Below are 115343 nucleotides of genomic sequence, written 5' to 3'. Positions count from 1 at the left end.
GTTGGTCAGCAACTCCTTCGCGCGTTCGTAGCAGCGCACGCCGTCCTCGGTGAGCTTCATGGCGTGGGTGGAGCGCTGGAGCAGCCGCAGCCCCAGCGAGCGCTCCAGCGCCTGCAGCCGGCGGCTCACCGTCGGTTGCGTGGTGCCCATCTGCGCGGCGGCGGAGGACAGGCTGCCGGCGTCGACGATGCGGATGAAGGTCTGCATCAGCTCGAGCCGGTCGGCGGTGGCTGGCACAGCGGGTGGGGACCTCCGCATCCGGGGCGGCTTCGAATGATTGGGCATGACGGTACACTTCGCGCGGCGTTATACGCGAAGCGTATATCCACTGTGCGAGGCACGCTACTACCGATGTCCACACGTCTGGCGCACTGTTGCCCCATCTCGCAGCGCCAGGGGTGAACATCATGTCCTTCATTCGTGCCGTACATGGAGCCGCCGGAAACGGCACCGTCGCCTCGACAGCCTCCGCCACGATGGCAACGCCGTCCCAGCCCGCGACCGCCAGCCCTGGCGGCAGCGAGTCTTTGTCGGGTGGCCTGCGCCTGCTGCTGGCCGCGGGCGCCGGGTTGTCGGTGGCGTCCATCTATTACAGCCAGCCGATGCTGGGGGTGATCGGGGCCAACATCGGAGCCTCGGACACAGCGGTGGGCTTCGTGCCCATGCTTACCCAGCTGGGATACGCGCTGGGCATCCTGCTGCTGACGCCCCTCGGCGACCGCTTCGATCGGCGCCGCATCATCCTCACCAAGGCCGCCCTCCTGAGCGTGGCGCTCCTGCTGGGCGGCATCGCCCCGGGCATCCGCGTGCTGCTGGCGGTGAGCTTCGCCGTCGGCCTGGCGGCGACCCTGGCGCAGGACATCGTGCCGGCCGCCGCGACCCTGGCGCCCGAAAAGCATCGCGGCAAGGTGGTCGGTACGGTGATGACCGGCCTGTTGTTCGGCATCCTGTTGTCTCGCGTCATCAGCGGCGTGGTCGCCGAGCACTTCGGCTGGCGCGCCATGTACATGATTGCCGCCGCCAGCGTGGCCTTGATCGGCGTGGTGGCCTGGCGCGGCCTGCCCCGCTTCCGCCCGACCAGCACGCTCACGTACCGTGCCCTGCTCGGTTCACTCTCCAACCTGTGGCGCGAGCACGGCGCATTGCGCCGGGCCGCGCTGGCGCAGGGCCTGCTCTCGGTCGGCTTCAGCGCGTTCTGGTCGACCCTCGCCGTGATGCTGCATGGCGCACCGTTCCACCTGGGCAGCGCGGCCGCCGGAGCCTTCGGCCTGGCCGGCGCGGCCGGGGCGCTGGGTGCACCCGTGGCGGGCCGCATCGCGGATCGCTTCGGCCCCGAACGGGTCACGCGCCTGGGCGCCGGACTGACCGCCCTCTCGTTCGCCACGATGCTCGCGTCGCCGTGGCTTGAGCCGAGCTCCCGGCTGTGGCTGATCGCCGCCAGTGCGATCGGCTTCGACCTCGGCGTCCAGATGACGCTCGTGGCGCATCAGACGATTGTCTTTGGCATCGAGCCCGCCGCACGCAGCCGGCTCAACACCGTGCTGTTCGTCGGAATGTTCATCGGAATGTCCATCGGCGCGGCAAGCGGCAGCCTCATGCTGGCCCGGTGGGGATGGGTGGCGGTGACGCTGCTGGCGACCGCCTCGGCGTTGGCGGCCTTGACGGTCCGCCTGTTGCCGGGGGCCCGCGCGGCCCGCTGATAGGTGCTGTGCGCTCCGGGTTCAATTGCTCACAGTGATGGAGACGGTGGCACTGTTGGCGGAGTTGCCCAGGGGATCGTAGGCACGGGTCTTGAGGGTGTAGGTGCCGTTGGGCCAGGTGGAGGTGTTCCAGGAGAAGGAGAAAGGGGCGGAGGTGTCGGAGCCCAGCAGGGTGGCGCCCAGGTAGAAATCGACCTTGGAGACGGTGCCCCGGTCATCGCTTGCGGCGGCCTCGATGAGGACGGTGCCTCTGAGGATGGAGCCAGCGGTGGGAGAGGTGATGGAGGTGGAGGGAGCCGTCAGGTCGTTGTCGAAGACGACGTTGACGGGAGCGGAGAGGGAGGTGTTGCCAGAGGAGTCGATGGCCCTGGCGGAGAGGGTACGGGGGCCGTTGGTGGTGTTACGGGAGTTGAAACTGCAGGAGTACGGGGCGGAGATGCTGGAGCAGATGACGGAGGAGCCGAAGAGGAACTCCACCCTGGAGACGGCCCGGTCATCGGAGGCGGTGGCGGAGAAGGTGAAGGTGCCGGAGATGATGGAGCCTTCGGAGGGCGAGGTGAGGGAGACGGAGGGAGGGGTGAGGTCGTTGTTCGTGGTGACGGAGACAGCGGCCGAAGTGGTGATGTTGCCCGCGGCATCCAGGGCCCTGGCGGTGAGGGAGCGGAGGCCGTTGGGGCTGGTGCGGCTGTCCCAGGAGAAGGAATACGGAGAGGAGGCGTCGTAGCCCAGCAGGGTGGCGCCGTCGTAGAACTCCACCTTGGTGACGCCCACGTCGTCGGAGGCGGTGGCCGAGAGGGTCACGGTGCCGGAGACGGTAGCGCCGGAGGCCGGAGCGGTCAGGGTCACCGAAGGGGGGCTCTGGTCATTGCTGAAGGTGACGGCCACGGCGGAGGTCGCGGAGCGCCCAGCGGCGTCAAAGGCGATGGCGGAGAGGGTGTGGGCGCCGTTGGGGATGGAGTGGGTGTCCAGGGAGAGGGAGTAGGGGGCGGAGGAGTCGGAGCCCAGCAGGGTGGAGCCGTCGTAGAAGTCGACGCGGGCCACGCCGAAGTTGTCGGAGGCGGTGGCCGAGAGGGTGACGATGCCCTTGAGGGTGGCACCAGAGGCCGGGGCGGTCAGGGAGACGGAGGGCGGGGTGGTGTCCGCATCTGTACCCACGGGGAACACCAGGTCATCGTGGTCGTTGAGAGTGTCCACGGTGCACGAGGAGGCACTCCCCCCACTCCGGTAGACGGCGCGCACGGCCTGCAGGGAGCCAGAGGGGAGCAGGTACGTGGTCGAGAGCACCCGGGTGCCAGTGCCTGGAGGGGTCAGCGTGGTGAGGTACGTCCAGGACGGCGCGTTCGCGTCCGCGGCGTAGAACAGATCCAGCCGCTCAGTGCTCGTCGAGACCGCCCAGAGGGTGACGTCGACCTTCACCTCCTTGCCAGGAGCGAAGGGCGTTCCATCCACTCGCGAGATAACGATCTGGTCGATGGAAGGGCTGTTGTGGAAGGTGCCACTGGTGCCGTCCGAGCAGGAGCCGCCCAGGGTGTTGGGCTGGTGGGGCTCGGGGCCGAGATTGGCACGGCCCTTCACCAGCGTGGTGGTGTCGCAGCGATAGGCCACTTGCGTGCACCGGGGCACTCCGAGCGTGGCGTCATACTCGGCGGTGCCGGGTTGGATGACGGTAACGGAGACGGTGGCGCTATTGGCGGAGTTGCCCGAGGGGTCGTAGGCGATGGTCTTGAGGGTATAGGCGCCGCTGGTCAGGCTGGAGGTGTTCCAGGAGAAGGAGAAGGGGGCGGAGGTGTCGGAGCCCAGCAGGGTGGCGCCCAGGTAGAAATCGACCTTGGAGACGGTGCCCCGGTCATCGTTGGCGGAGGCCTCGATGAGGACGATGCCGCTGAGGATGGAGCCAGCGGTGGGAGAGGTGATGGAGGTGGAGGGAGCCGTCAGGTCGTTGTCGAAGACGACGTTGACGGGAGAGGAGAGGGAGGTGTTGCCAGAGGAGTCGATGGCCCTGGCGGAGAGGGTACGGGGGCCGTTGGTGGTGTTACGGGAGTTGAAACTGCAGGAGTACGGGGCGGAGATGCTGGAGCAGATGACGGAGGAGCCGAAGAGGAACTCCACCCTGGAGACGGCCCGGTCATCGGAGGCGGTGGCGGAGAAGGTGAAGGTGCCGGAGATGATGGAGCCCTCGGAGGGCGAGGTGAGGGAGACAGAGGGCGGGGTGAAGTCGTTGTTCGCGGTGACGGAGACAGCGGCCGAAGTGGCGCTGTTGCCCGCGGCATCCAGGGCCCTGGCGGTGAGGGAGCGGGGCCCGTTGGGGCCGATGCGGCTGTCCCAGGAGAAGGAATACGGAGAGGAGGCGTCGTAGCCCAGCAAGGTGGCGCCGTCGTAGAACTCCACCTTGGTGACGCCCACGTTGTCGGAGGCGGTGGCCGAGAGGGTCACGGTGCCGGAGACGGTGGCGCCGGAGGCCGGGGCCGTCAGAGCCACCGAGGGGGGGCTCTTGTCATTGTCGACGGTGACGTCCACGGTGGATGCGGAGGCCGCGGAGAGCCCCGAGGTGTCGAAGGCGATGGCGGAGAGCGCGTGGGCGCCGTTGAGGACGGAGCGCGTGTCCCAGGAGAAGGTGTAGGGCGTGGAGGAGCTGGAGCCCAGCAGGGTGGAGCCGTCGTAGAAGTCGACGCGGGCCACGCCGAAGTTGTCGAAGGCGGAGGCCGAGAGGGTGACGATGCCCTTGAGGGTGGCGCCAGCGGCCGGGGCGGTCAGGGAGACAGAGGGCGGGGTGTTGTCCACTTCCGTGCCCACGGGGAAGACCAGGTCATCGTGGTCGTCCATCTCTCCCCCGGAGCAGGCCATGGGGCTGCCATAGGTCCGGTAGACGGCGCGCACGGCCTGCAGGGAGCCCGCGGGGAGCACGTATCTGGTGGACAGCGTCAGGTAGCCGCTGGAGTAGGGGCTCAGCGTGGTGAGGTACGTCCAGGACGGCGCGTTCGCGTCCGTGGCGTAGAACAGGTCCAGTGACTCGTTTTCGGGCTCGAAGCTCGCCCAGACGTTGACCTCGAGCTTCACCTCCTTGCCCGTGGCCAGCATCGTCCCATCCTCCCGCGAGACCTTGATTCGCTCCAGCGAGGGATCGAACTGGTACAGGCCGTAGATGCCCTCCTCGCCGTCCACGCAGGAGCCGCCCAGGGTGTTGGGCGTGTGCTGCTCGGGGCCGAAGGTGATGCCCCGGCCGGCGAGCAGCTCCATCGAGTCGCACTGGCTACCCAGGGTGGTGCAGCGCGGGGCGCCCAGCACCGGGTCGTAGCTCGCGATGCCCGGGTTGGCGAGCGTCACCTCCACGGAGCTGGCCGTGCTGTTGCAACCGTCGTCGAAGGCCCGCGCGGAGAGGGTGACCCCGCTGTTGTTGTGCTCCCTGCTGTCCCAGACGATCTCGTAGGGGGGCGTCGTGTCGGAACCGATGACCTGGCCATCGGCATAGAAGTCCACCCGGGTGACGCCCACGTCATCGGACGCCGTCGCGGTGAGGGTCACGTCCCCACTGAGCGTGGCACCGTTCTCGGGCGCGGTGAGGGAGACCACCGGGCGCACCGCGTCGTTCTTCCCCATGCAGGCCGAGTGCAACAGCCGGTTCGGAGAGCCGAGTCCGGGGTCGCTGATGAGATTGGGGCTCGACCGGGCGACGATCTCCTCGGCGACCTCTTGCGGCGTCGCCGTGGGGTGCCCCTCCAGATAGAGGGCGACGGCACCGGTGACGTGGGGCGTCGCCATGGAGGTGCCATCGGCGATCTCGGTGTCCGTGTCGCCCGTGAACCAGGCCGAGAGGATGCCCTGGCCCGGCGCGAAGATGTCCACGCAGGGGCCGAAGTTGGAGAACCAGGCCCGCGTGTCGGTGTCGTCCGTCGCGCCGACGGTGATGGCCTGCGGCGTGCGGGCAGGGGAGGTGGAACATGCCTCCCAGCCATCGTTGCCCGCGGCGACCACGAAGGTGACACCCGCGGCGATGGTGGCCGCCACCGCGTCATCGAGGGCCTGCGTCGCCTCGCCCCCGAGGCTCAGGTTGGCCACCGCCGGCGTCTGGTGATTGGCGGCGATCCAGTCGATGCCGGCGAGCACCTGCTCCAGGGTGCCCTCGCCCTCGCAGTTGAGGACGCGCACGGGGTGGAGCAGCACGTCCTTGGCCACTCCCACGGTGGTGCCGCCCACGGTGCCGGCCACGTGGGTGCCATGCCCGCGGCAGTCCTCCGTGCCCATCTCGTCCCCGATGGCGTCGAAGCCGGGACGGATCCGGCCCGCGAACTCGACGTGGGTGGAGAGCACGCCGGTGTCGACGATGTACGCGTGCACTCCGGCGCCCGTGTACTCGTAGGTGTACGTGCCATTGAGCGGCAGGTTCCGCTGGTCGATGCGATCCAGGCCCCAGATGGCGTCGCTCTGCGTGCCCGACTGGCGGAAGAGGCGATCCTGCTCGATGTAGCGCACGCGCGGGTCCGTGCTCATGCGCCGCGCGGCCTCCGGTGTCATGGTGGCCGTGAAGCCCTGGAGGGCGTGGGTGTACGTGCGCCGCACCTGGGCGTCGTGTGCCCCCGCCAGGGTGGAGATGCTCTTCCGGGTGTCCTCCGGGGCGCGCGTCAGCCCCTTCTCCTGCGCGAGGACGACGACGTAGCGGTCCTGGACGGCCCGGGACGGTTGCGCGAGCAGGAGCCTGGCACTCGCCGTGCGTTCCGAGGAGGCCGTCTCTGGCCGCTGCTCGCATCCCGAGGCGAGCCACGAGGCTCCGGCAAGGGTGACGAGCCAAAGCAGCGTGCGCATGGCAACCTCCTGGGTTGTTCGATGGTGCGTCAGCGATCATCCCAGGTCCGGGACTCTCCCGGCTAGCCCCCCATGCAAGAGTGTCATGATTTACCCGACTTCCCGTCCTTCTGTCAGATAGACGGCGCCGCTCCGGCCCTGGGGGCAGGAAGTCGACGTCCCTGCGGTTGCTCGGGTGCCCCTTGGACGTCCTCGACTTCCGCCCAACGCGGCCGGTGCAGGATCCGCATGGCCATGCACGCGATGTTCGCCCCTGGCCCGGTACCGAGCAGCAGGAGGTTGTCCCCCGCGTTCAGCTCGCGGGAGACGAGGAGGTGGTCCAGCGAGAGCACCTGATCGCTGGCGCCGACATGTCCGATGGTGCGGCCGTACTCCCAGGTCAACCTGGACATGGGCAGTCCAAGCGGGACGGCGGCGCGTTCACGCACCCGCTCCTCGGACCAGTTGACGAAGGCGACCCGGGTGATGTCAGACATGTCCAGGCCTGCCTCCCGGAGAGTCTTGTCGACGACCTCCTGCTGGGCCCTGGCCATCGTCGCCGCCAGTTCCCGCGAGTCCGTGCCCGTGGCCGAGAGCCACTGCTCCTTGGCCCTCTCGAGGTCGACCTTGGTGCCCAGGGACGCCTCCGGCGGGAACAGGGGGGCCGAGCCCCGGTGCCTGTCCTCGTACTGGGGCAGTGTCACCGAGTTGATCGACTCCAGGCGTGCGAAGCCGGTGTTCCTGGTGAGGAGCAGCGCGCACGCGCCGTCGCCGCACAGGGAATGGGGACTGGATCGCCAGCGGTCGAAGAGCGGGGAGTTGTAGTTGTCCGCCGAGGTGATCAGGGCGGCCGTGTGCTCCGGCGCCGCGATCAGGTGAGCCGCGGCCAGTTCGCAGGCGCTGAACATGCCCATGCAGCCCTGCCGGATCTCCGCCGCGGTCGCCTGTCCGGCGCCGGTGTGCCGCTGGACGTAGTACTGGGGACACCAGCCGTGGGGTCCCTGGTACCAGGTGCTGACGTACAGGAGAAGGCTCAGCGCCGCCGGATCCTGGCCGGCGCGACGCATCGCCTGCGTGCTCGCCCGAAGCGCCATCTCTGGCGCGGGGAGGTCGCCTGCGATGGGAACGCCCGTGATGCCGTACCGGTTGGCCTCGGCCTCGCCCAGATGTCCCTGGGCCACGGCCCACTCGACCGGTACTCGCTTGGGAAGGTGGACCCCGGTTGCGCTGATGAACACGCCTGGTGTCTTCATGAGATGTCCCTGTCCGCCTGGTACGGTGCGCGCAGCTCCCGCTTGAGCACCTTGCCGGTGGGCGCCTTCGGCAACTCGGCGACGAACTCCACCGAGCGTGGTTTCTGGTAGGAGGCCAGGTGCCGACGGGCGACGTCGATGATGTCCTCCGCTGTCGCCGTCCGGTTGGCCTTGAGCACCACGAAGGCCTTCACCGACTCTCCCCACTGCGCGTCGGGCACCCCGATCACGGCGCATTCCAGCACGGAGGGGTGTCTGCCGATCGCCTCCTCCACCTCGACGCTGTAGATCTTCTCCCCACCCGAGATGATCATGTCCTTCAGTCGATCGACGATGTACAGGTAGCGCTCGTCGTCCCAGGTGGCCACATCGCCGGTCCGCATCCATCCGTCCCGGAGGGTGGCCGCGGTCAGGTCCGGCCGCCGGAAGTAGCCGAGCATGTTGGCCTCGCTGCGGACCACGATCTCACCGGGAGTCCTGCCGTCGCGCGGCACGTCGTGGCCGTTCGCGTCGACGACCCGGATCCGGGTGCCGAAGCCCTCACGGCCGCAGGAGCGCAGCCGGTGCGGGTGGATACCCCGCAGCGCGTTGCGGTGGTCCTCCTGGGACAGGAACGACATGGTCGCTCCTTCGGTTTGCCCGTAGCCCTGGATCAACCCGCACGGGAAGGCCTCCGCCACCGCGCGGACAATCGCGCTGGGCATTGGGCCGCCGCCGTACTGGATGTTGCGCAGACTCGACAGGTCGTAGGAGTCGAACCCTGGCACCTCCAGCATCCAGTTGAGCATCGTGGTGATGCCGAGGAACGACGAGACCCGCTCTTGCTCGATGACCTCCAGCGCCGTCCGGGCGTCGAAGTTCATCAGCACCACGGGGCAGCCGTGGGCCAGGTAGTTCATCGAGAGCACCACGGGGATGTGGAACATCTGCCCGGTGAGCAGGTAGACGTCCGAGGGAACGATCCGCTCCGCCACCGTCTGGTTGAGCATCCCGGCGGCCACACTGCGATGGGAGTGCACCACGCCCTTGGCCGTTCCGGTCGTGCCGCCGGTGTAGAGGATGAAACAGGGGTCGGTCTCCTGGACGTGCTCGCTCCAGGGTGGCTCGGTATCCGGCGCCGAGGCGAGGAGCTCCTCATAGCTGCCATCCCCGGTGGGTCCGCAGTGGAGCAGGCGCACCAGGTCGACGGACCGGCCCAGGTCCTCGGCCACGTGCCGGAACTCGGCCGAGGCGACCAGGACGGCGGGTTCGGCTTCGGCGACGAGTGTGCGCAGCGCCTCGGTGGACAGCCGCCAGTTGAGCGGCAGCAGCACCAGGCCCGCGCGGCCCACCGCGAAGTAGAGCTCCTGGTACTCGATGCAGTTGCGGCTGAGCACGGCGACCCGGTCACCGGAGCGCAGGCCGAGTGCCCGCAGGCCGTTGGCCAGCCTGCGCACCCGGGTGTCCAAGGTGGCCCAGTCGATGCGCCGCTGGTGGGCGATGTCGACCAGCGCGGTTCGCCGGGGAGTGAGGGCCGCCCACTTGGCGGGAATCAGTCCGAGGTTCATCGAGGGCACCGGCCGTCAGTGGGGGAGGTCGAGCTCGATGTGCCGGGAGCGAAACCGCCAGGACTCCCCGGCCTGGACCACCTCGTCGGTATAGGTCCCGGTGGACAGCACATCGAGGCGCCTGTCCCGAACGGAGAGCAGCGTCAGGTACGACCGCGCGGTGGCCGAGCCGGGACCGGTGGGGTCGACGATCAGGTTCGTGCACACGTGCCGCCTGCGGTCGTCCTGCGTCTCGGCGGAGTCCCGCATCAGGCGCATGATCTCCGCGAGTCCCCGGAACGGTCCGGCCAGGTCGCCGCCAGCGACTCGCAGGGTCAGCGATGCGTCCGGGGTGAAGCACCTGGCGAGCGAGTCCCAGTCTCGGGTGTCGTAGGCCAACGCGTACCTCGCCACCAGATTGGCGATGGACTCGTAAACAGACATCACGCTGCCTCGGAGTGATTCGTCCACGTGCTGGCCTCGGTCGAGCTCGGCGGATGGCAAGCTCTTGCTGATGCCTTTGGGCATGGTCTTGTCTCGTTTTCCGTTTCGGATGAGGCAGCCGATGTCTCTGTCGAGGGTAGAGGGTCACACCTCGGAAAAGAACACTCGAAAGCCCATGAAAAGACTCACCCGGAAGAGGGAGCGAGCAAGCACCCTCTGGTCGATGAGGGAGCGTTGCGCCTGACCCAGACGCTTGGGCACGTCGAGCTGGCCGAGAGCTGTCGGCAATTCCGGGACGCGAGGCGCCCCGGGACGCGGTTGTGTAGACTCGCCACCATGGCCACGAGTGAGAGGCAGCGGGAATACCTCCGCGAGCAGGTGGAGATAGCGGTTCGCGGGGGATATCTCGACGAGGAAGAGGTGCTCGCCTTCGTCAAGGAGCGCGTGGAGGATGAGCTGCGTACGAGCGACGCGACGGAGGAATTCCTGGCGTATGCCCGGCGCCTGCTCGAGGAACATCGCGCGGAGGAGGCCGGCTGGAGCGGGCCCACGACGAACGATGCGATCGATCGCGCCTTCGAGGAGCTGAATCGCCAGGGGATCATCGCGCTGCAGAACGCGGGCTACACTCTGTCGGACGGCTGGGATGACGTTGCGGCCGCCAAGGCGGAGCGCTACGAGCCCGTGCGAGGTTCCACCTTCTTCCATGGCCAGGACGTCGAGCGCGGAGTGCTGGGCATGGGCCTCATGCTCGTCTTCGGAAGCTTCGAGCGCGACCCGAAGCTGGACGAGGAGGCGAGCCTCGCCATTGCTCGCGAGGTCCGCGAGACGCTCGCTCGGCACGGAGTCGAGACGGAGTGGAACGGAAGCGTGAAGACGCGCATCAGCATTCCCCCCTTTCCATGGCGCAAGCGCGGCAAGAGAGCGCAGGCCGCCGATGACACGGACACGGGCTCGCGCTTCGAGCGGGTGTTGCGGCGGGTGTGCCAGGAGAAGGGGCTGACGCGGGAAGCCGGAATCGCGGCGCTCGAGGCCTTCGTCTGCGAGGTGGCCTGGAAGCACTACGGCGAGGGCCGTTGTCTCGAAGCCCAGTACAACCCGGAGCAAGAACAGGTGGAGTTGTACCAGGCCATCATGGTCGTGGAGCAGCCAGGCGACGCGGTCGCGGCCGTGAATCAGCGGACTCCCGCACAGCTGGGCGAGCTCGAAGGCGACGTCGAACCGGGAGACGAGCTGGTCTTCCAGATCTTCTATCGCAAGGAGGAGGCCTATCTGGCCCAGGCTCAGGACGAGAAGTATGGCGGGATTCTCGACCTGAAAACCTTCGGCCGCAGCCTGCCATCGTGGACCGTGCGGGAGCTTCGGGACGGCATTCTCGGGCATCTCCCCGCGTCGGCGCGCTGACGTTGGGATGGAAGGGGGCTCTCGTCAGGAGCAGGTGCCGCAGTCCGCCGCGCAGCTGTCACGCGTCGTCCCACTGCCGCAATGCTCGGTCCACTGGCACACCCCGTCTCCGCACCGGTACACCTCCTCGGGCCGCAGCCTCGTGGTGATGGGCAGGTACGGGTGTCCGTTCAGCGTGCAGCTCGTGTAGTACGGCTGGGTGCCCTCTCGCGTGCACAGGCTCTCGCACGTTCCGACGTACGCTATCGGCGCGCACGCGGATTCGGTGGTGCTGGACATCAGGGCGCAGGCGCGCGGCGAGCTCTCCGTGTCCTCCAGGCCGCTCCCGTCCCTTCCCACGAAGATGCCCTCACCCGTGAAGAGATTGCCGAAGAAACACCCCTCGGGCCGCGAGTACGTTTCCAGCTCCTCCTGGCTGTAGTCGACCGCCTCCCCCTCCGTGTTCCGCCCCAGCACGGACAGCGGAATGTGCATCCCATACTTGTTCACGTGCGCCACCAGGCACGCCGTCATCACCTGCTGCTCCGCCTCCGTCACCGCCGCGCCCCCCGCCCACCCCGGCGTGAGGCCCATCAGCCCCTCCCAGGTGTAGACGTGCGCCGTGGTCGGGTCCGTGTAGGAGAGGCTCTGGCCCGACCGTACGCCACAGCGCACCATGTACTGCATCAACGTGTCGTTCTTCTCCGGGTCACTCTGGAACCACGTCGCGAAATCGGCCGTGTTCACCCCGTTCGTGGAGAGCCCATTTGTGGAGAGGCCGTTCGTGGAGAGCCCGTTGAGGGTGATGCCGTTCATCGAGATGCTGTTCATCGAGATGCCGTTGGCAATCCGGATTTCATGGGGCTGGCTGGCGAGGGCCGGCGGCTCGTGGAACTCCTGCGCGGGTCCGCAGCCCACTGCCAGCACCTGCGCCGCCAGCAGCAACTCCAGGGTTCCCCTCCATTGAATCTTCTTCATGATGTTGTATCCCCTTGTGTCTTCGTGAATACGCGTTGCCGTTGCTCCACCGGCCTGGGCGCACGCGTTATCTCGCAAGGGTCGTGACGGCACCGTGACCGGCTCCGCGGCTCTAGAATCGGGGGCACCATGCTCATCGGTTCCACGACCCTGCCCACCCTGGAGACGTCCCGCCTGCGTCTGCGTTGGTTGACGGAGGCGGACATCCCCGCGCTCTACGAGCTCTTCTCCCACCCCGAGGTGACGCGCTACTGGAGCTGGGCCGCGTACACCGAGCGAGCGCAGGCGGAGAAGCTGCTGCGGAACATCCACCGGCTCTTCGCCGAGCGTTCGCTCTTCAATTGGGGAATCGCCCGGCGCGAGGACGACCGGGTGGTGGGCACCTGCACCCTGTCGGACCTCAACGCGCAGAACCAGCGCGCGTCGCTCGGCTACGCGGTGAACCGCGCGCACTGGGGCCAGGGCTACGGGCGCGAGGCGGTGAGCCGGGTGGTGGAGTTTGGTTTCACCTCGCTCGAACTGCACCGGCTGGAGGCGGACGTAGATCCGCGCAACACCAGCTCCATTCAGGTGCTCGCGCGTCTGGGTTTCAAGCGCGAGGGGTATCAGCGCGAGCGCTACCTCCTCAACGGCGAGAGACAGGACGCGGTGCTGTACGGGCTGCTGCGGCCGGAGTGGCAACCGGCGCCGGCGCGCTGAATTCGAGGCTCCGTGGGCCCTCGGAGTCTACACAGCCCCACCAGGACCCGCAGGTACTGAATTGACCGAAGGATGTAGCCATGCGTTTCCGAGCGTGCATCGCACTGCTGCTCTACGTCTCAGCCTGCGCTACGTCCGCGCCGAGCCCCCGAGAGTCAGCGGCCCGAGACCCGAGGCTCGCCAACCTCCAGCGAGCGGCGACGCTGCCCTGGATGGACGGGGGGCGGTGCGCGGTCCAAGAGGCTTCCGAGCCCTGGCCCGTGCTGGCGGAGCGGTGCTATCAGGCCCTCGACCATGACCGGCTCGAGTTTCACGACCTCACGGGAAGATGCGCGATTGCCTCTGCGGGTGCCGCGGCCATGGGGCTCGGAGTCTGCGTGCTGGCGGCACCCGAGCTCGTCGTGGGAGCAGTCGTTGTGGCGGGCGTTGTAGTGGTGGGCTTCGCCATCAAAGAGGCCCTGGATGCATATGAGCTGAGTAGGAGGGGCCGCCCCGAGGTAAGGCCCGTGCCTGAAACGCGGCCCGCGCCAGAAGTGAAGCCCGTGCCAGAAGTGAAGCCCGTGCCTGAAACGAATCCCGCTCCGCAGAAACCCTCGCCGAAAAAAAGGCCCAAGCCGGAGCCAAGAGGGCCGGATTTCCCTCCTCTGGAGCCACCCGAAGTCACGGAGCGAGATCGCCCCAGGTGCGAACCCATCCCGAAACCGCACGCGGGCAAGGATGACGCGCATAACGAGTGCGCCGATCAGTTTCCGCCTAACCGTTATCCCGGAATGGATGTGCTCGTGGGCGGCGTGAGCTTCGATGCACTGCAAGTCGGCGTGCGTGTGCTGTGGGAAATCAAGACCCATCGATTTGACACATACCCTGATTTTATCCAAAAGCGGGAGGTTGAGAAGGAACTCAAGCAATTGCGCAAGCAGCACGACGCCGCAGCGGCATGTGGATATGGCTTCGTCGTTGGGGTTAGCACCGAAGAACACAAAGAAGCGCTGGAGTTCCAGGCGCCCGAACTCAAGATCGTCGTAACGGGGTGCAAACGATGACTAAGCGAAAGAAACTCGGCATTATCGTTTATATGCCTGCACTGGTGGGCAACGACCGACGCACGCTCGCTATTGTCCAGGGGATGGAACGGGCGCTCCCCGGTTTGCGCATGGAGTGGGAGGTTTCCGAAGATGGGCGCCTCAACGCATTGCCGCAGCGCGATACATGGCTCATCGAGGGGACCAAGGACGGGGCATTCCCTCTTGTGTGCAACGGCGATGAGAGCTTCCCCGTGACTGTTTATGGGTTACAAACATCCGCCCGCCACTCCCCGGGTGGTCAGCCGCTGCTCGATGTCCACGCAGAGCTGCCGCTGGATGCCGTTGGCCGCGCAGCGGCGGCGGATGTGCTTGAAGCCATGGCAGAGGGCGCGCGTGCGCTGTGGGGGCATGCGACACCGTTCCGCGCGGGGGTGGAGATCGCACGGCAAACAATCGATCCGGTACATAAGCCAGGGATTCCTCCCCGGGGGCTGCCCGCCCTCAAGCTCCCAGCGAAAATCCGCTCGCCTGAGATTCCGGCTCGCCTCGGGTGGCTGAACTACTGGTCGGATGCTGCCGCACGGGCCATCGGCTTTCCGGACCCCGCCCGCGACGCGGACTTGCTCTCGCGCTCACGGCGCACGGCGTCGGGGGGGTGGGTTGTGCAGCTCACCGATGCACCGCTCGACCTGGACAACCCCGCCCACCTGGACGCGCTCAAACGGGCCTACGAGCGCTTCCCAGAGATTGGCGGGCGCTCCACCCCTTGAGGCTCGGCACGACTCGCAGTGGCCGTGCTCAGGGTTCCTTCTTCTCGTTGTCGGAAGAAGGAACCTCTTGGGGGCTCACTTCGCAGGGAAGATGGGGTTGGGCTCGAATCAGGGAAAGGACTCGGGTACTGCTCTCGCCGTGAGGCCGTGCGCAAGCCCCAGGAGGGCGGAGCCTCCTGGGGCAGCACGTGCGAAGAGCCCGTGGGCGTCTTACTTCGACGAGTCGGATGCGCTCTGGTCCATCAGCGCGTCACCCAGGCTGGACTGGCTTCCTACCACGTTGATGATCATGCGGCCGTTGTAGTGGGGCGTGGGCGCGTTGTCCGCACCGGAGGTGCTGAAGGTATCGCCGGTCGCGTCGTTGCTGTTCTCCGGGTCGGCGAAGTACTGATTGAGCGTCCCGTTGGAACACCCGAAGACAAAGCCCATTGCAACGCCCGTTGAAATCGCGAAGAACCAGTCCCCTCTACCCATCTCCTTCACATGATCGCGGATATTGAGCCCTCGCTTCATCTGTTGTAGGAAGCCCCCAGTATTGGGCGGCCTGTTGTTGTTGTCGCCTTTGAGGTACTCGTTATAGCTATCCAGCGATCCGCCGAGGGCTCCAGCCGCGGCGCCCGTGCCGAGGGAGATGAGCATGGTCTGCGTCCAGTAGACCTCCTCGCCCCTGGCCACCTGGATTCCATTGATCACCGCCTGTGTGACCACATCCGCCGCGGCGCCAGCGACTACCTCGACACCGATGCCGAGGGCCCTCTTGGTCTTCTCGCTAGTCTTCTTGGTCCTCTTGTCCAAAGCCTTGTCCAAAGCCTTGTTCATCGCCTTGCCCGCGGCGCCCCCCAGCACTCCGGCGAAGACGCTGGAGAGGAGGCCGCCGAGCCCCGCCAGGAACACCTGTCCTACATCGACCCAGCCCTGGGTGGAGGCCTGATGGACGGCCTCCATGGTCATGGCGACGACCGCCCCCATGACCGCCCCGATGATGAGCGAAATGATGAAGCTGTGCCCGGACGGGTCGACATTGCGGATGGGGTTGTTTCCCGCGAAGGCATAGCGGTTGAAGGCATCCACCTGCAGGAAGCTGGCGCCCATGAGGCTGTCGGCCGAGATGAAGCGGCCAATACTGGCGTCGTAGTACCGGGCATTGAAGTAGTAGAGGCCGCTCTCCGCATCCAGCTCCTGGCCGCCGAACTTGAGGCGGTGGATGTTACTTCCCGCGCTGCTCGCCAGGTCGAGCTCGCCGAAAGGCTTGTAGACAGCCCGCGAGAGGACCTTGCCCTGGTAATCGCTGACGAGCTGGGTGCTGCTGGAATGATCCTTGTGGAAGAAGTGGGTGCCCACCACCGGATAGCCCGCACTCTTGCCGCCCGGGGTCCGGCTCTTGCCTGGCGCGTCCAGGGCGAGCGCGTCCCTCAAGGGCATGAGGCTGGTGAGGAACACCACCAGCATGACGGGCACACCGTGCCGAGCCCAGGCCGCGCGGAGAGGAGGAGCGGACGCCCCCGCCTGCTCACGCCGCTGGCGCGCCAAGCCCACCGCCATGACACCGAGGGCCAGGAGCAGGAGGGCGCCGGGCATCCTCTCGGGGTGTACGCCGAAGTGCTCCTTGAGGGAGGTGAGCGAGCCCAGGATGGAGCCGGACGAGGCGAACGTGGCCGGATTCAGCAACACCTCGTCCGCCACGTGGGTGATGGAAGCGACCGGCCCGGTCAGCCCGTTGAGGTACTTGGTGTGCTGCGGCGGAGCACTGGCCGAGCCGCCGAACACCGTCACCTCGTAATCCTGCCACACGTACCAGGTGGTCGTGCCGGCCAGGACGTCTGTCTTCTGTGTGCGCCGGCCCGTGTAGTCATACGCGAAGGTATTGACCAGGGTGCCGTTCTTCCACACCTCTATCAACCGGTTGCTCCCATCATACGTGTAGCTCCACGAGGTGGAGGTCTTGTCCACCTTCGTCAGCATGTTGCCACTGGCGTCGTAGGTGGCGGAGAAGGCGGAGGCTCCGTCCTTCTGGCCGCTGGTGACGCGGTGGCCCGTGCCCATGGTGAAGGTGGCGCCGTCCTTGGTGAGGAGGTTGCCTCCCGGGCTATAGCTGAAGGTGAGGCTGCCGTAGGTTCCCGGGGCCGTGGCGGATTCGAGCCTCCCGGCCCTCGTGTAGGTGAACGTCCGGCTGTTGTTGTGGAACGGGTGGGGGTCGTAGGTGCCATCCGCGCCCGTCCGGAGATCATTGATCTGCGTCACATCGCCCAGCCAATCCCAAACATACTGCTCGTCCAGCAGCTTGGGCGACGACGTGGAGGAGGGGTCACCATAGGCCAGGGTATGCCTTTGGAGCGTTCCCCGGGCCGCCTCGTAGGTGAGCGCGGACTTCAGGCCGTTGCCGTACTCGATCGTCTCCGGCTCACCGCGTGCCGTGTAGGACCTGTACGCCGTGTAGTTGGCCGATGCACCCCGCACTCCCCGGATGGCGTCCTCGAGCGCCAGCACGGACATGTTGCTGGCGGCATCGTACGAGGTGAGCGCGCGAGCGTTGTCGGGGAAGATCTGCTCGGTCCTCCTGCCGCGAGGATCATAGCCATAGCGGAAGACGAAGGGGGAGGGCTGGTCCTTGAGCCGCACCTCGAGCAGGCTCACCTGGCCGTAGAGGTCATAGCCGAAGCGGTACTCCGACTCGACCACGTCCTGCGTGCGGGTAATCACCTTATAGACATTGCCCGCGAGGGAGGTGTAGGCCGTCTCGCCGGGAGCCGTATCGTATTGGTACTCAACGGTGGTGGTCTGAGCCACGCCCGCCTTCGTCCAGGTCACGGTCTTGCGCTGGATGCGGCTGAGCAAGTCATAGGCATAGCTGGTGACGTTGCCGCGGGCGTCGGTCTCGGAGCTCAAGAGCCCGTTGCTGTACTGGAAGGACGTGGTCCCCGTGTCAAGGTTGCTCACCTGCCGCTTCAGGCCCAGGGAGGTGTAGGACGTGTCATGGGTGACTCCGTCCGGATCAACCACCCGGGTGGGCCGGGAGAGGGGATCGTACTCAAACCGAGTCACCCCGCTGCCGCCGTCCGTCTTGCTGACGACCTTGAGGCGGCTGTTGAGCGAGTAGGAGGTGGTGCGGGCGCTGGGCGTCCCGTAGGCCTCGGTGCGGGTGAACGACTTGCCGTCGGAGCCCGCGGTGAGGGTGGTGATGATGCCGACGGAGTCGATGGTCACCGGCAGGCCCTGCGCATCGTAGGTGATGCTAATCCCAGGCAGGGAGCTGCCCGTCTCGGTGGACCAATGAGGGAAGGTGCGCCTGGACACCCAGCCCTGGGGGGTGTAGCTCGTGTCCTCGACGATGACACGGTTGTCCGGGCCGGGAGACTCCTTCTTGTAGACGCGGCCGAGCCCATCCGAGTACTCCTTCACCCAGGACCAGGGGCTCTTGGTGCTGCCGTAGTCTTCGTTCCAGTCCGTCCGCAAGGACGTGGTCTTCACCTGGCCCTGGGCCGTGTTGGCGAACTCGATGCGCAGCAGCTCCACGCTTTGGCTGGGATTGTCGGGCCGGGGCCCCTTTCCGGAGGTCACCCGCCCGAAGCCATCCAGCACATAGGTGAGGGTGTGGCCGTTGGGATCGGTTTGACTGGTCAGCTCGCCGAAGCGCACATCATAGGTGAACCGGGTGATGAGCTCGGGCTGAGAGCCATTGGCGACGTGCCGCTCCCTTACGTAGGTGTTGCTGTCATCGTACACCAGCGTGGCGACGCTGCCCGTGGGGTCGGTGCTGGAGACGGGGTTTCCGAAGTTGTTGTAGGTGAACGTGTTGGCGAGCCACGTGCTGTTCTGATCATCGTAGCGCTCCTGCCGGGAGACGTTGCCCTTCGTGTCACGGACGAGCTTCTCCCAGGTCAGGTCCTTCGCGGCATCCCAAGCGCTCAAGGAGCTACCATCCGCCTTGGACTGCTTGGTGGCGGTGATGAGGCCGATGCGCCAGGCGGTCTCGTCATTGCTGTACTGGCTGAGGGAGTAGCGCCGCTCGGCCGCCACGTTGACATCACCGTAGTCCACGAGCTTCGTGATGTTGCCGTAGCCGTCGTACGTGTACTCCTCCCGGGTCGTATACTTGAGCGCCCCCTGGACGTAGTGCTCGTGGTCCTGTCTCTGGAGCAGCACCTGCCGGACGTTCAAGTAGGGACGGGAGCCGGAGGCGGAATCGGCGAAGTAGGTGTACCGGGTGGCCTCCAGGACCGTATTGCCCTGCAGCTTGGTGATGGACTTCGCCTGCCCGCCGAGGAACGTGTCCTGATTGTACTCGGTGGTCTGCTTGACGTTGCTCGCGGTATCGGTCTTGTGGACCTTGGCGAAGCCACGCGTCTCCGAGCCGTCGCGGCGGCTCCGGAGCGCCTCATAGGTGTAGGTCTGCTGGACGGAGTTGCCGTTTGCATCCGCGAAGGAGAATGACGCGACGACGGGGCGCGTGGGCTGCTCATCCACCTCGGGGTACACCGCGCCACTGCCCTTCGTGTAGACGCTCGAATCCGTCAGGGGCTTGTACGTGATGGTGGTCGTCTTCTTCAGCCCGTCGGAGATGGAGGTCAGGAGATCTGGACGGGGGCCCTTGGCGAGGTACATCCAGTAATAGGTGGAGCCGTCGGGGGAGCCCTTCCTCGTGGCCATGAAGTCATCCACTCCGTCCCCGTTGAAGTCCCCCACGGTGAGGGTGACGCCGGGGTCCGACCTCAGCCTGGCCTGGTATTCGCTGCCGGCGGGTGTACGAATGTCGAAGGTGCCGTCGCCCCTGGAGTAGTAGATATTGAAGCTGGTGGCTTCATCATCATCGGCCCCGCCCTTCTCCTGCCGGATGAAGTCCTCCAGGCCGTCCCCGTTGAAGTCCCCGGGGATGATGTTGGCGCCCGGGTCGAATCTCAGCCACGCTTGATACTCGGCGCCCGCTGGGAAGTGGAAGTCGAACTGACCGTCGCCCCGGGAGAAGAAGACGGCGAAGCTTTCCTTCTCATCATTGTCCCAACCGTTCTTCTCCTGCCGGATGAAGTCTTGCAGGCCATCACCATTGAAGTCGCCGCGGATGATGTTGACACCACCCCCATCATTCAGCCTGCCACTGTCACTGCTGGTCGAATCTCTAACGACTCTGTCGAAGTAACCGTCACGCCTGGAGAAGTAGACGCTGAAGGTATTGTCATCATCATCGTCCCAACCGTCCCGCTCCTGCCGGAGGAAGTCGGTGGCGCCGTCACCATTGTAATCCCCTGGATAGATGTTGGCGCCTGGAGGATACTTCAGGTCTTTCTGATAGATTTCACCCGAAGGGAGGGCCTTGTCGAAGTAACCGTCGCGTCTGGAGAAGTAGACGCTGAAGGTGTTGTCATCATTGCTTTGAGTCCAACTGCCCGTCTCCTGCCGGATGAAGTCGGTGACGCCGTCGCCATTGTAGTCACCCGGGTGGAGAATCGCGCCCGGGTCGGCCTTCAGGTCGTACTGATACATGCCTCCCGACGGGATGACGCGATTGAAGTAGCCGTCGCGCCTGGAGAAGAGGACATCGAAGCTGTGGGCGTCGTCATCGTCATAGCTCGCCCTCTCCTGCCGGAGGAAGTCGGAGACGCCGTCGCCGTTGTAGTCCCCGGGGATGATGTTGACGCCCGGGTCGTACCCCATCTCGCTCTGATAGAAGCTTTCGTTCGGTGTGACGAAGTTGAACTGGCCATTCCCCATGGAGAAGAGGACATTGAAGGTGTTGACGTTGTCGTTGTCCCAATCACTCTTCTCCTGCCGGATGAGGTCGGTCTTACCATCGCCGTTGTAGTCTCCGGGGATGAGATTGACGTAGTCCGTGAGCAGGCCCGCCGGCAGTGCCCCTGACGTCACGATGTTGAAGGACCCGTCGGCCGTGAAGTCGCTATAGGCGAACGTCGTGGCGGGCATGCATGCGCCGGCGCCGTCGCACTCCTGGACACTGGTCAGCCGGCTGCGCCGGGTCGCACTGCCGTACCCATAGGCGAGCTTGTAGGTCCTGACCCGGGTCGTGCCCACGTGCGTCTGGATTTCCTTGAGCCGCTTGGTCAGATTGACCCGATACCCGGCATGGTAGGTTCTGATGTCGTCGTCGCGCTCCTCATAGACGAACGTGACGTTGTTCCTCGCGGCGAAGCCGCCATTGGCCGCGTAGAGGATGCTCGCGAGGCGGTACTCTCCGTTCGCATTGTCCTCGGTGTAGCTGAACGTCATGGAGTTGCCGTTGGGATCGACCACCTTGTTCAAGGCCCACACGCGGACGTGCGAGCCGCCCGGGACTTCAATCCTGGAGTCCGCCGTGTTGCCGTACTCCAACATCGTGCCGTCCTTCTTGTAGACGGTGAAATACTGCGGGCCGCTGCCGGCGGTCCCTTGCGAGGTGACCTTGCTCCAGGACTCGAGCGCCGAGTGATAGACGGTGCCCGGCTTTCCGTAGGCGTCGTTCTGCGCCGTCACCGAGGAGAGCACCGTACCGCTGCCGTTCTTCACCGCGATGAGCCGCTTCCCGTCCAGGAGGAAGCGATCGCGTGAGCTGCCGTCACCATCGGAGGAATAGGACACCCGCCCCTCATAGGCCCTGAGCTCGGTCCCATCGTAGAAGGGCGAAGGCCCGCTGCGCGTGATGGCCGAGAGCCCCTGCAGCGACCAACCGGTGCCCAGCAGGCCGTTCTCGCCGGAGCTCGAATAGGAGAGCGCGAGCTTGGGCTGCATGCCATGAGGGCCAGGGGGGACCTCGAGCTCAATCCGGGCCGTGGCGTTGCCATCCGGATCCACATCGAAGTTGGCGGGGGTCGCGCCAGGCGCGCTCTGGGCGAGGGCCGCGCCTGGTGGGTAGAGGAGCCAGAGGGAGAGGACTGCAACGAACATGGCTCTGAAGAGCCGGAGCGTTGTCATAGAGGGGTCTGTTCTTTCATCACGGCCGCCCTGGTCGAGGGCGATGCCGTTGCCAGAAAGGCGTGCCACGGTACGGCGGCGGCTCGTGTCCCGTCCAGAAACGGTGTGGGCTCAGATGCAAGGCATGGGCTGATACAGGTGTGCTACAGGAGCAATCCTGCATTCCTGGTAACGATGGAGCTCATGTGACACCGGCCGACCTGCGCTCCCGTGTTCGTCTATGTCATAATTTTCCTGGGGAGCGATGCCTTTGAGAGCACCGCCACGAGGGGCGGGGGTGGCAGGCATTGAAACGGGTATGGGCCGCGAGAGTGTCAAGCCAGGGCATTTGGAACTGTCTGGCGAAGGACAATGGTTCCAGAGACCAGCGCGCGTTTCTCGGCTACGCGGTGAACCGCGCGAATGGGGCCAGGGTTACGGGCGCGAGGCGGTGGGCCGTGTGGTGGAGTTTGGTTTCACCTCGCTCGAATTACACAGGCTGGAGGCGGACGTGGATCCGCGCAACAGCAGCTCCATTCAGGTGCTCGAGCGTCTGGGTTTCCAGCGCGAGGGGTATCAGCGCGAGCGCTACCTCCTCAACGGCGAGAGACAGGACGCGGTGCTATACGGGCTCTTGCGGCCGGAGTGGCGACTGGCGCCGGCGCGCTGAGCTCAAGGCCCTCGGTGTCAGGGCTGAAGCCCGCGGGTTCAGGAATGGCCGCGCTGGGATTCTCGCCACCGGGTGGGGGGCATACCCTCCCAGACGTGAAACGCGCGCGTGAACGAGTTCAGCTCCTCGAAGCCCAGCAGGAATGCGATCTCGCCCGTGTCGAGATCCGTGCTTGCCAGGAGGCGACGCGAGGTGTCGCGGCGAACGTCGTCGAGCAGGCTCTGGTAGGAGGTCCCGAGCTCCTTGAGGCGCCGCTGCAGGGTGCGCGAGCTCATGTGCACTTCCCGGGCGATCCTCTCGAGGCCGAGGCTCTCTCCTCGCATGCTGCGGCCGAGAACCTCCCGCACATCGTCGGCCAGTGAGCGCGGTGTCATGCTCTGGCTCAATGCGGCTTCCAGCCCCGGCAGCATCACCGCGAGCAGATCCGCGTTGTGCGTGACGAAGGGGCGGGCGAGCGCCGTCTCCTCGAAGACGAGGAGGTCGAGCGGTGCGTCGAAGCGCACCTCGCACCCGAAGTGGCGCCGGAGCATCGCCTCGTCGGAGCGGCGCCTCACCAGTTCGACGCGCCGCGGGACGAGCGAGCTTCCGGTGCCCCGGCGTGCCAGGGCGAGGAGGGAAGCGAAGGAGGCATCGACGAGCATGAGGGGGAGCGCCTCTTCGACGTTCTCCCAGTGGAAGCTGATTCTCGCCTCCCCGCCCGTCGTCTCCACCCGGACGGTCTTCTCGGTGCAGAGACGCTTGTAGCGCGCGAACTTCTTCAGCGCCTCGCCCAGGCTGGGAGAGTGGAGCGCCGCGAGCGATGCGACATCCAACTGATGCGGCAGCGCCTCGGCGCCCACGCGCAATCCGAGGTCTCGACTTCCGCCGACTTCCTCCAGGGCCCGCCAGAAGGCGAAGAACTCGGGGATCGTGAGCCGTGCCTTCGACGGTTGGAACCGGGAAGGCAGGACTCCGGCATGTCGCAGCAGGCGCGGCACGTCGACGCCCAGTGCGGCGAGACGGTCGAGCAGCACGCTCGACAGGGTGACGAGAGCGGCGGGCAACTCAGCTCCTCTTGGACATGAGCATCTTCGCGATGGGTGTCTCGGCGAAGTCTACCAGTCCCTCGAAGTCGGTGGACACGCTGAGCGCCCTCCACTTCGCGTCTTCCTCCGCACGCGCGGCGGCGACGGCGCCAGCGACGAACACGGCGTCGGAGCCCATCAGGAGACGGAGCGGCGGCTGCTTTTCCGACGCCACCTGGAGGATGGCCTGGGCGACCTTCCTGGGATCGCCCCGCACGATGTCGGTGTTCTCGCGGTGGCGCTGCGCGAACGCGCCGACGGTCGGCTGGTAGTCGCTCCGGATGTCATCGATCCGCATCGAGGAGCCCGCCCAGTCGGTGGCCATGCCACCGGGCTCGACGACGGTCACGCGGATGCCGAGGGGGCCGACCTCCTTCGCCAGGACCTCGGAGAACCCGCCGACGGCCCACTTCGCGGACTGGTACGCCCCCAGGCCCGGGGTGGTGACACGCCCACCGATGGAGGAGATCTGGATGATGTGGCCGTCGCGCTGCGCTCGCAGCACGGGCAGCGCCGCGCGCGTCACGTTCACGACGCCGAAGAAGTTCGTCTCGAACTGCGTGCGGAAGTCGTCCTCCGCCACGTCCTCGATGGAGTTGACGTTCGCGTACCCGGCGTTGTTGACGACGACATCGAGGCGGCCGAATGCGGAGGTCGCCTCGGCCACGGCCGCGCGCGCGGCGGCAGGATCCTTCACGTCGAGCGCGACGGCCCGCACCCGATCGCCGTACTGGGTGACGAGCTCGTGGAGTTCCTCGGGCTTGCGCGCCGTGGCCACGAGGCGGTGGCCGGCGGCGAGTACGGCCTTCGCGAGTTCGCGGCCGAGGCCGCGTGAGCTTCCAGTGATGAGCCAGACCTTCGACATGGGAACCTTCCTGGGTGGAGTGGAACGACGGTCCCATCGATAACGAAGCGGTCTGGACGGGGCGAATCCGATCGCGCCAAAGAATCATCCAATCGCGCCACGGAGCGCACGCGTGGCCTCGCTCGCCCCCTTGGATGGGCCGGGGGGAGCGGGCCGGGCGAATCGTCTGAGTCAGCTGACGCGCAGGAGCACCATGCGGCGTCCCCACTGCCACAGCCAGAAGAGGCCCCCCACCACCAGGGCTGTCTGGGCCGAGGACACGATCAGGAAAGCCAACTGCGGCAGAAGCAGTGCCGCGAGCGAGTTCCGGTCATGGATGAGACAGAGCGTGAACGCGGCCGCGATCCATCCAGGGAAATGGACCGCAGTGGACCAGAGATTCATGGGCGCAGCCACCTCGTCCGTGTAGATGCGCGCCCGGTCCATGAGGGAGGCGCCATCCTCCGCGAGCAACTCGGACGACACAATCCACAGGTGGATGAGCACGTTCACGACGACCGCGAGCATGGTCACGCGCCAGGCGAGCCAGGGACGACGATCGGAATTTGCAGGGCTGTTCATGATGGGGAGCGCGCTGGCAGGTCGGCCCGCGCGCGTTCACCTTTCTCCCAAGAGACACCTGCAAACTACGCACACGCCTCGACCACCGGCAGGAACAAGGGCATGCCTCATCGATAACCCGCAGTCATCGACCTGGGACAGCGCTCCAACGCAGCCGCTGTTGCAACGACTGTGCTACGAGACCGGCGCTCCGGCAGGGCTTGAACCCGGACCGGTAGTATCGGATACCGCTGCCCGGCCTCGAGACGAGAAAACCGCGCTGAGGGAGGAAACTGCATGCCAACCGCCATTCAAGAAGTGCTCCTGAAGACCATCACGGGCGATGACGCCAGGCTCGGCGATTACGCCGGCAAGGTCCTGCTGGTGGTCAATGTGGCCTCCAAGTGCGGACTGACACCGCAGTATGAAGCCCTGGAGAAGCTCCATGTCGGACGCCGCGACCGGGGCCTGGTGGTGCTGGGCTTCCCGGCCAACGATTTCGCCGGCCAGGAACCGGGGACGAACGAGGAGATCCAGGATTTTTGCCGGTCCAATTTCGGCGTGGACTTCCCGATGTTTTCGAAGATCACGGTGACCGGAGCGGACATCCATCCGCTGTACCGCGAGCTCACCCAGCAGTTCCCCAAGGCGGCCTCGCGGGCTGGTGAGAACTTCCGCGAGCGGCTGCGGGGCTATGGCATGATGCCGAACCCCGAGCCCGGTGTGCTGTGGAACTTCGAGAAGTTCCTGATCGGCAAGAACGGCGAGGTGGTCGCGCGCTTCGCGCCGGACGTGCCGCCGGACGATCCCATGGTGCTCTCCGCCATCGATAAGGCGCTCGCCGCCTGACAAAGAAAACGAGGAGGCACAATGAATCGCATTCCCTCTCAACTCCTGTGTGGCCTGCTGATGCTCCTGCCGCCCATGGCGGCATCCGCCGAGACTACGGCATGGGCTCTCATCGGTGGCGGAGGTGCGACTCAGGAAGAGGCCCAGCGATGGATCGACCAGAAGAAGGCAAGCGTGGGCCTTCACGACATGTTTCACTTCGCCAAGGACTTTCCCAGGGTGGTGAAGAGTGAGGAATACCCAGGGCTGAAGCCTGGCTTCTTCATTGCCTTGCTCGCCATCTGCTCCGCGCATGACAAGGACGTGCTCCTTCCCTTGATGAAGACCGTGGACGCTGGCGTCTATGCACGAGAGGTGAAGGTGTCCGATGGGAACATGAGCTGTCCCGAGGAGGCCGCTCCCGTGGCGGAGCTCGTGGTGGCTCCAGGGTCGACGATCCGGGCCTACAAGTTCAGGGCGCCCTTCGTGGGGTTGGACCTGGAGCATGCCCGGGTCGTTCTGGAAGACGCGTCAGGCAAGGTCGTGGATGCGTGGACTCCACCGAAGGGCGCGCTCGACCTGGGAGAGGAGAGCCCGCTCGAGCAGTTCAGCAAGACAACCCTCGCCACCGGCTGTGGCTACGAGTTCAAACCCGCCGCTGGCAAGCTCCTCATCGAGCAGGACTGCATGTACGGCCACCATGCCGCGGGTGTGGCGGATCGGCAGTCCGCGTCCTATGAAGCGACCACTCGCGACGGCAAGCTCGTGGTCACCCGGGTGAGCAAGAGCAAGAAGACACACCACGAGTGGGAGTAGTTCAACGCGGGCTCATTGGCTCGACGCGGGCTGTAGGAACAGCAGGTAGTGTTCCGGGAGGCCGTCGTACTCGGAGACGACGGCGTAGCCCGCAGCCTGGGCGGCGGCGACGAGCGGCGGACGCATGGCCCGGAGGTGCGTCACCGCGATGCGGCCATTCGGGGTGAGTGCGGCACGCAGTTTCTTCAGGAAGGCCGCACGATCCGGGAAGAAGTGGTCCACCTCGGAGAGAAGGATCAGGTCGTACGCGCCGGGTTCGAGGCCTGGCTCGTCCGGCGCCACCTTCCGCACCACGACGTTCTTCCTGTCGGACATGCGTGCGCGAAGCCTTTTGAGGGCTTCGTCGTCGATGTCGGTCGCGACCACCTGTCCCGTTGGACCGACAGCATCCGAGAGCCGCGGCGTGAAGTAACCCAGACCGGCTCCGACATCGGCAATCCGCTGTCCCGGGGCAATCCCCAGCGCGGCGATGACCTTGGCGGGCTGACGGGCCTGGTCATACGAGGGTTGCACGCCCTCGACCCCTCCAACGCCATGGAGCTCGGAGGGTTGTTCCGAGGCGGGCGCCTTCGTCGACGCCGGGGCGGGCTCGCGAGGCTTCTCCTCTCCGTGTTCGGAGCGGCATGCGCCTGTCATGGCTGTCGCCATCAGGAGCAACAGCCCACGGCCTAGGATCCGCTTCTTCATCCACTGCCTCCGGGTTGGGTTCAGGAACACCGCCCGGAGGCTACGAAATGTTGGTTTGTGTCTTCAAACCTATGGGCCCGGAGGGGGCTGCGGAGCCTGCTCCGGCGATGGCTGCTGAGTCTGGTCCGGTGATGGCTGCGTGCCCGAGCCGCCCGTCTCTCCGCCCTGCTGCTGTTGCTCACCGGCGCCGCCGACACCGCGCTCGATGACGATCTCCACCCGGCGGTTGTTCGCGCGGCCCTCGGGGCTCTTGTTGGAGGCGATGGGTTCCGCCTCGCCCCGCCCTTCGGTGCGGATGCGCGAGCTGTCCACGCCCCGCTCGACCAGGTAGTCCCGGACGGACTCGGCGCGCTTGTAGGAGAGCTCCTCGTTGACCTCCGCGGGGCCCTTGCTGTCGGTGTGGCCTTCGATGACGAGCGGGCTCTGGGTCTTCTTGAGCGCATCGGCGACCTCATCGAGCCGCCGCCGGGCCGTCGGCAACAGGTCCGAGCTGCCCGAGCGGAACAGCACGCTGCCCGACAGCGTGAGCACGAGTCCTCGCGGCTCCTCCTTCACCTTCACCTGGCGGATGTTGCGCAACGCATCGGCCACCTCGGCCTGGGCGCGTGCCTCCGCCTGCGCCTCGGCGGCGCGCTTCTCGGCGTCGAGGCGTGCCTGGCGCTCCTGCTCGAGCTGGGCGTTGAGTTGATCCATCTTCGCCTGGGCCTCGGAGAGCTGGGCCTGCCGTGCCTCCTCCTCGCGCCGGGCCTGGTCCGCCTGCTGCGCCGCCGCCTGTTGCTGCGCCGCTTCCTGCTGCTGTTGCGAGAGCTGGGCCTGGCGTTGTTCCGCCTCCGCGCGCAGGCGCTGGGCCTCGGAGAGCTCGGCGCGAGCCTTCTCCAGCTCCTGCCGCGTGCGCTCGGCTTCGGACGCCTGGGACATGGCGAGCTGCTGCTCGGCCTGCTGCCGCTCCTGCTGGGCGACGCTGGCTCCGGCGAGAGCTTCGGCGATCTGCGCCTTGCGCAGCGCCACGTACGCCAGCGTGCGCGTGCGTTCCGAGTCCCGTTCGTGTTCGAAGGAGCGGTTGGCCTGGTTGAGTGCGTCGCGCGCCGCGGCGAGCGCGTCCGGGCTGTATTGGGCCGCGGGCCCCGAGGAGGCCCGTTGATAGGCGTAGCGCGCATCCAACAGCTCGCGCGGCGTGGTACTGGCGCAGCCGGCGACAACGGCGGCACCGAGCACTCCCCATGTCAGATGCTTCCATCCCCGCATGACCTTCTCCTCCGGCAATCGAGTCCTCGACGCGCCGTCCATGTGTGGCGGCTACTGCACCGTGTTCTGCTGGAGTTGCTGCACCTGCTGGCGCACCCGCTCGGCCTCGGCCCGGGCCGGCGCCTCACGTGCGAGCGCCAGCGCCAGCTCCGCATCCGCCTCGGCGCGCTTCAGGTAGAGCGCCGCCTTGTCGCGCTCGTTCTGCTCGAGCAGTCGGCGGGCCTCGTGTGTCTGCTCCTTGGCCCATTGCAGGTGTTGCGCTGCTTCCGGCACCTGCGCGGCACCGGCCTCCTCCGCCTGACGGATGGTGACCTCCGAGTTCACCAATTGCTCGGTCGGCACCTTCTGTGTTCCAGCACAGCCGGCCAATCCCAGCAGCAACCCCGCGCCCACGATTGCTCTTCGCATCGTCTGTCGCTCCCTCGGACGTGCCGCGGGCGGGCCCTGGACCCGCCGCCCCCATGCAGCCGTCGACGTCTCCGAGATGTGCACTGAGAAACAGGGCTACAAGCATAGGTGCCGGCTGCCTGCTCATGCTCCAAGGGAGTTCATCCACGCACACCGTGCAGGAGCGGCTGTGGCCTTCTTGCCCTCTCACGCCTCAAACAGACTGTTGACCGCACGACAGGTGACGTGACAGGGTACCCGCCCGTTTGAGAGCGCTGGCGGTGGCTGCACAGCACCGATCCGACCCAGGAGGTAGGCCCGTGAAGGTCTCGATGTTCCACCTGTGTCCGTACCGGGAGCTCCCCGCGGACTTCGAGAAGCGTTACCCCTCCTCGGTGGTGGATCCGCCCTTCCTCGAGGTGGCGACCCCGGAGCAGGCCGGGCGCTTCTACAACGAGACGCTCGACGAGCTCATCCACGCGGCGCGGATGGGGTTCGACGGCATCTGCGTCAACGAGCACCACCAGAACGTCTATGGCTACATGGCCAGTCCCAACCTGATGGCGAGCGTGTTGGCGCGCGCCACCCAGGACTTGGAGACGGCCATCGTGGTGCTCGGCGCGACGCTGGTGAACTCGAGCCCGCCCATCCGCATCGCGGAGGAGTACGCGATGTTGGATTGCATCAGCGGGGGGCGCCTGGTGGCGGGCCTGCCGCTGGGCAGCTCGGCGGACTCCAACCTCTGCTACGGGCTGACGCCCATCGAGCAGCGCGAGGCCTTCCGGGAAGCGCATGATCTGCTGCGCAAGGCCTGGTCCTCGCGCGAGGGCTTCGCCTGGAATGGCAAATACACGCAGCTGCCCCTGGTGAACCTCTGGCCGAGGCCCATCCAGCAGCCGCCGCCCATCTGGGTGCCGGGGGCGGGCAGCCAGAGCACGTGGGACTTCGTGGCCCGCCACGACTACAGCTACTCGTACCTGAGCTACTTCGGGCACCAGTTCGGCAAGTCGGTGATGGATGGGTTCTGGGAGTTCATGGAGCAACGCGGGCTGGAGCCGAACCCGTACCGCGCGGGCTTCCTGCAACTGGTCGTCGTCTCGGAGACGGATGCCCAGGCGGAGAAGGACTACGAGCAGCACCTGCGCTACTTCTATGACAAGTGTCTGCACTTCGCGCCCCACTGGTACGCGATGCCGGGCTACATGGACTACCCGTCGCTGGTGCGCGCGGTGCGCTCGCAGGGGGCCATCGGCGACAAGCCGTGGAGGGATTGGAAGTTCCGCGACTTCGTGGACAACCGGTTCGTGATTGGCGGCGGCCCGGAGTCGGTGCGGCAGCAGCTGGAGGAAGCGGTCAAGAGCCTGCGGGTGGGCAACCTCATGGTGCTCCTGCAGATTGGCTCCATGCCGCACGAGCTGACGCTCAAGAACATCAACCTCTTCGCCCAGGAAGTGCTCCCCCACGTGCGCGGCCTCTGGGACGACCAATGGGAGAACCACTGGTGGCCGGAGAGGCTTGGCGGCAAGCGCAAGGAGGTGACTCCGTGATGGCGCCCAAGGATCTCGTCCTGACCCTCTGGCGCGGCCAGGTGGAGACGCACGTGAAGGTCGCGGGCAACGGTCCGCCCCTGGTCTACTTCCACGGCGCCGAGGGCCTGAAGTGGGACGGCTGGCTGAGCCGGCTCGCGGAGCGCCACACGGTGTACGCGCCCGAGCACCCGGGCACCTCGCCCGGCCTGCCCAATACCATCGAGGCCATCGACAGCCTGTGGGAGCTCGTCCTCTTCTACGACGAGCTGTTCGAGGCGCTGGGGCTGGAGCGGCCCGCGGTCATGGGCCACTCCTTCGGGGGCATGGTGGCCGCGGAGATCGCCGCCACCCGGCCGGAACGGGTGGGGAAGCTCGTCCTCGTCAGCCCCGTGGGGCTGTGGCGCGAGGATGTTCCGGTGTTCAACTGGATGATCTCCAGCCGTGAGCAGCTCTTCCAGGCGAGCTTCCACGACCCTCGGAGCGAGAAGGCGCAGCGGGCCTTCGCCTTCCCCACGGACCCCGGACCCCTCCAGGACGCCATCATCCAGCAGACCTGGAGCCTGGCCTGCACCGGCAAGTTCACCTGGCCCATTCCAGACAAGGGGCTCAAGCGGCGGATCCACCGCATCAAGGCGCCCACGCTGCTCGTCTGGGGCAGGAGCGATCGCGTGGTGCCGGTGGTCTACGCGGAGGAGTTCCGCAAGCACCTTCCCCAGGCGCAGGTGCGCCTCTTCGAGCACTCCGGGCACCTGCCCTACATCGAGGAGGAGGAAGGTGTCACGGCGGCCATCGAGGAGTTCCTCCGCTAGGGAGGATGCACCGTGTAGTGCTGGGCGAGCGTCTCGTCCTGGCAGTGCTTGCCCCGCACCACCACCTCGTACTCGCCCGCGGGCGTGCCCACGGGCAGCAGCGCCTCGTAGGTGTCTCGCACGGGTGAGTAGGAGCCCCGCTCCAGGGCCCGGCCTCCGATGAGCACGTCGAGCACGCTCGACAGGTGCTCGCCGCGCAGCACTACCAGGCCCTCGGATTGCGTCTCCACCGCGGTGACCTTCGGCGCGGGCTGGCGCTCGTCGCACAGGAAGAAGGGGAGCTCCCACCAGCTCTGCCCGCCCCGGGTGTCCCGCACCACCGTCCAGAGCGTGCCTCTGCGGTCCTCGGGGAATGGCTGCTGCGAGGTGGCATCCGGCGGCCGGAACTCCAGCGGCGTCCCCGAGCGCAGCGCCACCCGCCCTGGCTCGAACCGGCCGGACGTCGAGTACCACGCGGAGATGAGCTGCTCCGTCTTCGTCTCCACCGTGCCGTTCGGAGCCACCTGGGTATACGTCTCGAGTGACTCATCCGGGACCGTCAGCTCCAGCGAGGTGGGCTTGTTGCTCGCCAGCCGCAGCGTGGCTCCCGGTGCCAGGGCCTCGCCGTTGGCGCGCAGCTCGCCCAGCACCGGGTTCGTATTCGGCTGCGCGTCCTCGCTCACGCGGAGGCGGAAGAGCGTGATGACGCTCGGAATCTGGCGGTTGCGCACCTTCTCGAAGACGGCCTCCATCTCCTCGCGCGGCCCCAGCGGATTCACGTCCGCTCCAATGGCGAACAGCACCACCTGGCCCACCGTCCCGTCCTTGCGGCGCGGGTCGCTGCTCGCGAGCTGCCCGAAGAGGTCCGCCCGCACCGAGTACGCCGCGTGATCATCGAAGCCGATGATGCTCATCCCGGGCGGGAGCTGGGGTGCCGAGCCGTCGGCCACCGGAATGAGCTGCGTGGGATCTCCCAGGAAGGCCGTGTCCGAGCACGGGCTGCGTCCCTGGTACGGGTCCGGCTCGCAGCCGAGCCACAGCAGGGTGTTCTTCTGGCCCGGCCGCGTCGGGTCCTCCACCAGCGCGGCGAGGGCCGCGGTCTGTCCCGGTGCCAGCTCGGCCGGGCTCGCGCGCAGGCCCAGCACGCGCAGTCCCGCCACCTCCGTCTCCGGCTTGAATTCGTCGTCACAGGCGCTCAGGAAGACGAGCCCCAGGAGGACCCTCAGGGTACGCCGCTGCATCAGAACTCTCCCCGTACGCCGATGGCCGGGATGATGGGCAGGCCGTAGAGGAACCGCTCCTGCGTGTAGTCGAAGTTGTTCAACGTGCCCTCCACGTTCTGGCGGTTGGTGACGTTCTGCACGTCCGCGTAGATGGCCAGCATCCAGTTGTCGTAGACGAACCGCTTGTCCACCCGCACATCCGCCTGGAAGAAGGCGGGCAGCCGGCGGCTGAAGGGCTTGGACGAGAGCGGGAAGTAGTAGTTGGCGTTGGCGTCGTAGATGGCGCCTTCGATGGGCGTGTTCAGCGGGCCGCTCGAGTAGCGCAGCCGCACACCCGCGATGAAGTCATACGGCAGCTTGTAGCTGGCCACCACCACCAGGTTGTGCGGTTGGTCCAACGGCCCCCGCCGCATCTTCTTGGTGAGCGTGTCGAGGTAGTCCGTGCGCGACAGCGAATAGGAGATCCACCCGAAGAAGTTCTTCGTGAGCTGGTGGCGCAGCAGCAGCTCCACGCCGTAGCTGCGGCCCTTGCCGAAGCTCTCGTAGTTGGGCACCTGCGTGTCCGGGCTCGCGTTCGAGTCCGCGGGCACCGGCTCCGCCAGGTCGAAGAGGTTCTTGTAATAGACCTGCATGTCCAGGCTGAGCGCGTCGGTGAACTGATGCTCCGCGCCCACCGCGTAGTGCTGGGCGCCCTCGGGCAGCAGGTTGGGGTTGCCGAAGGTGGGCGACAGCAGGCCCAGCCGGTAGTCCGGGGGCTGGTGGTAGAGGCCCGCCGCCGCCTTGAGCGTGGTGTGCTCGGTCACCTGCCAGAAGGCCGCCAGGCGCGGGTCCACCCACGCGCGCCGCAGCGTGGACTCGTAGTCCGCGCGCAGGCCCGGCACGACCTTGAGTCCTGGCAGGGGCTGCCAGACCGCCTCCAGGTACGCGCCGGGCTCCCAGGGCACGCGCGCCGCGTCCTCGCGCAGCAGTTGCCTGGACACGAAGGGGTCCGGAATCTGGTTCAGCTTGAAGGGCGGAGGCGCCTGCACCTCCTGGGTGAAGGGGACGACGAGCACGTCCACGCCCGCGTTCACCTGCAGCTTCTGCTCGGGCAGCTCCAGCGAGTACCCGTGGCGCAGCGACAGGGGGAACTGCGTGGAGCGCACGAAGATGTCCGCGCCGGCCCCGAGGTCATTCCGGTCCACGCCCAGGCTCGCCCGGGTGAGCATGGTGAGGTTCTGGCTGAGTGGCTTGTCCCAGCGGAAGGCGAGCCGGTGGTAGGCCTGCAGCGTGTCGATGTTGCTGCGCCCCTCGGAGTCGAAGGTGGGGTTGGAGAGGACGAGCGAGAGCTGGTCATCGCTGCCGAAGAGGGTGAGCGAGAGCCGCTCGCGGCTGCCCTTGGGGCGGCGCTCCAGCTTGAGCTGGTAGTCGAAGTAGCGCGGGGCCACGGTGAAGTTGAGCGCGTTGCCCTCGGGGACGAAGGTGTGCAGGGCCCAGGGCAGCACCGCATCCACGTAGCTGCGCCGCCCGGCGGCCGCGAAGGACCAGTCGCTGCCCAGGGGGGCCTCCACCATCAACGAGGTGTCGATGACATTGATGTCCACGTATCCGTGGATGCCCTCTTTCGAGGGAGTGCGCGTGGCGGCGCGCACCATGCCGCCGATGCTGCGCCCGTGCTCCGCGCCGAAGTTGCCCGGCTGGAAGGAGATGTCCTCCAGCAGGTTGGAGTTGAACGTGGCGTACAGCCCGCCGAAGTGGAAGAGCAGGGGGACGAACTCCTCGTCCACGTACACGCGCGTGTCCCACGGCTTGCCGCCGCGCACCACCAGCAGGCCGAAGCCGAAGGGCGAGCGCGCCACGCCCGGCAGGTTCTGCACCACCTTCAGCGCATCACCCTGGGTGCCCGGGACCAGCCGCACTTCCTCCTGGCGCAGCGAGACCTGGGCCACCTCCTTGCGCTCGGCCTTGCCGCGCACCACCGTCTCCATGGCGCCGTACTGCTTGCGCCGCACGTGGTACGTCACCTCCGTGCGTTGGCCCTCGGTGATGGTCTCCGTCACCTCGTAGCGGGTGTAGTCCTGGGCCGTCACCACCACCGGCCAGGTGCCCGCGGGGACGCCCTTCAGCTCGAAGTGCCCGTCCGCGCCGGACACCGCCTCGCGCGTTTCGCCCCCGGCGTCCACCACCACCGTGGCCCCAGCCAGCGGGTTGCGCGTGCCCCGCTCCAGCAGCAGGCCGGAGAAGTTCACCACCTCTCCCGTTGGCGCGGGCGGTGCCTCCACCACCTGCGGCCGGTAGAGGAACTCGTAGGCGTATTGGATGCGCACGGGCGCGGGCTGGCCGTCCACCTCCGCCGGGGAGAACTGGAACTGATGCACCGCCTCCAGCGCGGCCTCGTCGAAGCCGTGTCCGGCGGATTGCACCACCCGCGCGTCCAGCACCTTCCCGTCCGCGCCGATGTCCACCTCCATCACCACCGTGCCAGCCAGCCCCTGGGCCTGGGCCTCCGGTGGGAAGCGTGCCTCCACCTGCCGCAGGAGGGTGGGCGGCTTCGTGAGGACGCCGGAGGACGTGCCCGCATCGGGAGCGTCCTGGGCTCCAGCGGGCACGGCGAGGAGCAGGACGAGGAACAGGACGACGGCACGTTGCGGCATGGCGTGACCCAGACATAGCGCACCGGGGGGGTGGGGTGGATGGCCTCCGCAGGCTCTGCACTCCGGGTGACGTCGTGCCCGTCCGCCGAGCGACCTTTCCGGATGGGAAGTGCTCTGAAGTGGATTGCCCCTCTGGGAGGGGCGGGAGACCTTTCCTGGCGCGTCATGGCCAGGGGGGTGGGTTGTCGTCCCGGGTGCCTACCCCCAGGTTCCCGTCCGACGTGGCCGCCGTCCCGGTGACCACAGGAGGGGGGACAAAACATGAAGGTTTCATTCCATCTGAAGGAGTGGCGGAACCATGCGCTGGCGCTGGGTCTTGCCGCATCGCTGGTGCCCGCGGTCGGTTTCGCGGAGAACTCTTGCAAGCAGCCCAATGCCTACGTGCAGCGCAACCTCGTCGCCGACACTGCGGGGGTGGCCGAGCATACGGATCCGGACCTGGTCAACCCATGGGGCATTGTGTTCAACCCCTTCGGCTTCGTGTGGATCTCCGACAACGGGACGGGCCTCTCGACGCTCTATGACGGCAACGGGGTGAAGAATTCCCTCGTCGTGTCCATCCCGGCTCCTCCGGGCGAAACGGGCCCGGGCAAGCCGACCGGCATCGTCTCCAACAACTCCGGCGCGTTCATCGCCTCCCGGGGGACGGCCTCCGGTACCAGCTTCTTCATCTTCGCGACCGAGCAGGGGCTGATCGCCGCCTGGGTTCCGTCCGTGGACTTCACCCACGCGCTGATCGCCGTGGACAACTCGAGCACCGGGGCCATCTACAAGGGTCTGGCCCTGACGGGCACCGGCACTGATCTCCACCTGTATGCGACGGACTTCCACAACGGGAAGATCGACGTCTTCGACAGCACCTTCGCGCCCTTCACGCTTCCGCCGGGAGCGTTCACGGACCCGACCATCCCCGCGGGCTTCGCGCCCTTCGGCATCCAGAGCATCAACGGCAGTCTCTACGTCACCTACGCGAAGCAGGACGCGGACCGCGAGGACGATGTCGCCGGCAAGGGGCTCGGCTTCGTCAACATCTTCGACGCGAATGGCCGCCTCATCCGGCGTCTGGCCTCGCGCGGCAAGCTGAACGCGCCCTGGGGCCTGGCCCTGGCGCCCGCCAGCTTCGGGAAGTTCGGCAACAAGCTCCTGGTGGGCAACTTCGGTGACGGCCTCATCAACGTCTATGATCCGCAGAACGGCCACTGCGAGGGGCGGCTGGAGCGTCCCGATGGTACTCCCGTCCACATCGATGGCCTGTGGGGGCTGAGCTTCGGCAACGGCATCCTTGACCAGCCCACCGATACGCTGTTCTTCACGTCGGGCCCCGATCACGAGGCTCACGGTCTGTACGGCCGGCTCGATGCGATGCGGCGCGACTGCCGCGGCTTCGCTCCGGAGTCCGAGTCCGACTCCGACTCCGACTCCAACTCCAACTCCAACTAGCGTCCCCGCGCCGCGAGTCTTCGCGTGGCGCGGTGTGGCACGGTGGGGCCGCCGGGATATCCAACCCGTGCGGCCCTCATCCGTTGTACGGGGTGAAGGTGCGGCTGCGCGCACGCGAGCGATGGGTAGTGGACGGTGACCAGCCCTCGCGGGCGATGGCCGCTTCCGGTGGGAATCCCGATTCATAGGGACTACCCCCATCGAGGCGCCGTTCCATGCCGAACGTTCGCGCAACCCGTCCGCTGCTGAGAGGCCGCTCCGCGGCGCTGCTCGTGCGGCTGTGCCTGTTGTCTGTGTTGTGGGCCACCCTCGTGGGTGGAAACCCCGAGGGACTCGCCCTGGGACTCCTGGCGCTGCCACTGGCCGCGTGGGGCAGCGTCGCCCTCGAGCCGCCCGAGGACGTGCGCGTGCGCCCGTTGGAGCTGGTGCGCTTCCTACCCTTCTGCGTGTGGCATGCCCTGGAATCGGGGCTCGACGTGGCCCGCCGCGCCTTCCAGTCCCAGCAGTCCCTCTCTCCGGGTCAGTGGGAGGTGCGCAGCCGGTTGCCGAGGGGCCCGGCGCGCTTCTTCCTCAACAGCGTGGTGAGTCTCGTGCCCGGTACGCTCGCGGTGGAGGAAGAGGGAGACACCCTCATCCTCCACGTGTTGGATGTGAGCCCCGAGGCGAGGGCCACCGCGCTCGCGCAGCTGCGCGACCTGGAGACGCGGGTGGCGCGCGTCTACGGGCTCCCCCCACCGCCGCGAGGGCTGCCATGAGTGTCTTCTACGCTGGAGCCGCGGTGTTCCTGCTCGTCATCCTCCTGGGCGTCCTGGTGGGGCTGATGCTCGCGCCCACGTCGGCGGATCGCATGCTGGCCGCCTGTCTTTCCGGCTCGCTGGGCGTGGCCGTGCTGCTGCTGGTGTCGGTGGCCCAGGAAGTGCCGATGCTGGTCGACGTGGCGCTCGTCCTCGTTGCGCTGGGCGCGGTGGCCATCTCCTCCTTCGCTTCACGTCCCCAGGCCGCCCAGGAGCGTGCGAGATGAGCCCCTCCGAGCTGCTCTCCGCCGTGCTGGTGGGGCTGGGGGCCTTCTTCTTCGCCGTGGGGGCACTGGGGTTGGTGCGCTTCCCCGATGCGCTCAGCCGCCTGCACGTGATGTCCAAGGCGGCCTGTACGGGTCTGGGGCTCACGGTGCTCGGGCTGCTGATCCGGGTGGGTTCCGTCCTCACCGCGCTGAAGCTGCTGTTCGTCTGGGGACTCGTCCTGGTGGCCAGCGCCACCGGGGGGCAGCTCGTGGGCCGCCGTGTGGTGCGGGGTGCGCGGCGGCGCTGAGGCCGCTCCCGTGGGTCAGTCCCGATATGCTCTGTCCCGCCGGGCGTTCTCCCGGATGTCACAGCCATCGGAGGGCTGCCATGTCGCGTCTGCTGCTGCTGTCGGGTCTTGTCGTCCTGGGCGTGGGGTGTGCGGGGACTCAGGCCAACTCACGTGCCGGGGAGCCGGCGTTCTCCCTGGGGCAGGGCGCGGGAGAGCCGCTGCGAGTCCAGGGCTCGGTCATCACCGGCCCTTCGTCCTCCCTCGTCATCAACGACGACACCCTGCGTGGCCGTTACCGGGACATGCCGGTAAGCCTGAAGTGGACCTGGCAGGATCTCACGGGCGCGGTGGGTTCGTACGGGACGCGGATGGAGCTCGCCGAGGGCGATGACACCCGCGTCTGGGGCAGCTTCGGAGGCATGGGGGTGGACCTCACCCTGAACGGGGACTGGCTGTACGGCAGCGTGGGCGCCTGTGGCTACGTCCTGAAGCGCAACGAGGCCGGGTTCGCGGGCCAGAGGACTTGTGGCGGTCTGCTGGAGGAGGGGCTCCAGGTGGCCTTCGGCGCGCCCCTGTTGGAGCGGCCGCTCGGCGAAAAGGCGGCCTTGTTGACGCTGATGCTCGTCAACACCACGAGCACCTATACGCCCAACCTCTCGATGGCGCAGTTCACCCGGCCGCGCACGCCGCTCGTTGGCAACGGGCAGCAGAAGGGCAACTGAGCGCGGCTGCTCTCCGGGCGGCCAGCCCTCGGGACTCCTGCCCGCGCGCTCACGGAAGCCGGGCGGGTCCAGCAGGCCGCTGCTGTTACGATGCGCGTGGCTCCGGGCGGGGCCGCAGGTGGCTCCGCCCTCCACCTCGACATCGGACAGGGAGAACATGGTCGATTTCCGTAACTTCATCGGGCGAGGCACCACGACGGGCACGCCGCTGAACATCCTCGCGCAGGTGCTCTTCTTCGTGAACGTGGGCAACGGCGAGTTCATCGACCTCGGAGCCACCCAGGCCGTCTTCAAGGGGAAGGTCGACACGGTCTTCTACAAGGGAGACCTCTCGCTCACGCTGAAGCTGCTCGAGGATGGCAAGGCCGAGGTCAGTCTCAATGGCGCCCGGACGTCGCACGCCACGTACACCACCAGCGGCAACAAGCTGACCATCGCGGCGAAGCTCGGCACCCGCTCCCAGGTCATCACCCTCGAGCAGGGCGGCAGGGGCAACATGGAGACGTACCTGGGCGTGACAGGCACGAAGAACATCAACGTGCACCTGGCGCCTGGCGCGAGGGCCGCGGTGGCCTGAGTCTCGCCTCCCTGGCGCGGGTCAGCCGTGGACGACCTGGCCGAAGCGCCGCATCCACTCCAGCTCCTCGGTGGAGAGCGGGCCTCGCTGCAGCGCGGCGAGGTTCTCCTCCAGTTGCGCGAGGCTGCCAGGGCCGGTGAGCACCACGTCCACGTGGGGGTTGGAGAGGCAGAAGCGGTAGCAGTCGCCCGCGTTGGGCACGGGGCCGTCCCAGCCCCTGGGGCGCTTGAGCAGGCGGCGCCAGCTCGTGGCGGTGTAGGCGATGACGGCGGGCTTGCGCCGGGCCAGGTGCGGGAAGATGTCGCGCTCGGCGCCCGGGTGCGCCGCGTTGTAGCGAATCATCAACGCGTCCAGGGGTGAGTCCTCGGCGAGCTTCCCGGCGCGCGGGCGGTCATGGATGGAGACGCCGAGCGCGCGCACCTTGCCCTCCTCCTTGAGCTTCAGCAGCTCCTCGACGGTGCCTTCCGTCCAGGCGCTCATCTTGCTCAGCCAATAGAGCTGGAAGAGGTCCAGGTAGTCGGTGCCGAGCACCTTGAGGGCGCGCTCGGCGCCGCGGCGCACCTGGCCGGGGAACCAGCCGAAGGAGGGGCCTGCGGAGAGGACGAAGCGCTCGCGGTCGCGCTTGAGGGCCTCGCGCAGCACGCGCGTGAAGCGGCCCTGGCGTGGTGTCCAGAAGATGTAGTTGAGCCCGCGCTCCAGCGCGGCGCTCAGACCGGCCTCGTCGATGCCGTAGTTGCCGGCGAGGCCCAGGCGGTGCACCTGCTTGCCGAAGGCGGGGACGTAGCGGTGGGTGAAGTCCTGTGAGGCGGTGGCCTGCGAGGTGGCGGCGCTCATGGAGTGCTCCCGGGTGGGTTCCGGTATCGTACTCCGGGTGTCCGGGCGCCTGGCCAGGGGGCCCCCCACGGCTCAGCCCTGCGGCGTCACACCCAGCCGGGAGGTGATGCGCTCGAGCATGGCCTTCTCGCCCTCGGCGAGCTTGCCGTCGGAGACGCACATGGCGCGAGCGGCCTCCAGCACGTCGTCCGGGCGGGTGCGCAGCACCTCCAGGTCGGGCTCGGGCAGGGTGCCGCCGGTCTTGAGCAGGTCCATCAGCGAGTGCAGCTCTCCCTCGGGCACGCTCCAACTGCGGCCCAGGCCCAGGACGATCATCCGCTCGGCGTTGGTGATCTCCCGGTCGACCCAGGCGACCTGGAGCAGCAGCTTGATGACCTCGATGTTGAAGCGATCCTCGGCGGAGAGCGTCATCCGTCTTCCTCGGCGGTAGAGACCAGGAACTCTACACTGGCGGCGCGAACGGCAAGGGAGGCGCGGGGGCGGGCGTCCAGGTGTGGACGCCTCACGGCGGGTGTGAGACTCGGAAAGGTTCTCTCATGCCCCTTGCGACCTCTTGTCATCCCAGAGTGCGGAGCCTCCATGGGTTGAGCGGGCTTGTGCTCCTGTTGATTCTCGCGGGATGCGCGGCGACGCCCTCCTTGAGGGGCGCTCAAGGGTATGGGCAGTACGGTCTGCTCTCAGCTCGGGACATCCCTGAGACGGCGAGCGCCGGGCGACAGGCGGTCGATGTCGACCTCGAGGCACCCACGCCCCAGCGGGCTGGGGACCTGCGCCAGCGCGGCGTCCAGTTGCCCCGGGCCTCTCAGGCGTTGGGAGACCCCCGAACACATCGGGATTTCGTCGATCTCCGAGTGACGGCCGTGGGCTTTGGCATCACCGAGAGAGGGTACCTTCTCTTCTGCGAGGGATTGCCGCTGCCCGTGCTCGTCCCCGAGTCGCATGTCGACCTCGGGCTTACGAACGCGGAGCAACTGAGCGAATCCATCTATCCGGATCGGGACGCGGCTCTGGCGGACGTGGAGGCCAGTGCCCCCAGGGCAGGACGCGCGAAGTACGCCTGGTACCGCGGAGCGGGAGGGAAGCTCATCGTTCCCACCCTCTTCTCTCCGGCCACCACACCTCGCATTGCCCGGACGATGCTTGAGGTGCGGCAGCAGCTGAGTGAATCCGTTCAGCGCGAGCTGAAGGTGTTGTTGTTGAGCCTGACGGGGACCAAGGTGCTGCAGGGAGTCTTCTCGCGGGTGGTGCGGATGGGCTCGGAGCCAGCACTCCGTCCGCTTCCTCGGAACGAGGGACTCGGGGGCGAAGCTCCGGCGCCGCGCCAGCCAGCGCTGCGATCCGCTGCACCCACTCCAGAGCCTGCTCTCGTGCAAGCAGAGCCTGCTCCCGCACCAGCAGAGCCCGCTCCCGCACCAGCAGCGCCCACTCCCGTGCCGGGCTCACCCGCGCCATCGCCGGGCTTGGTCCAGGCGCTCGCTGGCAACAACCCGACGCCGCCGGTGTCCACTGGCCCGCGCCTTCCCCAGGATGTCTCGGTCAACCCGAAGGTACCCGGAGCGCTTAGAACGGATCGTCCCATTGGCCCCAGCCCCACCCAGAATGCGCAGGTCCAGGCGGACATCCGGTATCTGCGGAGCATCGGTGCCGAGAACATCCGGGTGAACCAGCAGCAGGTCGCGATGCGCAACAGCCAGCGCGTGGGAACCAATCGACCGGACCTGCAGTTCGACTATAAGGGCCGCCGCTACCACGTGGAGTACGACACGCCCACGTCGGGCCGTGGCCCCGACCACCAGTCGCGCATCACGTCCAATGACCCGGACGCGGAAACCATCCTCATCATTGCGCCCTGACAGGCGAGGCTCACCCGATGATCGAAAACATGAAGGGGCTGCTCCTGGACGACCGCTGGGCGCCTGTTACTTCGGAGATGGGATTCCTGGAGGCCGGTGCGGAGCATGCCGCCCGTGCCTTCGCGGCGTGGCAGGGAGGACTGTTCGGTGGCATCACCGTTGAGGTGCGCTCGGTGTCAGGCTCTTTGGAGCAGGCCCTCTCCACGCTGCTTCCCCTGACCGATATGGAGAGGCGGCGGTACCTCTTCGTACCGACGCGCAGCGCCTGGACGGCGTACGTCGATAACGGGTGGAGGGGGACCGATGTCTTTGGCCCGGTGTCCTACATGGCCGAGAGATTGGGCTGCCGGGGCCTGCGGGTGGTCGCGGTGCCCAACACCATCCAGAAGGACAAGGGCCGCTATGGGGCCGTGATGCTCGAGATGTTCGGCCCCCGCCGGACAACCGGGCTCAACTACGTGCGCACCTTGGCTGTGTCCAATGATGGGGGCCGCTGGGTCTTCGACCAATCCGGTGAGCCCTTCTCCTTCGAGAAGCTGGAGCAGTACCAGGCGCGCCGGTTGAGGGACCGGTTCACCTTCGACATGCTCAAGGAGTACCTGCGCCACCTGGGACTGTCGCCCTTCGAGGAGGACTTCTACCTGCCGGAGGGCGCCCCCGCGTGGCTGGTGGAAAGGAAGAGCCCGGTCTCCCCCAAACACAAGGAGTACACCTTGGCCCAGGTCCGGGAGGACTTCTGACGGGCGGGCCGGAAACCGCGAGACCCGGGCTCAATCCAGGACGAACGTGTACGAGTACTTCATCTCCGTGGACACGGCCTCGCCATTCTTGACGGCGGGCTTGAAGCGGAAGCGCAGCAGTGCGTTGCGCGCCGCCTCGTCACACCCATAGCCGATACCCTTGATGACGACGGCCTTCACCACGCGGCCCTCGTTGTCGATGGTGATGGAGAGCGTCACCGTGCCCTCGATGCCCGCGCGACGGGCCTCGTCGGGGTAGGGAATCTTCACCTCGGAGGCGACGGTGGGCTCGGAGTCCACCTGGTACACCGGCACGTACTTGGGCGCCGCGTAGGCCTTCACGTCCTTGGGGTCCGTCGCCTTGTCGCCCGTCTTTCCATAGACGGTGTTGCCCACCGGGGCGGCGAAGTTCCCGGCGCTCGTGGTGGAGGACATGGAGATGCCCACCACCAGCGGCACCGGCTTGGAGGGCTGCTCGGGCGGAGGCGCGTCATTGGGCGGCGGGGGAGCCGCGTCCGGCGGAGGCGGAGGGGGCGGCTTCTCCGCCTGGGCCACCTTCACCGGCGGCGGCTTGGGCGCCACCTTCGGCTTGGGCGGGGGTGGCTTCTCCTCCTCGGGCGGTGGAGGCGGAGGCGGAGGCGGCTTCTGCACCTCCACCATCACCAGCTCCACGGGGCGCTGAACCATGGGCGACGGACGGTCCGCCATCCGGGACAGCAGCACGAAGCCCACGCCGTGCGCCCCGAGCGACACGAGCAGGAAGAGCAGCACCGCCAGCGACGAGCGGTCGCGGCGGGCGGGGAGCGGGTAGTCGAGCGCGGCCTGACTCATGGCCTTTGGACACCCCTCATGGCGCCGCGGGTGCAGCCGCGGGCGCCACGTCCTTCTCGATGTTGAGTGCGAACTTGGCGATGCCCTGGCCCTTCACCACGTCGATGAGCCGCATCACCCGCCCGTACGGCAGGCTCTGGTCCGCGCTGATGATGGCGCGCGTCTCCTTGTCCTTCTCCAGGGCCGCGACCACCTTGCGCCGCAGCTCGTCCTCGCTCACCTCGGCGCCGTCGAAGAAGAGCTTGCCCTGCTTGTCGAGCACCACGTTGACGAGCCCCTGTACCGTCTCGCCTCCATTGGCGGCGCGGGGCAGGTCCACCTCCACCGTCTCGCGGACGATGAAGTTGGCCGTCACCATGAAGATGATGAGGAGCACCAGCACCACGTCCACCAGCGGGGTGACGTTGATACCGGTGATCTCCTCGTCGTTGTCCTGCGCACCGCCGGCCATGCTTAACGCCCCTCTCCGGACGCCGCGGCACGCGGAGCGCTGCTCCCGCCCCGCTCGGCGCGCAGGCTGCCCACCAGCGCATGGCCCAGCGCGGTGGTGCGCGAGGTGAGCGTCTTGAGCTGGCGGTTGAAGACGTTGAAGGCCACCACCGCGGGGATGGCCACCGCCAGACCCACCGCCGTGGCCACCAGCGCCTCGGAGATGCCCGCCATCACCGTCTGCTGGATGGCGGCGCCCTTGGCGCCCATGTTGCCCAGGTCGTGGAAGGCCTTGATGATGCCCAGCACCGTTCCGAACAGGCCGATGAAGGGCGCGTTGTTGCCCAGCGTGCCCAGGACGGACAGGTAGCGCTCGTAGAGGGGGCGCTCGCGAGCCATCGTGGAGGCGATGACCTGCTCCACCGTGTCCGCGCCCTGGTCCACCGAGGCCAGGGCCTCTCGCAGCACGGCCGCCTCCATGCCCTTGCGGTTGGCCACGGCGGTGCGCACCGCCTCGAGCTCACCCCGGGCCAAGCGCTGGACCAGTTCCTCGGAGTTCGGCAGCCGGTGGGTGGCGAAGTAGACGGCCCGCTCCAGCATCAGCGCGATGGAGAGGACGGAGAGGATGACGAGCACCCAGAGCACCCACTCGGCGCTGCTGAGCGTCACGCCGAGCAGCTTGCGGCTGAGCCAGCCGACCTGCTCGTTGCCCATCTGGGCCAGGAGGACGAAGGACATCGATGGAGACCTGAGCTGAGGTGAAGAGGGGGCATGCCCCTCGGTAAGGCTGACGCGACGCTTCCATTTTCCGCATCGCTCGGGAAGTCAAATGAATCAGCCTGCCTGCCCCTTGATTCCCGGTTCGCTCCGCCCCTGGTTTGTTGTGTCCCTTGGGAATTGATAGGACGCCGGACTGTTGGCCAGTCGACCGGCCTGCTCCCAAGGGGGCACGGGGTATTCCTTGACCCATCGGCTCCAGGGTGTCCTGCAACAGGACACCCCGTCATAAATTTTGAACTTCAATGATTTCGCGGGCTTGGCGGAGCCCATGTCAAGGTTCGATACAGGTCCGCACCGAGAGTATGGGGCCTCTGTGCTCCAATCGGTCACGGTCTGGCAACGGGGCTCAGGGGGAAGGGCGCAGCTTGTTTGAGCGGCATGCATCCTGCTGAGGGCGAGCCCGGCTGCGGTGGCACCCTCGCCACCGGCCAGCAGGAGGTTCCCCCCTTGGTTCGTAATCGTATTCTCGCTGCTCTGCTCGCGCTGCCCCTGGCTGCGTGCACCGTAGAGGGCTCGGACGAGTCGCTGACGGAGAACACCGGCGATGTTGGCTCCCTCTCCTCGGCGGACGTGAAGGCCGCCCTGAGCGTCATCCCTGGCGTCGAGGTGGTTGGCAAGCACGCGGACGGAGTGATTCCGTTCTACGTGCGCGGTGACTTCGGCTCCACGGGCCAGTCGGTGCGGGGCCTCGCGGCCCGTGACGTGAGCGCCCAGATGGGTGACTCCCTCGGCCGCATCGCCCCCATCTTCCGCCTGAATGCGGCGGACCTGGTGGTGCGCAGCAGCCGCGTGGACGAGCAGGGCCAGACGCACGTGCGCTATGCCCAGACGAAGAACGGGCTGCCGGTGGTGGGCGAGGAGCTCGTCGTCCACGTGGACCGGGATGGCCGCATCTACGCCGTCAACGGCACGGCCCGCGATGGTGAGAACGTGCCGGCCGTGGCGCGCATCTCCCGCGAGGCCGCCTCCCAGTCCGCTCTGCGCAACACCGAGGGCTCCCGGCTGTCGTCCGAGAGCGCTCAGCAGGTCTACTACCGCCCCGAGGGCGGCCGGCTCCAGCTGGCCTACGAGGTGGTGGTGACGGGCGAGGGCGCCGACCTGCCCGTGCGTGACCACGTCTTCGTGAGCGCGCGCGATGGCTCCATCCTCGGCCGCTATACGGACATCCGCACCGCGCTCAACCGCAAGGTGTACAGCGCCAACAACGGCACCAGCACCCCGGGCACGCTCAAGCGCTCCGAGGGCGGCGCCGCCACGGGCGACAACCACGTCGACACCAACTATGCCAAGCTGGGTGGCACGTACGACTGTTACAAGAACAACTTCGGCCGCGACTCGCTCAACAACGCGGGCGCCACGCTCATCAGCACGGTGCACTACAGCACCAACTACGTGAACGCCTACTGGGACGGCACCCAGATGGTGTACGGCGATGGCGACGGCGTGAACTCGACCATGCTGGGTCTGTCCGCGGACGTGACCACGCACGAGCTCACCCACGCCGTGACGGAGAACGAGTCCAACCTCACCTACTCGGGTGAGTCCGGTGGCCTCAACGAGGCGATGAGCGACATCTTCGGCGCCTACTGTGAGAGCTACGCCTCGGGCACCTGGGCCACCACCGACGCGGTGTTCATGGTCGGCGACGACATCTGGACCCCGGCCACCCCTGGTGACGCGCTCCGCTACATGTACGACCCCGCCAAGGACGGCGCCTCGCTCGACTTCTGGACGAGCAGCGCTGGCAGCAAGGACGTGCACTACAGCTCGGGTATCGCCAACCTGGCCTTCACGCTGCTCTCCAAGGGCGGCACGCACCCGCGCGGCAAGTCGACCACGGTGGTGACGGGCATCGGCGTGCAGAAGGCCGGCGCCATCTTCTACAAGGCCAACGTGGACCTGATGACGCCCAGCACCACCTTCGCCCAGGCGCGGACGTACACCGAGAGCGCCGCCACGACGCTCTACGGCGCTGGCTCGGCGGAGCTGGCCGCGGTGACGGCGGCCTGGCAGGCGGTGGGCGTGGGCAGCGGGACGACCCCGCCCCCGAGCTGCACGTCGACGATCGCGCTCTCCAACGGCGTGACGGTGACGGGCATCTCCGCGAACGCCAGCGACTGGAGCTGCACCTACACCCTGGCCGTGCCCTCGGGCGCCAGCAACCTGTCCTTCGCCCTGAGCGGCGGCACGGGTGACGGCGACATGTACGTGAAGTTCGGCGCCGCTCCGACCAGCACCACCTACGACTGCCGTCCGTACCTCTCCGGCAACGCGGAGACCTGCAACTTCGCCACCCCGCAGGTGGGCACCTACTACGTGAAGATCTACGGCTACTCGGCCGCCTCGGGCATGAGCCTCAAGGGCTCGTACTCTACGGGCGGTGGCGGTGGCGGCGGCACGATGACCAACGGCGTGGCGACGGCCGCGTACTCGGGCGCCTCGGGCTCGTGGACCTGCAACACGCTGGTCATCCCGAGCGGCGTGAGCTCGGTGGTCTTCACCCAGGCGGGTGGCACGGGTGACGCGGACATGTACGTGCGCTTCGGCTCCGCTCCGACGACGAGCACCTACGCCTGCCGTCCGTACCTCTCCGGCAACAGCGAGTCCTGCACCATCAGCGCTCCGAGCGCCGGTACCTGGTACGCCTGCTCGTACGGCTACACCTCGTACACCTCGACGACGATGAAGGGCACCTACTGAGCCCCTGGCTCTGAAGTCCTGAAGTCCTGACGCCCGGGAGCCCCATGGCCCCCGGGCGTCTTGTTTTTGGTGCGTCTCGTGGCGGGGCGTGCGCACTCGAGCTCCAAGCCCCGAGCCTCGAGCTCTGCGCTCCGAGCTTCGAGCCCTGCGCTCCGAGCCCTGCGCTCCGAGACCCGTGGGCCTCCCGGGCGCGTCCTTCGCGGCCCGGTCCGACCATCGACCCGTTGCCGGGACCAGGTCCAGAGAGGCCCCTCACGAGGCGTCTCGAATCCCGCTCGCGCGCTTCGGGCTCCCGGTGACCCGAGCTGGCGAGACGTCCTTCTTCACCGCCGGGTGAAGCTTCAACGACGGGTGGGGGGCTGGCCTTTCCCGGCGAGGCTCGCCCACGAGAAGTCCCGCGCGTCGGCCGGTGCTTGAAAAACGAAACCGCCGGCCACGTCCTGGCGCCGGCGGTTCCACTTCTGGAAGACGGACCTCTACGACGGACCTACGGAGGAGTGCCGCAGACGCTGCTGGGCAGGCACACCAGGTCGGTCGAACAATCCTCGTTCCTCGAGCACTCGGTGCCCGCGGGACAATCGAAGCCGCCACCGCCCGACATGCCGGTCACCAGGAGGTTGGTATTGGTGGAGCTGGCGTTCGACGCCGTCTTGAGGATGAGCTGGTTGCCGAACGAGCCCGCCTGCTTGTGCGTGAGGCTCACGACGTTCGAGGAGACCGTCGCGGTGATCTCCAGGTAGGTGCCGGACACGCCGTTGATGGCCGTCGAGATGGCCGAGGCTACCTGGGACGGTGTGTATCCAGAGGTGATGCTGACAGGGACGCGGGAGGAGTTGTAGCTCCCGTTCTTGTCGAACTCGAAGGTCACCGGAGGGTTGAGGCCGTCGTTGACGGTGAAGGTGTCGCCATCCCTCATGTCCGAGCCGCCCGAGGAGGTCTTGATGGAGATGGTGCCGGTGGCCTTGGCGAGCTGGATGGTCGAGCACGTGTTGTTGCAGGTGCCGCAGGCGTTGGTGTTGTTGTCGTCGCAGACCTCGGGGCCGTTCTTGATGCCATCACCGCAGTAGGGGCCCGTGAGGTTGAGGGGGGCCGAGCACGTGGCGTTGCACGTGGTGCAGGTGGCGTTGCCGTAGGGGCAGGAGCTCTCGTTGGTGGTGTTGCCGTCGTCGCAGACCTCGGGGCCGTTCTTGATGCCGTCACCGCAGTAGGGGCCGCTGAGGTTGAGGGGGGCCGAGCACGTGGCGTTGCACGTGGTGCAGGAGGCGTTGCCGTAGGGGCAGGAGCTCTCGTTGGTGTTGTTGCCGTCGTCGCAGGCCTCGGAGCCGTTCTTGGTGCCATCGCCGCAGTAGGGGCCCGTGAGGTTGAGGGGGGCCGAGCACGTGGCGTTGCACAGCACGCAGGTGGCGTTGCCGTAGGGGCACTCGCTTTCGGTGACCTTGTTGCCGTCGTCGCAGACCTCGCTCGGGTCGTTCTTGGAGCCGTCACCGCAATAGGGACCGGTGAGGTTGAGGACGGCCGTGCACGTGGCGTTGCAGGCCGTGCAGTTGGGCGTGCCGTAGGGGCAGGAGCTCTCGCTGGTGGTGTTGCCGTCGTCGCAGACCTCGGGGCCGTTCCTGATGCCGTCACCGCAGTAGGGGCCCGTGAGGCTGAGGGTGGCCGAGCACGTGGCATTGCACGTGGTGCAGGTGGCGTTGCCGTAGGGGCAGGAGCTCTCGTTGACCTTGTTGCCGTCGTCGCAGACCTCGCTCGGGTCGTTCTTGGCGCCGTCACCGCAGTAGCGGCCGGTGAGGTTGAGGACCGTCGAGCAGGACGCGTCACAGGCCGAGCAGGTCTCGGTGCCGTAGGAGCACTCGGTCTCGGTGGTGGTGTTGCCGTCGTCGCACTTCTCACTCGGGTCGTTCTTGGAGCCGTCACCGCAGTAGCGGCCGGTGAGGTTGAGGACCGAGGAGCAGGTGGCGTTGCAGTAGGTGCAGGTGCGGGTGTTGTACGCGCACTCGGTCTCGGTGGTGGTGTTGCCGTCGTCACAGGACTCGAAGCGCGTGGGGCCGGAGACGTTGACCCTGCCATCGCCGCAGATGTTGGGCTGGCACGTGCTGAGGCAGTCGTCGTCGTTGCTGGTATTGCCGTCGTCGCACTTCTCGCCCGCGGCGGTGTTGAGGGTCTTGTCACCGCACAAGGCAGGCGTGCAGTCGTTGTCGCAGTAGGGCGAGTTCGGGCCGTCATCGCACTGCTCGCCCGCCTCGGTGTTGAGGTACTTGTCGCCACAGGCGGCCGGCTTGCAGTTGGCGTTGCACGTCAAGGAGTTGCCGCCCGTGTCGCACACCTCGCCCACGGCGGCGTTGGTGTGGCGATCACCGCAGTAGGGAATGGTGCAGTCGTTGTCGCAGGTGTCGCTGTCCGCGGTCGTGCCGTTGTCGCACTGCTCGCCCGCGCTGGAGTTGACGATGCCATCTCCGCAGCGGCGCCGCGTGCAGTTGGCGTTGCAGTTGGGCGACTCGCCCCGGTCGTCGCACTGCTCTCCGGCGGTGGCGTTCACGATGCCGTCGCCGCAGATGCGCAGGGTGCAGTTGGCGTTGCAGCTGACGGACTCGCCGCCGTCGTCGCACTGCTCGTCGGAGTCGCGCACGCCGTTGCCGCAGCCCTCGCCCGACTTGCAGTCGGAGCTGCAGCCATCGCCGCTCACGGTGTTGCCGTCATCGCAGAACTCGCCGACGGAGATGTCCTTGATGCCGTTGCCGCACGTCTCGTTGGACTTGCAGTCGGAGCTGCAGCCGTCCGCGTTCACGTTGTTGCCGTCGTCGCAGACCTCGCCCTTGGCGGTGTCCACGTAGCCGTTGCCGCAGCTCTCCTGGGACTTGCAGTCGGCGCTGCAGCCGTCACCGCTCTCGTTGTTGCCGTCGTCGCACTTCTCGTTCTTGGCGGTGTCCACGTAGCCGTTGCCACACGTCTCGATGGACAGACAGTCCGCGCTGCAGCCGTCACCCGAGCGGGTGTTGAAGTCGTCGCACACCTCGCCCACGGCCCGGTCCACGATGCCGTTGCCACACAGCTCGCTGGACTTGCAGTCGGCGCTGCAGCCGTCCTTGTCGCGGGTGTTGCCGTCGTCGCAGAGCTCGCCCCTGGCGACGTCCACGACCTTGTTGCCGCAGACCTCGTTCGACGTACAGGTCTTGTTACAGCCATCGCCGTCGAGGATGTTGCCGTCGTCACAGGCCTCGCCCTGCTGGATGACGCCGTCGCCACAGTCCGTCGTGATGCAGACGTCCTGTTTGGCGGCGCACTTCTGGCCCGCGGGGCAGAACAGTCCGGAGGGGCACTCGATGCTGATGGGCTCGAAGCACGAGCCGAGGAAGGGGAGGGCCAGAAGCGCCAGCGCGAGCGCGGTGATACGGCCGGTGATGGGGGGATGTGGCTCTCGTCTCATCGGGTCATCTCAGAAACGGAACGAGGTCAGGAGACCGCCCGTGCCGCGGCCAACCAGTGGCGCGACACCCACGACCTCCACCTTCTTCTGGTTGGGGTCGACGCGGATGGGCTGGGGTTGGTTGAAGTAGACGAGCACCGCGCCCGTGAGCAGCGCGGCCCCGCCGAGGGCGTACCCGCCATAGGCCAGGGTCTGGTAGGTGTTGCCCCGGTTGAGGTTGGCGTTGAGGTTCGGCGTCAGGAAGCAGCCGCCGCACTCCGTTACGCCCGCATCGACGACGCGGAAGTCGTTGCGGGCCTGCATGTGGAAGTAGCTGCTGCCCGCGCCCACGGCCAATCCCGCGCCCGCCACCAGCCAGGGCATCCACGAGGGCCACTTCCTGCGGTACTGGATGAGGTCCTCGGAGGTGAACATCTTCAGCTGGAGGGTCGTCGTCTCGCCGGGCAGCAGCGTGCGGCTCTGGTCGCTGGGCAGGTAGCCCTGCTTCGTGGCGACGATGCTGTGCGCGCCGGGGCGCACCAGCCCCGCGTAGCGGCCGGGGGCCACGAACAGGGGCTGGCCATCCATCGTCACGGTGGCGCCCGGCGTGTCGCAGGTGATGTCCACCCGGGCGAGCTGCCGCTCCGTGAGCGTCTTGTAGTTGCGCGCGTACTCGAACTTCTCGTTCTCCAGGGGGTCGGCGCCATAGCGCAGCGCCGCCACCAGGTGCTCGTGCACCTCGACGGGCTGGTCGAGGTTCATCAACGCCAGCGCCAGGTTGTAGTGGATGGCCGGGTGGTCCCAGGCCGCGAGCGCCTGGCGGTACTTGTCGACGGCCTTGACGAAGACGGACTCCTTCAGGAGCTGGTTGCCGGCCTGGAAGAGTGCCATCGCGGCATCCTGCTGCGCCTTCGACACGCCCTTGGCCCAGGGGCGATCCCCGAGGACCTCGGGCGCGGCGTCCGCCGGCTGCGGGGCGGTGGGCGACGCAGGGGCCAGCGCGGGTGCTCCAGCGGTGGGTCCCGGCGCGGAGACGGGCGCATCTCCGTCATGGGTGGAGAGCTCGGAGCTGGAGTCCTCGGGCGCGGATTCCTCCACGGCGCCGGGCTTCTGCTTGGAGCGGCCCCGCTGCTTCGTGCCCGTCAGCTTGGAGCCGGGCTGTTTCTTGGCGGCCTTCCGCACGGTGGCGGCCGTCTTCTGCTGGGTGCGCGGCTTCAGGGCCGCCTCCGCTGGCCCCGTCCACAGCGCCAGGAGCGCCGCCGACACGGTGAGAGCGATCTTGGACGTGTTCATCACCCTTCTCACTTCAGCACCTCGATGACCGGACTGCCGAGCTGCGACTGCAGGCGCTGCACGCGCTCCTGCTCGCGGCGCAGCAGGTTGGCGAGACTCTCCGCCGCCTTGATGGCTTCTTCCTTGGCCTGGCGTGCCTCCATCGCGCTGTACTCGGCGCGTCTCTTGGCGCCCTTGGCGCGCAGTTGCGCTTCCTGGGCCCGCTCCAGTGCCGACAGCAGTTCGTCGTTCTTGCGCAGCAGCTCATCGTTGGTGAGCGCCACCTGCGCGTTGGCCGCCTCCGCCGCCTGCTGCGCCTTCTGGCGCTCCAGCTCCTTGGCCTGCACTTCGGCCAGGCGCTGCTTCGCCTCCGTCTCCGCGCTGCGCGCTGTCACCTCGGCGGTGCGCGCCACGGACTCCGCCTTCAGGGCCACCTCCGCCTGTCGCTCGGCCTCCCGCTGCGCGTTGCGGATGACCACCAGCGCCACCGCCGCCGCGATGACCAGCAGTCCCAGGAAGGTCGTGGCGCCGATGAGCAGCGCCCGCCTCAGCCTCTTGCCCTTCTTCGCCTGGGCGAAGACGGACTCGAGGAAGTCCTGCTGGAGCTGCGGCAGCTCCCCGCGGAAGCGGCGCTGGAAGCGCTGCGCCTCCTCCACCATCTCTCCACGCCACAGCAGGTTGTCGTCGAAGCTCTTGGCCTGCCACTGCCGGGCCGCGTTGCGCAGCTGCTCCAGGAAGCCCGCGTCCTCCTGCCCCTCGTCCAGCCAGCGCCGCAGCGTGGGCCAGCTGTGCAGCAGCGACTCGTGGACGATTTCCACCGTCGCGCCCGTGGCGCCGCCTCCCGTCTGCACGACGAGCAGACGCGCCTGCACCAGGTGGTCGATGAGCCGCTGCATCTCCCCCGAGTCCTTCGTCAGCTCGCGCAGCTCGTCCAGGGAGACGATGGCGCGCGTGCGCTCGGGGGTGACGAGCCGCAGGAAGAGCGCGCGCACCAGCGTGCGCTCCGCGTTGGACAGGCCCGCGAGCACGCTGTCGGCGTGGCTGGCGAGCGCTCCCGCGATGCCTCCAATCGACTGGTAGGCGCTTTCAGTGAGCAGCTTGCGCGAGGCGTCCCTCGCCTCCCACAGCTGCGTGGCGGCGAACTGCAGCAGCGGCAGCGCGCCCTGCGTGGACTCCAGATGCTCGAGCATGTTGTCGATCATCGCGGGAGTCTCGAAGCGGTAACCGGCCATCTCCGCCGGCTGCACCAGCGCGTCTCTCAGGCCCTCGCGGTTGGGCGAGGACAGGAAGTAGAGGCCCTGGCTCAGCTCGGCCATGAAGCGCTCGTCCTCGGGCACCCGGTCCAGGAAGTCCGAGCGGATGGAGAGGATGACGCGGATGGGCGAGGTGGCGTCATCCGCGATGCCCGCAAGGCACGCCGTGAAGGCCAGGCGCTCCCTCGCGTCCGGCACCAGCGTGTAGAGCTCCTCGAACTGGTCGACGAAGACCAGAATCTTGCGGCGCTCGCGCCGGGCCCGGTTGCGCAGCACGCTGCCCACGTAGCCAGGCTCGTTGTACAGCCGCTCCACGAGCCGCTGCTGCTCCTGGATGTCCTCCTCGATGGTGGTCGAGGAACTCATGAGAGGTGCCACGATGCTGGCCAGCGCCGCCAGTGGGTTGCGTCCGGGCCGGATGACGAGCGACTCCCAGGCCGTGCCGGAGCGCTTGAGCACGGGCACCAGGCCCGCGCGCACGAACGAGGACTTGCCCGTGCCCGAGGGGCCCACCACCGCCAGCAGCGGCCGGTCGCTGATGCGGTTCACCAGCGCGGCGATCTCCCGCGTGCGGCCGAAGAAGCGGTCCGCGTCCGCCTCCTGGAAGGAGCTGAGGCCGGCGTAGGGGCTCTCGTCGATGCGCAGCTCGCGGCTGTAGCGCCCCGGCAGGAAGGGCTCCAGGGCGCGCAGCAGCGATTGCGCGTCCGGGAAGCGCTGGTCCTTGGGCTTGAGCAGGCACCGGTCGATGACGGCGGCCAGGTCCGGCGGCACGTCCGGCACCACGCTCTGCAGGCGCGGCATCGGCTCGTCCAGCATCGCCGTCACCATGAGCTGCGGGCCGCGCAGCGGGTCCAACGGGTGCTTGCCGGCGATCATCCGGAACAACATGATGCCCACCGCCCAGATGTCCGTCCGGTGGTCGATGGGGACGCCGATGCCCCACTGCTCCGGGGACATGTACGTCATCGTCCCCATGATGGCGCCGCGGCGCGTGAGGTTGGAGACGTCCTCTCCCAGCTCCTCGACGGAGGGCAGGTGCGGCTTGCCGTTGACCTGGTGCAGCAGCCCCTCGTTGGGCTCGTCGCCCTGGAGCACCTTGGCGATGCCGAAGTCGAGCACCTTGATGCCGCCCGAGTCCGTCACGACGATGTTCTCGGGCTTGAGGTCGCGGTGGACGATGCCCTGCTCGTGGGCGCACGCCAGCGCTCGCACCACCGGGACAATCAATTCCACGGCTCGTGTGGGCGGCAGGCGCTGGCTGCCCATCACCTTCATCAGCGGCTGGCCCTGGAGGTACTCGAGCACCATGAAGGGGCCCGCGTGGGACTCGCCGACCTCGTAGATGATGACGATGTTCTCGTGGCTGCAGCGCGCCGTGGCCCGCGCCTCGAGGATGAAGCGCTTGGTGAGGTCCGCGTCCTGGGTGTGCAGGAACTTGATGGCTACGCGCCGGCCCAGCCGGGTGTCACGCGCCAGGAAGACGGTGCCCATGCCTCCACTGCCGAGCTCGCGGATGAGCTCGTAGTGCTGGATGCGCATGCCGGGCTTGAGCTCCTGGCCGGGCTCTCCGGGGCCCGTGTTGCCCGACCCCGACGGCCCATCCCAGGTGTTGGGCTGCGACTTCTCCCAGGTGTTGGACTGCGACTTCTCCGGTGGAGGGGACGTGAAGAGGGACTCCACGTCCGCGGCCATCGTCCGCTCGTCAAGCTCTTCCGCCATGGAACCTCCCATCGCCACGGGGGTAGCTGGGGGCCAGTTCAAAGCCGCTTCGTTCTTCTTCATCCGGCCACGTCCTTACGAAGCACTCACGGGCAGGGGGCGCGGTAAGGGGGTCCCACCTGCCGCTTCCGATCGTGAAGCTTTGGTGTCACGCCCTTTTTTCCCCACCACTGGTTGTAATCATACATGGACGGTGGAGAACCGATAGTGCGTGACTCCTGGGACAGGCCGCATCCTCCGGGAATCGGTGGTGGGCGGGGCGAGGTGTGGGCGCGCGCGTGCCCTTCCCGGCCCCGGAGGACAGGGCGGGCGGAAGGGCATGTCTCAGGTCTGTCTCAGGCCCGTGTCAGTGGCTCCCGAACACGAGGAGCCGGTTGTTGCCGTAGTCCGACACCACCACGTGGGGCCAGGCCAGGAGCACTCCACCCGGCTGGTTGAGGCTGTGAGCGCTCGGGGTGGTGCCCGTGGGTGGATCCCGCGTCTCCGCGTGGGTGAAGTCGCGCTGGCCGAGCACGGCGTCCGCTGGGGTTGCGTGGGTGGTGGGAAGCGCATTCCAGATCAGGACCCGGTGGTTCTGGCTGTCGGCCACGAAGAGTTGCAACCCGGTGGAGGCGACGGTGTAGGGCGTGTTCATCCCGGTCGAGGTGAGGGCCGGGGCGCGAGAGGCGAAGTCCGGCTGGCCCAGGACCACATCCGCGGGTTGACCGTGGGTGGTGGGGAAGCTGTTCCAGATGAGGACGCGGTTGTTGTAGCTGTCGGCCACCACGAGGCGGGTGCCGTCCGTCCACACGCCCGTGGGATTCCAGAGGGTGGTGGCGCCGGGGGTACTGTCCCGTGTGTCATTGTCGTCCGCGTCATTCTCGGTGCAGGAGGTGAAGTCCCGCTGCCCGAGGACGAGGTCCGGCGGAGCCCCATTCGTGGTGGGGAGGGTGTTCCACACGAGGACGCGGTTGTTGCCGCTGTCCGCCACGAGCAGCTTGCCCCGGCCGATGAACACGTCCTCCGGGAAGGCGAGCGAGGTTCGTGCGCACCCGAACGCGGTGGTGTCGAAGCCCGGCTGTCCGAGGACCCGCGCCGGCGTGGCCCCGGTGCTGGCGGGGAGCGAGGTGTGGAGGAGGACGCGGCTGTTGCGCGTGTCCGCCACCGCCAGCCAGGTGCCGTCACTGGAGAGGCCCTCCGGGTTGCCCAGGCCGCTCTGCCCGGTACCGGTTTCGGAGTCCGCGAAGTCCGCCTGCCCGAGGACGAAACCCGCGCTCGCACCGTCGGTCGCTGGCACTCCATTGAATCCGAGCACCCGGTTGGAGCCCGAGTCCGGGACGTAGAGCCGCCCTCCCGCGAGCGCCGGGTTGCCCAGGAGGTTGCGCAGGGTGTTGGCGCCGGTGGCCCCGCCCCGGTCCGGTGCCTTGCTGGTGAAGTCTGCCTGGCCGAGGACCCTGTTGGCGGCCTGGAAGGTGTCCAGCGCGTACCAGTAGACGCACCGGACCGAGATGCCCTCCACGTTGCCCGTCACCGTGCCGCTCCCGTCCGACACGCTGCAGCGCTGGTTCGAGGGCTGGGTGCGCACGGCCACCGAGTACGTGCTGCCCTTCGGCTGCTTCGTCGTGAAGGTGAAGCGGCCATTCGTGGTGACCCGGAGCGTCTCGCTACCCAGGCCCAGCTCGAGCGTCCCGTCCGGGCCCTCCACCGTGCCCCCGAGCGTGTACGTCTTCGTCCCGCAGCGCACCTGCACCGAGCTCACGTCCGCGCCGGCCACCTTCCCCGTTCCGCCCTCGACGGTGCAGTCCTGCTCGGCGGGCGCGCTGGTCACCGTCACCGCGTAGGTGCCCTCGTCCTTGACTCGGGTCTCGAACGTGAAGGGCCCGTCCGCGTCGCGGGCCAGCGTCTCCTGCCCGTTGAGCTGGAGGGTGATACCGCCCGAGAGCCCGCTGATCGTTCCTCCGATGCGGAACTCCTTCTCACCACACGCGGCCACCAGCATGGCCACACCCAAGAGACCGAGACGACCGATGCGCATGCCCCGGTTTATGTCACGGGCTCCGAGCGAGGGACAAGCGGACCCACCGCCGGCTCAGGGCATGTCCTGGCCGCGCGTCTTCCACCAGTTCTCGCCGTAGCTGATGCACAGCTGCTCGCCGGCCTCGATGTCACGCAGCGCGTAGAACGTGAAGACGTCCTTGGGCGCCGCCCCCTTCTGGAAGCCCCGGTAGTACGACACGTTGGGCTCCTGCGAGTGGTTGTAGATCATCCCGAACCCCATCACGATCGCCACCCACTCGCCGCCCTGGTCCTCCTCGTGTGGACCCCACTCGATGTTGAACACGTAGTCCGAGAGCGTCGAGTTGCGCACCGAGCGGAAGGGCACCTTGAGGTAGTGGCACTCCTCGAGGATGGTGCCCTCGGGGATGGGCTCGTCCGCGAAGACGCCGTAGCCCCACTCGCACGGTCGGACCTTCAAACCCGGATGAACGAAGAGCGGCTCACCTGCCTGCATCCTTGAGACCTTGTCGCGGTACCGGGGAAGGCGAATCCTGGCGAAGCAGGATTTTGGGGAAGACCTCTGCGCGGCCCGGCCCGTGCGCGTGTGCTACCACGAATGTGCGACTGCCTGGGGTCTGGTGTCCAGCGCACCTTGCCGACCGCAAGCCACAGCCTGTGGGTGGAGCGGGGGAGCCATGGCCAGCGCCGATTTCCTGTCCGGGGAAGCTTTCGAATCCGAGGGAGGCCTGGACGCCTTCCTGGAGAGCGACGAGTGGGCGGATGCCTTCGAGGAGATGGAGGCCTATGCCGAGGAGCTCGGGGATCTCGACGGGTTCGAGGAGGAGGCGGACGGATACTCCGAGATGTTCGCCGAGGAGGACCTCTTCGAGGAGGGGCTCGATGATCTGGACGGCTTCGAGGGCTTCGAACAGGACGAGGCCAGCGGGCTGTACCTGCCAGGCCAGGCCCCCCGCCTGGTGAGCGGGCCGGCGGCGGTGGTGCTCGCCCGGGGGCTCAACCCCTTCGTGCTCGAGTCCATGGACGCCGATGACGCCGAGGCCTTCTTCCGGCGCATCGCCCGGGGCGTCCGCGGCGCGGTGCGCACCGTGGGCCGTGTGGCCCGCACCGCCGGCCGTGTGGCGAGGACCGTGGGCCGGGTCGCCGCGCCCCTGCTGCGCCGGGCCGCGCCCCTGCTGCGCCGCGCCCTGCCCATCATCCAGCGCGTGGCGGGAGTCGCCGGGCCGTGGGGGCGGGTCATCTCCGCGGGCATCGGTGCCGCGCAGGGGCTGCTGGAAGGCCGCGGGCTGCGCGGTGCGCTGGCCGGCGCCGTGGGCGGGCTCGTTCCCGGCGTGGGGGGACGGATTGCCTCCTCCATCCTGGGCGCGGATGGGGCGGACGATGACGCCGCGCTGGACGCGCTCGCCGACATGGCGGACGCACGGCAGGTGCCTCCGGCCGTGGCTCTCCCCATGGGCGCGGGCCTCGCGGCGCGCGTGGTATGCCGACAGGCGGTGCGTCCGGGGACGCCGCTCGGTGCCGCCTCCCAGGGCGTGCTCCGCTCGCGCTCCCGCGCCACGGAGCAGACGCTGATGCGCGCCGCCCTCCAGGTGCCGGGGAGCGCCGGGCAGCGCCTGCGCCTCATGCGCGGCATCGCCCAGCGGGCCGCCCTGCAGCTGCGCCGCAGAGATCCCCAGCAGGCGTTGACCCTCATCCCCCGGGTGGTGCGGGCCGTATGCCGGCGGGTGCTCGCCCAGGCGGCCCACTCGCCGGGCCTCGGTGCCGTCGACCCGCGCACGGCCGCGCAGCGGGTGGCGGTCCGCCAGCAGGTCCTCCGCCGCGTGCCCGTCGCCCGGCTTGGCGCCGCCAGCATCCGCCAGGCGGTCCAGCAGGCCTAGGCCAGGTCCGGTCATTCCACCGCAGTTTCCCTGACGAGGAGGAGCATCGATGCAGCAGCAGCCTTTCGAGGAGGAGTTCTCGGACGGAGCGGACGGCATGTCCGACCTGATGGCCGAGGGGGAAGAGGGCATGGAGGAGGGCTTCGAGGGCGAGGGCTTCGAGGGTGAGGGCTTCGAGTCCGAGGGCTTCGAGGAAGAAGGTTTCGAGGGTGAAGGCTTCGAGGAGGAAGGCTTCGAGGCCGAGGGGCTCGAGGGCGAGGGCTTCGAGGAAGAAGGCTTCGAGGGCGAGGGCTTCGAAGGTGAAGGCTTCGAGGCCGACGAGGCCCAGGCGCTCGAGGACGCCTTCGCCCAGGCCATGGACTCGCAGGACGAGGACGAGTTCCTCCGGCGCCTGACGGGTGCCATCCGCCAGGTGTCCCGGGTGGCCGGCCCCACGCTGCGGCGCATCGGCCGGCGGGCGCTCCCCATCGGCATCCGGCTGCTGCGCCAGGCGGCGCCCCAGCTTGGCGGCGTCGCGGGCCAGGAGATCGGCCGCACCCTCGCCGGGCTGCTCCAGGCGGACGCCATGGATGCCTTCGCGGACGCGGCGGCGGACTACGCCAGCGACGAGGACCTGGATGCTTTCACCACGGTGCTCGGCGGGCTGGCGGCGCGCAACGTCGTCCGCTCCACCATCTCGCCCGCGCGCCGGGCCCAGCAGTCGCGTCAGGTGCGGCAGCTCGGCCGCGTGGTGGGCCGGATGACGACGCGCATCGCCCGGCAAATCGTCCAGCGCTACGGGGCCCGTGCGCTGCCCGCGGTGACGCGCATCGTGCGCCAGGTGACTCGCATGGTGCGTGAGCAGGGGGCCAGCCCGACGGCGGTGCCGCGCATGTTGCGCCGCGTGGGAAGCCGGGTCGTGCAGAGCCCTCGTGCGGTGCGGCGGTTGGCCCGGCCCAACCCGGCGGCGCGGCGGCTGCGCGCGCAGGCCGGTGTTCGTCGCCCCACCCGGCGGCCGCAGGGCCGTCCCGTGGGCGGCGGGTACGGGACCCGGCCTCGGGGCGGTCTGCGCACCGTCACCCTGCGTGGGCCGGTGCGCATCATCGTGAGGTGAGTGAGCGGAAGCGGGCGGAGGGAGAGGGGTGGTGCCCATGGCGGACGCGTTGAGCCAGTTCCTGCGGGCGAAGATCCGGAACATCGCCTTCCGGGCGGGGAGGTTGTGCTCCCTCACACCGCGCGAGGTGGGCATCCGGCCTCAAGACGTGCCCTATGCGCCCTCCGCCGCCCACTTCGCCGCCGCCAACGAGCGGCTGGGGGAGATCGACCGGTCCGTCCGCCACGCGCTCGCGCGTGTGGCCGAGGAGTCGGGCCGGCCCCGGCTCCGTCCCCAGCGGGTGTTGCGGAGCACGGCCCTCGTCGAGCGGGAGATCGACCGCGCCCGCCGTGCCTTTGGCCTCTTCTTCGACGTCTTCAGCCAGCGGGGGACGCGCTTCGCGCCGGCGCTGGCGGCCTGTGACGTCATCGCCGCGGACTGCTTCCAGGTGGTGCGGCGGACGGCGCCCGGGCTGCTCGGCCCGCCGCTGCTCAAGCCCATCACCTACCTGGAGCACAGCTTCTCGCCGGCCACCTTCCGGCGCGGGGTGTTGCTGCGCCGGTTGCTCGGCGAGCGCAATCCCTTCCCGCTCATCCGCGTCCCCTACGAGCGCATCGAGGCGCCCTGGGGCATGGGCGTCATCCTCCATGAAATCGGCCACAACCTGCAGGCGGACCTGGGCATCTGGAACGAGACGGAGCAGGCCCTGCAGCGCCGGGTGCTGGGCGTCACGCACGATCCCTGGCTCACGCGCGTGTGGGGGCGCTGGCACAAGGAGATCTTCGCGGACCTCGTGGCGTGCCTGCTGGGCGGGCCCGCGTCGGTCCAGTCCATGAAGGACTTCCTGGCCTACCCGCCCGCGCGGGTGCTGACCTTCCAGCCGCTGAGCGTGCACCCCACGCCGTACGTGCGGGTGCTCATCCAGGCGGAGATGCTGCGGCGGATGGGCTTCCCCGAGCGGGCGCGCACGGTGCGGGACAACTGGTTCCGGCTCTACAGCGGACACCTGGCGCGGGCGCGGATTCCCAGGCGGCTGCTGGAGACGGCCGCCCGGGTGATTCCCCACGTGGTGGACGAGGTGGCCTACCAACCCCGGCGCGGCCTGGCCCAGCACGCGCTCGTGGACGTGGTGCCCTTCACCCACGAGGACCAGCAGCGCATCCTCCAGGCCGCCCGGGGGCTCGGCCAGGGGCGCCTGCCCGCGGGGTTGCCGCCGCGCTTCGTGGTGAGTGCCAGCCGCGAGGCGCTCGAGCGGGGCCTGGCCTCGGCCCAGGACATCTCCAGGACGGTGCTGGAGAGGCTCGCACACCACGGCTCCCGGGACACGGTGATGCTGCCGCGTCCGGAGGCCTTCATCGCCGCATAGAGAGATTCAGGGGGACGGAAGATGTACGACAACACGAAGGGTCGCAGCGCCAACACATCTCTGGAGCTGGCGGCGACGGCGAAGACGAGATTCGAGGAGTTCCTGCGCCGGCAGTTGGGCGTATCGGATGCCACGGACCCCGAGGCGGTGGTGAGCGCGCTGCAGAAGCGCTACCCCGCGGCGGCGGCGCGCCTGGAGGAGGAGAAGCAGGGCGTCTCCATCCGCTTCAACACCCAGCCGGAGCTGCCGGTGGTGGGCATGGACGGCCTGGGCGCGACGGCGGGCGCGCAGCGGGCCGGCGAGGTGCGCGAGGCGCTGGCGGGAGACCTGGCCTGTGTCATGGCGCATCCCTCCAACCGCGACTTCAAGGGGGCGCTCGCCGGGTGGCGGGACGCGGTGCTGGCCGAGTGGGGCGAGGGCATGGACGCGGCCGTGCTGGGGGCGGACCCGTTGCGGCGCGACCGGGCCTTCTATTCGGTGCGCAAGCTGAGCGACTACGCCCGCGTGGCGCGCATGGTGGGCATCATCAACCCGGACCTGCGCCTGGAGTACCGGCGCCTGGCCACCACCCTGGATGAAGCCGGCATGGTGCTGCGCGTGCGCGTGGGCGAGGCGCTCTTCCGGGCGGGCTTCTCCGAGGGTGGCGCCATCTTCGAGGTGACGCTGCAGGACTTGCGGCGGCGGCGCGAGGCACTCATCTCCTCGCTCGAGCGCTTCACCTCCATCAGCACGGAGGACTCCGCGGACTGGGGCGACGGGGAGTCGTCCTACGGGAGACTGCTGACCGAGCTGGCGGCGCAGGGACAGCAGGATCTGCGCTCACTCGTCCAGCCCGAGGCCATGGCGCGGCTGCTGGACGTGCTGCTGGACCGGGTGGAGCAGCAGAGCCAGCCCGAGCTCCTCCACGAGCTGGCCGCCACGGCGCCCATCGAGCTCGTCCAGCTCAAGCGGCTGCGGGCCGTGGCCTCGGACATGCTGGCGGGGGTGGTGGGGCGTCCCGCGTCCCGGGCCGCCTCCGCGCCGCTGAGCGCCTTCGTCCAGGCGCTGCACCTCTTCATCACGGCATTCGCCTCGCCGGGGGCCAACAACCGTCTGTTGGACCTCGCCATTCCCTTCCCGTTCGCGGTGGCGCAGATCGGCCGTCCGGACCCCGAGGGGCGCGAGGCGGTGCGTGTGCTCATCCAGCAGCGCTTCGAGATCGCCACCAAGCTGGAGGCCCTCTACTCGGATCCGAACTTCGATCCGCTGGACTGGGATTGGTCCGTGAAGCTCGACCGGGTGCTCTACGACCTGGACCGGGCCATCGACCTGTACCTGCTGGGCAGCGGTCTGCCGGAGGTCCCGGGTCCCGAGGAGCTCCGCGCGTCCCTCTATGGACAGGTGCTCGACCACCTGGCGAAGTCCGGGGTGCTGACAGCCCCCCCGGCGACGACGCTCCGGGCGAGGCCGAGGGCTGGAGCCCAGCCGGAGCTCCTGGCCGCGATGGATGACACGGCCCAGCAGCTCCAGGGCCAGCTCACGACGCTGGCCGCGGAACTGCTCGGCACCTCCAAGGGCACCTTCAAGAAGCGCAAGCCGTTGCCGGTGGCCGATCCGGATCAGTTCCTGGTGGAGCAGCGTTCCCTGGAGGCCGAGTGGAAGGCGCTGGCCCTGCAGCTGTCTCCCCCCAATCCGAGCCGGGCGGCGCTGCTGGAGGTGACGGATTCGCTCTACGACTTCGCGAGAACCACCGCGCTGTCGGACCTCAACCGAGCCCCGGAGGTGCCGGACGACCCGCGCATCTCGTTGATCCGGATCGCGGACGCGGAGGAGTTGAGGGCATCGCCGTTCAGGCCCAAGCCCGAGCCGCCGGGCCCTTCCGTCCCACCGGGTGGCGGAGGGGACAGCAAGCCTCCGACCACGGGGCCCGGAGATACTTCGGGTGGAGGGTCGTGGAAGGTGCCGCCGGCCGTCAGCGCATCCTCGTCCCAGGAGGAGCTCGAGCGCTGCAAGCAGGAGCTCTCCCAGGCGCAGGAGCGGCTCGCGCAGGCTCAGCAGGCGCATGAGCGGGCCGAGCAGTCCCTGCTGGCACTCCAGAGCGAGCCTCCGAAACCCTCGCGGAGGAGGGGCCGCCCACAGGGTCCCCGGGGGAAGGGAAAGAAGCAGGCGACGGGGGCCCGGCACGGCGTCGGCGCGGGTCCCCTCAAGCACTGACAGGGGCCTCTCATCCGTCAACGCGAAAGAATCAGGTGACACGCCATGAGTCTCGGCACATCCGAAGCCCTTCAACGTCTCTTCGCGCAGTGGAAGCGCGACGTCCTCACCCAGGTCCCGCCCGAGCAGCGGGAAGCGCTGCAGCGGCAGCTCCAGCAACGCGAGGAGGAGCTGCTCGCCCGCGCGGCGGACGGCAACACCGCGTCGCTCTTCTCCGACCTCATCGGTCTGGGCAAGGGCGGGCCGCCGTCCTTCGACAACATCAGCAAGCCGGTGCTCGTCCAGGACTTCGACGAGTCCGTCATCCAGACGCAGCTCCACGCGGCGTCGGAGCTCTATTACATCTACCAGCACGAGCGGATGAAGGTGTTCCAGGTGGCGGGGGTGCTGCTGCGCCTCTTCCACGAAGGCCGCATGAAGATTCAGCGAGGGCCGGGTGCCCGGGCGCTGTACCTGCTCGAGAAGCACCAGCCGCTGCGCTACAAGCCGCGCGACCGGCAGCTCGCGTACCGGCGTGCCTTCAACTACGGGCGGCTGACGGCACCTCGGGGCGCGGTGGTGTTCCGCAACTTCCACCGCGAGTTCGTCGCCTTCGTGGCCGCCATCGCCCAGTACTTCCGCGACCTGCTGATTGGCGAGGTCATCCGCGGCTCACAGACGCTCAATGAGCGGCCCTTCGCCAGCCAGGCCACCATCCAGCGCCTGGGCACGGACATGCGGTGGCAGCTGGACCGTGCCACCTATGGCAACATCCTGGCCCTCACGGTGGAAGTGGGCGAGTACCTGAAGACGATCCTCGACACGCTAGAGTCGCCGGACATCAAGAAGTCCTTCGACGCCAACACCAAGTGGGACGTCATCGAGGTCGTCTCCAACCGCTACCTGGGCGGGACGGGCGAAATCTCCCAGCGCTCGAAGATGGCGGATGCGGGGCGGCTGCTGCTCAACTTCGTGGCGGACAACCCGTTCAAGACGCGCGACTTCCACGACTTCCAGACGGAGGTGTCGCCGCTGGGCCCGGTGGCCGAGGAGTGGATCGCCGCGTACCGTATGACGCCCGAGGGAGCCTCCTTCCGCGGGGTGACACCGACGCTGCGCAAGACGCTCGGTCTGCCGAGCGCCGCCGCCGCGCTCCAGGCCGCTCCGTGACCTTCACCCCAGCCAGGGACTCCCACCATGGACATCGCGCAATTTCCCGTCATCGAGCCCGGCACCCGCGCTCGGGGTGAGCCACGCACCAACGTGGACCGGCTGGTGGCAGTGGCGGTGGCGGGCCAGGTGGCCCACCCCATCGTGAGGGCGACGCCCTACCGCATCGGGCGGGACGGGGTGCTGCGCCTGGTGCCGGGCAGCGGCGGCATCGTGCTCAACCGGCGCGTGGGAGACCGGGCGGTGGGGCTCGCGGGCGACCACGTGGAGGCGGGCGTGTCGCTCCACAACAACGGCCGCGAGGTGGTGGGCCCCCGCGACGGCCCCAACCGGGCGCTGATGTTCTACTCGTGCGTGGGCAACCGGGCGCGGGTGATGTCCGGGGCCGCCGCGGGCGCGGTGGGCTCGGTGGTGGGCAAGCACGGGGGCATCAACCACGTCATCGTGGACTTCGCGCCGGACGTGAAGCAGCGGCTCGGCATCGGGGACCGCATCCAGATCGACGGGTACGGCCAGGGGCTGTCGCTGCCGGACTACCCGGACGTGCGCGCGCTCAACCTGTCACCGCGGCTGTTGCGGCGCTGGGGCGTGAGCGCCGAGGGCCGCCGGCTGCACATCCCCATCACCCATATCGTCCCGTCGCAGCTCATGGGCTCCGGCCTGGGGCGCTCCGAGGGCGTGTTGGGGGACCTGGACATCCAGCTCTCGGACGCGGGGCTGGTCCGCCGCTTCCGGCTGGGCTCGCTGCGGCTGGGGGACCTGGTGGCCATCTGCCCGCTGGACTACAGCTTCGGTCCCACGCGGCGCCCGGACGCGGTGACGGTGGGCGTAGTGGTGCACACCGACAGCCAGGTGGCGGGACACGGCCCGGGGGTGACGCCCCTGCTGATGGGGCCGAGGTCGCGCTTCCACCTCGTGCGCGAGCCCGGGGCCAACCTCGCGCGGGTCCTGGGATTGCGGCGGGACTTGCCCCACTGAGGGTGCTCACCGCCGTTCCGGCGTGGACCCGAAGCAGCGCGACACCATGGCCGCGCGGGTGTCCACGCCGAGCTTGGCGAAGATGCGCCGCAGGTGCGCGGAGACCGTCCACACGCTGATTGACAGCGCGGAGGCGATCTCCTTGTTCACCCGGCCCGCGGCCACCAGCGAGACGATCTGAAGCTCACGTGTGGTGAGGAGGCCGGACGCGGGCGGTGTGGTCGGGGCCTCGGTGGGAGCGGGGACGAGGTGGTAGCGGCGGCCCTCGAGGATGAGCTCTCCGGCCGGACCCTGGGCGCTCTCCGGCGGGAGCGCACCGGACGGCTCCGGGAGGATGAGCAGCACGTGGCTTCCGGGAGTCAGCGGTGGACGCATGGGACGCTCTGGACGGACTACGGGACCGGTGTCACGGCCAGCTCGGGAGATGACAGGAGCCGCCTCACCTCGGAGGCCTCGCGGGAGCGGCCGGCGGACTGGAGCGAGGAGGCGAAACGGTGTCCGGCTCGCTCAACGCCGCCGGTCTTGCCCGCCTCTTCCCGGGCGAGCGCCGCGAACCGCGTGGCTCCCCGGCGGCCCAGCCGCAGCTCCGCGTGCAGCAGCAGGGCGAGCGCGCGCGGCGTGGGGAACAGCTCTCCAGCGGGAGCCGGGGACTCCGTGCCGCGTTCCGCCTGGGTGAGCGCGGGGTGGAGCGAGTGCTCGATGATGCACTCGAGCTGCGCGAGCTGCGCACTTCGCTCCCGGCCCGCCCGGGCGAGCGCCGCGAACAGCCGCACGTCATCCGAGAGGAGCGCCAGTGCCTCGTGCCCGCCCACCGGTTGTCCCTCCGTGTCCAGGACGGACAGGGCAGGTGGCTCCTGGCCCTCCTCGACGGCGTCGATGCCCAACCTGCCGAGGCTCGCCTCGAAGGAGGTGGGGTCGCGCCGCTTCCAGCGCGCCAGGGCCCGGACGAGCGCCTCGCCCGAGAGCGGCCACGCACCCCAGCTCGGCCCATCCCCGCCGGGGTGGTCACCATCCACCGCGTCGAAGGGCGAGCCGAACCACGCGAGGACGAACTCCAGCGCGAGCGCCTGGGCCCCGGTCAGCCCCAGTCGCACCATCTCCTCGCGAGAGGGAGCACATGGTCCTCGCACGGCCACGGTTCCCCGGTGGAGGAGCCGCTCCTGTTTGCGCCCGAGCACCACCTGGACGTCGTCCCATGGGAAGGTGACCAGGGGACCGTGGACGCGAATCTCCGCGCGGGCGGCGCTTGCGGCCTTGCCCCTCTCCGGCTCCCTCGCTGGAGCCGCTCTCGTCCTGGGCTCTCGAGGGGGGACGGCCCTGGAAGGGGCGGCCTGGGGGACCTCGGAGGGTTCCAGCTCGGGCTGCTCGGGCACCTTCAGCCTGGGAGGCGCGGGTTCCTCCTCGAGGGGCGGCAGTGGCTGCTCAGGGCTGGCGCGGTTGGGCGGGCCCGGCGTTCCCGAGCGCGTCTCCGACCAGGGGTCCTCGCGCTCCAGGTCGGAGACCCATCGCTCCAGGAGGGCTTCGATGCCTCGGGACGAGACAGGGGGACGCGCGCGCTTGCGCTCGGAGTCGTGGGCGGACACGGCGAACCTCCACCGGAGAGGGAACGTTCGCCGAACGTAGGGTGTCGCTGACGGACGGCATCCTGCCCCGGAGGGGGGAGGTGGAGTTGACCTCCAGAGGATTGCCGCGTGGCGGCATGAGCCGCTCTCGAAAGGAGGATGGCCGCAGGGCGCAACCGTGGCCAGCCCCCCATTCGGGGTAGTGCTCCGGGGAGCCGTGCGCCCCCATCTGAGATCCGACACTCAAGGTTATTTCCGACCATGCCCTCCGTGCAATAAGTTCTCGTGTTGGCGGATTAGTCTGCCTTTCCCGGGAACCGGAGAGGTCCGGTTCAGGAAGCCCCCCCCCACAAGAAGCACCAGCGCCGAGGAGAAGCGTATGGGAATGACGAAGTTCGGAACGGTCGCCGTGTGGCTCGCATGTGCCGCACCCGCGTTCGCGGAAGCCCCCCCGACGGACAAGGAGGTATGGATCACCATCGGCACGGACGCGCTGCCGACGGTGCGCTCGTCGTTCAAGAGCCTGGGAGTGGAGCTGCCGGAATCGGCTCGTGAGAAGGGCGGCGTGGCGGCGCTGCGCATCCGCGAGTCGCAGATCGAGAAGCTCGCGGGCGTGATGCACGACAAGCTCAACCGGTGCGCGGGCTTCCTCACCCACGACTCGGAGGAGAAGGCCCTGGCGGAAGTGGAGCGCGTGAGCGCCCCGCAGCAGTCCCTGGCGTCACTCATCACCTACAACATCAACAACGGTCCGTCGGTGAACGCGATGTTGGGCGGAGTGCAGGAGCTCAACATCCGCAACACCATCAACTCGCTGTCGACGAACTGGACGACGCGCCGCTACAACGTGCAGACGGGCGCGGATGCGGCCAACTGGTTGAAGACCCAGTGGACGACGATCGCCAACGGGCGCACCGACATCTCGGTGGCTCTCTTCACGCACACCTGGCTGCAGCCGTCCGTCATCGCCACCATCACGGGCACCACGCTGCCCAACGAGGTGGTGGTGCTCGGCGGGCACCTGGACTCCATCAACCAGAGCAGCTCCACCGGCGCCGCGCCGGGCGCGGACGATGACGCCTCGGGCGTGGCCTCGATCACCGAGGCCTTCCGGGTGGCCGTGGCCAATGGCTACAAGCCGGCGCGCACGGTGAAGTTCATGGCCTACGCTGGCGAGGAGGTGGGCCTGTACGGCTCGGACGCCATCGCCAAGTGGCACAGCACCAACGCGGTGAACGTGGTGGGCGTGCTGCAGCTGGACATGACCAACTACAAGGGCTCCAGCTACGACTTCGGCCTGGTGACGGACAACACCAACGCCTCGCTGAACGCCCTCACCGTCAACCTCATCTCCACGTACCTGCCGGCGGGGACGACCTACACCAACATCACCTGCGGTTACGCGTGCTCGGACCATGCCTCGTGGAACAAGTACGGCTTCCCGTCCACGATGCCCTTCGAGGCGACGATGACGACGGACAACCCGAAGATCCACACCACGGGCGACACCCTGTCGTTCATGGGCGGCAACGCGAACAACTCGGTGAAGTTCGCCCAGCTCGCGGTGGCCTTCCTGGGTGAGGTGGCCAAGGGCGCGACGACGGGCAACACCCCGCCGCCGACGGGCGGAGGCTCGGGTGGCGGCACCATCAACACCGCCACCTTCGACGCGACGCTCAAGGCGCCCAAGTGCGCCGCGGCGGGCGCGGGCTGCGACTCGGGCGCGCTGCTCACCGGCCGCGCCGCCCTGGGTCCCGAGGTGAACAAGCCCAACACCATCAACGCCACCTGCGCGGATGGCACCTCGGGCGCCTACCAGTCCGACGAATCGAACGAGCGTCTCAAGATCAGCACCACGGACGGGACGAACCTGGCCGCGGGCAAGCAGGTGACGATCGAGGCCACGGTGTGGTCCTACTCCGCCTCGACGGACAAGCTGGACCTGTACTACGCGGCGAATGCCAACAGCCCGACGTGGACGCTCATCGGCACGTACAGCCCGAGCGGCACCGGGTCGCAGACGATCTCCGCCACGTACACGCTGCCCACGGGGAGCCTGCAGGCCATCCGCGCGAACTTCCGCTACAACGGCATGGCGTCCCCGTGCAGCTCGGGCGGGTACGACGACCACGACGACCTGGTCTTCTCGGTGCAGTGAGCCAGGAGCCCCTCTCCACTCGTGAGAGGGCCGGGGTGAGCGAGGTGCTCGCCCCGGGTTGAGACCCCGCCCCGGAGCCGTGGCTCAAGACGCCGCGGCCCGGGGCGCTTTCATTTGAGGCTTCGCGTCGGCGATGGGGGCGGGGACGAGGCGCCCGTCGGGGGTGACGAGGAAGGCCTTGAGCACGAAGTCCTGTCCCATGTGCAGCTCGAGCCGGGGAGCGACGCCGCCCGAGCGCCACTCGGGGCCCACCTGGAGGGTGCCGAGGATTTCGCGCTCCACGCTGGTGGTGTCCAGCGACTCGAAGACGAGCACGGGGACGGGGGTGGAGCCGGGCGGCAGCCCCTCGAGCGCCACGGACTTGCGGCAGGGCACGGGGGTGTTGGCGGGGATGACCTCGTGGGTGGCGCCGCCGGGGAGCATGACGCTCAGGGGCATGGGCACCACGTCCATGAGGCCGGTGCCGCCCGGCCGGGCCAGGTTGCGGCCGAGGATGGCGGCGCCCACGGCCACGCCCAGTTCCGGGTGCACGTCCTTCTCCGAGGAGAAGCGGCGGAAGTGGGAGAGGCGCTCGCGGATGGCGGGCATGCGCGTCTGGCCGCCCACCAGCACCAGCTCGTCCACCTGGTCCGCCTTCAGGCCCGCGCGCTCCAGCACGTCGTCGCACGCGGACACGGTGCGCTCGATGAGCCGCGAGCTCATCTCCTCCAGCCGCTTGCGGGTGAGGCGGAACTGGAAGTCCAGGAAGCCGCCGTCCGGCCCCTGCGCGATGCAGGGCACGCGGATGTCCGCCACCTCGGCCCGGGAGAGCTGAATCTTCACGGACTCGGCGGCGAAGACGAGCCGCTGCATGACGACCTTGTTGCCGCGCAGGTCCACGCCGTGCTGCTGGTGGAACTCCTCCGCCAGGTGCTCGACGATGCACTCGTCGAAGTTGGCGCCGCCCAGGAAGGCATCACCCCCGGTGGCGAGCACCTTCACCACCCGGTTGCGCACGGACATGAGCGTGGCGTCGAAGGTGCCTCCGCCCAGGTCGAACACCATCACCGTCTGCTCGGGGCTGCGCAGGTTGGCGTAGTAGAGCGCCGCAGCGGTGGGCTCGTTGATGATGGCGCGCACCTTGAGGCCCGCGCGCTCGGCGGCGTAGCGCACCGCCTCGCGCTGGCGGATGCTCGCGTGGGCCGGCACGGTGAGCACACACTCGGAGAACGGCTCGCCCGCGGCGTGGTTGGCCAGCGTGAGCGTATGCCGGAGGATGAAGTGCGCCACCTCGTTGAGCGGCGTCACCCGGTTGTACACCTTCACGGCGCAGTAGCCGTCCGGGCCCTCCACCAGGTTGAAGGCGAAGCGCTCGTGGTGCCGCTGCACGTACTCGGACTGGAAGCGCCGCCCGAGGAAGCGCTTGCTGCCGAAGATGGTGTGACGCGGGTCGTCGATGATCTGCCGGCGCGCGGCGGGGCCGACGATGGCCTTGTCCGCTGCGTGGTACCAGGCCACGGAGGGGAGGATGAAGTTCTTCTCCGAGACGGGGACGAGCTTGAGCTTTCCCTGGCGGTCGAAGAACGCCGCTGCCGTGTTGGTCGTGCCGAAGTCGATGCCGAGGATGGGGCCGCTCATGGGGGGGCCCACTGTACCCGGAGCGGGCGGGCACCGCCTGGGTGCCCGTCCGCCAGGACCCGGAGGGCGGGAACGGAACCTTGGGGGGGCTCCGCTCCCGTCACCGGGAGACTACTTGTTGCGCGCGTCCAGCTCGGACTTCGGGATGGGGAAGTGGCTGTGGACCTTGAAGTCCATGCCCTCGGGGTCCTCCCGGCGCAGCTGGTCCAGCTTCCCGTAGCGGCGCATGTCGATCCACCGGTGACCACCCTCGAAGAGCAGCGAGTAGCGGCGCTGGTAGAGCAGCTCGTTGATGGCGGCCTCGCCGTTCAGCACTTCCTCCGACAGGGGCAGGTTGCCCGAGTAGTCCCGGATGAAGTCGAGGTCGACCTTGGCGGCGATGTACTTCTCCAGCCGGATGTTGGCCTCGGCGCGCAGGAGGATGAGCTCCTCGTTGCGGATGATGGGGATGGGCGCCGTGTCCGCCTTGTACTGGGTGAAGACGAGGTCGTACGGCGTGGTGAAGCCCGGCAGCTCACCCGGCTTGTCCGTGGTGGCCACCTTGCGCAGCACGCGGGCATCCAGCTTGGTGCCATCCTTCTGCTTCTGCGCGTCCGCCAGGAGGACGCTGTTGGCGTAGATGTTGGGGCCGTTGAGCGTGTTCTTCACGTCACCGGAGCCGGTGCTGAAGGCGTGGTACACGCCCAGGTCCAGCGAGGCGTCCGTGTCGAGGAAGGACTCGGACAGGTCGGTGAGCGCGTCCTCCCACTTCTCGCTGTACACGTCCACCCGGGCCTTGAGCGCGCGGTTGAACTTGAGGAAGGTGGCGGGCTTGTCGAACCCCGTGAAGCCGCTGCTGAGCGGGAAGGGGAACTTGTCGCCACCGGCCTTCAGGTGCTCCTTGGCCTCGTCGAGCAGCTTGCGGATGTGGGCCAGCACCTCCGGCTTCGACACGATGGGCGCCAGCTCGCTGCCGAACGGGCGGTTCACGTCGATGGGCGCGCCGTCGGTGTCCCGGGTGTTGATGATGACCAGGAAGTCCAGGGCCTGGATCGTCTTCGCGTAGCCCTGGATGGCCTGCTTCTCGGCGTCGCTCACGCCGTTGACCTTCTCCAGGGCGTTGAGCAGCGTGTTGGCGTTGCGGATGTTGGCGTAGGGCGCGTTCCAGAAGTTGCCGCCGAAGGCCGGGCTACCGCCATTGAGCCCGACACCCTGCAGCATCTCGCCGACGTAGCGGGGGTCCGCCGAGTCCAGCACGATCCCCTCGCGGCCGAGCACGCCCATCAGGGCCACGTACCCGTTCTGGTTGGTCATACCCGCGCGCGTGCCGATGAGCAGACCCGTGGACGCGTTGAGCACGGCGGTGCGCGTGGGGGTCTGCTCGAACGACTCGACGCTGGGGTTGTTCAGGTCCGGAACCGTCAGGTCTCCGCACCCGCCGAGCCCCATCGTGGCGCACAGCGCCAGGGCCACCTTCGTCATCTTCTTCATGTCGCGAATCCTCATGGTCCTAGAACCCCACATCGAGCGACGTCCAGAAGCTGCGGCTGGGCGGGAAGGGGGCCACATCGACGTTGCGGGCGATGGCCTGGTTGCCGAAGTTGCTCACCTCGGGGTCCAGACCGGAGTACTTGGTGAAGGTGAGCAGGTTGCGGCCGCTGATGCTCAGCCGGCCCGTCTTCACCGCCGGAATCTTGGTCACCCACTCCTGGGGCAGGTTGTAGCTGATCGTCACCTCACGCAGCTTGAGGAACGTGGCGTCCTCCACGTACACGGAGGCGTTGGTCAGCCACTCCTTCTGCCGGGCCGCGCCCTTGGTCGTGTAGTCCGCCGAGTTCTTGTTGGCGTCGTAGAGGAAGCGGGTCAGGTTGATGACGTCGCTGCCCTGCTGCCAGTCGAGCAGGAAGGACAGGCTGAGGTCCTTCCACTTCACCGTGTTACCGAAGCCGATGCGGAAGTCCGGCTCCGTGTCGCCAATCTTCTTGAGCACCGTCGTGCCGTCCGCCTGCACCACGTCGCCGACGATCTGCGTGGCGCTGGCGCCCTCCTGGAGGCGGAACTCGCCCAGGCTGGTGCCGAAGACGGGGACGTTGAAGGGGCCCTCGGGCAGCGAGGTGACCGTGCTGCGGTTGAGGGTGAAGGTGAGGTTGGAGGTCCAGTCCCAGTCGGTGTTGCGCACCGGGGAGACCTGGAGCATCGCCTCCACGCCGCGGTTGCGCAGCGAACCGCCGTTGGTGAACTCGGTGGTGAAGCCGCTGGAGCCACCCAGGGTGCGCTGCAGCAGCAGGTCGGAGATGTTGCGCTGGTAGACGGTCAACTCCACCACGGCGTTGCCGTTGAAGAGCATGGCGTCCACGCCGGCTTCCACCTCGCGCTGGCGCTCGGGGCGGATGTCCTTGGAGCCGGCCACGCCGGAGCCGATGATGGCGGGCGAGCCCTCGATGTTGTTGATGGAGGACAGGGACCGGTACTTCTGGCCGTAGGTGGGCAGGTTGCCCGTCTCACCGTACGAGGCGCGGACCTTGAACTCGTTGATGGCCGGGTGGAAGGGCTCGATGCGGTAGGCGGCGGCGACCTTCGGGAAGAAGAAGAGCTGGTCGGGGTTGCCGTTGTTGCTGCTCTGCTCGCCGCGCACGGCGCCCACCAGGGTGAGGTGCTCCTTGAGCAGCAGCATCTCCTCCTGGAGGTAGAAGCCGCGGTCACGCACGAGCTGCCGGTTCTGGCGCACGTTGATCTGCGTGCCGGAGCTCACGTTCTCCTGGTCGGCGATCTGCCCGGCGCTGCGGACGTAGAGCGTGTCCAGGCTGCGCTGCTCGTACTGGAAGCCCGCGGAGGTGGTGGCGCTCAGCGCCCCGCTGGTGGGCCGGTAGGTGTGCACCACGTTGGCGCCAGTGTTGAGGTTGAGCACCTCGCTGGTGGCCATCAGGGACGTGCCCGGCAGGCCGTCCAGCGGCAGCTCGTAGGCGAGCGTGCTCGGCGAGAACAGCTTGTTCTGCTGCTGGAAGCGGTCCACGCCCAGGTTGCCGAGCAACTTGAAGCTCTGCGTCTCGGTCTTGTAGATGTTCCACACCGCGTCCGCCGAGCCGAGGAGGCGCCACACGTCCTCGTCGTTCTTCAGCAGGGCGGCCGTCTGCAGCGGGTTGGACGTACTGGAGACGAAGGGGTTGGCGGGGTAGATGCCGTCCTTGGCGCGCAGGTCGATGAACGTCGGCGTGGACGCCAACGCCATGTAGTACGTGATGTTGGTGTTGTCGTTGTTGGTGAGGCCGCGGTTGCCCAGCGAGTGGACGAGGTTGGCGCTGGCATTCACCTCGATGTCGCTGCCCAGCTTCTGCCCCAGGTTGAGGCGGAAGGACTGCTTCTGGTAGCCGGTGTTCTCGATGATGCCCTTGTCATCCTTCACCATGGCCGAGGCGAAGTAGCGGGTATCCCCGGAGGTGCCGCTCACGCTGGCGAGCGTCTCGTAGGACAGGTCCCTGCGGCCGGCCAGCAGCGCCTCCTGGTCGAAGGACTGGCCCGTCCAGTACTGCGCGGCCACCTTCTCGCCGTAGCGCGCCACCACGTCCTCACGCGAGGTGAAGGGGCGCGAGCCAATCTTGTTGGACAGCGAGTACATGCCCAGGCGCTGGGTGACGTCCACCTTGGGGGCGCCCGCCCTGCCCTTCTTGGTGGTGATGATGACGACGCCGTTGCTGGCCTTGGAGCCGTAGATGGCCGCCGCGGACGCGCCCTTGAGGACCTCGATGCTCTCGATGTCGTTGGGGTTGAGGTCCGCGATGCGGTTGACCTGGTTGTCCTGCGTGGCCGCGGGGTTGGAGCCGCGCACGGACTCGGTCAGCTGGTAGACACCCGAGGCGATGGCCACGTCGCTGATGATGACGCCGTCCACCACGTAGAGCGGCGCGGACGAGCCGTTGATGGTGGACACGCCACGCAGCTTCAGCTGCATGCCGCCACCCGGAGCGCCCGAGTTGCTCTGGATGTTGGCGCCGGCCACCTTGCCCTGGAGCGCCTGGTCCACCGTGGCCGCCGGAGCGCGGTTGAGCTCCTCGGCGTTCACCGAGGCCACCGAGTTGGCCAGGTTCTTGCGGGCTACCTCACTGGCGCGGCCCACCACCACGACCTCCTCGACGAAGGTGGCGTCCAGCGACACCGTCACGTCGTTGCGGCTGGCGCCGACGGTGACCTCGCGGTCCTTGTGGTCCTGGCTGGAGAAGAGCAGCGTCACCGGGCCCTTGGGAACATCCAGGGAGAAGGTGCCGTCGAGCTCCGTCTCCGTGCCCTTGGTGGTGCCCTTGATGATGACGCGCGTGAGCGGCAGGCCATCATTGGTGAGGGCGTCCAGTACCTTGCCGGAGATTTTGCGCGTGTTGGCCGGTGCGGGAATGACAGCGGCGGCCGGTTGTTGCTCGGCGGGTTGGGGCGCCGCGGCGGGCTGCGGTGCCGCCGTGCCCTCCTGCTGCGCTCTGGCTTCGACGGAAAGGAGTGCGAGTGCGCACCCCGAAATCAACGCCTGTTTCAGCGTCATTCGCTCTTCACCTCAAATGATGCGGATGGAGCGGCCCCCTGGGATGGGCTGCCGTTGACTGGGGATCGTGTGTGGGGCGGGGGCGTACAGTCAACGTCGCTAATCATGGGCAAAACCGTGTATGCTGGGGTCTGCCTTTCCGATGGTGTGGAAATTTTCGAGTCCCAGTCGCAAAGTGACGTCTCTGGTCATGCTCCTGGCCCAGGTTCCGGGCCTGGCGGCGGGGCAGGCGGGTGACGCGCCGCGTGCCGGAGCCGAGCCACCTTCCAGGGAACAACCATTGTTTGCGGTGGTTCCCGCGGCGATCTCCGTGGCGCCCGGACTGCTGCTGCACGGGTTGGGACCGCTCGCCGAGGGAGACGTGCAGCTGGCGAAGTGGCTCTTCGCGATGGAGGGCACGGGGCTGGCGCTGCTCGTGGGGGCCGGGGCGCCCATCTATCTATCGGGGCAGACGCGGCAGTTCGCGGGGCCGCTCTACACGCTGGCGCTGACGGGGGCGGGGCTCTTCTCCATCTCCGCGCTGGCCAACCTCTATGCGGCGGTGGGGCCGGCGTTTCCTCCGGGCGTGGCACCGGCGCGCCTGCCTCCGCTCGAGCTGGAGGTGGGGTACCAGCACGTGGTGGATGCGAGCTTTCCCCAGCGTCATGCCTTCGTCTCGCTGGGCGCGGTGGCGCGCGTGGAGCATGTGCGGCTGGAGGCCGGAGCGCGCGTGTCTCCGGATGACGGAAACCTGCGCGTGCGCGTGGGCGGCGCGTACCGGTTGTTGGGGGAGCCCGAGGGCGCGCTCGGGGGCGCGGATGGCACCGCGTTGGATGTGGAGCTCGCGGCGCTCGTGCACCGCTTCCCCTCGGAGGGCTTCACGCTCGGCGGTGGGGAGGTGTTCCTGCGGGGCCGCCATGCCATGGCGCGCTTGAGCCCGCGCCTCGCTGGCACCTTCGCGGAGATGGGCGTGGGGTTGGCGTTGCAGCACTTCGTCTTCGACGGGCCGGGCGTCGATGACAGCTTGAACGACGCGCTGCTCTTCACCTTCGGCTACGGCGTGTACCTGGGACGCGGAGGGCCACTGCGCGGCGAGGCGCTGCTCTATTACGACCACCGCAAGGACGACTTCCCGGGGGCCGTGAAGAACGTGGGCGGAGTGCCGCTGGGGTACTTCGGGTTGCGCGGGCGCGTGCTTCTCACCGCGCGGTGGGGACTGTCCGCGGACCTGCAGGTGGGCTCGGCGTGGGTGGGGCGGGTGTCGCTCGTCTACGCGCTGATGCCCTGAGCCGGGCCCATATGACTGACGGGGGAGCGGGTGGAGGCCCGTCCGGGAGTCGAACCCGGCAACAGACGATTTTGCAGATCGCCGCCGCCCCGGGCGGAACGGGCCTCATGGCGCATCCGAGGTGACCCTCGAACCGCGCAGGAGAGGGAGACGGCTCGTGACGAGAAGCCTGACGTGCCGCGCCCGAGCCTTTCTCCCCCGGCTTGTGGAGAGCCGCCCGAGTGTCCGAGACTCGGGGCCTCCATGCCCGCCAGCGACGAACGCCGCCTGCAGGCCCTCATCCTCGCGCCCGTCCGGCGCGTGCAACGGCGCCTCAATGCTGTCATCTGGACCGAGGCCGGCGTGGCGCCCGTGTGGGCCGCCGCCACCGGGTGCGTGCTGGCCCGGCTGCTGTTGAGGGACTCGGCCCCCTGGGTGCTTCCCGTGCCGCTGCTCTCCGCCGGTGTCTGGTGGTTCGTCCGCGCCCGCGCCCGCGGTGTCTCCCTCACGCACGCGGCGGTGCTGGCGGATCGCTCGGCCGGCGCGGGTGGGTTGCTGCTCACCCGGTTGGAGCGCCCCGTGGGCGAATGGGAGCTCTCCGCCAACCAGTACGCCCGCGCGGTGCAGCCGCCTCCGGTGCAATGGAAGCGTCCGGCCGGGGCGATGCTCGCGGCGCTCACCTTCCTCGCGGTGGGTTTCCTCCTGCCGCTGCCCGCCCGTCAGGTGCGAACGGCCAACGCCGCCGCCTCCGCGAAGGTGGCCGCCGTGCAGGCCATGGCCGAGGCGCTCGCCCGCGAGGAGCCGCTGGGCACCCCCCTGGAGGAGGAGCTGCGCCGGCTCACCGAGGAGGTGGCCGAGGGCCGCTTCGATGCCGCCGATTGGGAGGCCGCCGACGGCCTGGAGAAGTCGCTCGAGGCCCGCGCCGCGAAGGCCGCCGCCGAGCTGGCCGCCGCCTCCGAGGCCGCGCGAGAGCTGGAGCAGTCCCTGGATGCCGCCTCGGGAGCCGAGGCCGCCGCCCGGGAGCGTGAGGCGCTCGAGAACGCGCTGACGGCCCTGGGCCATGACAGCGCCACGAACCCGTCCCAGCAGCAGGGCCAGGATGGGGACAACTCCCCGTCGGGCAATGGGAGCGGTGGCGCGGGAGCGGGAGATGGTGGCACCGGCTCCGCCCAGGCGAAGCAGGGAGGCCAGGGCGCTTCGCGCTCGCGCGACGAGGTGGCCAACCTGCGTGAGACGCTCGAGCGCCGCCAGCGCGAGTTGGAGCAGCGTTTCGGCCAGGGCGCCGAACGCAAGGGCTCTCAAGGTGGAGAGGGGGAGGGGGAGGGGCGTCAGGGCGGCCATGCGAGCCGCCAGGGTGGGAAAGGGAAGGGCGCTGGCACTGGGCGTGGCGGGGAGAGCCGCCCGCTCGTCTTCGGCGACAAGGCGGAGATGGACCCGGAGCGGCTCGCCTTCAAACCCCTGCCCAAGGGCCAGGGCGGCGAGGCGCAGGGGCTCTGGGGCCTGAAGAGCGCGGACCCGGAGAAGCGCGAGGGCGGCGGAGGAGGCGGCGGGCAGGGGACGAGCGCCCAGGGCGACGCGGAAGCGGGACATTCGGCGGGGCCGCTGCTGCCTCGCAACCGGGAGCTGGTGAAGCGGTATTTCGGGGGGGAACCCTAGGAGAGGAGTCGGCCGTGTCGGAATTGTTGAGCCCCGCCGAGGTGCAGGGCGCGGCGGAGAGGGTGGCTCAGCTCCAGAAGGGGCTGAACCAGGTGCTGCTCGACCAGGCGCAGGTGGTGGAGCAGGTGACGGCGGCGGTGCTCGCACGCGGCCACATGCTGCTCGAGGGCCTGCCGGGCCTCGGCAAGACGGAGCTGTGCAAGGCGCTCGCGCGGCTGCTCGGGATGCCCTTCCGCCGCATCCAGTTCACCCCGGACCTGCTGCCCGGCGACATCACCGGCACCTATGTCCTCGAGGGCGAGGGTCGCCGCGACTTCACCTTCCGCGAGGGCCCCCTCTTCGCCAACGTGGTGCTCGCGGATGAGATCAACCGCTCCAGCCCCAAGACGCAGGCCGCGCTGCTCGAGGCCATGCAGGAGCGTAGCGTGACGGTGCTCGGCCAGACGCGCCCGCTGCCCGAGCCCTTCTTCGTGCTCGCCACCCAGAACCCCATCGAGCTCGAGGGCACCTATCCGCTGCCCGAGGCGCAGCTCGACCGTTTCCTCTTCCGCGTCCAGGTGCCGCCCGTGGGCGCGAAGACGCTCAGCACCCTGCTCACCACGCGCGTGCGTGGCACGCCGCCCGTGCTGACCTCGGTGACGGACGCCGAGGGCCTCGCCTCCCTCTTCGCCGCGGTGGACCGGGTGCACCTGCCCGTGCCGGTGGCGGACTTCATCGGCCGGTTGGTGGAGTCGAGCGATCCGCGCAGTCCGGGCGCTCCAGAGCCAGTGCGCCGCTTCGTGCGCTACGGGGCCAGCCCCCGCGCGGCCCTGGCCCTGGCCGCCTCCGGACGGGCGCTCGCGCTGATGCGGGGCAAGCCCAACGTGGGCTTCGACGAGGTGGTGGCCGCCGCCCCCGCCGTCCTCAACCACCGGCTGGTGCTCGCCTACGAGGCTTCTCTGGAGAAGGTGGGTTCGCTCGACGTGGTGCGTGCCCTGCTCCAGGCCGTCCCCGAGGTGCCTCGTGCGTGAGCGCTTCGCCGCCGTGCTCCTCGCTCTCTTGTGCGCAGGCTCCGCCCCCTCGCTCGCCCAGGCTGCCGAGCCCGAGCCAGCGGCGACGGCCACGCCCGAGGCGGCACCCGCGGACGAAGAGACGGAGCCCGCGGCCGAGGATGAGGCCGGTGATGAGGTGGAACCGGCGACGGAAGCGGTGGCCCCCGCGGCGGCGGCGGCGGCGGCGCCCGCGGTCGTCCGAGGCGAGGAGCGCTGGGAGCGGGGTTACCAGGAGGTGCAGAGCCACGCGGAGAACGTGTCCGAGGGAAGCCTGCGGGTCTCCGTGGCCACCGCCGTGCTGCGCCCCTCGCGAGGCTACATCCCGTTGGAGGTGACGCTCCACAACCCGGAAGCCATCCCTCGCGCCGTGCGCATCGGCGTCGAGTCCAGTGCCGGTGGCCGCGCCGAGATCGCCTCGCGTCAGGTCGAAGTGGGCGCCCGCCAGCGGCTCTCCATCTGGTTGCCCGTTCCCGTCGCCGCTCACGGCGGCGTCGTGCGCGTGCAGAGCCTGGGGCTCGCCTTCCGTCCCCTCTCCTTCTACTCGGTGGACCCGACGGGCGCGGGGGCGCTGGTGCTGGGCTCGGAGCGGGCCTTCCAGTCCGGCACCCGCCTGCCCCGTGTGGAGAAGCAGCCGAAGCTGTCGGTCCGCTTCGTCGCGCCGGAGGACGCACCGCGCGAGCTCGCCGCCTACGTGGGCCACCACCTGGTCGTGGTGGCGGATGTCACCACGCTGTCGGCGGACGCCTGGAGCGCGCTCGAGGCCTACGCCTCCACCGGAGGCTACCTGGTCCTCCTCCGCCCTCCGCGAGACGTGGAGCAGCGCCTGCCCCTGCTCTCCGGCACCACCTCGGGAGGCGTGCAGTCCTATGGCTTCGGCCGGGTGCTGTTGTGCGGCACGGCAGAGGCGTGCGGCTCCGGGCTGATCACTGCCGCGGATGCGATCACGAATCCCTCGGAGAACAAGATGGGGGTCGTCACCGAGGGCACCGGGGGCATCATCACGCCCATCGGGCCTCCACCCAACTGGCAGCGCAGCAGTCAGATGCTGGCCGGTGGCGAGCAACCGCTGCTGCCCGGAGTCCAGGCGCCGGTGGGCCGCTTCCTGCTCCTCATCACCCTCTTCGTGCTGGCGGTGGGGCCCGGAGGGCTCGCACTGGCCCGGCGCAAGGGGCCCGTGGCTCTGCTCATCGCCGTGCCCGCGGTGGCGTTCATCACGTGTCTGGCCATCATCGCCTGGGCGGTGCTCGTGGAGGGCTTCTCCATCCATTCCTCCCGCTACAGCCTCATCTGGTTGGACCGGGAGCGGGACCGGGCCGTGACGGTGGGCCTCGGGGGCTACTACGCCAACCTGGAGCCCGAAGGCATCCGCGTCCCCGCCCTGGGCGTGCTCCTCGGGCCGGAGGTGGACTACGACGCCACGCTCGTGGAGGGCGACTGGACGAATGGCATGGTGGTGACGGGCGGCTTCCTGCCCTCGCGCACCTACCGGGAGTGGGGCGAGCTGGCGGTGGTGCCCACGCGGGCCCGGCTCGTGGTGCGGCGGGAGGGGAAGGGCTGGCGGGTGCAGAACGCGCTCGGCTCTCCGCTCACGGAGGGGTACGTCCGGGCCGGTGGCAAGCTGTGGACGCTCCCAGTGCTCGCCGAGGGCTCCGAGGGGGTGCTCACCCTCGCGTCCGACGTCGACGAGCGGAAGGTGCTCCCGCAGTTCACGCACTACTCTGGGCCCGCGGAGCGCCGCTTCGCGAACGTGCCCTGGTCCGAGTTCAGCAAGCCCCTGCCCGAGGGTGGTTTCCTCGCGAGGCTGTCGGGCCCGGGGCTGGCGCCCACGGCGGCGCTCCCGGTGGAGCTGCACGAGGGGGTGCACTTCGTGCGCGGAAGGGTGGATGGACCATGAGCCTGTTGGAGGTGAAGGGGCTGCGGCGCGACTACGGCGCCCTGCGCGCGGTGGATGACGTGTCCTTCGAGCTGGAGGCGGGCACCATCCTGGGCTTCATCGGGCCCAACGGCGCCGGCAAGAGCACCACCATGCGCATCATCGCCACCCTGGACACGCCTACTGCGGGCGTGGTGACGCTGGACGGGCACTCGGTGGTGGACTCCCCGGACAAGGCACGGCCGCTCATCGGCTACATGCCGGACCGCTACGGCACCTACGACGACGTCACCGTTTTCGAGTTCCTCGACTTCTTCGCGCGTGCCTACGGACTGAAGGGTCAGGCGCGGACGAAGCGCGTGGACTCGGTGATGGAGTTCACCGGGCTGCTGCCGCTCAAGGACAAGCTCACCAGCGCGCTCTCCAAGGGCATGAAGCAGCGCGTGGCGCTCGGGCGCACGCTGCTGCACGACCCGAAGCTGCTCATCCTCGACGAGCCGGCGGACGGTCTGGACCCGCGCGCCCGGATCGAGCTGCGCGAGCTGCTGCGCGCGCTCGCGGACCAGGGCAAGGCGGTGCTCATCTCCAGCCACATCCTCACCGAGCTGGCCGAAATCTGTGACACCTGCGCCATCATCGAGCAGGGCCGACTGCTGGCCACGGGCCGGGTGGCGGACCTCCTCGCGCAGGCCAACGGGTCGGCGGTGGCGGAGTTGATGGTGCGTCTGTTTCCGGGCGAGGAGGGCGAGGCGGTGTGGGCGCGTGCCGAGCGGCTGCTGCTGGAGCAGCCCCGGGTGAAGCAGGTGGCGCGCGAGGGCGAGGTGCTGCGCGTCCGGCTGGAGCACGAGGGCGGTGCGGCGGCCGGCAACTGGATGGACGAGTCGGCGGCGCGGCTGCTGGCGGCACTGGTGGGGGCGGGCGTGCCCGTGTGCTCCTTCAGCCACCGCGAGCGCAACCTGGAGGATGCCTTCATGCACGTGACGAAGGGGAGGGTGGCGTGAGCGCGACGGCCACGGACACCGCGGGCTCTGCCCCGCCTCGGGAGGCCCGGCCCCGGTTGCTGGAGCGGCTGGGCGACAGGCTCAACCCGCTCGTGGTGAAGGAGGTGCGCCAGGGCATCCGCTCCCGCGTCTTCTGGGCGAGCTTCGGGTTGATGCTGCTGGCTTGCCTCATCCTGTCGATGGTGGCCTATGCCTCCTCACAGGACTCCGGCCTCTCCACCCAGGGCAAGGACTTCTTCTTCGCCTTCTTCATCTGCCTGGGCGTGGTGCACTTCTTCATCATCCCCTACAGCGCCTACCGCTCCCTGGCTCGCGAGCGCGAGGACGAGACGTGGGTGCTCCTCATCCTCACCGGCCTGGGGCCCCGGCGGATTCTTCTCGGCAAGGTGGCCTCCTTCCTGGTGCAGGCAGGGCTGTACGCCTCTGCCGTGGGGCCCTTCCTCCTCTTCAGCTACTACCTCAACGGCATCGACCTGCCGACCATCCTCATCGTGCTCGGGCTGGGCGCCTCCTGGCTCCTGTTCCTCACCGTGGTCGCGGTGGCCGCGGCCACGCTCGCCGATGCGCGCATGGGCCGTGCCCTGGTGCACCTCGTCCTGCTGGCTGGGCTCCTCCTGTCCCTCGTCTACGGGCTGATGTCGGCCTTCGTCCTGAGCGAGCAGGGCTACCGCTTCCTCACCCGAGACAAGGAGTTCGTCGTCTTCGCCTGCTCCTTCCTGTGGGCCATGCTCACCTATGGGTGGCTGCTCTTCGAGACGGCCGCCGCCCGGCTGTCGCTGTCCACGGAGAACTACACCTTCGGCGCCCGGCTGGCGCTCGCCCTCCAGATGCTGCTCTCCGGAGTCGTCCTGGCGGGGCTGTGGATGGTGAAGAACCTGTCCACGGACATGGCCACGGTGTCGAGCATCCTGGGGTGTCTGCACCTGTCCGTCACCGGCATCTTCGTGGCCACGGACGTGGACGGTCAGGCCCGGGCCCTGCGCGCCGCCACCCGGCCCTGGTCGCTGCTGCGTCCGGGCGCGGTGCGGGGCTTCCGGCTCGTCACGCTGCTCCTCCTCTTCTGGGCGGGGGTGTGCTTCGCGCTCTACAGCCTGTCCCTGGACCGCATCACCTCGGGCGCCCACCTGCTCGGCCTGCTCGCCGCGCCGGCGTATGCGCTTCTCTTCCTCTCCCTGCCGCTGCTGGTGGGGCGCCTGCCGCGCTCGGACCGGCTCGCCTCCCCGGCGGTGGTGCGCGTCCTCTTCTTCGCGCTGGCGGGCCTGGCTGGCGCCCTGCCCCCGCTCGTGGCCGTCCTCCTGGGCCAGCACGCGGATGACCCGCTCTTCAACCTGCTCAACCCCTTCGTCGGGATGGCGAACTTCAGCGATTACGACTACTCGACGAACGAGTCGAAGATGAGCCTGGGGCTGCTCGCCTGCGTGTGGTTGGTGGCCGTGCTCACCACCTTCGCCGCGGACCGCACCCTCGTCGAGCGCGAGCGCCGGGCCCACGCCTCATGAGTCCCGCCCTGGACTTCGACGAGGCGGAGGTGGCCCGGCTGGCTCCGGGCCTCGCCCTGGCGCTGCCTCGCACGCCTCAGCGTGGCCGGACGGGAGAGGTGCGAGCGGCCTCGGCTGGAGCCTCGCTGGAGCTGCACGACTTCCGCGCCTACCAGCCGGGAGACGACCTGCGGCAGATGGACTGGAACGCGGTGGCGCGCACCGGCGAGCTGATTCTGCGCGTGCGCCAGGACGAGGTGTCCCCTCGCCTGGAGGTGCTGCTGGATGGCTCGCGCAGCATGGCGCTGTCGCCGCGCAAGGCCGGGTGCGCGCGGGAACTGGCGCTGCTGGCCACGGAGGTGGGCGCGCAGCAGGGCCTGAGCCCCACGCTGCTGGTGGGCGGTGCCCGCCCCGAGCGTGTGCAGGGCCAGGTGTGCCGCTCCGCCCTGCGCTCCACTGCCTTCGACGCGAAGGATGATCTGCACGCCGCCCTTGGGCGCCTGCCACCGCTGCGCCCGTGTGGCTTGCGCGTGGTGGTGAGCGACTTCCTCTTCGAGGCCCCGATGCCGGCACTCGTGTCGCGGCTGGCGCAGGGGGCCTCGGCGCTCTTCCTGGTGCAGGTGCTGGACGTGGAGGACCTCGATCCCACGGGTGGAGAAGGCGCGCGGCTGGTGGACGCGGAGAGTGGCGCGGCACTCGAGGAACTCCTCACGGAGGACGTGCTGGCCGCGTACGCGCGGCGCTTCGCCGAGCACCAGAAATCCCTCGGAGCCGCGGCGGCCAGGGTCCGGGCGGCGCACCTGGTGGCTCCCTCGCTCCAGCCCCTGCGCGCATTGGTGGCGGGTCCGCTGCGGCCCCTCTTCCTCCCGGCGGGGGTGGCATGAGCTTCAGAATCCGTGCTGGGCTGCTCATGCTCTTAGCTGCTGCTTGTACGGCACCGAGACCGAATCCGTATGTCACGAGTCCCGAACCAGGAGAAACGTTGACGAGCGTTTCTGGTCCCATGTCGGACTTTGGCCGCTATGCCAATGTCTCGGATGCCATCCTCGCCGCGTGCCCGGTCATCCTGCGGCAGCCACATGCGATGATTCCAGTCCCGAGGAATCATCAGGACTTCAGCGTGTACTGGAAAACGGCGAGTGAGTACTGCGCCTGGCTGTATTCCGTTGATGGTGAGCATGTAGAGATGAGTCTGCTGACGACGAGCCCCGTCCAGGATGACCCGTCAAGGCGGCGGTGTGATCTACCGGCCCACGTCGCGGACAAGCGCCACTCGGATGCCGCGGTGGCCTATCTCGTGATGCTCCATAATCATCCTGGCGGTGACAGCATCTCGCTGCCTGAGCTCTATGCCATTGCTGGAATGGCACGAATTCACGGCCCCACGACACGGGTTCGAGGGCAGCAAGTCTCTATCAGCATCGCCGCGTTCTTCGGCAGGGAACGGGATGGCAAGCCAGAGTGCGCGGGCTTCTATCATTACGTTCCGGCCCGGAGTGATGAGATCATCCGGTACACGCTCGACGAGGGACGCTTGAAGAAGAATGTGGTCGCGCGTGTCGCCTGGTCCAGCGATGGGACTCCGAAGATCCAGCCCATTGAGGAGCGGCCATGAGGGCAATGAGCTTCGCGCTTCTGCTCATTGTCCTCTCCCTGGGTTGTTTTCATCACCGGGGTTGGTTCGAGCACCAGGAGCCGAGCGTCCAGATACTCAGCTACGATTCCATCATGGTGGGCGGTTACATCGATGGCCCCACACTTCGAGCGCTCAAGGTCGTCGCTGACGATTTCTTTCCTGCCGGTGGCCCTCCGCGCGCATGCATCGACACGCCAGAGGCATACAAGTACTACTCCGTCCGGCGCGGTGAGATCATCTACGTGGCGATTCTGCAGAACCCTGGTTATTGCGGTCGTGCGTACTCCTCCCTGGATGCCGGAGCGAGATATGCGATCAGCATCGACGGGCGTATCCTCCGCCGACTGCTTGCTGGAGAGCCGGATGTGGACACACTGGAGGATGGCGGTCTCAGGGAGAGTGGCTCCGAGCAATCCTTCCTGGATGGCGGAGCCTCGGCGATCGACGTGACCGTCCCTCCGGATGCACGAGTCAGTTTCCCCGTTTCTACCGACGCGGGCAGCCCGTTGCCCGACGCGGGCAGCCCGTTGCCCGACGCGGGAATGCCTTGAGCGCGACACCGCGAGGATCGACCCGCTGGGGTACTCCATGAGCTTCGGCTTCCCCTGGGGATTGCTGGCGCTGGGGGCGCTCGTGTCACTGGTGGCGGCGTACTTCCTGCGCCGCAAGCAGAAGCCAGTGGTGGTGAGCGCCCTCTTCCTCTGGCGCACGCCCCGCCCACGTGCCGAGGCCGGCCCGCGCTTCGAGCGCTTCACCCGTGAGGCCTCGCTGCTGCTGGAAGTGCTGGCGGTGGTGGCCGCGGCCCTCTTCCTCGCGGACGTGCGCCTGGGGGAGGACGCCCGGACGCGGCACCTGGTGTTGGTGGTGGATGGGAGCCTCTCCCTGTCCGCTCGCGACCCGGACGGGCGCTCCGTGCTGGAGAAGGTGCGCGCGGAGGCGGCCCGGCGCGTGGAGGAGGAGAAGGCCACGCGCGTGACGGTGTTGGCCAGCGGAACCGTCCCTCGCGTGCTGGCGGGACCGGAGGCCGAGCCCTCGCGCGCCCTCGCCGCGCTGGAGTCCTTCCGTGCCCTCGGGGCGGACCACGATGTGGCGCCCACCCTGCTGTGGGCCCAGGAACTCGCGGGCCCAGGCAGGCGCGTGCACTTCTTCACCGATGCTCCACCCTCGGAAGGCATGGCCGTGCCCTCGGCGGTGCGGTGGTCGGCCTTGGGCGCCTCCCGGGACAACGTGGCGCTGGTGTCCGCCTGGCGCCGGGACGAGGGCTCCACGGCCACGGTGACGCTGCGGGTGGCGCGCTTCGGCTCGTCTCCCCAGGAGACGGAGGTGCGCGCGGTGGCGAAGCCCGGCCCCGGTGCGAAGGAGGGCACCGAGCGGCGCGAGCGGGTGCAACTGCCCGAGGAGGGCGCGGCCACGCTGCGCTTCACCTTCGAGAACGCGGGCGATGTGGAGGTGTCCCTGCCCCCGGACGCGCTACCCGAGGACGGAGAGGCCCGCCTTCCTCCTGCTCCGGAGCGCCGGGTGCGCGTGGCCCTGGCCGAGGGACTCGACGCGCAGGCGCGCTCGGCGCTGGAGCGTTTCTTCTCGGTGGCGCCCGGGCTGGAGCTCGGGCCCGGAGAGGGGGCACTCGTCGTCGGCCCCCGGGGCTCGGACGCGCGGGTGACGGTGGGGGCGGGCGGTACCGTGCGCACCTTCGTGGGCCCCTTCTTCGCGGAGAAGGGCCATCCGCTGCTGGACGATGTGCAACCCGGCGGCGTGCGCTGGGCGGCCGGGAGCGAGGCACCTCCGGGCCGGCCCCTGATGACAGCGGGGGACGTGGTGCTCCTCTCCGAGGAGGAGGGCCGTGTGCATCTCAACGTGGACCTCTCGCGCTCCAACGTGCAGCGCACATCCGTGTGGCCGGTGTTGCTGGGCAACGTGCTGCGCGAGGTACGGCGCTCGCAGGAGGGCTTCCCCCGGCGTCAGCTCTCCCTTGGCGAGTCCCTGCAAGTGGTGACGCGGGCGGGCGCGCGCTACACGCTGGAGGGCCCCGAGGGAGAGCGTCCCCTCTTCGGCGCGGGGGACCTGAGCCTGCCACCTCCCGCGGTGCCCGGCCGCTACACGCTGGAGCGGGAGGGCGAGCCGGTGGACACGGTGGAGGTGCTCCCGCTGGATGCCCGCGAGTCGGACCTGCGCGGGCGAGGCGAGGGCGACAGGCCCGCTCAGGCTGGAGCCGGTGACGACGAGGGTGGAGCGCCTTCCGGCCGGGCGCGCTGGCCGCTGTTGGTGCTGCTGGCGGCACTGCTGGCGGACTTCCACCTCACGCGGCGCACAGAGGTGAAATGAGCTTCTCCCTGCCCCAGGCGCTGGTGCTGCTCGTGCCGCTGGGCCTCTTCCTGTGGAAGCGTGGCCAGCGTCCGGGTCCTCCCATGGTGTTGCGGTGGGCGCTGCTGCTGCTCGTGGTGGGCGCGCTCGCCGGCCCCGAGTGGTTGCTGCGCCACGCGGGCAGCGACGTGGTGGTGGTGGTGGACCGCTCGCGCTCCATGCCGGCCGACGCGGGGCGCGTGGCCTCGGAACTGGTGGGCCTGCTGGAGTCACAGCGGCGCCCCGGTGACAGGGTGGGTGTCATCTCCTTCGGTCGCGAGGCTCGTGTCGAGCACCCGCTGTCGGAGACGGGCCGCTTCGGTGGCTTCACCCGGCCGGTGGACGCGGAGGCGTCGGACCTGTCGGCGGCGCTGGACGCGGCGGGGGCGCTCATTCCGCCGGGCCGCACCGGCCGCGTGCTCGTGGTGTCCGACGGACGGGCCACGGGGGCGGATGCCCGGGGCGCAGCGCGGCGGCTGGCGGCCCGGGGCATTCCCGTGGACTTCCGCCATGTGGCTCGCGAGGACTCGCCGCTCGACCTCGCGGTCCTGTCCCTGGACGTGCCGGCCGCGGTGAAGGCACACGAGCCCTTCCAGATGACAGGTGTGGTGCAGGCCTCGGCGCCCGTCACTGGCACGGTGCGCCTGGAGCGCAACGGCCGCGTGCTGGTGAAGGGGCCCTTCGAGTTCCACGCCGGGCCCAACCTGCTGCCCTTCCGCGACCTGGTGGACGCCCCGGGCCTGGTGGCCTACCGGATGACGGTGGAGGCCTCGGGAGACGGGGTGGTGGAGAACGACGTGGGGCAGGCGGTGCTGCGCGTGGAGGGCCCGCCCCGGGTGCTGCTGCTCACGGACCAACCCGAGGGCACGCTCGCCAAGGCCCTGCGGGTGGCGGGGCTGACGCTGGAGGTTCGCGCGCCCTTCCCCGTGACGCTGGACGCGCTGGATGGCGTGGGCGCGGTGGTGCTGGAGAACGTGGATGCGAACCGGCTCGGAGAGCCGGGGTTGAACGCGCTGGCCTCCTACGTGGAGCAGGCCGGTGGCGGACTGGTGATGACGGGAGGCCGCTCCAGCTTCGGCGAGGGCGGTTACAGGCGCTCGCCGGTGGAGCCGCTGCTGCCGGTGTCGCTGGAGATGCGCGAGGAGCAGCGCCGCACGTCCCTGGCCATGAGCGTGCTGATGGACTGCAGCTGTTCCATGGGGGTCACGGTTCCGGACGGTCGTACGAAAATGGAGCTGGCCGCCGAGGGAGTGGTGGGGGCGCTCACGCTGCTCAACGCCAAGGACGAGGCGTCCGTGCACATGGTAGACACCGAGGCGCACGAGATCTTCCCGATGAGTCCGGTGGAGGAGGGGCTGCCGCTGGACGAGGTGTCGCGGGGCTTCAGCGGCGGAGGCGGCATCTTCGTGGGCGAGGCGCTGCGCGTGGGCAAGAAGCAGATTCTTCGCAGCGACAAGGCCACGCGGCACGTGCTGCTCTTCTCGGACGCGGCGGACTCGGAGGAGGCGGAAGACTACCTGAAGACGCTCTCGGCGCTGCAGCAGGAGAAGGTGACGGTGTCCGTCATCGGCCTGGGCACGGAGAAGGACCCGGACGCGGCACTGCTGAAGGAGATCGCCGCGAAGGGCGGTGGCCGCATCTACTTCGCGGAGGACGCGACGAGCCTGCCGCGCATCTTCAGCCAGGAGACGCTCGCCGTGGCGAGGGCCACCTTCGTGGACGAGCCCGCTACGCTCGAGGCGGCGCCGGACCTGCCGCTGCTCGGCCGGTTGCCGGGGCTGGGGCTGCCCCAGGTGGGCGGCTACAACCTCACGTACTTGCGGCCGCGTGCGAGCGTGGCCATGCGCACGCTGGATGACAACGCGGCGCCGGTGCTGGCGCTGTGGCCGCGCGGCGCGGGGCGGGTGGTGGCCCTCATGGCGGAGGTGGACGGCGAGTACACGGGCGAGCTGCGCTCCTGGAGCGGCCTGCGCGCGGCGCTGGAGGGCATGGTTCGCTGGGCGATGGGCGGCGCGGGCGAAGCCGGTGAGGCGGTGGCGCGCTCGGAGCGGCGGGGCAACCAGCTTCGGGTGACGCTGGACTTCGCGCCGGGAGAGGCGCTGCCGGGCGCGCTGCCCTCGCTGGTGCTGCTGCCGGGAGACGGCCGGGGCTCGCCGGTGGAACTGCCCATGCGCTGGGAGGACGAGGACCGGGTGGCGGCCGAGTACACGCTGCCGGGCAGTGGTTCGTGGCACCCGGTGGTGAAGCTGGGCGCGCGGGTGCTGCGGGCTCCACCGGTGACGTTGCCCTACGCGCCCGAGTTCGAGCCCGGCAATGCGCAGGAGGGGCTCGCGGTGCTGCGAGGAGTGGCGGCCGTGGGCGGCGGCATGGAGCGGCTGTCCATGGCGGGCCTCTTCACCGATGCGCCCCAGTCCGAGGGCCGCGTGGCGCTGGCGCCGTGGTTGGTGGGCCTGGCGGTGGTGGCGCTGCTGGCGGAGGTGGCGGTGCGCCGCTTCCTGTCGGGACCGAGGCCCCGGCGCGCGGTGGCTCCCTCCGCGACGGTGGCCGTGGCGGCAGCGGGCATGCCGGCTTCCTTCCCCAGCTCGAGTCCTTCCACGAGAACGGCCGGAGCGGGAAAGGTGCCAGAGTCCCCGGCCACTTCGGGCGTCACCTTCGGAGCGGCGCCACCCCAGGACGCGCCCGCGAAGGAGAGCGGCGTGGACTCGGCGCTCGAGGCCGCCCGAGAGCGGGCCCGCCGCCGCATGGGCCGTTAACCTGCTTCAGGCAGGTCCGGTAAGGCTCAGGCCGCGGCCCGCTGCGCCTTGATCTCCGCGCTCCGGATTGGACGGTAGTCGCGCGGGGCCTCGAGGTTCAGCCGGCGGCGCACCTCTTCGACCGGCAGCGCGAGGAGCGACTCCCAATCGACGGACGGGAGCCACGCCGCCTTCCATCCGCGGCGGAAGCCGTCGAGGATGGTCGCGCGCGCCATCTGCGCGTCGGACGCGCCGCTCGTCTTGACGAGACCGATGCCGACGATCAGACCGATCGCGGGATTCTTCGTCTGGGCCAGGCTGAACGCGAGGAGCGCCGTCTCGCCGAGCACATCGCCGTGATAGCCGGTCGCGGCGTGCCACAGATCGTGCGTGTCGCGCATGCGCGCGTGCACCCAGTCGAGCGGTGCGGGGAGCGTCTTGTCGAGCGTCGCCCCCTTCGCGGCCGCGTCGCGGATCCCCTGCGCGGAGATGTTCTCGCGTTCAACGAAGTCGAGGTACGCGCGCCCGAGCGACCCTTCGGGGAGCCGCGCGAGGGCCGCGCGATCGGCGAGCACGTCCACGATGTCCGGCTTCTTCGCGAGCAGCGCGCGGCCGCTCTCGCTGCGACGGAACCCCGAGGCGATCCGCTGCATCGTGTCCAACGACAGCGACTCGATGATGGTGAAGACCTGCGGCAGATCGTCGGGATCGTTGGCGAGGATGCGGGCGGCGCGGAACGCGCGACGGGGAGCGAACTGCACGTGCGTCATGGGAGTCCTCCACGGCAACCAGCACGACTGGGTGGCTGACGAACCATGCGGCTTACGAACAATGTTGTCAATAGTGAGCTGACAAACTTGTCGGTAGTCCTTCCCCCATGCGCATGCGATGCTGCCGTCGATGGCTGAGACGAAGCGGAAGAGGCGCGACGCTGAGTCCGCGCGCACGGAGATCCTCGACGCCGCCGAGAAGCGCCTCGTGATCGCCGGCCCGAGCGGCATCCGCCTCCAGGAGGTCGCGGCCGACGCGGGCGTGTCGCATCCCACGGTGCTCCACCACTTCGGCAGCCGTGAGGCCCTCGTCGACGCGGTCGTCGCGCGCGCGCTGCAGGCGATCAACGCGCGGTTGGTCGAGGCGATCCAAGCATCGCGCGGCGAGGAGGTGGAGGTCGCGGCCATGCTCGACGCCGTCTTCGATGCGATGGCCGGCTCGGGGCATGCGCGCGTGCTCATGTGGCTCGCGCTCGAAGGGCGTCCCATCGGCGGCGGCGAGGTCACGCTCTCCGAGGTTGTCGACGCGACCCACACGCTGCGCAAGTCGAAGCACGGTCAGAAGAAGACGCCGCCCCGAGAGGACACGGCGCACCTCGTGGCGCTCGCATCGCTCGCCTTGGTCGGGCTGCCCGTGCTGGGTCCGAGCCTCTTGAGAAACAGCGGCCTCGGGAGCGACGCCGACTCGATGCGTCGCTTCCGCGCGTTCCTCACGAAGGTCATCCTCCGGTACTTCGCGCCGCCAGAGCCCTGAGCGCTCCACCGAGTGTTGGATGATTCCAATATTCTAGAAAAACAAGGAAGTCACCCTTTCCGGGTGGTAAGACGCGCCTCCCCCCTGCCGTTGGAGCCGGGCTCTCCGCCTGGCTCCGCGGCTCTACCCGAGGCACGTGATGAAGGTGCGTTACACGCTGTTGCTGTTGCCGGCGCTGTTGGTGGGCTGCGGTCAGACCGAGAACGAGGTCGCGGTGGACGAGCTCACGGGCCAGGTGCTCGAGCCGGCCACGACCGAGTACGACATGCACCGGCTGCTCGAGGACGCGGACATCACCGGTGGGCAGTGGATTACGACGGCACAGGTGCAGGCGTTCCTGCAGCAGAAGGGCTCGTACCTGGCCACCTATACGGACCCGGCCTGGGGCAAGACGGCGGCGGCGCTCATCGTCGAGCGCTCCAAGGCGTACACCATCAGCCCGCTGTACATGCTGGCGCGCATCCAGACGGAGTCGAGCCTCATCACCAGCGGCACCTCGACGAACCTGGCCAAGGCCACTGGCTGTGGCTGTCCGGACAGCGGCGGGTGCACCATCTCCTACGCGGGTTTCGGCAACCAGATTGAGTGCTCGGCCAAGAAGCTGCGCGGCTACTTCACCGACCTGGATGCGGGCCGCGCCACCATCTCCGGGTGGAAGCCGGGCGTGACGAAGAGCACGTCGGATCCGTGCTCGGTGACGCCGGCCAACAAGGCCACCGCGGCGCTCTACACGTACACGCCGTGGGTGGGCGCGTATGCCATCCAGTGCGGCCGCACCGACATCGGCGGCTCGTCGCTGGTGGCCGTGAAGTTCAATCTGTTCAAGGGCGAGTACAACTGGGGCACCGGCACCACCACGTGCTACTCGGGCACGGTGGACGCCAATGTGGCGGTGGGCGTGTGCGTGCAGAGCTCCTCGGACGGCGTCTGGCGGCAGTGCCTGAGCGACGGCACCTTCACGGCGGGCACCACGGCGAAGCCCACCACCTGCACGGCCTCGTGGCCGTGGTGCAGCTCCGCCACGCTGGGCAGGACGGTGCCGGCGCGCACGTGCGTGCAGTCGAGCGGGGACCAGCAGTGGCACCAGTGCGGCGCCGAGGGCCTGTGGCAGTCCGCGCCGAACGCGCCGACCACCGGCAGCGGCCCGGTGGGCACCTGCTACGCCAGCTACGCGCTCTGAGGCTAGTGGCCCACCTTGCCGATCGCCGCCAGGATGATGGCGAGGTAGCCCCCGCCGCACAGGCAACAGGTGAGCAGCGGGGCCAGCAGGGCTCCCGCCAGTGCCACGCCCCAGGTCGTCCGGTGCAGCCCGCGGTAGGCGAAGACGCGGGCCACCATCGCCCAGAGGGGGCCCACCTGCATGCCGATGAAGGGCACCACGCCGAGCAACCAGGGCGCCTGGGACATGGAGTGGGCCCGGAGCGTCACCGCGTAGCCCCGGGTGACGCCTCCCATCCGCAGTATGAGGTGGTCGATGCCCGCCATGAGCACGGTGGACACCAGGGAGATCACCGGGCCGAGCAGGACGCAGAACGCGAGCATGCCCACCCCCGCCCACTTCATCATGGCCATCGAGTCGGAGGCGGACTGCGTCTGCGACTCGGGGGCCAGGGAGGGCATGAGGGAGAACATGCCCATGTAGGTGAGGCCCGTCGTGAACCAACCGGGCAGTGCGCACAGCAGGGCGAACAGCAGCGAGCTGCTCGGGCTCCCCTCGGGACGGGCCTTGGCGAAGAAGTCCGGGTGGAGCATCACGTTGACGGCCGTCCGCCACACGGCCTTGAGCGTGCCCAGCTCCTCGCGCTGGTCCCACGGCAGCGGCTCGTCCGGGTCACGGGTCAGACAGGCCTCGCAGACCACCTCGCCGCGAGGGCCGGCGCGCAGGCACCGGGCGCAGGCGAACGCACCGCAGCGGTCGCAGATGGCGAGGCTGCGCAGGGTGGGGTGGACGGCGCACGTGGGCTCCGCGCCACCCGGGGCGGCCTCGAGCAGGAGGGAGGAGCCACAGCTCTGGCAGTGCGTGGCTCCCGGGGTGATGGGCTGCTGACAGCGGGGACAGGGAATGGACATGCTCCGCCCATCCTGTCACGAACGCGCCGCGGGATGCTCAGAAGGCGACGGGCAGGCGCTGCAGGCCATTCACGAGGATGCCGTCACGCCAGCGCAGCTCGGCCGGGTCCATCCAGAAGCGCAGCCGGGGCATGCGCTCGAGCAGCAGGTTGATGGCGATGGTCGCCTCGAGCCGGGCCAGCGGCGCGCCCAGGCAGAAGTGGATGCCGAAGCCGAAGGCGATGTGCCGGTTGGGCTCGCGGGTGATGTCGAACTTCTCCGGCTCGGGGAACTGCTCGGGGTCGTGGTCGGCCGCCATCAGCGACGCAATCACCGCCTCGCCCGCGGGAATCACCTGGCCGCGGAACTCGGTGTCCTGGGTCGCCCAGCGAAAGGTGCTGGTCTCCACCGGACCGCGGTAGCGCAGCATCTCCTCCACCGCGGACTCGATGAGGGCCGGGTTGGCGCGCAGCCGCTCGAGCTGCTCCGGGTGCTTCAGCAGCGCCCAGACGCCGTTGCCAATGAGGTTCACCGTCGTCTCGTGGCCCGCCACCAGCAGGAGGAACAGCATGCTGAGCAGCTCGGTGGGCGAGAGCCGGTCTCCCTGCTCCTCCACGGACATGAGCGCGGAGAGGAGATCATCCCGGGGCTCGGCTCGGCGTCGCGCCAGCAGGTTCTGGAAGTACCGGGCGAACTGCTCGCCGGCCTTCTGGACGGGCTCGAAGTTCCCGTCGGAGGGCGGGCTGACGATGACGCCCGTCCAATCGCGGAACTGGTCCCGGTCCTCCACCGGCACACCGAGCATCTCGGCGATGACGATGATGGGCAGCGGGAAGGCGAAGGCGTCGAGCAGGTCCATGGACGAGCCGCGAGCCCGGGCGGTGTCCAGCAGCTCCCCGGCGATGGTGGTGATGCGCGTGCGCAGCTCCTCCACACGGCGGGGCGTGAAGGCCTTGGACACCAGCGTGCGCAGGCGCGTGTGGTCCGGCGGGTCCGTCATGAGCATGTGCTGGCTGAGCGCCTGCATGGACTCGGTCTGCATCTCCTTCGACAGCGCGCCGGCGGGGAGCTTGCGCGTGTCCTTGGTGAAGCGGGGATCGCGCAGCAGCTCCACCGAATCCTTGTAGCGGGTCGCCACCCACACGGGGATGCGGAGGACGGGGTCGAACAGACGGACCAGGGGCGCCTCCTGCCGCATGCGCGCATAGACAGGCAGGGGGTTGGCGCGCGTCTCGGGCGCCCAGAGGTTGTAGTGGGGGGGGTTCGTGCTCAAGCGTGCGTCTCCAGGGTGGAAGCGAAGCGGCCGGCCCCGCTCTCGCTCGATTTCCCTGGATAACGCCTATAGCAGCGTTCCGCGCAGAATAAGGCTCGCGACGGTGAAATAAATGACGAGCCCGGACACGTCCACCAGCGTGGCCACGAAGGGCGCGGAGGCGCTCGCCGGGTCGAAGCCGAGCCGGCGCAGGATGAAGGGCAACATGGAGCCGGACAGGGTCCCCCAGGTGACCACGCCCACCAGCGACATGCCCACGGTGAGCGCCACCAGGACGGCGTGCTCGCCGTAGGTGTGGAAGATGCCCTGCCAGATGAGGATGCGCGCGATGCCGACGCAGCCCAGGGTCGCCCCCAGCGCCACCCCGGCCAGCACCTCGCGCCGCATCACGCGCCACCAGTCGCGCAGCCGCACCTCGGTGAGCGCCAGCGAGCGGATGATGAGCGTGGTGGCCTGGCTGCCCGAGTTGCCTCCGGAGCTGATGATGAGGGGCACGAAGAGCGCCAGCACCACCGCCTTGGAGATCTCCTCCTCGAAGTGGCCCATGGCCGTGGCGGTGAGCATCTCGCCCAGGAAGAGCACGAGCAGCCATCCGGCGCGCTTCTTCAGCATGGCGAGGAACGTCACCTCGAAGTAGGGCGCGTCGAGCGCCTCCATACCGCCCACCTTCTGGATGTCCTCGGTGGCCTCCTCCTGCACCACCTGGACGATGTCGTCCACGGTGACGATGCCCTTCATCCGCCTGTCGGCATCCACCACCGGAATCGCCATCAGGCCGTGCTCGGCGAAGAGCCGGCTCACGTGCTCCTGGTCGGTGTCCTCGGAGACGGTGACCAGATCCCGGCTCATCACGTCCGCCACGCGCTTGTCGGGGGCGGCCTGGAAGAGCTGGCGCAGTGACACCACGCCCTGCATGTGCTGCTGCGCGTCCAGCACGTAGGCGTAGTAGACCGTCTCCACCTTCTCGCGCGTCTGTTTGCGCAGGTAGCTGATGGCCTCGTCGATGGTCATCTCCGGCCGCACGCGGGCGAAGCGGGGATTCATCAACCCGCCGGCCTCGTCCTCCTCGTAGGCCAGCAGGGCCTGCACCTCGCGGCGGGTGGACTCGTCCAGCTCCTGCAGCAGCGAGTCCCGGGCGTCGGCCGGGGCGGACTGGATGACGTCCACCGCGTCGTCCGGGGCCAGCAGCCGCAACCAGGTGCGCCGCTCGCCGGGGGCCAGCGAGAGGATGAGCTCGGCCTGCTCCTGCGCGGACAGCGAGAGGAAGAAGTCGTCCGCCGTGGCGTGCGGCACCATCTTGAAACTCTCCACGCGTTCGTCACGGGAGAGCGCGGGCCAGGCATCGCGCAGGTCATGTGGGAAGATGGGCTCGGGATCCAGCGTGGCCATGGCGCGTCCTCCTTGCGGCGGGGCACCCATCGTCCAAGTCTCGGGGTTTGTCCAGCAGGAAGGGATCACGGCCGGGCGCGCGCCCCTCAGGCCTTCGAGTCCTCCTTGTCCTCGGCGCCGGCGGCGGCGTTGCGCCGGCCCAGCTTGCGGTAGAGCGTCTTGCGGTCCACGCCGAGGATGCGCGAGGCCAGCGTCCGGCTTCCGCCCACCGTCTCCAGCACGCGCTGGATGTAGCGGCGCTCCATCTCCTCGAGGGAGACCAGCTCGGACACGTCGTTGCCCTGGGCGTGGGTGCTGGGGGCGCGATAGTCCCGGATGCGCTCGGGCAGGTCCTCCACGGTGAGCTGCTCGTAGGAGGTGAGGGCCACGGCGCGCTCGATGCAGTTCTGCAGCTCGCGCACGTTGCCGGGCCACGTGTAGGCGAGCAGGCGCTGGGCCGCTGCGGGGCTGAGTCCCACCACGCGCTTGCCGCTGCGCGCGGCGAAGTGCTCCAGGAAGCGCTGGGCCAGCAGCAGCACGTCATTGCCACGGGCGCGCAACGGCGGCAGCTCCAGGCCGATGACGTTGAGCCGGTAGTACAGGTCCTCGCGGAAGCGCCCCTCCTCCACGGCCATCTCCAAATCCCGGTTGGTGGCGGCGACGATGCGCGCGTCGAAGGGCACCTCCGTGTCCCCTCCCACCGGACGCACCGTGCGCTCCTGCAGGGCCCGGAGCAGCTTGGGCTGCAGGGGCAGGGGCAGCTCTCCCACCTCGTCCAGGAAGAGGGTGCCACCGTTGGCCTTGACGAAGAGGCCGGTGCGCGCGGCCTTGGCGTCGGTGAAGGCGCCCTTGGCGTGGCCGAACAGCTCGCTCTCCAGCAGGGCCTCGGGCATGGCCGCGCAGTTGATGGCCACGAAGGGGCCGTTGTGGCGCCGGCTGCGCGCGTGCAGCGTGCGGGCGGCCACCTCCTTGCCGGTGCCGCTCTCGCCCGTCACCAGCACCGAGGCATCCGAGTCCGCCACCCGGTCGATGAGCTCGTACACCCGGCGCAGCGCCTGGCTCTCGCCCACCACGCCCCCATCGGCGGACACGTCGCCCAGGGCCCGGCGCAGCCGGCGCACCTCGTCGCGCAGCGCCCGGTGTTGCACCGCCCGCTCCAACACCAGCACCAGCGCGTCCAGGTCCACCGGCTTGGTGACGAAGTCGTACGCGCCCGCCCGGATGGCGGCCACCGCCGTCTCCAGGCTGCCAAAGGCCGTCACCACCACCACCGGAATGTCCGGGCGGTTGAGGACGATGCGCTCGCACAGCGCCAGCCCGTCCATCCCCGGCATCCGCAGGTCCGTGAGGACGGTGTCGAAGTCCTCCGCCTCGAGCAGCGCGAAGGCCTCGTCCGCGCTGCCACGCACGGTGGGGACGAAGCCCCGGCGGGCCATGCCCTTCTCCAACAGCGCTCGCATCTCCCGCTCGTCCTCGACGATGAGGATCCGTCCCTTGGTCGCGCTCATGCCTTGGCCCCCTGTGGTGGTTCCCTGGCCTCTGGTGGGAGGAATATCGAGAAGCAACTACCGCGCCCATGCTCGCTGCTCACGGAGATCCACCCGCCGTGGTCCCGGATGAGCCCATAGGAGACGGACAGCCCGAGGCCCGTTCCCTCGCCCACGTCCTTGGTGGTGAAGAAGGGCTCGAAGATGCGGGGCAGCACCTCGGGGGCGATGCCCTCGCCCTCGTCCGTCACGTCCAGCCGCACCCACTCGGCCTCCGGGCCCCCCAGCTCCACGGGAGGCAGGGCGTGCGCTCGTCCCAGCCGCACCCGCAGCGTGCCTGGGCGCTTCATCGCCTGGATGCCGTTGACCACCAGGTTGGTGATGGCCTGCTGGAGCTGTCCGGCGTCCACCTCCAGGTTCATCGGTCCCGGGGCCTCGGTGGCGAGCACGATGTTGCGCCGCGCCGCCATGGGCTGCAGCAGCGCCAGCGTCCGCTCCACCAGTTGCGTCAGGTCCTCCGGGGTGCGCCGGGGCGTGCGCCGCCGGGCGAAGTCCAGCAGCTGGCGGATGATGCCCGTCATGTGCAGCACCTGCTGGGAGATGATGCGGGCGCACTCCAGCGACTCGTCGCCCTGGGCCTCGCCGGTGGAGATCATCTTCGCCCGGCCGAGCACCACGTTGAGCGGGGTACCCAGCTCGTGCGCCATGCCGGAGGCGAGCTTGCCCACCGTGGCGAGCCGGTCCGCGTGCCGCAGGTGCTCGAGCGTGGCCAGGCGCGCCGCCGTCTCCGCCACCACCTGCGCGCGCGCGGCCGCCAGCCCGCCGGCCATCTGGTTCATCGCGTCCGCCAGGGTGGCCAGCTCGTCCTTCTGGCGCAGGTGGACCCGCGCCTCCAGGTCTCCCTGGCCGATGCGCTGCGCCAGCTCCGCGAGCTGCTCCACCGGGCGGCCCACCAGTCTGCGGCCCATGGCCATGGCCACCAGCAGGAAGGCCAGGGTGATGGCGCCCGTGGCCACCGCGGTGCCCACCACCGTCTGGCGCACGTGCATGCGCTGTTCCGTCAGCGGCTCGATGATTTCAATGGCACCCCGTCTGGGGCCGATGCTCACGGGGGTGAAGGAGCGCAGCAGGCCCGGTGGCAGCCGGTCGTCCACGAAGAACGTGTCCTGACCCGCGCGCAGCGCCGCCAGTTGGTCGCGAGGCAGCTCCGCCGCGCTCGGCGAGTCCAGCCAGCGCCAGCTCAGCCGCACCTGCTCCTGGAAGCGGTTGGCGTCCGCCAGCAGCGTCAGCGCCTCGTCCTCGCCCTCCAGCTCCCACGCCCGCACGAACGAGCCCCCCAGCGTGTGGCCGAGCAGGCGATGGTCATGCTGCATGTCCAGCGCCGAGCGGGCCAGCTCGCGCTGCACTTCGATGGTCTCCAGCCCCGCGATGACGGCGAAGGCGAGCAGGACGAGCGCGAAGGTGATCTTCCGGGCGAGCTTCATGAGGTCTCGGCTTCCGGGAGATGCCTCGGTCTCCCGGACATCCACGGCGAAGCGCTCGCCCACCCCGGTCCATGGTCAGAGGGGTATGGAGGAGGGCATGGACCGGGGCAGGGGCGCAAGCAGAGAAGGCGTCAGCTGCCGGAGTTCTCGGTGGCCGCCGGCTTCTTGGTCTCCGAGGTGTGCTTGGTGTTCTTCTTGGCGGTGGACTTCTTTGCGGGCGCGGTCGTGGCCGGCTTCTCCGCGGGCGTCGAGCCCTCCTTGGTGGCCGCGAACGCGCCCAGGGACATGAGGGACACGGTAACGCCGAGCAGGATGGACGAACGCTTCATGGGGACTGCCTCCTCACTGAGAGGCCCGCGGAATGCGGGTTCGTCCCATTCCAGGAGCATGGCCCGTGCCAATGCGCTCCTCCCTCGTAAAGAGGAGCGGAAGGAGGGAGGCAACATGCCCCAATGCGCGGGGCACAATGCCCCGTGGGGCACGATGCCCCGTGGGGCACGATGCCCCGAGTGGCTCGCTGATGGCGCCTCCCTCCCGGGGCGGAAGCGCGCTGGCACGGAGCATGCTGTGGAGTGGGAGGTGATTCTCCGCTCCGGTCATGCGCCATGATGCCACCTCTCCCCTCGGAACCCCGCCCGCTGCGTGTCCTCCTGGCCGAGGACGATGACGAGATGCGCGCGCTCCTCACGCTGACGCTGGCGCGGGCGGGCTTCGCGGTGGTGGCACTGGAGGACGGCTTCGAGCTGTCCGACTACGTGGCGCTGACACAGGTGTGTGGGGGTCCGTTGATGCCGCCGGACCTCATCCTCTCGGACGTCCGGATGCCGGGGCGCACGGGCCTGGAGGTGCTCGCCCAGGCGCAGGCGGCCGGGCTCTCCTGCCCGGTCGTCGTCCTGTCGGCCTTCGCGGATGAAGAGACGCGCGAGGCGGCGCGGGTGCTGGGGGTGAGCGCCTTCCTGGACAAGCCGGTGGACCTGGAGGTGCTCAAGGCCGCCGTGCGCGAGGCGGCCCGCGCCGGCAGCCCGTCCCCATGAGTCAGCGCGCGCTGTCCCCATTCCACCGCCCGGAGCGCCGGGCATGCGAGGTTCCGCCGTGACGAAGAGGGTGTTGCTCGGGTTGGTGATGCTGTTGTTCGGAGGAATGCTCGTCTTCGGTGGCGCGAGGGCCATCTACCGGGCCTGGGCGAGCGAGCGCTGGCCGGTGGCGAAGGGCTCGGTGCTGTCCTCTTCGGTGGAGACGTTGCGCAGCCGGCGCTCGGTGACCTTCCGGCCGCATGTCCGGTACAGCTACGAGGTGGGTTCCGGGCACTACACGTCCGATATCATCGCCTTCGCCGCCACCGACACGGGGAACATGGAAGAGGCGAGGGAGTACGTGGGCCGCTTTCCGGCCGGCTCCACCGTCGAGCTGCACTACGAGCCGGGTGACCCGAGCGTCGCCTGCCTCGACTGTGGCCGGGCGGGCCTGCCGGACTATGCGGTGACGGTGGGCGGAGGGGCCCTGGTGCTCTTCGCGGTCTCGGGGCTGCTGGAACTCCTGCGTGGCCACCTCGCCGCGAGGCGTCGCCAGCAGCGGCCGACCCCACCCGGCGCGACCCCGCAGCAGCCGACGCGCGGTTGAGGTAGCGTCACCGGCCTGAGGTAGCGTTTGCGCTGCCTCCTGCCCGCCCCCCGCTCGCATGCCCCGCTCTCGTACGCTCGTCCTCGCGGCCGCCGTCCTCCTCGTGCTGATCGCCGGGGCCGTCGTCTGGCGCCCCGCCGCGCCAAACACCCCGCCCGCCGCGCCCTCCATTCCCGTTGCTCCGGCGGAGACGGCCACCCGGGCCGCTCCCGTGGCCGCACCGCCTGAGCCGAAGGCCGCGCCCAGGGCCCACATCGAGCTGTCGTCGCCCTCCACCGGCTACGTGGGTTCCGCGAAGTGCGCCGACTGCCATGACGATGAGCACACCGCGTGGAGCAAGGACTGGCATGCCCGCGCGCTCTCGGAGGCCAACTCGCGCTTCGTGGTCGGCGAGTTCGGCACCAACACCCACTACAAGGGGGACTCCAGCGAGGCGTGGATGGCGCTGCGGGACGAGCACTACTCCATGCGCACGAAGGGGCCCACGGGCGTGCTCGGCGAGTACCCCGTGGACTGGGTGGTGGGCGGCAAGCGGATGCAGGACCCCGTGACGATGATGCCGGATGGCCGCTGGCAGGTGCTGCCCATCTACTTCCACGTCACCGGCAAGGGCGAGTGGGTGGACTACTCCGAGGCGAAGCAGGGGGCCCTGGCGCCGGACCACCCCTTCTTCTGGTCCAACTGGCAGCGCAACGTCCAGCACGCGTGCCTGGACTGCCACGTGACCGGCCTCAACACGCGCTACGACCGGACGACCCACCACTGGAGCACCGGCTTCTCGGACGCGGGCGTGGCCTGCGAGAGCTGCCATGGCCCGGGTGCGCGCCACGTGGAGACCCAGCTCACCAAGGACATCGTCCAGCCGTCGAAGCTCCCGCCGCAGAAGGGGCTGGCCGTGTGCGCGCAGTGCCACGGGCCGCACCGCACGCTCTTCCCGCTGTTGGACGCGCAGCACCGCTTCGTGCCGGGAGAGCGCTACGAGGACCACTACCAGCCCATGGTGGTGCTGCTGGGCGGCAGCGAGCGCTCCGGCGACTACTTCGAGGACGGGCGCCCGAAGACTTCCAGCTTCGAGTACCAGGCCCTGACCCAGTCCCGCTGCTACCTGCAGGGAGGGGCCACGTGCCTCACCTGCCACACCGCGCCCCACGCCGAGCACGCGGCCAATGAAATCAAACAGCCGAAGCACCTCACGAAGGGCGCGACGGTGGACTCGGCCAGTTGCCAGGGCTGCCACGCGAAGGTGTTCGCCGAGGGGCAGAAGCACACGCACCACGCGTCGGCGGAGGCGCAGGACTGCGTGGCCTGCCACATGCCGCCGACCATCTCGGGCGTGCTGGACCACTTCGCGGACCATGCCCTGGACGTGCCGGTGCCGCAGAACACGGTGAAGCATGGCATTCCCAACGCGTGCAACGCCTGCCACACGCACGAGAAGGCCACGCCCGAGTCGATGGTGGAGGCGATGAAGAAGTGGTGGCCGAACGCGGAGCAGCGGCAGGCGCGGCGGATGCGGCTGGCGGATGCGATTGCAGACAAGACCGCCGCGGACAGCCGGCAGCCGCTGGAGCAGGTGCTGGCGGACAAGAAGGAGGCCCCGGCCCTGCGCGGCGTGGCGGCCCAATTGCTGGCCCAGCGCTTCCGCAAGGAGGCCGTGCCCGCGTTGAAGGCGGCGCTCGCCACGGCGAGCGATCCGGGCCTGCGCGCGGACCTCTCCACGGCGCTGTCCTATACGGGCACGCGCGACGTGGCGGACGTGCTGGCCCCGCTGCTGAAGGACAAGTCGCTCTGGGTGCGCCAGTCCGCCGCGCTTCCGCTCGGCGGGGCGGGAGATCCGCGGGGAGTGGCGGCGCTGGAGACGCTGACGCATGAGCCGGAGTCCGAGGGGCTGCCCCTGCCGCACGTGGTGCTCGGCCAGGTGGCGTTCCGCAAGGGGGACGTGGCCACCGGCATCCAGGAACTGGAGCGCTCCCTGGACCTGCAGCCGTACAACGTCGAGGTGCTGGTGATGCTCGCTGATGCCTATGCCCGCCAGGGCGACATGGCGAAGGCGCGCGGGGACCTGGAGGAGGCGCTCCGGTTCGACCCGCAGCACCGGGGCGCGCGGCAGCGGCTGAGCCTCATGCAGAACGGGCGCGGCCCGAGGCGCTGAGGCCCTCGGGGAGGAGGGAAGGGGCGCCATCCGCCCGCCGGGCGTGCGAGCGGATCTGCGGAGAGGCGGGTGTCGGGGTAGACTCGCGCTCCCCGTGAATCGCATCTCCGCCAGAGTGTTCGCCGCCGTGGGCCTGCTCTTCGTTGCCTCCGGCATGAGCGGGCTCGTTTTCGAGGTCATCTGGGTCCGCTACCTGACGCTGGTGGTGGGCCACACCACGTTCGCCGCGAGCCTGGTGGTGTCCGCCTTCCTGGCGGGGCTCGTCCTGGGCAGCCTGGGGTTGGGGCGGCTCGCGGATGGGCTGAAGCGCCCGTTGCTGGCCTATGGGTTGTTGGAGGCGGCCACGGGCCTGCTGGCGCTGGGCATCACCCGGGTGCTGGCCACCCTGCCCGAGTGGCTCTCCGCGCTGGGCCTGCCGGGAGGCGGGCCGATGCCGTTGCGCGGGGTACTGGCCTTCCTGCTGGTGTTGCCCCCCACCTTCGTCATGGGCGGTACGCTGCCCGTCCTCATGCGCTTCGTGGCGCGCGAGCTGGAGGGGCTGGGGCGCTCCTTCGGCGTGCTGTACTCGCTCAACACGCTGGGCGCGGCGCTCGGATGCGGGCTGGCGGGCTTCTACCTCATCGGCGCGGTGGGACTGTGGCGCACGGCGGCGCTCGCGGCGGGGCTCAACCTGCTGGTGGGGCTCGCTGTGTACCTCCTGCACCTGTGGCTGCGCCCCGAGCCCCTCTCCGCCACCGCGCCCGCGCCGGCCTCTTCCTCCGAGACTTCCGAGGCCTCCTCCGTCTTCCACGGGGCACGCCGCACGCTGCTCGTCGCGGCGTTCGCGCTGTGCGGCTTCGCGTCCATCTCCTATGAGGTGCTCTGGTTCCGAGTCCTCTCCACCTCGCTGGACTCCACCACCTACGCCTTCACCATCCTGCTGGTGACGTTCCTCCTGGGGCTCGTCATCGGAGGGCTCGTCTACTCGCTGAAGCTGGCCGGGCGGGTGCGGGAGTTGGAGCTCTTCGTCTCCGTGGAGGCGCTGCTGTCCTTCGCGGGCCTGATGTCCCTGGCGCTGCTGGGGATGTCGCGTCCGGTGAACCAGATGCTCTCCGGCGTGGTGGGCGGCTGGGGCCCCAACGCCGTCTACGTGGGCATGCTGCTGCACGCGGCGCTCGTCATCCTCGTGCCCGCGTCCCTCATTGGCGTCATCTTCCCGCTGGTGGTGCAGCTCACCACCCGGCACGTGGCGAGCGCGGCGAGCAACGTGGGCCTGCTGTACTCGGTGAACACGCTGGGCGGCATCGTGGGCTCGCTGCTGGTGGGCTTCGTGCTGGTGCCGGCGGTGGGCACGCAGTGGACGTTCGTCCTCGTGTGCGCGCTGAACATGGCGCTCGCGCTGGGGGTGCAGGCACTGGATTCACAGGCGCGGCCGAGCGCCCGCCGGAGCATGTGGGCCGGGGCGGCGCTGCTCGCGGTGGCGGTGGTGATGGTGCCGGGAGACCTGCTGGTGCGGGCCTTTGCCGAGCACGTGGACTCGCGAGTGCGCTTCGTGCGCGAGGGCGTGGACGGGGCGCTGGCGGTGCTCGAGTACGACAACGCCTCGGTGTGCGACTCGGGGCTGTATGCCTGTGGCCCGGGGTGCCGGGAGAAGAGCTTCCGCCACCAGCAACTGCTGTTCGGCTCGGTGTCGTACGCGAACACGGCGCTGCCGAGGAAGCGATACATGGCGACACTGGCGCACCTGCCGATGCTGATGCACCCGGAGCCGAAGGAGGTGTTGCAGGTGTGCTTCGGCACGGGAAGCACGGCGGGCTCCTTCACGAGCCACCCGGGCCTGCGCTCGCTCACCATCGTGGACACCAACCCGGACGTGCTGGCGGCGGCGCCGCACTTCGCCGAGCACAACCACGGGGCGGCGGAGGATCCGCGCACGCACGTGGTGTTCGACGATGGGCGGCACTTCCTGCTGTCGACGCAGGGCCGCTACGACGTCATCTCTTTCGAGCCGCCGCCGCCGCGCTCGGCGGGAGTGGTGAGCCTCTACACCACGGAGTTCTACCGGGAGGTGAAGCAGAGGCTGGCGCCGGGAGGAGTGCTGGCGCAGTGGATTCCCTTGCAGCAGCAGCCGGACAACCTGACGCGGGGAATGGTGGCCTCGCTGCTGGAGGCCTTCTCCGAGGTGACGCTGTGGATACCCTCGGACTACGAGGCGGTGCTGGTGGCGGGGGACCGGCCGTTGGCGGTGGACGTGGCGGGGTGGGAGGCGAGGTGGGCGCAGGCGTCGGTGGCGCGCTCGCTGGCGGACGTGGGCTTCACCTCGCCGTATGGGCTGCTGGGCACGTACGTGGCGGGCACGGAGGCGTTGCGGCGCTGGACCCAGGGCTCCGCGCCGGTGACGGACGACCACCCGGCGGTGGAATACTTCCTCTTCAACGCGGACAAGCCATTTGACCCGGAGGCGCTGCTGGCGATGGCGCAGCCGCCGGCGCTCGAGCGGACGGAGCGATTGGATGCGGCGCGGCTGTCGCGCGAGCTGGAGGCGAACCGGCGGGTGCTGGAGTCGACGCGGCTCAAGAGGGCAGGGGAGTGGGACGCGGCGCGGGCCCGGGTGGAGGAGGCGCGCGCTGCGGTAGGGGACAACGCCTACCTGTCCTTCCTGGTGGACCTGGAGCTGGACTGCCTGCGGCCGGCGGCACACTGAGGGCGTTCGACCGTTTACAGATGGTTGGCGGCTTCCACCATCCGTGTTGCACGTATGTCGCACGTCGGAGCAGAGGGGCGGTCGGGAATCCCGACTGCAGTTCTGCGCGTGTCCGGGCTCAGGTGGGCGTACCACTTCACCCCGCCACCTTCACCACGCTCCGTTGAAGAACTTACGGGAGTCGCGCTCCGGAGTGCTGATCCCTTACGCCTTCCCGGCACCTCCCTGGCTTTGCTGGCCAGGGGGAGAGCTTTCTCGCCCGTTCCCTCACAAAGAGTATCGCAGGGCGCAGGTCCGCCGTGTCGTACCCGGGATTCCGGACGCTGGGGCATGGCGCGGAAGGCTTCACGCCATGCCCGGCGGTGCCGCCTACCGCCTCAGCAATTCATTGCCGATGGCCCGCTCCGCCGCCACTGTCTGGGGAAGCGTGTTCGGGTCCCCCTCCTCGCCCTGCCACAGGCCGAAGTTGAGGAGCCCCATGATGCGCGGATCCGTACGCGCCAGGTCGTAGTACTGCCAGTTGGCCTGAGCGACATCCTTGTCCGTCGTATAGGCGCCGACACGGCGCGCCTGCGGAACCAGCCACAGCTTCTGGTTGGGCGCCAGGGTGGAGCGGAGCGTGTTGGCGTAGCTCACCACCTGGGACATCGGACCGGTGTGGTCGAAGCCCACCCAATCCACCCCTGGCGGCGTGACGAGCCAGGGGGTGATGGATGGCACCGCGTGGACCACCATCACCGGGATGGACGGGAAGGTGCTCTTGATGGTGTCCACACACGTCTTCAGGTCGTTATACGACACATTATTCCAGTACGGCTCGTCGATGACGTAGAAGGCGCCCACGCTGCTCAGGTACGGGGTGATGGTGTTGACGAGCGCGTTCCAGTTCTGCGCGTAGTTCGGGAGCAGGGTGGAGCCCTCGAAGAACTGCCATCGAGTCTCCAGGATGCACTTCACCCCGCGCGCGGCGCACACCGCGAGGTCCTGCGGGCGCTGGACGAAGTTGAGGTTGGTGTAGGCCGTCACCTCGTCCAGGTGGGCGCCAGATTCAGCAGACTGGGCCCAGAAGTAGCCGTAGTGCTTCAGGTGGTCCACCACGGGGAACACCACCACGTCATCGAAGCGCGTCACCTGCCCCGCATCCAGATAGGCGCCGAGGTACAGATACGCCTGCCCGGGAAGCGCGGTGGGCCCATTCAACGTCGCGAAGAAGGAGGTGCCATTGACGGTGCCGAGCACCTCGGTGGTGCCGGGCACGTGCCCGTCGCGCACGGCCAGGCTCACCACGTACCGGTCCGCCGCGGGCACGCTTGCAGGCGTTACATCCACCTGCGTGCCGTTGTCGAAGATGGACAGTCCCCCGTTGGAGCGGACGAGGAAGCCGAAGTCGATGTCCGCGTTGGCGACGAAGGCGCTGGACGCGGACGAGCTGCTGAGCATGACGGACGCCCAGTTGGAGCTGTCGCGGGCGTCACCGACGATGGGCTCGACCACGAAGGACAGCCGGAACGCTCCCGAGGCATCCCGGTAGAAAGGCTTGTCCATGCGCAGAGCGGACGGGGACTCGTGGAAGGTCAGCGTGTTCGGGTGCCAGATGTGGTTGACCTGGGCCCACCAGATGCTCGGCGGCGGCGCGGAGTACCAGAGGCCGGGGACGCGCGTGTACGTCGCCGGAGCCAGCGTGCCGGACTGCCGCGCCCACAGGTTGTCGTTGAGGCCCGTGTCGTTCGCGTTGTTGGCGCCGTTGAACGAGTCGCGGAACGACTCGACCGGAATCACGCCCTGACGGACGGACGTCAGCGCTTCGGGTTCAGAGTCCGAAACCGCGGCACCACAGCCGCACAGCAGCAGTGCCAGCCAGTGAAGTTTCGACAGATGCAATGCCAACCCCCAATGAAGAGCGGCCTGCATGGCCGCCGACCCCGGAGACTGCCTGAAACGAGGAATCCATGTAGATGAAACTCGGTGTCAATGAGAAGCCGCGTTGCGCTCCTCCATCCACGGCGATGGATTGCCCGGTGATGTACGACGCCTTCTTATTTGGACTCGACCCGTCCGAGCGGCCTGGCTACGCCAGTCAGCGCGTTTTGCGCTTCCCGCCAGGCGGAGTCTCCGGGGTAGAGCTCGGTGCGGAGGTAGGCCCAGGTGAGAAGCTGAACGGCAGCCACTCGCTCGGGGTTCTCGTCCGTGGTCTCGGCGACGTCATATCCCGAGACTCCGCCCAGCCCGTGCCCTGCGTCGAACAGGGTGAGCAGGGACTTGGGGCTTGGGGAGAGGAAGTAGGGATCGGCGTGCCAGTCGGCGCCTGCGACCGTCAGGTGGGGAGAGTCGTCCTTGTCGCCGGCGACCACGAGCGCGGGCGTCGTCATCTTGGAGAAGTCGATGGTCGAGAAGAAGGAGTAGTTCTCGGCTGCGAACTTGCTGAGGGCGTCGCCTCTGCCGGGCGCGGCGAGCAGCACGCCCGCCTTGATCCGGGGCTCGGAGAGGTTCACTTCCGTTCCGTCGTGGAGAGCCTTGTGCCGCGCGCCAAGCAGCAGGCTCGCGGTGTGCCCGCCCATCGAGTGCCCGACGACAGCCACCTTGCTTCGATCCAAGCGCCCGGCGAGCTCGGGGACGGCGCGCTCGATTGCGTCGAGTTGGTCGAGGATGCGCGTCATGTCCTCGGCCCGCGCTCGCCAGTACAGAGGCGCATCGGGGTCATTGGAGTCGAGGGTGAGTGTCTTTGAGTCGAGATGGGTAGGCTGGAGCACGACGAAGCCATGTGCCGCATAGTAGTTGGCGAGTGGGGCGTAGCCGTTCAATGAGGAGAGGTGGTTGGAGCGGCCGTGGCCGTGCGAGAGCAGGATGATGGGCAGTTCGCTCCCGGTCACGGGCGCGGAGACCCGCACCTGGAGCTCAACGGCGCGGCCGGGAGCTGGCAGCACGACGGGGCTGACCGACAGGACCGGCGTGGGTGCGCTGGGGGTGTTGGCTGCGGAAGTCGGTTCGCTCATGATTCTGATTTCCTTTCGTGGGCTCGGCCCCGTGAAAAGGCCCGGAGACGAGAGCGCGGACTATGAGGCGCGGCGCGATCCGTGAATTGGAAGGACCGGACATTTTCATCGTTCCTTCCGCGCCGGATTGAACGGCCGCGGTGGACGCGCAAGGATATGAGGGTGTCGCGCACGATGGACTTTGCTGCCTTGACCTTCTCCATTTCCCGCTTCGTCGAGGACGTTCGCGGTGTCGTGCCAGTCGCTGGACGCGCAAGTCACGAACGGCTGCCCGACGGAAGAACGATCCTTGTCTTTCGAGTGCTCGAGGAGGGTCGGAAAGGGGATGTGTGCATCGCGGGCCCGCGAACGCGGGCGCTGTTCAAGAACGCAACCGGCGTTACGCGGGCGGTAATCCTTCAGTTCAAGCCGGGCTGGTCGGCGCAGCTCCTGGGCGTGGCAGCGAGCGCGCTGACGGACCGGATCGTGCATCTGGAAGATATCTGGGGCCGTTCGGGCGACGACCTCTGCCTCGAGTTCCTTGCGGCGCGAAGCCTGCCGGAGATGCTCGACCGACTCTCCCACGCGATCGCCCTTCGTGCCCACCAGACATTCGAGCCGGCATCGGCACGGCTCGCTCGCCGCGCGGTTCGCTTGCTCGAAGGAGGCGAGGTTCGGGTGGAGAGCGTGGCGGAGCGGCTTGGCGTCACGGCGCGGCATCTTCGCCGCGCCTTCACGGAGAGCGTCGGCATCGGGCCGAAGGATTTCGCGCGGGCCGTTCGCCTGCAGCGTGCCGTGGGGATGGCGGCGACCTCGAAGGACTGGGGACGCATCGCCGCAGACGCGGGCTATTACGACCAGGCGCACCTCATTGCCGACTTCCGGGAACTCGTCGGGCTCACACCAGGCGCCTTCGTGAAGCGTGCGGGCGAGCGGGGCGTTCGGTTCGGCTCCGGCGAGGCTGAGGCCGATCTCCACGGCACCACGGAGCGACAGGCTCGTCGAGTTCGATTTCCAGAGGCTCCGGATTACCGAGCGCATCGTCGTACAGCGGCCACTCATGAAGAAGCGAGGCGCATGCGCATACGCAAAGACTAGAAGCACCCGGGCCGGTACAGGTCATATCGTTGAAATCATAGATGCTGGAGTGGCCGGGATCTCCGCGCGGCCGTTCCGTGCCTTTCGGGACGAAGAACACCGCCGAACACGAGCCGCAAAGGAAGGCGAGGGGGGCGAGCGAGGCGTCGATCGTAGGCTGTGTGGGCGACATCATGGGCTCGCCCAGGGTTCTTCAGTCCGCTGAGGCCGAGCGCCACCGGGCAAGAGTGTCCCGGACATACTCCCCATAGCTCCGGGGAGGACGACCGAGCAGCTCCGTGGTGCGTGCGACGCTGCGGGGATCGGTCGGCACGTAGAAGCGCGAGATCATCCGGTAGGTCTTGAGGAAGTCCTCCTGCTTGCGACCCGAGAGGCACTCGCGCAGCGGGCGCGTCCAACTCTGCTCGTCGTCACCGGTGTAACGAACCTCGCGGCCCAGCGCGGCGCTCCATACCGCCGCGCACGCGGGCCCCGAGAAGGTCGCGGGCCCGTCCACCGGGTGCGTCCCCGAGGGGATGGACGGGTCGAGCATCGCTCGGGCCGCGGCGTCGCCCACGTCACGCACGTCCACCCGGTTGAGTCCCTGGTGGCCCAGAGGCTGGGAGAAGATGCCCTCCAGCAGCTGCTCGCGGAACAGCTCGTCGTTCTGGCAGAAGTTGGAGGGCATGAGCAGGACCGGATGGGCCCGCGAGCAGCGGACGCGCTCGGCGATGCCGAACTTCGGCCGGTAGTGCGGAGCCATGCGGCCGAACGTCCCCCGCTTGAGGGCGCGCACCAGGCGGTTCGGCCCGTCCACGTGGACCCCCACGAAGACGAGGCGCGCGCCGGCCGTCTCACATGCTTCCACGACGTTGCGGGCCAACTGCTCCTCATCCTCCTCGTGCGGGGAGGAGTAGAAGGCGGATGCCACGCCGTCCATGGCCCGTGCGAGACAGGCGCGATCCCGGATGTCTCCCAGTAGCCGCTCCACGGTGTCGGGCAGGTGGGCGAGTCCGTTCGAGGAGCGCGTGAGGATGCGCACGCGCGCACCCGCGTTCAGAAGGGCACGGGTGACTTCGCTGCCGACAGTGCCCCGGGCCCCGAGGACCAGGACGGTGCGCTGCGTGGTGTGGATGGATGGAGCCCGCATGATTTTCCCCCGGATGTGTGGGCGGGGCTCGTGCCCCGGCTGAGACAGGGAGGGACATAGCCGCCGCGGGGCGGGTGGGTGCAATGCTGTCCGAGACAGGGTGGGATGTATCGTCCTTTGGTCAGCGTACGGAGCGCGTGGGGTGTTCAACTCCGATCGCGCCCTCTGCCTTCTCGTAGCTGCCACGGCTCACCAGCATCTCGCACGGGCGCCGCGGTGCTCAGCGCGTGTGGCTGCGCTCGATCTCGTTCATCACGAGGAAGGGGGCCTCGCACACCGGGCACGTTCCCGTCCCGTAGAGGTTGCAGAGGATCCCGATGAACGCGTCCTGCCCGGCTGCGAGGCACAGCGCCGCGAGCCACTCGAAGTCTCCCTCAGGCGGGTGCCGCGCATCCCACCGGACCTCGGGGGCCTCCCGCGGCTGCACAGGACTCTCCTCCGAGATGGGCCTGACCCGCGCGTCCACTGCCTCGAACACCATGCCCTCTTCGGAATCGGAAATGGTGCCCAGGAGGTACGCGCCGCAGTGCTGGCACTCGACCTCTGCCTCGTAGGGCATTCCCGACATGGAGAGGAAGCACCACCCCACGGCCAGTCGCGTCCGCCCGCTCAACCCCGCGGCGGCATAGAGGACATGCGCGTACTCGTCCGCATCGTACCGACCGGGGGCGGTCGCGGCCTCGAGGGCAATGACTCTCGCCTCCTCGAGCGCCGCTTCGAAGTCCGCGCGCAGGTCCTCGGGCACGGGTTCGAGCACCCCCAGGGGCGCGGCAACGCGCCCGAGGTCGAAGAGAAAGAGCGCTTGCGACGCGAGGCCCTGCGCGACGCCCATCCGCAGCAGGTGCGGGAGCGCCGCATATGCGGCCGGCTCCCGAGTGAACTGGTGACGAAGTTCGCCTGCTGGAGTCCACGCGGCTCAAGAGGATCGCTCAACCAAAGCAGGGCCTCGGTGCATGCCGCCCCGGGTGGGCACACATGAGATGCACAAATCCAACCTCGCGCGCCCAGATTGCCACGGACACCGCGCCCATTTATCCTGGTGGCTCCACGGTGGGCCGCTCACGAGCCGTTCGATGGAATGAATATCACGCGCGGGCGCTCTCCTCAGCCCGGCGCGCGGCGTTGTCTTTTTCTTCACCCAGAAGAGGCATTGATGCCATTCACGATTCGTAAGGTCGAGAATTGCCCCGCGGGGCTCTTCGCGCCCACGACACCCGTTCCCGCCCCGAACGATGCCGCCGGTAATGCCATCGCGTCGTGGAGCTACCACCACATCATTCCCAAGGAGAAGCTCAAGAGCTTCTTCGACAAGGTGATGGTGAACGGCGACGGTGCGACCAAGGAATTCAAGCAGATCTGCACCTTCGTCATCCAGAAGCACTATCGCTATCGCCATGGGGATACCTACCCGTCCGCGCTCGCCTTCCAGGACAACAACGCGCCGGCGCAGGCGGCCAATGAAGCGGGCGTGACCATGGCCGTCATCGCGGTGCTCACCGGCATGCACGTCGACGCCGACACTGCGGATGGCGCGACGACCGGGCGCTGGGGACTGTTCGAGAACTTCTGGTTCTGGTGGCCGGCCAACCTGCATCGCGGGCCCGGCTCGGCGCTGCGGCTCCAGCCCGCGGGGGGTGGTGCGAACTGGGACGAGAACCTCGATGACGGCGGCGACCGCTTCGAGAAATCCGCCAAGCACGTGCTGCCCAAGAAGCAATTCGAGGATCTCTCCGCGCTCCAGGCCGCGATGGATGTCTACGAAGGAAAGCAGTCGACGAGCGCTTATGCGGCGGCGCGCCTTACCGCGCTCAAGGAGGTGCTCAAGCGCATGCGCGTCCTCGTGCCGTCGAACGGCACGTACACGAAGCCCGTCGAGTTCGACCCGAGCCGGTGGGTACGCGTCATGATCTCCGGCGCGAATCGCTATCGTGTCGTGCCCCGCTGAACGGCGCGAGGGAAGAGGCGAGCGCCTCCATCAACCTGCCGCCTCGCGCACCAGCGCACGAAGAAAGCCGACCGCCGCATCGGTCTCGCTTCGACGGTGCCACACCTGACGAACCTCGATGGGTTCGAGCGCGAGTGGAGGCGCCAGCACCTTCAACGGCAGCCGCGCCGCGAACGCCCGTGCGATACGGCTGGAGAGCGTCGCGACACAATCGGTCTCCAGCACCGCCAAGGGCACGCTCGAGAAATGAGGCAGGGCGACCGATACATCTCTCGCCTTCCCTTGGCGCGCGAGTGCCCGATCGATCGTGTCATCAATGGCACCGAAGAGCGCCAGAGCGACGTGCGGTTTGCACGGCGACTGAGCCGATGGGGTGTCCCCGATGAAGTGTTAGCGCACGAAGCCCGCCAGGTGACTGTCGAAGGTCTTGCTCACCACGTTCATCGTTCGGAGCCAGGCGAGTGCTTCTTCGCTGAGCCGTCCGTAGACCCGGACATCCAGGGGCTTCACGATGCCGACGAATGCCTTGAACTCCGGCCAGCCCGTAATCATGTGGACGTGGTCCATGAACTGGCTGGGGTCGGCGAACGTGATGATCGCTCCGACTTCGGAGGAGCCAGGCTCGGCGTAGAACTGCGCTCCCACGAGCCCGCTCACCCCTTCGGCCTCCAGTCGTTGCAACGCGGCCTGGATGATGGCCGCGAACGCGTCGAATGGCCCGGTCAGCTCGAGCACTTCCACGAGGGTGACCCGCTCACTTGCTGGTCGTTTCATCTCTCCGCTCCTTCGCCGAGCCACGGCTTCGCATCATCTCCGCATGGAGCCTGGATCCATGACCGCTCCCCATGCCCCCTAGAACTCGTAGCGCAGGTGACGGACCAGGTTCCGATAGAACGGCAACCGGCCCATGACCCCTTGAATCGCCCCGGAGAACCTGTTCCTGGCCAGCCGGCTCACCAGCTCGGGCATCGTCAGGAACGAGACGTCCTCGACGAGGTGGAGCTTTGGGACGTGCTTCTCGAGGTCGTGCGGGTTGTCGACGCCCCAGACGAGCTCGACCTTCGCGCCACGTACCGTTGCCAGGCGGGAGACCAGGCGCGCCATCACCCCGCTGTAGCCGTCGAAGGCGAGCTGCCCGCGTGGGAATTGCTCGGTGATCCGCCGGAGCAACGCCGTCCCGTCCTTCTCGTGCAGGTACATCATCAGGCCCTCGGCGATGACGAGGACCGGCGTGTCTCCAGGGATGGCGTCGAGCCAGGAGAGCTCCGTCACCGAGGAGCCAATCCGGCGATAGCCGTCACGCTCCGGATACAGCTGTTCGCGCAGGGCGATGACGTCGGGAAAGTCGACGTCGAACCAGCGGACCTTCGGCCCCGGGTTGATTCGATACACGCGGGTGTCGAGGCCGCAGCCGAGGTGCAGGACTGTCGACTCGGGGTTCGCGGCGAGGAACGTTCGAGTCCACTGGTCGAAGTGCCAGGCCCGCATCGGAAGGGTGATCTCTCCCCCGTTCGGCAGCTTCAACGCCTTGAAGTCGTAGTCGATGCGCGCGACGGCGTCCGCGGCGAATCGGTCGCCGAGGATCGGCTTCTCGACCGTGGCATCCAGCGCCTTGCCGTACAGCGTGGCGAGGTACGTCTCCTTGTTCTTGGTCAGACGAACCTTTTGCGCTTCCATTGTCGCCTCCGGCCGCGGCGGCGCCGGTCGCGGTCCGAGAAATGAATCAAGCCTGCGCTCCCCGGTCAACCCATCAGCGCGACGTCTGCGATGGGCCTCGGAGCGGATGGAATTCCTCTGCTGCAACGCGAAGCGGCCGTGTCCCATCGGGGCGCATCAAGTCGGTGAACGCTTACGAGAATTCTTCAATGTTGGGCATCCGACAGGTGAACCCTCGTCACGCCGGTGAACGCTTACGAGAAGGCTTGAGGTCACAAGTACCTCGGAGGAATATCATCGGCATCGTCCATGCGCATCTCGCGCCGGACCGGAAAAGCCATGAGCCAGCGGCCTGGACCACGGAGCACGCCAATCATCAAGCTGCCGGTCCTCGATCCCCGGTGCCCCCCGGGGGAGCGCCCGCCGTGGCTGCAATCTCCGCCGGTCAGCTCCCACAAGCGGTGCCTGTGGATCTCCGCGGAGGCGAGCTTTCGCGGCGTGCCGAGCACGCGTCCACCAGCCCTCCCCCGTTGGAAGACATCGCTCCGCCAGTTCAAGAGTTTGTCGATGCCGCTCGGTCTGATGACCGCGATCAACTACTTTCCCCAGTCTTGGGAACACCGGCTGGTCGACGAGCGCATCGGCATCCCGGTATGTGACGAGGATCTGGCGTGGGCCGACATCGTGTTCCTCTCGGGCATGTACATCGAAGCCCGGCGAGCCAATGAGATCGCGACGCACGCGCGGCGATGGAGGGCCATCTCGGTCATCGGTGGACCCGGAGTGATACTCAATCCAGACCTGGCCGCGAGCTTCGATATCGTCCATATCGGCGACCTGGGCGATCGGACCTACGAGCTCGTGCAGTGGCTCGACACCAAC

90 protein-coding genes and 1 tRNA gene (2 of these 91 running past the window's edge) are annotated in these 115343 nt (G+C 68.7%); 46 read left to right on the top strand and 45 right to left on the bottom strand.

The window, feature by feature from the left end; translation table 11 throughout:
- Positions 1-285, bottom strand: the beginning of a protein-coding gene (locus tag DAT35_RS24415) for a LysR family transcriptional regulator (RefSeq protein ID WP_233261680.1). Its footprint begins 741 nt before the window's first position; 285 of the gene's 1026 nt are visible here — the first part of the coding sequence; it begins with the start codon at positions 283-285; its stop codon lies off the left edge, out of view.
- A 122-nt stretch (positions 286-407) separates the two neighbouring features.
- Between DAT35_RS24415 and DAT35_RS24410 the strand changes: the two genes are divergently transcribed.
- On the top strand, positions 408-1700 hold the full coding sequence (locus DAT35_RS24410) for an MFS transporter (protein ID WP_108069538.1): 1293 nt from the start codon (positions 408-410) through the stop codon (positions 1698-1700).
- Between the two features lie 21 nt (positions 1701-1721).
- On the opposite strand, the gene DAT35_RS62125 is transcribed toward DAT35_RS24410, so the two are convergent.
- The 4 genes from DAT35_RS62125 to DAT35_RS24390 form a co-directional block, all read right to left on the bottom strand.
- Entirely contained in the window at positions 1722-6500 is a 4779-nt protein-coding gene (locus tag DAT35_RS62125; RefSeq protein WP_108069537.1) for an Ig-like domain-containing protein, read from the bottom strand.
- Between the two features lie 113 nt (positions 6501-6613).
- Positions 6614-7732, bottom strand: coding sequence for a ketoacyl-ACP synthase III family protein (locus DAT35_RS24400; RefSeq protein WP_108069536.1), 1119 nt, complete (start codon positions 7730-7732; stop codon positions 6614-6616).
- A complete protein-coding gene (locus DAT35_RS24395) occupies positions 7729-9279 on the bottom strand; it encodes an AMP-binding protein (protein WP_108069535.1) in 1551 nt (516 codons plus the stop codon). The genes DAT35_RS24400 and DAT35_RS24395 overlap by 4 nt, the downstream gene beginning before the upstream one ends.
- A 15-nt stretch (positions 9280-9294) precedes the next feature.
- Positions 9295-9786: a nuclear transport factor 2 family protein gene (locus DAT35_RS24390; protein WP_233261679.1), complete on the bottom strand. Its 492-nt coding sequence runs from the start codon at positions 9784-9786 to the stop codon at positions 9295-9297.
- A gap of 252 nt (positions 9787-10038) precedes the next feature.
- Here DAT35_RS24390 and DAT35_RS24385 point away from each other — a divergent pair, with 252 nt between their 5' ends.
- Complete coding sequence (locus DAT35_RS24385; RefSeq protein ID WP_108069534.1) at positions 10039-11106, top strand: NusA N-terminal domain-containing protein; 1068 nt, start codon at positions 10039-10041, stop codon at positions 11104-11106.
- A 24-nt stretch (positions 11107-11130) separates the two neighbouring features.
- Here DAT35_RS24385 and DAT35_RS24380 read toward each other — a convergent pair whose 3' ends face one another.
- A complete protein-coding gene (locus DAT35_RS24380; protein ID WP_233261678.1) occupies positions 11131-12063 on the bottom strand; it encodes a hypothetical protein in 933 nt (310 codons plus the stop codon).
- A gap of 129 nt (positions 12064-12192) precedes the next feature.
- Between DAT35_RS24380 and DAT35_RS24375 the strand changes: the two genes are divergently transcribed.
- The 3 genes from DAT35_RS24375 to DAT35_RS24365 all read left to right on the top strand — a co-directional run bounded on the left by DAT35_RS24375 (position 12193) and on the right by DAT35_RS24365 (position 14557).
- On the top strand, positions 12193-12762 hold the full coding sequence (locus DAT35_RS24375; protein ID WP_108069533.1) for a GNAT family N-acetyltransferase: 570 nt from the start codon (positions 12193-12195) through the stop codon (positions 12760-12762).
- Positions 12763-12842: 80 nt separating this feature from the next.
- Positions 12843-13805 (top strand): DUF6310 domain-containing protein, encoded by a 963-nt coding sequence (locus tag DAT35_RS24370; protein ID WP_108069532.1) that lies wholly within the window; start codon positions 12843-12845, stop codon positions 13803-13805.
- Positions 13802-14557, top strand: a complete 756-nt coding sequence (locus DAT35_RS24365) for a DUF5953 family protein (protein WP_108069531.1) — start codon at positions 13802-13804, stop codon at positions 14555-14557. The genes DAT35_RS24370 and DAT35_RS24365 overlap by 4 nt, the downstream gene beginning before the upstream one ends.
- Positions 14558-14767: 210 nt before the next feature.
- On the opposite strand, the gene DAT35_RS24360 is transcribed toward DAT35_RS24365, so the two are convergent.
- Positions 14768-21430 carry an RHS repeat-associated core domain-containing protein gene (locus DAT35_RS24360; protein WP_158501855.1) on the bottom strand — a complete coding sequence of 2221 codons (6663 nt, stop codon included), beginning with the start codon at positions 21428-21430 and terminating at the stop codon, positions 14768-14770.
- A gap of 271 nt (positions 21431-21701) precedes the next feature.
- Here DAT35_RS24360 and DAT35_RS24355 point away from each other — a divergent pair, with 271 nt between their 5' ends.
- Entirely contained in the window at positions 21702-22106 is a 405-nt protein-coding gene (locus DAT35_RS24355) for a GNAT family N-acetyltransferase (protein ID WP_108069529.1), read from the top strand.
- A gap of 38 nt (positions 22107-22144) precedes the next feature.
- On the opposite strand, the gene DAT35_RS24350 is transcribed toward DAT35_RS24355, so the two are convergent.
- The 3 genes from DAT35_RS24350 to DAT35_RS24340 form a co-directional block, all read right to left on the bottom strand.
- Positions 22145-23149: an AraC family transcriptional regulator gene (locus DAT35_RS24350; protein ID WP_108069528.1), complete on the bottom strand. Its 1005-nt coding sequence runs from the start codon at positions 23147-23149 to the stop codon at positions 22145-22147.
- A 1-nt stretch (position 23150) separates the two neighbouring features.
- Positions 23151-24035, bottom strand: a complete 885-nt coding sequence (locus tag DAT35_RS24345; protein ID WP_108069527.1) for an oxidoreductase — start codon at positions 24033-24035, stop codon at positions 23151-23153.
- Between the two features lie 171 nt (positions 24036-24206).
- On the bottom strand, positions 24207-24542 hold the full coding sequence (locus DAT35_RS24340) for a hypothetical protein (protein ID WP_158501853.1): 336 nt from the start codon (positions 24540-24542) through the stop codon (positions 24207-24209).
- Between the two features lie 330 nt (positions 24543-24872).
- On the opposite strand from DAT35_RS24340, the gene DAT35_RS24335 reads away from it, so the two are divergent.
- Positions 24873-25424: a glutathione peroxidase gene (locus DAT35_RS24335; RefSeq protein WP_108069525.1), complete on the top strand. Its 552-nt coding sequence runs from the start codon at positions 24873-24875 to the stop codon at positions 25422-25424.
- Positions 25425-25445: 21 nt separating this feature from the next.
- On the top strand, positions 25446-26219 hold the full coding sequence (locus DAT35_RS24330) for a hypothetical protein (RefSeq protein ID WP_108069524.1): 774 nt from the start codon (positions 25446-25448) through the stop codon (positions 26217-26219).
- Between the two features lie 12 nt (positions 26220-26231).
- Here DAT35_RS24330 and DAT35_RS24325 read toward each other — a convergent pair whose 3' ends face one another.
- From DAT35_RS24325 to DAT35_RS24315, 3 genes are all read right to left on the bottom strand, one after another.
- Entirely contained in the window at positions 26232-26906 is a 675-nt protein-coding gene (locus tag DAT35_RS24325; protein ID WP_108069523.1) for a class I SAM-dependent methyltransferase, read from the bottom strand.
- Positions 26907-26975: 69 nt separating this feature from the next.
- Entirely contained in the window at positions 26976-28151 is a 1176-nt protein-coding gene (locus DAT35_RS24320) for an OmpA family protein (protein WP_108069738.1), read from the bottom strand.
- 51 nt (positions 28152-28202) lie between these two features.
- The gene (locus tag DAT35_RS24315; RefSeq protein WP_108069522.1) at positions 28203-28559 is read right to left on the bottom strand and encodes a DUF4398 domain-containing protein; all 357 of its coding nucleotides are present in this window, start codon (positions 28557-28559) and stop codon (positions 28203-28205) included.
- A gap of 299 nt (positions 28560-28858) precedes the next feature.
- Between DAT35_RS24315 and DAT35_RS24310 the strand changes: the two genes are divergently transcribed.
- Both DAT35_RS24310 and DAT35_RS24305 read left to right on the top strand, forming a co-directional pair.
- Complete coding sequence (locus DAT35_RS24310; RefSeq protein WP_108069521.1) at positions 28859-30085, top strand: LLM class flavin-dependent oxidoreductase; 1227 nt, start codon at positions 28859-28861, stop codon at positions 30083-30085.
- Positions 30085-30876: an alpha/beta fold hydrolase gene (locus DAT35_RS24305; RefSeq protein WP_233261698.1), complete on the top strand. Its 792-nt coding sequence runs from the start codon at positions 30085-30087 to the stop codon at positions 30874-30876. The genes DAT35_RS24310 and DAT35_RS24305 overlap by 1 nt, the downstream gene beginning before the upstream one ends.
- On the opposite strand, the gene DAT35_RS24300 is transcribed toward DAT35_RS24305, so the two are convergent.
- Positions 30873-32096 (bottom strand): hypothetical protein, encoded by a 1224-nt coding sequence (locus DAT35_RS24300; RefSeq protein WP_108069519.1) that lies wholly within the window; start codon positions 32094-32096, stop codon positions 30873-30875. The two genes, DAT35_RS24305 and DAT35_RS24300, sit on opposite strands and share 4 nt — an antisense overlap.
- On the bottom strand, positions 32096-34711 hold the full coding sequence (locus DAT35_RS24295) for a TonB-dependent receptor domain-containing protein (RefSeq protein WP_108069518.1): 2616 nt from the start codon (positions 34709-34711) through the stop codon (positions 32096-32098). The genes DAT35_RS24300 and DAT35_RS24295 overlap by 1 nt, the downstream gene beginning before the upstream one ends.
- A 261-nt stretch (positions 34712-34972) precedes the next feature.
- On the opposite strand from DAT35_RS24295, the gene DAT35_RS24290 reads away from it, so the two are divergent.
- The 6 genes from DAT35_RS24290 (at position 34973) to DAT35_RS24265 (ending at position 38740) form a co-directional block, all read left to right on the top strand.
- Positions 34973-36151, top strand: a complete 1179-nt coding sequence (locus DAT35_RS24290) for a TIGR03118 family protein (RefSeq protein ID WP_108069517.1) — start codon at positions 34973-34975, stop codon at positions 36149-36151.
- Between the two features lie 215 nt (positions 36152-36366).
- Positions 36367-36906, top strand: coding sequence for a Na+/H+ antiporter subunit E (locus tag DAT35_RS24285; RefSeq protein ID WP_108069516.1), 540 nt, complete (start codon positions 36367-36369; stop codon positions 36904-36906).
- Positions 36903-37172, top strand: coding sequence for a monovalent cation/H+ antiporter complex subunit F (locus DAT35_RS24280; RefSeq protein ID WP_108069515.1), 270 nt, complete (start codon positions 36903-36905; stop codon positions 37170-37172). The genes DAT35_RS24285 and DAT35_RS24280 overlap by 4 nt, the downstream gene beginning before the upstream one ends.
- Complete coding sequence (locus DAT35_RS24275) at positions 37169-37459, top strand: monovalent cation/H(+) antiporter subunit G (RefSeq protein ID WP_108069514.1); 291 nt, start codon at positions 37169-37171, stop codon at positions 37457-37459. The genes DAT35_RS24280 and DAT35_RS24275 overlap by 4 nt, the downstream gene beginning before the upstream one ends.
- Before the next feature lie 80 nt (positions 37460-37539).
- The gene (locus DAT35_RS24270; protein ID WP_108069513.1) at positions 37540-38163 is read left to right on the top strand and encodes a hypothetical protein; all 624 of its coding nucleotides are present in this window, start codon (positions 37540-37542) and stop codon (positions 38161-38163) included.
- A 157-nt stretch (positions 38164-38320) separates the two neighbouring features.
- Positions 38321-38740: a hypothetical protein gene (locus DAT35_RS24265; protein ID WP_108069512.1), complete on the top strand. Its 420-nt coding sequence runs from the start codon at positions 38321-38323 to the stop codon at positions 38738-38740.
- A gap of 21 nt (positions 38741-38761) precedes the next feature.
- On the opposite strand, the gene DAT35_RS24260 is transcribed toward DAT35_RS24265, so the two are convergent.
- Positions 38762-39574, bottom strand: a complete 813-nt coding sequence (locus DAT35_RS24260) for an aldo/keto reductase (RefSeq protein ID WP_108069511.1) — start codon at positions 39572-39574, stop codon at positions 38762-38764.
- 72 nt (positions 39575-39646) lie between these two features.
- Positions 39647-39985 carry a TerB family tellurite resistance protein gene (locus DAT35_RS24255; protein WP_108069510.1) on the bottom strand — a complete coding sequence of 113 codons (339 nt, stop codon included), beginning with the start codon at positions 39983-39985 and terminating at the stop codon, positions 39647-39649.
- Positions 39986-40158: 173 nt separating this feature from the next.
- On the opposite strand from DAT35_RS24255, the gene DAT35_RS59980 reads away from it, so the two are divergent.
- Positions 40159-41427 (top strand): hypothetical protein, encoded by a 1269-nt coding sequence (locus DAT35_RS59980; protein WP_199242980.1) that lies wholly within the window; start codon positions 40159-40161, stop codon positions 41425-41427.
- A 29-nt stretch (positions 41428-41456) separates the two neighbouring features.
- Positions 41457-42167, top strand: coding sequence for a hypothetical protein (locus DAT35_RS24245; RefSeq protein ID WP_146209861.1), 711 nt, complete (start codon positions 41457-41459; stop codon positions 42165-42167).
- Between the two features lie 30 nt (positions 42168-42197).
- On the opposite strand, the gene DAT35_RS24240 is transcribed toward DAT35_RS24245, so the two are convergent.
- The 3 genes from DAT35_RS24240 to DAT35_RS24230 are packed head-to-tail and all read right to left on the bottom strand — an operon-like array spanning position 42198 to position 44165.
- Entirely contained in the window at positions 42198-42998 is an 801-nt protein-coding gene (locus DAT35_RS24240) for an energy transducer TonB (protein ID WP_108069508.1), read from the bottom strand.
- Between the two features lie 16 nt (positions 42999-43014).
- A complete protein-coding gene (locus tag DAT35_RS24235) occupies positions 43015-43449 on the bottom strand; it encodes a biopolymer transporter ExbD (RefSeq protein WP_108069507.1) in 435 nt (144 codons plus the stop codon).
- Positions 43450-43451: 2 nt separating this feature from the next.
- A complete protein-coding gene (locus DAT35_RS24230) occupies positions 43452-44165 on the bottom strand; it encodes a MotA/TolQ/ExbB proton channel family protein (RefSeq protein ID WP_108069506.1) in 714 nt (237 codons plus the stop codon).
- A gap of 489 nt (positions 44166-44654) precedes the next feature.
- Between DAT35_RS24230 and DAT35_RS24225 the strand changes: the two genes are divergently transcribed.
- Positions 44655-46907 (top strand): M4 family metallopeptidase, encoded by a 2253-nt coding sequence (locus DAT35_RS24225; protein WP_108069737.1) that lies wholly within the window; start codon positions 44655-44657, stop codon positions 46905-46907.
- A 487-nt stretch (positions 46908-47394) separates the two neighbouring features.
- On the opposite strand, the gene DAT35_RS24220 is transcribed toward DAT35_RS24225, so the two are convergent.
- The 5 genes from DAT35_RS24220 to DAT35_RS24200 all read right to left on the bottom strand — a co-directional run bounded on the left by DAT35_RS24220 (position 47395) and on the right by DAT35_RS24200 (position 57045).
- Positions 47395-50331 (bottom strand): DUF4215 domain-containing protein, encoded by a 2937-nt coding sequence (locus DAT35_RS24220; RefSeq protein WP_108069505.1) that lies wholly within the window; start codon positions 50329-50331, stop codon positions 47395-47397.
- A gap of 9 nt (positions 50332-50340) precedes the next feature.
- The gene (locus DAT35_RS24215) at positions 50341-51603 is read right to left on the bottom strand and encodes a hypothetical protein (RefSeq protein ID WP_108069504.1); all 1263 of its coding nucleotides are present in this window, start codon (positions 51601-51603) and stop codon (positions 50341-50343) included.
- Positions 51604-51611: 8 nt separating this feature from the next.
- Positions 51612-54554 carry a serine/threonine-protein kinase gene (locus tag DAT35_RS24210; RefSeq protein ID WP_233261677.1) on the bottom strand — a complete coding sequence of 981 codons (2943 nt, stop codon included), beginning with the start codon at positions 54552-54554 and terminating at the stop codon, positions 51612-51614.
- A gap of 346 nt (positions 54555-54900) precedes the next feature.
- Positions 54901-56568: an NHL repeat-containing protein gene (locus DAT35_RS24205; protein WP_108069502.1), complete on the bottom strand. Its 1668-nt coding sequence runs from the start codon at positions 56566-56568 to the stop codon at positions 54901-54903.
- 54 nt (positions 56569-56622) lie between these two features.
- Positions 56623-57045, bottom strand: coding sequence for an SET domain-containing protein-lysine N-methyltransferase (locus DAT35_RS24200; RefSeq protein ID WP_108069501.1), 423 nt, complete (start codon positions 57043-57045; stop codon positions 56623-56625).
- A gap of 181 nt (positions 57046-57226) precedes the next feature.
- Between DAT35_RS24200 and DAT35_RS24195 the strand changes: the two genes are divergently transcribed.
- From DAT35_RS24195 to DAT35_RS24170, 6 genes are read left to right on the top strand one after another with little or no spacing between them, the layout of a single operon-like run.
- A complete protein-coding gene (locus DAT35_RS24195; protein ID WP_108069500.1) occupies positions 57227-58426 on the top strand; it encodes a hypothetical protein in 1200 nt (399 codons plus the stop codon).
- Positions 58427-58475: 49 nt separating this feature from the next.
- On the top strand, positions 58476-59519 hold the full coding sequence (locus DAT35_RS24190; protein ID WP_108069499.1) for a hypothetical protein: 1044 nt from the start codon (positions 58476-58478) through the stop codon (positions 59517-59519).
- Positions 59520-59556: 37 nt separating this feature from the next.
- Positions 59557-60864 carry a hypothetical protein gene (locus DAT35_RS24185; RefSeq protein ID WP_108069736.1) on the top strand — a complete coding sequence of 436 codons (1308 nt, stop codon included), beginning with the start codon at positions 59557-59559 and terminating at the stop codon, positions 60862-60864.
- Positions 60865-60885: 21 nt separating this feature from the next.
- On the top strand, positions 60886-63057 hold the full coding sequence (locus DAT35_RS24180) for a hypothetical protein (protein WP_108069498.1): 2172 nt from the start codon (positions 60886-60888) through the stop codon (positions 63055-63057).
- 45 nt (positions 63058-63102) lie between these two features.
- Positions 63103-64206, top strand: coding sequence for a hypothetical protein (locus DAT35_RS24175; RefSeq protein ID WP_108069497.1), 1104 nt, complete (start codon positions 63103-63105; stop codon positions 64204-64206).
- A gap of 27 nt (positions 64207-64233) precedes the next feature.
- Positions 64234-65184, top strand: coding sequence for a DUF4438 domain-containing protein (locus DAT35_RS24170; RefSeq protein WP_108069496.1), 951 nt, complete (start codon positions 64234-64236; stop codon positions 65182-65184).
- Positions 65185-65190: 6 nt separating this feature from the next.
- Here the strand turns inward: DAT35_RS24170 and DAT35_RS24165 are convergent, their stop codons facing one another.
- Together DAT35_RS24165 and DAT35_RS24160 are read right to left on the bottom strand one after the other, a co-directional pair.
- Positions 65191-65559 carry a LuxR C-terminal-related transcriptional regulator gene (locus tag DAT35_RS24165; protein ID WP_108069495.1) on the bottom strand — a complete coding sequence of 123 codons (369 nt, stop codon included), beginning with the start codon at positions 65557-65559 and terminating at the stop codon, positions 65191-65193.
- A 17-nt stretch (positions 65560-65576) separates the two neighbouring features.
- Positions 65577-66767 (bottom strand): hypothetical protein, encoded by a 1191-nt coding sequence (locus DAT35_RS24160; RefSeq protein WP_108069494.1) that lies wholly within the window; start codon positions 66765-66767, stop codon positions 65577-65579.
- Positions 66768-67131: 364 nt separating this feature from the next.
- Between DAT35_RS24160 and DAT35_RS24155 the strand changes: the two genes are divergently transcribed.
- Positions 67132-68904, top strand: a complete 1773-nt coding sequence (locus tag DAT35_RS24155) for a M20/M25/M40 family metallo-hydrolase (RefSeq protein WP_369946020.1) — start codon at positions 67132-67134, stop codon at positions 68902-68904.
- An 84-nt stretch (positions 68905-68988) separates the two neighbouring features.
- Here the strand turns inward: DAT35_RS24155 and DAT35_RS24150 are convergent, their stop codons facing one another.
- The 3 genes from DAT35_RS24150 to DAT35_RS24140 form a co-directional block, all read right to left on the bottom strand.
- Positions 68989-70521 (bottom strand): Hsp70 family protein, encoded by a 1533-nt coding sequence (locus tag DAT35_RS24150; RefSeq protein WP_108069492.1) that lies wholly within the window; start codon positions 70519-70521, stop codon positions 68989-68991.
- Positions 70522-70632: 111 nt separating this feature from the next.
- Complete coding sequence (locus tag DAT35_RS24145) at positions 70633-71991, bottom strand: RagB/SusD family nutrient uptake outer membrane protein (protein ID WP_233261676.1); 1359 nt, start codon at positions 71989-71991, stop codon at positions 70633-70635.
- A gap of 19 nt (positions 71992-72010) precedes the next feature.
- Positions 72011-75028, bottom strand: a complete 3018-nt coding sequence (locus DAT35_RS24140) for a SusC/RagA family TonB-linked outer membrane protein (protein WP_199242979.1) — start codon at positions 75026-75028, stop codon at positions 72011-72013.
- A gap of 175 nt (positions 75029-75203) precedes the next feature.
- Here DAT35_RS24140 and DAT35_RS24135 point away from each other — a divergent pair, with 175 nt between their 5' ends.
- Positions 75204-76295, top strand: a complete 1092-nt coding sequence (locus tag DAT35_RS24135) for a hypothetical protein (RefSeq protein ID WP_233261675.1) — start codon at positions 75204-75206, stop codon at positions 76293-76295.
- Between the two features lie 31 nt (positions 76296-76326).
- Here DAT35_RS24135 and DAT35_RS59100 read toward each other — a convergent pair.
- Positions 76327-76400: transfer RNA gene (locus DAT35_RS59100), tRNA-Cys, on the bottom strand.
- A gap of 138 nt (positions 76401-76538) precedes the next feature.
- Between DAT35_RS59100 and DAT35_RS24130 the strand changes: the two genes are divergently transcribed.
- From DAT35_RS24130 to DAT35_RS24085, 10 genes are all read left to right on the top strand, one after another.
- Complete coding sequence (locus tag DAT35_RS24130; protein WP_108069489.1) at positions 76539-77930, top strand: hypothetical protein; 1392 nt, start codon at positions 76539-76541, stop codon at positions 77928-77930.
- A 14-nt stretch (positions 77931-77944) separates the two neighbouring features.
- Positions 77945-78940, top strand: a complete 996-nt coding sequence (locus DAT35_RS24125; RefSeq protein ID WP_108069488.1) for a MoxR family ATPase — start codon at positions 77945-77947, stop codon at positions 78938-78940.
- Positions 78933-80855, top strand: a complete 1923-nt coding sequence (locus DAT35_RS24120) for a hypothetical protein (protein ID WP_108069487.1) — start codon at positions 78933-78935, stop codon at positions 80853-80855. Before DAT35_RS24125 ends, DAT35_RS24120 begins: the two co-directional genes overlap by 8 nt.
- On the top strand, positions 80852-81835 hold the full coding sequence (locus DAT35_RS24115) for an ABC transporter ATP-binding protein (protein ID WP_108069486.1): 984 nt from the start codon (positions 80852-80854) through the stop codon (positions 81833-81835). Before DAT35_RS24120 ends, DAT35_RS24115 begins: the two co-directional genes overlap by 4 nt.
- Positions 81832-83334 carry an ABC transporter permease gene (locus DAT35_RS24110; protein WP_108069485.1) on the top strand — a complete coding sequence of 501 codons (1503 nt, stop codon included), beginning with the start codon at positions 81832-81834 and terminating at the stop codon, positions 83332-83334. The genes DAT35_RS24115 and DAT35_RS24110 overlap by 4 nt, the downstream gene beginning before the upstream one ends.
- On the top strand, positions 83331-84197 hold the full coding sequence (locus DAT35_RS24105) for a DUF58 domain-containing protein (protein ID WP_108069484.1): 867 nt from the start codon (positions 83331-83333) through the stop codon (positions 84195-84197). Before DAT35_RS24110 ends, DAT35_RS24105 begins: the two co-directional genes overlap by 4 nt.
- Positions 84198-84316: 119 nt before the next feature.
- Positions 84317-84928: a hypothetical protein gene (locus DAT35_RS24100; protein WP_108069483.1), complete on the top strand. Its 612-nt coding sequence runs from the start codon at positions 84317-84319 to the stop codon at positions 84926-84928.
- A 5-nt stretch (positions 84929-84933) separates the two neighbouring features.
- Positions 84934-85500, top strand: coding sequence for a hypothetical protein (locus tag DAT35_RS24095; RefSeq protein WP_146209860.1), 567 nt, complete (start codon positions 84934-84936; stop codon positions 85498-85500).
- A 37-nt stretch (positions 85501-85537) separates the two neighbouring features.
- On the top strand, positions 85538-87271 hold the full coding sequence (locus DAT35_RS24090) for a BatA and WFA domain-containing protein (RefSeq protein WP_108069481.1): 1734 nt from the start codon (positions 85538-85540) through the stop codon (positions 87269-87271).
- On the top strand, positions 87268-90042 hold the full coding sequence (locus DAT35_RS24085; protein ID WP_108069480.1) for a VWA domain-containing protein: 2775 nt from the start codon (positions 87268-87270) through the stop codon (positions 90040-90042). The genes DAT35_RS24090 and DAT35_RS24085 overlap by 4 nt, the downstream gene beginning before the upstream one ends.
- A 26-nt stretch (positions 90043-90068) precedes the next feature.
- On the opposite strand, the gene DAT35_RS24080 is transcribed toward DAT35_RS24085, so the two are convergent.
- Complete coding sequence (locus DAT35_RS24080) at positions 90069-90791, bottom strand: Coq4 family protein (RefSeq protein ID WP_158501851.1); 723 nt, start codon at positions 90789-90791, stop codon at positions 90069-90071.
- Between the two features lie 118 nt (positions 90792-90909).
- Here DAT35_RS24080 and DAT35_RS24075 point away from each other — a divergent pair, with 118 nt between their 5' ends.
- Together DAT35_RS24075 and DAT35_RS24070 are read left to right on the top strand one after the other, a co-directional pair.
- Entirely contained in the window at positions 90910-91545 is a 636-nt protein-coding gene (locus DAT35_RS24075; protein ID WP_108069478.1) for a TetR/AcrR family transcriptional regulator, read from the top strand.
- 139 nt (positions 91546-91684) lie between these two features.
- Positions 91685-92725, top strand: coding sequence for a hypothetical protein (locus tag DAT35_RS24070; protein WP_108069477.1), 1041 nt, complete (start codon positions 91685-91687; stop codon positions 92723-92725).
- 2 nt (positions 92726-92727) lie between these two features.
- Here the strand turns inward: DAT35_RS24070 and DAT35_RS24065 are convergent, their stop codons facing one another.
- The 6 genes from DAT35_RS24065 to DAT35_RS24040 form a co-directional block, all read right to left on the bottom strand.
- Positions 92728-93615: a YIP1 family protein gene (locus tag DAT35_RS24065; protein ID WP_108069476.1), complete on the bottom strand. Its 888-nt coding sequence runs from the start codon at positions 93613-93615 to the stop codon at positions 92728-92730.
- A gap of 37 nt (positions 93616-93652) precedes the next feature.
- Positions 93653-94867, bottom strand: coding sequence for a cytochrome P450 (locus DAT35_RS24060; protein ID WP_233261674.1), 1215 nt, complete (start codon positions 94865-94867; stop codon positions 93653-93655).
- A gap of 66 nt (positions 94868-94933) precedes the next feature.
- Positions 94934-96256: a magnesium transporter gene (gene mgtE, locus DAT35_RS24055; RefSeq protein ID WP_108069475.1), complete on the bottom strand. Its 1323-nt coding sequence runs from the start codon at positions 96254-96256 to the stop codon at positions 94934-94936.
- An 86-nt stretch (positions 96257-96342) separates the two neighbouring features.
- Complete coding sequence (locus DAT35_RS24050) at positions 96343-97743, bottom strand: sigma-54 dependent transcriptional regulator (RefSeq protein ID WP_108069474.1); 1401 nt, start codon at positions 97741-97743, stop codon at positions 96343-96345.
- A complete protein-coding gene (locus DAT35_RS24045; protein ID WP_108069473.1) occupies positions 97740-99206 on the bottom strand; it encodes a sensor histidine kinase in 1467 nt (488 codons plus the stop codon). Before DAT35_RS24045 ends, DAT35_RS24050 begins: the two co-directional genes overlap by 4 nt.
- 131 nt (positions 99207-99337) lie before the next feature.
- Positions 99338-99535 carry a hypothetical protein gene (locus DAT35_RS24040; protein WP_108069472.1) on the bottom strand — a complete coding sequence of 66 codons (198 nt, stop codon included), beginning with the start codon at positions 99533-99535 and terminating at the stop codon, positions 99338-99340.
- Between the two features lie 276 nt (positions 99536-99811).
- Between DAT35_RS24040 and DAT35_RS24035 the strand changes: the two genes are divergently transcribed.
- From DAT35_RS24035 to DAT35_RS24020, 4 genes are all read left to right on the top strand, one after another.
- Complete coding sequence (locus DAT35_RS24035; RefSeq protein ID WP_108069471.1) at positions 99812-100240, top strand: response regulator; 429 nt, start codon at positions 99812-99814, stop codon at positions 100238-100240.
- Between the two features lie 43 nt (positions 100241-100283).
- Complete coding sequence (locus tag DAT35_RS24030; protein ID WP_108069470.1) at positions 100284-100826, top strand: DUF3592 domain-containing protein; 543 nt, start codon at positions 100284-100286, stop codon at positions 100824-100826.
- Positions 100827-100884: 58 nt separating this feature from the next.
- Complete coding sequence (locus DAT35_RS24025) at positions 100885-102978, top strand: tetratricopeptide repeat protein (RefSeq protein ID WP_108069469.1); 2094 nt, start codon at positions 100885-100887, stop codon at positions 102976-102978.
- Between the two features lie 94 nt (positions 102979-103072).
- Positions 103073-105661: a fused MFS/spermidine synthase gene (locus DAT35_RS24020; protein ID WP_108069468.1), complete on the top strand. Its 2589-nt coding sequence runs from the start codon at positions 103073-103075 to the stop codon at positions 105659-105661.
- A 369-nt stretch (positions 105662-106030) separates the two neighbouring features.
- Here the strand turns inward: DAT35_RS24020 and DAT35_RS24010 are convergent, their stop codons facing one another.
- Positions 106031-107542, bottom strand: a complete 1512-nt coding sequence (locus tag DAT35_RS24010) for a hypothetical protein (RefSeq protein ID WP_146209858.1) — start codon at positions 107540-107542, stop codon at positions 106031-106033.
- 155 nt (positions 107543-107697) lie between these two features.
- Complete coding sequence (locus DAT35_RS24005) at positions 107698-108654, bottom strand: alpha/beta fold hydrolase (RefSeq protein ID WP_108069466.1); 957 nt, start codon at positions 108652-108654, stop codon at positions 107698-107700.
- A gap of 162 nt (positions 108655-108816) precedes the next feature.
- Between DAT35_RS24005 and DAT35_RS60910 the strand changes: the two genes are divergently transcribed.
- Positions 108817-109731, top strand: a complete 915-nt coding sequence (locus DAT35_RS60910; protein ID WP_304466067.1) for an AraC family transcriptional regulator — start codon at positions 108817-108819, stop codon at positions 109729-109731.
- A gap of 193 nt (positions 109732-109924) precedes the next feature.
- On the opposite strand, the gene DAT35_RS23995 is transcribed toward DAT35_RS60910, so the two are convergent.
- On the bottom strand, positions 109925-110860 hold the full coding sequence (locus tag DAT35_RS23995; RefSeq protein ID WP_108069465.1) for an SDR family oxidoreductase: 936 nt from the start codon (positions 110858-110860) through the stop codon (positions 109925-109927).
- A gap of 220 nt (positions 110861-111080) precedes the next feature.
- On the bottom strand, positions 111081-111692 hold the full coding sequence (locus tag DAT35_RS23990; protein WP_108069464.1) for a hypothetical protein: 612 nt from the start codon (positions 111690-111692) through the stop codon (positions 111081-111083).
- A gap of 321 nt (positions 111693-112013) precedes the next feature.
- On the opposite strand from DAT35_RS23990, the gene DAT35_RS23985 reads away from it, so the two are divergent.
- Positions 112014-112805, top strand: coding sequence for a hypothetical protein (locus tag DAT35_RS23985; RefSeq protein ID WP_108069463.1), 792 nt, complete (start codon positions 112014-112016; stop codon positions 112803-112805).
- A gap of 30 nt (positions 112806-112835) precedes the next feature.
- Here DAT35_RS23985 and DAT35_RS59095 read toward each other — a convergent pair whose 3' ends face one another.
- The 3 genes from DAT35_RS59095 to DAT35_RS23970 form a co-directional block, all read right to left on the bottom strand.
- Complete coding sequence (locus DAT35_RS59095) at positions 112836-113036, bottom strand: hypothetical protein (protein WP_158501850.1); 201 nt, start codon at positions 113034-113036, stop codon at positions 112836-112838.
- 159 nt (positions 113037-113195) lie between these two features.
- Positions 113196-113579 carry a hypothetical protein gene (locus tag DAT35_RS23975; RefSeq protein ID WP_146209857.1) on the bottom strand — a complete coding sequence of 128 codons (384 nt, stop codon included), beginning with the start codon at positions 113577-113579 and terminating at the stop codon, positions 113196-113198.
- 78 nt (positions 113580-113657) lie between these two features.
- Positions 113658-114482: a class I SAM-dependent methyltransferase gene (locus DAT35_RS23970; protein WP_108069460.1), complete on the bottom strand. Its 825-nt coding sequence runs from the start codon at positions 114480-114482 to the stop codon at positions 113658-113660.
- A gap of 546 nt (positions 114483-115028) precedes the next feature.
- On the opposite strand from DAT35_RS23970, the gene DAT35_RS23965 reads away from it, so the two are divergent.
- Positions 115029-115343, top strand: partial view of a radical SAM protein gene (locus tag DAT35_RS23965; protein WP_158501849.1) — the start only. It continues 1287 nt past the right edge of the window; only the first 315 of its 1602 coding nucleotides appear in the window; its start codon is at positions 115029-115031; its stop codon lies off the right edge, out of view.

Source organism: Vitiosangium sp. GDMCC 1.1324 (assembly GCF_003044305.1).
Lineage (GTDB): Bacteria > Myxococcota > Myxococcia > Myxococcales > Myxococcaceae > Archangium.
Note: the sequence above shows the minus strand (reverse complement) of the source record. Positions and strands in the feature narration are given on the sequence as shown.

Coding starts and splice junctions, on each gene's coding strand:
- DAT35_RS24410 (WP_108069538.1), top strand. CDS start 408: ATGTCCTTCATTCGTGCCGTACATGGAGCCGCCGGAAACGGCACCGTC.
- DAT35_RS62125 (WP_108069537.1), bottom strand. CDS start 6,500: ATGCGCACGCTGCTTTGGCTCGTCACCCTTGCCGGAGCCTCGTGGCTC.
- DAT35_RS24400 (WP_108069536.1), bottom strand. CDS start 7,732: ATGAAGACACCAGGCGTGTTCATCAGCGCAACCGGGGTCCACCTTCCC.
- DAT35_RS24395 (WP_108069535.1), bottom strand. CDS start 9,279: ATGAACCTCGGACTGATTCCCGCCAAGTGGGCGGCCCTCACTCCCCGG.
- DAT35_RS24390 (WP_233261679.1), bottom strand. CDS start 9,786: ATGCCCAAAGGCATCAGCAAGAGCTTGCCATCCGCCGAGCTCGACCGA.
- DAT35_RS24385 (WP_108069534.1), top strand. CDS start 10,039: ATGGCCACGAGTGAGAGGCAGCGGGAATACCTCCGCGAGCAGGTGGAG.
- DAT35_RS24380 (WP_233261678.1), bottom strand. CDS start 12,063: ATGAAGAAGATTCAATGGAGGGGAACCCTGGAGTTGCTGCTGGCGGCG.
- DAT35_RS24375 (WP_108069533.1), top strand. CDS start 12,193: ATGCTCATCGGTTCCACGACCCTGCCCACCCTGGAGACGTCCCGCCTG.
- DAT35_RS24370 (WP_108069532.1), top strand. CDS start 12,843: ATGCGTTTCCGAGCGTGCATCGCACTGCTGCTCTACGTCTCAGCCTGC.
- DAT35_RS24365 (WP_108069531.1), top strand. CDS start 13,802: ATGACTAAGCGAAAGAAACTCGGCATTATCGTTTATATGCCTGCACTG.
- DAT35_RS24360 (WP_158501855.1), bottom strand. CDS start 21,430: ATGTTCGTTGCAGTCCTCTCCCTCTGGCTCCTCTACCCACCAGGCGCG.
- DAT35_RS24355 (WP_108069529.1), top strand. CDS start 21,702: ATGCCTTTGAGAGCACCGCCACGAGGGGCGGGGGTGGCAGGCATTGAA.
- DAT35_RS24345 (WP_108069527.1), bottom strand. CDS start 24,035: ATGTCGAAGGTCTGGCTCATCACTGGAAGCTCACGCGGCCTCGGCCGC.
- DAT35_RS24340 (WP_158501853.1), bottom strand. CDS start 24,542: ATGCTCGCGGTCGTCGTGAACGTGCTCATCCACCTGTGGATTGTGTCG.
- DAT35_RS24335 (WP_108069525.1), top strand. CDS start 24,873: ATGCCAACCGCCATTCAAGAAGTGCTCCTGAAGACCATCACGGGCGAT.
- DAT35_RS24330 (WP_108069524.1), top strand. CDS start 25,446: ATGAATCGCATTCCCTCTCAACTCCTGTGTGGCCTGCTGATGCTCCTG.
- DAT35_RS24325 (WP_108069523.1), bottom strand. CDS start 26,906: ATGAAGAAGCGGATCCTAGGCCGTGGGCTGTTGCTCCTGATGGCGACA.
- DAT35_RS24320 (WP_108069738.1), bottom strand. CDS start 28,151: ATGCGGGGATGGAAGCATCTGACATGGGGAGTGCTCGGTGCCGCCGTT.
- DAT35_RS24315 (WP_108069522.1), bottom strand. CDS start 28,559: ATGCGAAGAGCAATCGTGGGCGCGGGGTTGCTGCTGGGATTGGCCGGC.
- DAT35_RS24305 (WP_233261698.1), top strand. CDS start 30,085: ATGGCGCCCAAGGATCTCGTCCTGACCCTCTGGCGCGGCCAGGTGGAG.
- DAT35_RS24300 (WP_108069519.1), bottom strand. CDS start 32,096: ATGCAGCGGCGTACCCTGAGGGTCCTCCTGGGGCTCGTCTTCCTGAGC.
- DAT35_RS24295 (WP_108069518.1), bottom strand. CDS start 34,711: ATGCCGCAACGTGCCGTCGTCCTGTTCCTCGTCCTGCTCCTCGCCGTG.
- DAT35_RS24290 (WP_108069517.1), top strand. CDS start 34,973: ATGAAGGTTTCATTCCATCTGAAGGAGTGGCGGAACCATGCGCTGGCG.
- DAT35_RS24285 (WP_108069516.1), top strand. CDS start 36,367: ATGCCGAACGTTCGCGCAACCCGTCCGCTGCTGAGAGGCCGCTCCGCG.
- DAT35_RS24280 (WP_108069515.1), top strand. CDS start 36,903: ATGAGTGTCTTCTACGCTGGAGCCGCGGTGTTCCTGCTCGTCATCCTC.
- DAT35_RS24275 (WP_108069514.1), top strand. CDS start 37,169: ATGAGCCCCTCCGAGCTGCTCTCCGCCGTGCTGGTGGGGCTGGGGGCC.
- DAT35_RS24270 (WP_108069513.1), top strand. CDS start 37,540: ATGTCGCGTCTGCTGCTGCTGTCGGGTCTTGTCGTCCTGGGCGTGGGG.
- DAT35_RS24265 (WP_108069512.1), top strand. CDS start 38,321: ATGGTCGATTTCCGTAACTTCATCGGGCGAGGCACCACGACGGGCACG.
- DAT35_RS24260 (WP_108069511.1), bottom strand. CDS start 39,574: ATGAGCGCCGCCACCTCGCAGGCCACCGCCTCACAGGACTTCACCCAC.
- DAT35_RS24255 (WP_108069510.1), bottom strand. CDS start 39,985: ATGACGCTCTCCGCCGAGGATCGCTTCAACATCGAGGTCATCAAGCTG.
- DAT35_RS24245 (WP_146209861.1), top strand. CDS start 41,457: ATGAAGGGGCTGCTCCTGGACGACCGCTGGGCGCCTGTTACTTCGGAG.
- DAT35_RS24240 (WP_108069508.1), bottom strand. CDS start 42,998: ATGAGTCAGGCCGCGCTCGACTACCCGCTCCCCGCCCGCCGCGACCGC.
- DAT35_RS24235 (WP_108069507.1), bottom strand. CDS start 43,449: ATGGCCGGCGGTGCGCAGGACAACGACGAGGAGATCACCGGTATCAAC.
- DAT35_RS24230 (WP_108069506.1), bottom strand. CDS start 44,165: ATGTCCTTCGTCCTCCTGGCCCAGATGGGCAACGAGCAGGTCGGCTGG.
- DAT35_RS24220 (WP_108069505.1), bottom strand. CDS start 50,331: ATGAGACGAGAGCCACATCCCCCCATCACCGGCCGTATCACCGCGCTC.
- DAT35_RS24215 (WP_108069504.1), bottom strand. CDS start 51,603: ATGAACACGTCCAAGATCGCTCTCACCGTGTCGGCGGCGCTCCTGGCG.
- DAT35_RS24210 (WP_233261677.1), bottom strand. CDS start 54,554: ATGGCGGAAGAGCTTGACGAGCGGACGATGGCCGCGGACGTGGAGTCC.
- DAT35_RS24205 (WP_108069502.1), bottom strand. CDS start 56,568: ATGCGCATCGGTCGTCTCGGTCTCTTGGGTGTGGCCATGCTGGTGGCC.
- DAT35_RS24200 (WP_108069501.1), bottom strand. CDS start 57,045: ATGCAGGCAGGTGAGCCGCTCTTCGTTCATCCGGGTTTGAAGGTCCGA.
- DAT35_RS24195 (WP_108069500.1), top strand. CDS start 57,227: ATGGCCAGCGCCGATTTCCTGTCCGGGGAAGCTTTCGAATCCGAGGGA.
- DAT35_RS24190 (WP_108069499.1), top strand. CDS start 58,476: ATGCAGCAGCAGCCTTTCGAGGAGGAGTTCTCGGACGGAGCGGACGGC.
- DAT35_RS24185 (WP_108069736.1), top strand. CDS start 59,557: ATGGCGGACGCGTTGAGCCAGTTCCTGCGGGCGAAGATCCGGAACATC.
- DAT35_RS24180 (WP_108069498.1), top strand. CDS start 60,886: ATGTACGACAACACGAAGGGTCGCAGCGCCAACACATCTCTGGAGCTG.
- DAT35_RS24175 (WP_108069497.1), top strand. CDS start 63,103: ATGAGTCTCGGCACATCCGAAGCCCTTCAACGTCTCTTCGCGCAGTGG.
- DAT35_RS24170 (WP_108069496.1), top strand. CDS start 64,234: ATGGACATCGCGCAATTTCCCGTCATCGAGCCCGGCACCCGCGCTCGG.
- DAT35_RS24165 (WP_108069495.1), bottom strand. CDS start 65,559: ATGCGTCCACCGCTGACTCCCGGAAGCCACGTGCTGCTCATCCTCCCG.
- DAT35_RS24155 (WP_369946020.1), top strand. CDS start 67,132: ATGACGAAGTTCGGAACGGTCGCCGTGTGGCTCGCATGTGCCGCACCC.
- DAT35_RS24150 (WP_108069492.1), bottom strand. CDS start 70,521: ATGAGCGGCCCCATCCTCGGCATCGACTTCGGCACGACCAACACGGCA.
- DAT35_RS24145 (WP_233261676.1), bottom strand. CDS start 71,991: ATGAAGAAGATGACGAAGGTGGCCCTGGCGCTGTGCGCCACGATGGGG.
- DAT35_RS24140 (WP_199242979.1), bottom strand. CDS start 75,028: ATGACGCTGAAACAGGCGTTGATTTCGGGGTGCGCACTCGCACTCCTT.
- DAT35_RS24130 (WP_108069489.1), top strand. CDS start 76,539: ATGCCCGCCAGCGACGAACGCCGCCTGCAGGCCCTCATCCTCGCGCCC.
- DAT35_RS24115 (WP_108069486.1), top strand. CDS start 80,852: ATGAGCCTGTTGGAGGTGAAGGGGCTGCGGCGCGACTACGGCGCCCTG.
- DAT35_RS24105 (WP_108069484.1), top strand. CDS start 83,331: ATGAGTCCCGCCCTGGACTTCGACGAGGCGGAGGTGGCCCGGCTGGCT.
- DAT35_RS24100 (WP_108069483.1), top strand. CDS start 84,317: ATGTCGGACTTTGGCCGCTATGCCAATGTCTCGGATGCCATCCTCGCC.
- DAT35_RS24095 (WP_146209860.1), top strand. CDS start 84,934: ATGAGCTTCGCGCTTCTGCTCATTGTCCTCTCCCTGGGTTGTTTTCAT.
- DAT35_RS24090 (WP_108069481.1), top strand. CDS start 85,538: ATGAGCTTCGGCTTCCCCTGGGGATTGCTGGCGCTGGGGGCGCTCGTG.
- DAT35_RS24085 (WP_108069480.1), top strand. CDS start 87,268: ATGAGCTTCTCCCTGCCCCAGGCGCTGGTGCTGCTCGTGCCGCTGGGC.
- DAT35_RS24080 (WP_158501851.1), bottom strand. CDS start 90,791: ATGACGCACGTGCAGTTCGCTCCCCGTCGCGCGTTCCGCGCCGCCCGC.
- DAT35_RS24075 (WP_108069478.1), top strand. CDS start 90,910: ATGCTGCCGTCGATGGCTGAGACGAAGCGGAAGAGGCGCGACGCTGAG.
- DAT35_RS24070 (WP_108069477.1), top strand. CDS start 91,685: ATGAAGGTGCGTTACACGCTGTTGCTGTTGCCGGCGCTGTTGGTGGGC.
- DAT35_RS24065 (WP_108069476.1), bottom strand. CDS start 93,615: ATGTCCATTCCCTGTCCCCGCTGTCAGCAGCCCATCACCCCGGGAGCC.
- mgtE (WP_108069475.1), bottom strand. CDS start 96,256: ATGGCCACGCTGGATCCCGAGCCCATCTTCCCACATGACCTGCGCGAT.
- DAT35_RS24050 (WP_108069474.1), bottom strand. CDS start 97,743: ATGAGCGCGACCAAGGGACGGATCCTCATCGTCGAGGACGAGCGGGAG.
- DAT35_RS24045 (WP_108069473.1), bottom strand. CDS start 99,206: ATGAAGCTCGCCCGGAAGATCACCTTCGCGCTCGTCCTGCTCGCCTTC.
- DAT35_RS24040 (WP_108069472.1), bottom strand. CDS start 99,535: ATGAAGCGTTCGTCCATCCTGCTCGGCGTTACCGTGTCCCTCATGTCC.
- DAT35_RS24035 (WP_108069471.1), top strand. CDS start 99,812: ATGATGCCACCTCTCCCCTCGGAACCCCGCCCGCTGCGTGTCCTCCTG.
- DAT35_RS24030 (WP_108069470.1), top strand. CDS start 100,284: ATGCGAGGTTCCGCCGTGACGAAGAGGGTGTTGCTCGGGTTGGTGATG.
- DAT35_RS24025 (WP_108069469.1), top strand. CDS start 100,885: ATGCCCCGCTCTCGTACGCTCGTCCTCGCGGCCGCCGTCCTCCTCGTG.
- DAT35_RS24005 (WP_108069466.1), bottom strand. CDS start 108,654: ATGAGCGAACCGACTTCCGCAGCCAACACCCCCAGCGCACCCACGCCG.
- DAT35_RS23995 (WP_108069465.1), bottom strand. CDS start 110,860: ATGCGGGCTCCATCCATCCACACCACGCAGCGCACCGTCCTGGTCCTC.
- DAT35_RS23990 (WP_108069464.1), bottom strand. CDS start 111,692: ATGGGCGTCGCGCAGGGCCTCGCGTCGCAAGCGCTCTTTCTCTTCGAC.
- DAT35_RS23985 (WP_108069463.1), top strand. CDS start 112,014: ATGCCATTCACGATTCGTAAGGTCGAGAATTGCCCCGCGGGGCTCTTC.
- DAT35_RS23975 (WP_146209857.1), bottom strand. CDS start 113,579: ATGAAACGACCAGCAAGTGAGCGGGTCACCCTCGTGGAAGTGCTCGAG.
- DAT35_RS23970 (WP_108069460.1), bottom strand. CDS start 114,482: ATGGAAGCGCAAAAGGTTCGTCTGACCAAGAACAAGGAGACGTACCTC.